Genomic DNA, 115,343 nt, shown 5'->3' with positions numbered 1-115,343 from the left:
TCAATACTCATAGAATCAAGATACTTTCGCTCTCTGAAAACTATACAACCACTTGGTATAGGGGCTAAACCCATCTTATGAGGGTCTATAGTAACAGAAGTAACACCCTCTAGCCTAAAATCGAAATCAGGAATATCATAACCAGCTTCTTTCAAGAATGGTATTATAAATCCTCCAAGGGCCGCGTCAACATGTAGATATATCCCTTCATCCTCGCATAATCTTGAAAGTTCTGGTATGGGATCCACAAGTCCAAGTTCGGTCGTCCCGGCGATGCCCACAATAGCAACAGTATTAGATGATATAAGCTCCCCAACAGAATCAACATCCACTCTATAATCAGGGCCGAGCGCGGCCTCCTTCAAATTTAACTTTAAAATTTCAGCAGCCTTTTTAAAAGAGAAATGAGCCGACTTGGGAACTATTATCTCCGGCTTCACAAGACCTTTAATATTACGGGCGGCGCGCATTGCCATCAAATTAGCCTCTGTACCCCCAGTTACTACATGTCCCACTACATTAGGTTCACCAAGGAGCTCCCCGATCATTTTTATCACGTCTTTCTCAAGGGCCCTTGTACCCTTAAAAAGGCCGGGATCTCCAAGGTTAGACTCTATGAATTCGCAGAAAACTTCCTTTGCAAGGGGGTGGGGGCTAGTACACATTGAACCGAGTATCCTACCTGAATCATAGGTTAAGTCTTCCTTTTTAACCTTTTTTAAAGTTTTTAAAATTTTATCCTTAGAGAGGCCTTTGAAGTCCATTTCCATAACCCAAAAGAAAAATAGGAGGACTATTTTATTCTAGTAGTTTCCTCGCCGCTTTTAACATGATTTTTTGCTCTACTCTTGCAACTGTCCTGCGGACTTCCTCAACTGCATCTGTATTAGCTGATACGCTGTCGATTCCAAGTTCGACGAGTCTTTCAACTATCCATGGTATGCTCCCTGCCTGGCCACATATGCTTGTCTTGACACCGGCTTCCCTGCACTTTTTTATAACCCTTTCTATGAGTTTCATGACTGCTGGGTGCCCCTCTGTGTAAAGGTCAGCGACTAGTTCATTGTTCCTATCAATTGCAAGGGTATATTGTGTTAAATCGTTTGTACCGAAACTTACAAAGTCTATCCCAACATCTATGAAATCCTCGATTATTAATGCGGCAGCTGGGGTCTCAACCATTATACCAAACTCAACATCCCGGTGTGGTTTGAGACCAACTTCCTCTGCAATCTCTTTGGCTTTCCTTAATTCGTCTGGATGCTGTACAAGGGGTATCATTATACCAATGTTGGTGTATCCTTTCTCCCACAACTTTTTAATGGCTTTGAACTCGGCTTTTAAGATTTCCGGCTCATCAAGTTCTCTCCTGATACCTCTCCAGCCTAGCATTGGATTGTGCTCGTATGGTTCGTCTTCCCCACCTTTCAATGTTTTGAACTCATCCGTGGGAGCATCCAAAGTCCTATACCATACGGGTTTAGGATAGAATGCATCCGCAACCTTCATAATATTCTCAACTAATATCTTAACTAATTCTTCTTCTTTCCCATCCTTTATGAACTTCTTTGGGTGGACTCCAGGTGTTAACATCATATGCTCAGTTCTTAGGAGTCCTACTCCATCAGCTCCAGTGGCTGCTGCTTTCTTAGCAGCCTCTGGCATGCTCACATTAACCTTAACCTCTGTAACAGTGAGTAACGGGGCCTCTGGTGGTATTTCCCTTATAACCTTTTCCTCCTCTTCTTTGGGTGCTGCGATCTCACCCTTGTATACTATGCCCTTTGTACCATCCATGGTTATGACTTGGTTGTCTTTGAGTTTACGGGTTGCATCACCAGTTCCTACTATACAGGGGATGCCAAGCTCCCTTGATACTATGGAAGCATGACATGTGACGCCTCCTTCATCTGTTAGGATGCCGCTCGCCCTCTTCATCGCGGGTACCATGTCTGGTGTGGTCATCACAGTTACGAGTATGTCACCTGTCTGTATTTTGTCAAGTTCATCTATATCCCTTATTATTTTAACTTTACCTGAAGCAAGACCGGGACTAGCACCTAAACCCTTTAATATGATCTCTTTCTCCTCTTCTTCTTCTTTTTCTTCCGGGACTTTCATCTCTATTAATGTTGTAACAGGTCTTGACTGTAACATGTATACTTTTCCTTCTTCTATGGCCCATTCTGTATCCTGGGGGAACTTATAATGTTCATGGATTTTCCTTCCAAGGTCTGCGAGTTTTGCTATTTCCTCATCTGATAAAACTCTCTTTTCTCTCATATCATCTGGTACTGGGACTTTAACTGTCTTGCCATCTTCTCTTTTGAACATCACATTCTTTTCACCGATTTTGAAATCTAAGAGTTCCCCTGTGGCTTTATCAACTGAATAAGTGTCTGGGGTTACAGCCCCTGAGACCACGGCCTCTCCCAAGCCCCATGAAGCCTCTATTAATAAGATGTCTTCACCTGTTGATGGGTGTGCTGTGAACATTACACCAGCCTTTTCGGCGTTTACCATCTCTTGGACAACTACTGCAATGGAGACCTTTGCATGGTCAAAGTTGTTCTGTTCCCTGTAAAATATTGCTCTTGCCTCGAATAACGAAGCCCAACACTTTTGGACATGTTTTAGCACATCCTCGGCTCCTTTTATGTTAAGGAAGGTTTCTTGTTGGCCCGCGAATGACGCCTCTGGCAAGTCTTCTGCTGTTGCGGACGAACGTACAGCAACATAAACGTTCTCTCGGCCTATGCGCTGGCATAGAGCATTATAGGATTCTATTATGATGGTTTGTATGTCCTCAGGCACCTCAGTAGATAGTATGATATCTTTTATTTGCTTGGAAACTCTCTGAAGTTCCTTTGTATCATTCACGTCCAAGTCCTCGAGCAAGCCCATAACCTCTGGGAATAAGCCAGTGTCTTTCATGAACTTGTCATAGGTTTTGGATGTCACTACAAAACCTGGGGGTACTGGTATGCCTGCATGGGTTAGTTCACCAAGGTTAGCCCCTTTACCTCCAGCTATAGGCACGTCATCCTTGGTGAGTTCCTCGAAAAATGCCACGAATTTCATATTATCACTGAAAAAGAATGTTGAGGGGGTTTATTTGATAAGTTCTTCTCCTCGGTCGATTATTATCCTGCATGGGACTGGGAGTTTCATCGCTGCTCTCCTAAGAGCTTCTTTGGCGTTCTTAAAATTCCTTTTATTGGTTTCAATTGTTATTATTCTCTGGTTTTTCTTGACTAATGCAACAGAACTCACTGGCTTGCCGAAGGCTTTTCTCATACCATCTTGCACACGGTCGGCGCCGGCACCTGTGGCCATTGGATTTTCCCTTATGATATGGTGTGGATAGACCCTAATCTTCAAATGATAGCCCATCCTACCGGCCTTTCTTTGCATGTACCTGTTCGAGGCTATCCTAGCCGCCTCAAGGGCATTATGTGTGATCTGGGCAGGAGCTTTAACGGCTAAACTTAAAGATAAGGGGAAAGAAGCTGATAAATTGCCCATATCATACTGGACTATCTTTATTCCAGGGATTTTCCTAATATATTCTCGTCTAGTATATGCACGGACCATAAAATAATCCTCCTTTATATCTATGAAGATAAAGATATTCACCTTATTGAATTGAATTTCTACACATCCCTTAATAAACTTTTATCTCTAGATCACCTAAATAATTTCCTAGGTTACAAAGAAAAGTTTGAAAATACTTAGTATACTGCGCCAAAGGAGAGCATAAAAGATAGTTGGGGGGTATTATTACCCACCCTCCTTGTCGGTTAGGGATGTGTGCAAGTATGATGATAAAAGCAAAAATCAGATTAGATTACGAAGACGATGAAACTGCTTGGATAACCTTCAAAGCACTTGAACCAGACAATCGAGGTTTCATAGATGGTGAGATAATAGGTAAGAGTATAATATTCAGGTTAGAAAGTGAATATATAGGTAGTATACGTCAAAGTATCGACGATCTACTAGTCTCTGAAATGATAATCGAAAAAATATGGTGATTAAATGAAATTTAAACTCAAAGGGAGAATAATTTTCAATAAAGACGTATCACCCGCAATGGAAGAAATAGAAGAATTCATAGAAAGAGCCAATAAGGATCTCTTGTTAAAGGGTTCAAAGGAGGAAAAAGACGCTTCAAAAATAATCCAATGGGAGGTCAAAGGCAAAGAGATCCACCTGACAATAGTATCAGGTAGGAGAGTAAGAGCCCATGACGGACTTTTAAGACTTAAAAAACCATTAACCCAACTACTAGGACCAAAATATCATATCGGGATCCGTAAAATGGTTGCCGACGATTACACTTTCAACACAAAAATATCCAGAGACGTCCCAGAAGAAAAATTAGATGAGATCAAAGAATTACCCTTTGTAAACACTTTAAAAATTGAAGAAGACACCCTAAAAATCCATTTCAAACCATTAGATGAAAAAGAGCTTAGAAGACACGTTATTGACCGTGTGGTTAAACAAGTCAAAAACATCATAGAATTTGAAGAAGACTTAACAGTGAAGGTTACAAAGGCAAAACCCGGGGAAATAGTGGCTAAAAGCAGACCTTACAAGCCAATATTCACTGGAGACCCTACAGAGGAGGCTATAAGGCGTGGATGGGTTAAAAAATTCCCAGGGAGGGGGCAATGGTTCTACACACCACCCATCACAGCCCTCCATAGGGCCCTCGAAGAACTTGTAATCCAAAAGATCGTCAAACCACTAAAGTTCCAAGAATGCCTATTCCCAAAACTCATACCACTACCAATAATGCAAAAAATGAGATACCTCGAAGGATTACCAGAAGGCATGTACTATTGCAACGCCCCGCGCAGAGACCCTGAAACTTTCGAAAAATTCAAAAAAGAGCTCATAATAAAAAAAGAGATACCCATAGACTTACTCAAAAAAGGCTTGAAAGATCCGGGTTATGTTATAGCGCCAGCACAATGCGAACCTTTCTACCAATTCCTATCACACGAAATAGTAGACAAAGAGGATTTACCAATAAAATTCTATGACCGCAGCGGATGGACCTACCGATGGGAAGCCGGAGGCGCTAAAGGACTAGACAGAGTCCACGAATTCCAACGAATAGAACTAGTCTGGCTTGGAACCCCAGAACAAACAGAAAAAATAAGAAACAAAACCGTTGAATTATCACAGAAACTATCAGATGAACTCGAACTTGAATGGTACACCGAAATCGGAGACGACCCATTCTACCTAGAAGGGCGGAAAATAGAAGAAAGGGGCATAGAATTCCCAGACATACCAAAATACGAAATGCGAATAACACTTCCCGGAGAAGAAAAAGGAGTGGCAGTCATATCAGCTAATGTGCACGGAACACACTTCATAGAAGGATTCTCAATAAAAGAAGCCCACGGAGAAAAAATATGGACAGGATGCACAGGGATAGGCCTCACAAGATGGGTGTTCGGATTCTTAGCCCAAAAAGGTTTCGAAACCGATAACTGGCCCAAAGCAATAAAAAACAAGATAAAAGAAGTTGAAATCCCCCCAATAATAACCTGGCCATGAAACCCTTTAAATGAAAGGCCCCGTCAACAAAATTGATTATACCCCCCCCACACTATGGGGTATTTTCAAGGAAATCTCCTCTGCGACTATTACACCTTCAAAACCAGAACCGCATATTAAATCAACAAAAAAATCATATTAACGTCCAATAATCATCATAACAATACCCAGAGACATATGAATCCAGACTTGAGAAATTGCACCCTGACTAATGTTAAGCTTTTTTTTAAGTTTAAAACCAACCGAACGCAACCACATTTATATGATAATTGTAATAGCAATAAAAATTAATATGTTGACCTTAAACTCCCACCACACAAAAAAAGTTATCTAAAATTCACATATCAGATATTCACCCACCAATAAGAACTTCGCTGCCAAATATAAGCCACCGGCCTCCATTATTTGTGGATAAAGATATAAACCGAGCTTCTAATATTTTAGTGCAAATCCCAATTTTTAGGAAAATTTTATACTATCCCTTTAACAATAATTTAGAAAGGAGAGATTATCATGCTTGTCGAGTCACCTAAAGGCGTTGAAAATATAGGCCCCATTAAAGTATATTATCCACAGAGTATAATCAAATTAGAATCTAGAACTTCAACTTTATCTGCTCTTAATTTTCCAAAAGAAGATCTTAAGCAGATCCTTGAAGATTTCTCTATTATAATACCCATTAAAAATGAAAATATAAAATTGTTTGATAGTGTGATCCGTTCAATACCTTCTGATTGTCATATAATAGTAATTTCGAATAGTAACAAGGAAAAATGCGAAAAAGAGATGAAAGTTGTGGAGAATTTTCACAACATAGCAGGAGACCCTATAATCTTCGCGCATCAGAAAGACCCTACTATCGGATCAGTATTAGAAGATATCGGGTATACAAATATACTCAGTGATGGGATCGTAAGGGATGGTAAAGGCGAAGGCCTAATCATCGGCCTTCTAATAAACAAATGCCTTGGAAGAAAATATGTTGGTTTTGTTGATGCTGACAATTATATGCCGACATCAATCTATGAGTATGTTCTAGATTTTGCAATTGGAATTGCAATGTCAAAGACGCCTTATTCAATGGTTAGGCTCTTATGGAAGTATAAACCAAAGGCCACAGGTAATGGATTACATCTTGAAAAGTGGGGTCGTGTTTCAAGGATTACGAACAAATACATGAATTTACTTTTAAGCAACCGATTAGGATATGAAACCGATATTATAAAGACTGGAAATGCAGGAGAGCATGCCATGAGCATGGAACTGGCCGAAAGATTAGCATATTCTTCTGGTTATTCCTTCGAACCCTACCAATTGATCCACATGCTAGAATCCGCAGACGACCTAAATCTCAAAAAGGAGATTGAAGTATTCCAGATAGAAACTTTAAGCCCACATATGCATGAAAACAAAGGCAGAGAACATATCAAGGATATGATACTCAGTTCATTATCAACTATTTATTATAGTAGGCTATCTGACAAGAACTTACAAAAAAAAATAATAAAAGAACTAAAGGATAAAAACATCCTAAAGGATGATAGACCACCAAAGAATACTATAATACCACCTATCAAAGACATTAACGCCAAAAAGTTTATAAATTCCATAAAGAGAGAGTCTAATATCTTCATGGAATTGAGGTGATATCCTGTACATCATCTTCACAGACTTAGACAACACACTATTAGACAAGAAATATTCCTATAGTGAAGCCGAAAAAGTTCTTAGAAAATTAAAAAAGGCCAAAATACCCATTATTTTTTGTTCTGCCAAAACCCGTAGAGAACAGGAGAAAATAAGGGAAAAGATGGGAGTATACCACCCATTCATAGTAGAGGATGGATCAGCAATCTACATCCCCAAAGGATATTTCAAAGAAACGAAAGGCAAACCGACAGACGACTATGAAATTATCCTCCTAGGCACAAAACTTGAAAATATAATCAAAGAAATCAAGAAACTGCAAAAAAAAGGGTATAAGATAAAAGGCTACCAAGACATGACCCCAGAAGAAATCGCAGAAATTACAGGGCTAAACATCCATGATGCCAAACTCGCCAAGGACAGAGAATTCAGCGAAACCATCACAGAATACGACGAAGAAGCATTGGAAAAACTAAAAAGAAAATTCAACGTCCAAATAGGGGGCAGATTCATACACGTCTTCGGCAAAGAGGCTGATAAAGGCAAAGCCATAAAAATCCTCACAAAATTCTACAAAAAAGAACATGAAAAAATCAAAACAATAGGCATAGGAGATTCATATACCGATGAACCACTCCTAAAAGCCGTAGACATCCCAGCACTCGTAAAAGGATACAATGGCAAATGGGCCAAATTAAACGTGAAAAACCTCTACCATGCAAAAGGGGCCGGGCCCAAAGGTTGGGCAGAAACCATAAAAAAATTCATCCCCAGGGTGAAACAAAATGGATGAAAAATTTGTTATACACCTCGTCCCACATACACATTACGATGCAATATGGGTTTTCACAAAAGAAGACTATTTCTATATAAATATTGACATGATACTCAAAGCCGTGATAAAACTCATGGAAAAATCCAAAGACTACAAATTCTTAATAGAACAAACATACCTCCTCGAAGAAATCGAAAGAAGATACCCTGAATTATTCAATAAAATAAAAAAATACATCAAAGAAGAGAGGATCGAAATAGCAGACGGCGAATACCTAATGGCAGACACAATGCTACCACAAGAAGAAACACTCATAAGAGAAATACTCATAGGCAAAAAATACCTAAAAGAGAAATTCAACCTAGACGTAGAAGTCATGTGGCAAGCCGACAGCTTCGGGTTAAACGCCCAACTCCCACAAATATACCGAAAATGTGGCTATAAGTACCTAGCCTTCAGAAGGGGATCCCCAGAGAATAAACCATCAGAATTTCTCTGGGAAGGACTCGACAAGACAAGGATACTAACACACTTCATGCCACTAGGTTACAGGGCGGGCCTATACTTCAAAAAACTCGAAAAAAACTTCCAAACCCTCAAAGAACTTGCAGCTACTAACCATATATTAATGCCATCAGGCAGCGGCGTTACAATGCCACAACCCAACACAGAAAAAATCGTTAAAAAATGGAACAAAACACACAAAAACTCTAAGATGATAATATCAACATCAAAAAATTTCTTTAAAAAATTGGAAAAGTCCACCAAGAACCTCCCAATTAGAAAAGGCGAAATGTACAGTGGCCGATACTCAGAAGTATTCCCTGATGTTGCATCAAGCAGAATTTGGATAAAAAAGAGCTTGCGAAAATATGAAAACTGGTTAAACACCTTCGAGAGATTCTCGACCATAAAATTCCTCCTAGATAATCATTATCCAGAAGAAATCTATGAATGCTGGAAAAAACTTCTATTCTTAGCATTTCATGACGTGGCCCCAGGCACGGGAGTCGATGAAGTATACGAAGAAGTTAAACAGAACATAAAATTCCTCAAACAACAACTCACCACACTCACGCCCAAAGTTTTAAAGGCCATCACAACCAAAGGAAGCCAAAAAGGGGACATAATAGTCTATAATCCATTCCCCTGGGATTCCAAAAATTGGGTTGAAGTCGATTTAAACTTTGAAGAAAACAGAATAAAAAATATTAGCATGCTAGAATGTGAAGGAAAAGAAATAGACATTGAAGTATTAAAAGAGACTAGACACGCCGACGGGTCGATAAAATCTGCTAAGATAGGTTTCACAGCAGAAGCACCCCCACTCGGTTACAGAGTATATAAAATCCTCGAAAAAGGGCGAAAAAAGGGAAAAGATAGTATAGAAGTCCTTGATAATACTATCAGGAACAGATTCTTCGAATTGTCATATTCACCAAAAAATGGGCTGATCAAAATTAAAATGGACGGGGAAGAAATCCTCAAAGGCAATGAAATAATACTCGAAGAAGAAATAGGAGACCTATACAATCACAAAGAAGGATTGAAAGAAGCCTTGAAAAGAGAATCAAGCAAGGGGATAAAATATGGTGCCTTCAAGGTCAAAGACATCCGCATAGGAGGTTCAGATCTTAGAAAAGTATTAGAAATTAAAGTTGACTACTATTCACTAAGATGGCCTTACCGCCTAACAAAAAAATGGAAACCCCGAATCTGGAGGCACAAATCTCTAACCTGCACCAAAAAAATAATAATCTACAGGGACATTCCCAGGATAGATTTCGAAATAAAATTAGAAAATAAGCATCCCCGGACAAGAATACGAGTACTCTTCGAAACACCCTTCACTAACCCCACCTACAATTCCGAAACACAATTCGGGGCCATCACAAGGAAAACAGACCAATACTACTTCACAGCAGATGATTGGAAGGAAAAACCCTCAGGAACGTCCCCATCACTCCGATGGATAGCCTATGAAGAAAATGGGAAAGGCGTCGCACTCCTAAACCTTGGCAACCCAGAACATGAAATAAGGGATGGAAACATATACTTCACGCTATTAAGATCAGTAGACCTATTATCAACCGATGGAAAAGCAGGACCCATAATACCAGTACCAGATGCTATGGAATTCAAAGAATACACATTCAAATACTCAATATACCCTTACAATGGTAACTGGAAAAAATCAAAAGTCTACAAGATGGGATACGAATTCAACTATGGACTAATCAGTCTACAATTAGATAACAAAGCATATAAGACTAGCGAATCATTCCTGGAAATCAGACCAGACAATATCATACTCACAGCATTTAAAAGATCAGAAGAAGAAGACCATGTAATACTAAGATTCTATGAGGCCACTGGAAAAAATACGAAAGCTTGTTTAAGATTCTTCGAAAAACCTAAAAGTGTAGAAGTTGTTAACATGCTAGAAGAAAAGGATGAAGAATTTGACAAAGAGATCATCATGGATGGCGAGTCCATAAAACTCAATATGAACCCCTTTGAGATCGTCACATTAAAACTTGAATTCTAATTCTCCTCCTTTTCTTTTTTTGTGAACGCGTCAACAAATTCCACCTTTTCTATGTCCATGTTCTCCCAGATATCCCTGGCAATCCTGAACCTTGAAAGGGTAACATCCATGTATGGCCTTCTATCAAAGCGGCTCAACTCATCCATGTAAATCTTAACTGTACCATCATCAATTTCAACCTGGATCTTATCAAGGTTGATCCTATCCAATGGATAATATAATTGTATCATACTCTTAACCTTCTCAGTATCATCCTTGATTATCTCCTCAACTTTAATATCATATTCAAGGGTTTTGCCTGCAAGTTCATGATTAAAATCTACACGGACACGGCCACCATCTATACTCTGGATCCTGCCTTCATGACCCTCTAAGGTTATGCTCATACCAACCTTTGGCTTAATACCTTGCCTTTTAAATTCTATCATCGGTATAAGCCTTACAAGGCTGGGATCCCTTTTACCGAAAGCTTCTTCTGGGTGAAGTTCAACATGTTTTTCTTCCCCTTCTTCCATGCCAAGAAGAGCTTCATCCAAACCCTTGATAAGATGGCCTCCCCCAACAATCACGGGAACTGGCCCGAAGACTTTTTTGATTTTAAGACCGGCCTCTTTGGCAACATCTTCTATGGTGGTGTCGAAGACCTCACCGGTCTCTTTGACGCGTCCTGTGAATTCTAATCTTACAAAATCTCCTTTTTTCACTGCCATATCTCTAGCCTCCTATGTGGTATTCTATCTTTAAACTCTTTTAAAACTTCTTCATTCTTATAATCTAATATTCTTACGGTGGAAGGATAATTTTCTATATACTTAGAAATCAGACCTTTATGAACTTTTGCCTCTAGCACAGATAATATACGATTCTTATAATGTTTACTAAAACCTTGTGGGATGCAATCCAATATCTTCTCTATACTATTAAATGGTCTATTTTCTATGATGGCGTTAGCAGTTTTTTCATCAAACAAGTTAAGGTCTAGCAGTTCATCACGTCCTAGGAGGTTTGCGTTTTCTATTATCCGATCTTCGAGGCGGATTTCATGTAATGGTGCTCTGCCTTGGCTGATTTCATCCCTGAGAACCTTAAGCGTTTCATGGGGTAACATCTCTTTTATTTCGTCAAGCCGACCCTCTGACGTGGCCTTCCTGATCAAGGTGCCACTTATACCCTCTAAACGTTCTACGAAAATGAACTTATCCCTAAAATCGAACCCTATCTTCCCAAGGGCTCTTGAAAGTGATAGTATGACATAATTATCCTCTTCAAGTTTACCCTCCAATATTGTCTCACCAGTTTCAAGGTCAACTATCTTATAAGGGCGTGGAACCACCCTATGCCCCTTCTTTATCCTATCCAGGATCTCCTGGAAACCTTCCATTGGCCTATAACCCCGCGGGATATAATCAGCGTCAAGGGCCTTGAACATCCTAGCAAGACAAAGAGAATATTGTCCAGAGCCCATAACACCCATTGGGGGTCCCTCAACTGCAATATCAGCCCCTACCATTACAGCAGCCCTTGCACGGGCATGTCTAGTCATTATATAGGGCAAGCCTCTTCCACTGCGCTCCAAAGGCCCCGGGATAACCGCCACGAATAAACCGTCCGGTATCTTCTTCTTGGCCTCGAACATGCAATGCCTATGACCCTTATGCAAAGGAGAATATTCTGTAAAATCAGCTATAATAGGCCTGTCAGACAATGAACTCCCATACAATGGGGGGCGTTTAGCATCATCTACTATAAGCTGAAAATCCTCCCTGATAATCTCCTCTACAAATGAATATTCAACTTCCATAAAATAAAATATAATAACCGATAGTGAATATCTTTTATTGATGTTAGACCTAGCACTTGAAAATTGTAGTATAAACCAGAATATAGTGAACATTGGCGTCAAGGATGGTAAAATAGCCAGGATAAGTAAATCACCCCTAAAGGCTGATAAAAAGATAAACATAAAGGGTAAGATTATATTACCAGGGCTTATAGATGCTCATGTACATCTCCGCGAACCAGGCTACGAATATAAAGAAGATTTCAGAACAGGTTCCATGGCAGCCGCCCATGGAGGCTTCACAACAATACTGGACATGCCAAATACAAAACCAGAAACAAACACTGCAAAAGAATTTAAAAAAAAGATTAAAATAGCATCAAAAAAGAGCATAATAGACTTCGGATTACACGCAAGCATGAACAAACCAAAAGAAATGGAAAAGATAATACCGCTAAAACCAGCATCATTCAAAATATTCACAGAAAAAATAGAAAACCACAAAATATCAAGGATATTCCAGACCCTAAAAGGGTCCAAGATCCCAATAACATTTCATTGTGAAGACCCCCACATAATAGAATATTACACAAGCCAACTAAAAGATGAAACCAGACCAGAAATATACTCCCTCGCAAGGCCAAGCATAGCCGAAGAACTTGCAACAGCAACCGCAATAACATTCTCCCACCACTACAACCACCCAACCCATATATGCCATGTAAGCTCAAAAAAAACACTAAAACTTATAAGATCCATCAAAGCCCCCGTAACATGTGAAATAACACCCCACCACCTACTACTCAGATCAAAAGATTTAAAAAAGTGGGGAACCACTGCAAAGACTAACCCACCACTCAGACCAGAAAAAGAAGCCATAAACATCAAAGACCTTAAAATGATTGATATAATAGCCACCGACCATGCCCCACATACACTCCAAGAAAAAAAAGAAAACATATGGGACGCTCCACCAGGAATACCTAACCTAGAAGTGGCCCTAAAACTACTACTCACATTAAACAAGAAAAAGCGCCTCAAACTAGCCAGGATCCAAAAGATGCTTTCAGAAAGACCAGCAAACATATTCGGACTCGAGAATAAAGGCCAGATAAAGATTGGGATGGATGCAGATTTCGTAATCATAGACCCTAAAAAAACTGGTAAAATAAAAGCTGACGAATTCTACAGTAAAGCACATTACACCCCATTCGAGGGCAAAGAATATATTGGAGAGCCGATAATGACAATACTCCGCGGAGAACTGATAATGGAATACGGTGAAGTTTTAAAAAACAAGGGAATCCATATAAAAAGCAAATACACCAAAGAATAAAAAAGAGAATAGAGGGTATTATTTCAGGGATAATGCATTGTTTGGACAAGTGTCTATGCACTGGTCACAGAGTATGCAGAAGCCCTTAAGTGGCACTTTTTCCTCTGTGAGTTTGAGCATGTCATATGGGCATGCTTCTATACATGTACCACACTGCTGGCATTTGATAGGATTGTACTGTATCCTATTCCTTTTAACGATCTGGCCATTGATTTCTTTGTCTATTTCAGAGAGTGTTAATGCCCCGTGTGGGCAGACTACTGTACATGCACCGCATCTCGTGCACATGTTATATGATGGTTCCTCGTCCACTTTTATCTTCCCAGGGATTTGGAAGCCATTCTCTGTAACGACTCTTATAGCTTCATTTGGGCATTTCTTGGCGCAGGCACCGTCTAATTTGCATTTTTCTTCATCCCATACAACGCCTTCCTCTGTTGTGGGTTTTGCCGGTCCGAATTCAACATCTAGTGTTATGGCATCTACTGGGCATAATTCCTTGCATAAACCGCAAGCAGTGCAAATCTCTGGTAATTTAACAGTCAAACTGGACGTTTTCGCCTCTATGAAGTCGCCTGGACATGCTTCAACGCAAGTGTTGCAGCCTATGCATGTTTCCTCGTCCACTTCAAATTCTTTGATCTCCCTAGTCCTCTTTTCAGGTTTTCTACCTGAAATATAAACTGCATTCCATGGGCATGTTTGGGAGCATACACCACATTTTATGCAGAGGTCTTCGTCGATTTCAATTGTACCCCCTATCTCCTCGAGGGTTATTGCCTCCACTGGACATTCATCTACACAAGTTCCACAACCCACACAATCTGTGATGAATATTGGCTCTGTTATCTCTAGTTCAACTCTTTCGGGTTCTTTAACCCCTTCGATTCCGATAACACCAACTGGACAGATATCCACACACTTCTGGCACATGACACAGAAACCCTTTAATGGGACCTTCTGTACCTTACCCTCCTCCAATTTAAGTATTTGTGGGGGGCAGATCTCCACACAGTCGCCACACTGTTGACACTTATCAGGATTATAGACTATCCTAGCCTGTGTAACCTCTCCATCATCCTCGATTGTGATATCCCCAACACTTAATGCTTGGTTTGGACAGACTTCAACGCATTTAGGCTCGCCCTCACAAAGGTCACAGTAGATTACATCCTCTGGTGTGACTTCAATGGCTTCACTGGGGCATGTTCCTTCACATGCCCCGCAACGTATACAGTCCTCTTTATTTACTATTATCATCCCTACCACCTTCTAAAGTGGGGTTTAAAATTTCTTCACTAGGTTACCTTCGCTGTCATAGATTTCTAGGGTGGCGAGCCTCATTTGACTGTCAATTGTATGGGTTGCGCATGAGAGGCATGGGTCGTATGCTCTGATAACCATCTCCATTAGGTTGAAGATTTTATCATCTAACTCGACGCCTGGTTTTATATAATCTTCTGCAACCTTTTGTATGCCCATTTCCATGGCGGGGTTGTTCTGGATTGTGGCGACTATAATGTTGGCTCTTGTTATTATTCCGTTCTCGTCACATGTGTAGTGGTGTGTTAGTGTTCCCCTTGGTGCTTCAACTATACCTACGCCATCACCCTCCTGTCTTTCGAGTTCTCCTGGTATTTTTTCTCCTGAGAGGTCGCCTTCTAAGGCATCGACTGCGCATTCAGCACATGCTAATAATTCTATGAGTCTTGCCCAGTGGAATAATAGTGTCTGTTGTGCGTATCCAAACTGATCCCTGAATTCTTTGAAGTAATCTTGTGCCTTTGGAGCGGCGTCTGGCATTTTATCTGCAACATTTAATCTTGAAAGTGGAGCGACTCTGTACACACCCTCTGGGTAGCCCAGATCTTTTATGTATGGGAATTTGAGCCATGAGTATGGTTTCACGTGCTCTGCCATTGTATCAGCGTAATCTGCTGGTTTAAATTCTCTGAAGAGGTTGCCTTCCTTGTCTTTGATCCTTACGATACCATCGTAGACGTCCCAGACACCATCCTTGACCAAGCCTGTGTGGTATGTTTCAATGACACCTAGTGAGTTTACAAGGTCGATATTCTCCTCAAATATTGGTATTGCAAGTTCTAGTGTTTCCTCTGCTAGTTCAACATTCCTTTTAGCCTTCTCTAGTAGGTCCTTTTGGGTTTCTTCGTCGAGTTCTGAAGTTATACCGCCTGGTGTGAATGTTGTTGGGTGTATTGGTCTTGCGCCAGTGGCTGTTACAAGGTCTAAGGCGTTTTTACGGAGTTCTATTGCTTTGAGTGCTATGTCTGGTGAATCTTTCACTATCTGGAATACGTTTCTTGTGGCTCTGTCTTTTCCTGCTATGAAGTCTGGGGCTGCTAGGAAGTAGAAGTGTAGTGCATGGGAGTGCATGTATGAGCCCCAGTTCATTATCTCCCTCATTTTGTATGCTGCTTCTGGTATGTCCTCTGGTTCGAACCCGAAGCATGCGTCAACTGCTTTTGCACTGGCGAGGTGGTGTTGGACGTCACATATACCACAGATCCTGGGGACTATACGTGGTGCTTCCTCTATTGGCCTTCCTTGTAAGAATTTTTCGAATCCGCGGAATTCCATAACATGTAATCTTGTATCTTCAACATTACCTGCCTCGTCAAGGTGCACGGTGATCTTGGCGTGACCTTCAATACGTGTTACAGGTTCCATTGTAACTTTAACCATTTATTTCCCCTCCTTTTGGATTTTCATTGGTATAAGGGCGGCTGGGAGCGTGTAGGTGTAGAATGTTCCGACGATATCATCTAATTGTTCCGCAACCTCTTCGGGGTCTACTTTCTTATCCCTTTCAACTCCAAAGTCTGATGCTATGGCACTTATCATCTTAGCTCCCTGGTCTATTACGCGTGTTGTTGGCCCGTAGCATCCTCTGCAGTGTACTCCGTTGCTTGGACATTGTGCACCGCAGATTGATACTGTTGCCGGACCCATGCATACTATGCCTTGTGGTATAAGGCAGAGATCTTCTTCTGGTTTACCTACTTCGAATTGTCTTTTTATGAAGTCCATTGCAAGTCCTTCTGGTGGTTTTTCTCTTGGGCATACTTCGCATAGGTTTGTGTTTGGTAGTTCAACTTCTTCTCCTTTGAGTAATGCTATGACAGCCTCCGCTACAACTTCTGATTTTGGTGGGCATCCTGGGACGACAAGATCCACATCTATAACATCTGAGAGTGGTCTTACTCTGTTTTCAAGGTGTGGTACTTCCTCAGAGGGTATTACCTTGTCTGGGTTTGGTGTGCTTATTGAATTGATGTATGCTTCTTCTATGACTTCTTCTTTTGGCCAGAGGTTTCTGAGGCCTGGTATGCCTCCATAGGCTGCGCATGTACCATATGATATGACGAAGTCGGCTCTTTCCCTTAGTAGTTCTGCGAATTCTCTGTTTTCGTCGTTCACTATCCCCCCTTCTATTATGACGACGTCAAGCTTTTCTGGGATTTCATCATATTTAATGTCCATTAAGACCGGGCTGAATTTAATTTCTGCCAATTCTAATAAATCTAATATTTGTTCATGGAAGTCTACTATTGATAGGTGGCATCCGGAGCATCCTCCAAGCCACATAGTCCCTATCTGTGCCTTTTCAGCCATTTTATTCTCCCTCCTCCAAGTTTAGGCTTCAGCTGCTATTTGTTCTTTTACTGGTGATGGTCCAAGGGCCTTTATCCTGTCAACCATCATCTTTACTGTTTCGGCGAATTTTTCACCTTCTGATGCTGATATGTAATCATGGTATAGTCTTTCTTTGCCTATTCCAAGTTCTTCTATGAGTCTGTAGACTAGTTCCATTCTCCTGGCCATTTTGTAGTTTCCTGCGTCATAGTGGCAGTCACCGAAGTGGCATCCGGCCACTACGACACCGTCGGCGCCTTCTCTGAATGCTTTGAGTATGAATTGTGGTTCAACTCTTCCAGAGCACATAACTCTGATTACGCGGACGTTTGGTGGATATTGCATTCTTGCAGTTCCTGCTGTGTCAGCCCCACCATAGGAACACCAGTTGCAACAGAACATAACGATCTTTATATCCTCCTCAGCCATAGAGTCTCCTCCTTGCTCTTATTTTATTGTACAAATTGTACTTGGTATATTGGTTGAAAAAGAATAGGTATAAAGATTACTTATGAATCAATTTCGAAAACTTTATATACTGGATTAACAATCTTTGTATTTTTAATACGCACTAAATGAAAGTTATAATACCCTCAAATTTTCTGGAAATCCTATTGACAACCCCAGGTATTGTTGATGATATTATTGTAGTATCTGCGTAGTTGTATGCTCTTTTATCATCACCATTTGCACCATTTAAATCAACCTTCAGTTGGGATCTCAAATTATCAAGTGTTACATTTTCCACCCAGTTGTCAGTGTCACTTATTATGATCTCGTCAACATAATTTTCTAGTTCCTTGCTTATAACCCACGACAGAAACCTTGCACCTATAATCGCAATTTTATCCCCTAAAAAGCCCTCTGAGGCCATCCTTTTAATGTCGTTCACGGTTTTCTGGATTTTAACTCGCTTGTATAATGGTGTGTGGGGCAGGCATGCCCAATGGGCGTCACCCACGAAAGTATGACCTATACTCGCGGGATAGACATTGTCCTTGCCTGCGGCCTTAACAGCCATTGCAAGGGCTTCCATTTCGTTTTTCTGGATGGGGACCCTTGTAAGCCCCTCTGGGACTTCATCTTTTATTATTTTGATTATTCGCGGGAGTCCGAAGTTTCCTCTCCTAGCCGCGCCTGGTGAATATCCGCACATGTAACCGTGATGGTTCCGTGGAAAACCTGTTATTATAGCGTTTAACCCTGCTCTAAGGCCTACTCGGCACTCGTCTTCATAGGCTCCATTGGTTGCCACGATCTTGCCCGGTGCAAGTATCCTTGCCATGGCAACTGCTCGTGCAAATGCTTCAAGACGGTCAGTTGCAAGGTTGAATGGTCCTCCTTCAAGTACGAAAACATCCACGCCAATTTCAAGGGCGGTCTCAAATGCTGTTATAAGATCATCATACCCGTCTCCTATGAACATTATCGCTTCCAAGCCCTTTCCATGTTCCCTTGCAAGTTTAGCAACCTTTTTAGCTTCTTTTATTGGGGCTGCATGGGCTTCAGCCCCTTGTGCAGAAGTCAAATTAATTGCAATTGATGTTGAATGTTTAATCCACTCATCCCTTTCAGGAAGCGCCTCTTTCTCTTTATCCAATAACCTTGAGTGTATCCTGTTGCGGGGACAACCCTTGAATGGGGGTCCCTCCATGTAGCATTGGCCGATGCAATGTGTTATATCCTCTGGGAATCTCATTGGCCCATATTCGCCGAAGTGGTCCAAGTCGATGGGAACTTCTGTTATCTGTCTGACTTTGCGCATTAGTTCCACGCCCTTCATGCCATAGGATTCTGCCATGTCTGCGAATGCGTATGCACAAGCATGTATAGTTGCTCCTATCATATCAGCTAACATGCAATTGCCCAGAAAGTCTATTTCTTCAAGGTCTGAGGCGCATGTACCCACTAGAACCTCAGTTAAGTCGCATCCAATGGGGAATCTCTTAAAATTGTATCCCAGTTTAATGGCCTCTTCCATTGAAAGTTCTGAAATAGTGTCAACTACCCTTATTGGGTCCCTTTCTGCCTTTGCAAGTTCCCAAGCCGCATTTGGGTCATGAACGGCTTCCATGATAAGATCTTCCATTATATCACCATGTTATCTAATACTGGATAATGATATGATTCTAAAATGATATTTTGGTTTTATTGATTTTTTCATTTTAAGTGTCCTACAATAGTTTTAATAATTTTTTATATTATATGGATAAACTTTGGATATAATTTTGGATTTTATTATGATCAAAAAGTTTATTTATAATAAAAGATGAGTTATTAGTACTATCTGGAAAGATAGTAATACAAGTTTGTGAGGTGATGGTATGAAAGTTGCAATATTAGGTGCTGGATGTTATAGGACGCATGCCGCAACTGGTATAACAAACTTTGCAAGGGCATGCGAAGTCGCGGAAGAAGTGGGTAAACCAGAGATAGCCATGACCCATTCAACGATAACAATGGCAGCAGAACTAAAAGAACTAGCAAACATAGATGATATTATAGTATCAGATCCAGTATTCGATAAAAAATTCACAGTAATAGACGACTTTGACTATGAGGAAGTTATAGAAGCCCACAAAGAAGATCCTGAAAAAATAATGCCAAAAATCAGGGAAAAGGTGAATGAAGTCGCTAAGGATCTTCCAAAACCACCAGAAGGTGCTATACACTTTGTACACCCCGAAGAACTAGGATTAGAGGTTACGACAGATGACAGGGAAGCCGTAGCCGATGCCGATTGGGTTATGACCTGGCTGCCAAAAGGCGACATCCAACCAAGTATCATAGAAAAATTCATAGACAACCTAAAAAAGGGTGCAATCGTAACACACGCTTGCACAATACCCACCACAAAATTCTATGAAATATTCGCAGAAAGGCATGGAGACCTCGCAACATCACCAGAAACCCTTAATATATCATCATACCACCCAGGCGCAGTACCTGAGATGAAAGGACAAGTTTACATAGCAGAAGGATACGCCTCAAATGAGGCAATAAACACCCTCCTAGAATTGGGCGAAAAAGCAAGAAGCAAAGCCTATAAATTACCAGCAGAACTCCTAGGCCCAGTATGTGACATGTGCTCCGCACTCACCGCAATAACCTACGCAGGCATACTCACCTACAGAGATGCTGTGACTAAAAACCTTGGCGCGCCAGCAGGATTCGCCCAGATGATGGCCAAAGAAGCCCTCGAACAACTAACCGGATTAATGGAAAAGGTTGGAATAGACAAAATGGAGGATCACCTAGACCCTGGAACACTCCTTGGAACAGCAGACTCCATGAACTTCGGAGCCCTTTCGGAAATACTCCCATCAACATTCGAAGTCCTTGAAAAAAGAAAAAAATAAACTCCCATCCCTATTTTTTTTAAATATTTAAATCACCTATATTATAGATAATACTAATTCTAATTTCTAGTTTAGGGTGTTAAATTGATAGAAAGGATCCTTAAAAAAGCAGAAAACATGCAACAATTAAAAGACGATGAAATAATCCAACTGTTCAAAATAGATGACAGAGAAGACTTTAATAGGCTAATGAAAGTTGCAAGGCAACTTAGAGAAGAAAATAGGGGTCCCATAAAGCTTACATCAACTATTCATGTGACCAATAAATGTAAAATCACCCCTAAGTGTAAATATTGCGGATTTGCCGCCGGTACATCACCCCAAGGATACTACAAAGAATTTTCAAGAAAAGATGAGGAAATATTAGAAGCAGCGAAAAAAATAGAAAAAGCAGGGATCCCAAGGGTCAGTTGTTCAGGCGCCCACGGATACAATGGAAAACACGCCACCAGAGCAGCTAAGATAGTCAAAGAAAATACTAGCCTAGAATTACTCATAAATGTGGGCTCAGACCTCAAAAGGAAAAACATACAAAAACTGGCAAAGTACGGGACCGACACCATATGCTGCAACCTAGAAACAATAAACCAAAAACTTTTCCATTACCTCAAACCAGGAGAAACACTAGAACAACGCATAAAAGTATGCAAGCTCATATCAGAAGAAGGCCTAGAACTCTCATCAGGACTATTAATAGGAATCGGAGAAACATACAAGGACAGGATAAAACATCTAAAGTTCCTCAAAAGGTTTAAAAGCCTTGGAGAAGTGCCTATAATGGGATTCAATCCATACAAGGGCACTCCAATGGAAAAACATCCGCCATGTCCACTAAACGAGCAGATGAAGACCATAGCAATAACAAGAATATTATACCCCCACCTGAGGATAACAGTACCCGCACCCACCATAGGCCCTGAAAACGTGAAATTCTCCCTCATAGCAGGCGCAGACAACATAGCCACAGTAATACCCGACAATTATCCCCTACACGTCAAAGGCGTCGGATCACCACACGTAGGAAACCTTAAAAAAATACTTAAAATCATAAAAAACATGGGCCTAAAAGCCGAAATAAAAAAATTAGCCTCCCCCATCCCATGGTGATAAAAGATGCTAGAAGAACACATAAAAAAAGCATACAACGAATCAGCAGAAAGGAAAAGAACAGGCGACAAGGAAATAGAAGTCGAAAAAATAAAAGAATACATCCTCTCAGCAAAGAACATAACCATCCCCAATTGGGATCAAAAAAAACTAAAAAGTATAAACAAGGTCCTCAAAGAATTCGGACTCCCCAAAGCCAAAGGATTAAAAATCCACACCAACGCCGCTGACCTGACAAGGATGCCAACCATAACCAAAGCCCTCATGGCAGTAGACACAACAGACTCAGACCTTGTAATAGCAAGGGGCCGACTAGGCGCTCCAGGCTCCGGTTCAATGCTAGTAATAATGGACCGCAAAGGCAGAATACTCTCAGCAGCCATATCACCACCACACATCATACACGGAAAAAGCCTAGAAGAAGCAGTAGAAGAAGAACTGAAAACAGCCCTCCAAAGGCTAGGATTATGAAAACAGAAACTGGTATAACAAACACAGTAAAAAGCTACTTCTCAGAACACACCATCCAAGATATCATAGAAACCATAGGCAAGATAAAAACAAACGCCTTAATAGATTGGCTAGCCCATAAAAAAATCAAACCAGAAAAAACCCTCATAATAGGCGCCTATCTTACAGGTGCCATGATAGCCAACAAATTCAAAGAATACAATGTTACAATAGTCGATAAATACCCCCACCTCAAATGCCTAGTCGATCCAAATGTAACATTCAAAAAACCAAAAACCATCAGAGGAACATGGGATCTTGTAGTGGATACAACAGGTATCGGAGGCATAAAACCAAAAAAACTAAAAATCAAAACAAAGACCTTCATAGTTGAAAGTCCAATTTCAGATGCCAGCGACCCTATAATAAAAAACCATGACGAAACTGAAAAGAGAATAAAAGCCATCAAAGCCCCGCTAAAAGGCATATTATATACCAATGGCCTAAATACGAAAACATCAGGGACAATGACCCTAACCATAGAAGTGCTCAGAAGAAGCCTCGAAAAAATCCTAAAAGCAGATGGTGTACTCTACGCGTCATCACAATTAAGATTCTATGAAAGAATACTATTCAAGGAAAAAGATTGCGAAAAATTTACAGAATCCATCAAAGAAAATGCAATAATCGCATCATCCCTCAAAAGAATAGACTGTGACACGCCAATAAAAGAAAATCTTAGAAAAATAAAATCCAAAATAAAAGAAATATGAAACTAACAGAACTCATAAAAATTATAGAAGAGAAAATACCGCCACAAATCGCCATAAAAGGCGACAAAATAGGCCTAATAACACCAACCAATGATATTAACGTAGAAAAGGTCCTATTGCTAATGGATTACATTGCTACAGACCAGATACCCTATAAAGATTATGACCTACTCATATTACACCATCCACCACAACTAAAACCTCCAATACCAACATATGTTATACATTCAAACTGGGACATCATCAAAGGAGGAGCATGCGACGCCCTCGCCGACAAACTAAAACTAAAAGTCATAGACACAATAACAGAAGGCCTCGGAAGAATCTGCAAAACAGACACCACACTAGAAACATTCATAGAAGAAATCCACAGAAGACTCAAACCAGAGGAAGTAAGAATCGTTAACTTTAAAAAAAACCTCAAAATTGATAAAATAGCAATAGTATCAGGTTTCGGTTTAAATCCAAAGATGATAAAAAAAGTCCACGAAAAGAACGTTAAAGTTTACCTTTCAGGAGATATCACCCAAAAAGGGGCTATACTAGCAAAGAACCTAGATCTAACCCTCATAGACGCAGGACACCATACAACAGAATTACCAGGCCTATACAAGTTAGGCGAACTCCTCTCTCAACTAGGGATCAAAGTCAAGATAATGGACACAAAAACACCATGGAAGACAATAAAATGGAATCAATAGAAGAATTGGAAAAAAAGAAAAAACCCCATGGTAAAGTTACAATAATCGGCCTCGGAAGACTAGGCCTCAGAGTAGCCCTAAACCTCATGGAAGTGCACCGCGGAGGGCCAAAGGAGATAAAAGCCATTGACGGACAACGGGTAACAGCCGATGATCTAATATTCAGGTTAAAAGGGGCCAATATGGGCGAATACAAGGTCAAATTCCTTGAAAGATTAGCCAAAGGATCAACCACAAGAAGAGTGGTGGGAATCCCAAAATACATCTCAAAAGATAACCTCCACATCATAGACGGTGACATTATCTGCATTTCCATCGCTGGTGGCAATACACTCCCAATCACAGCATCCATCATAAAACATGCCCACAGGATAGGAGCCTCAACCATTAGTACAATGGGAGTCGCAGGAATCGGCCCAGAAAAAATAATAGCAGGAGACATATCTAAACTCGACAAAAATAATCCAATAGTCAAATTCCTACAAGATAAAGGAATAAAAAATCACACACTAGTAGGGACTGGTAAACTTATAAAGGATTGGGAACCCATAACAGGATACATACTAAATGAAATAGCAAAAACCATAACATTCCATATATTAAAAATTCTATATTATAGGGGAGCGAATTGATCAGAATAGCCACAGCAGAATGTTTCACCCATGGGAAAATAGCCAGGGAAATACACGCATTTTCCCAAGGCTACCCATTATCATATAAATGGACCATAAGCCCCCATGATTACAAATTATCACTTATAGCAGGCCTGTTCATCCCAACCATTTCAGGGATTAAGAGAATTCTCAAATTCGAACCGCTCCCACCAACTGAAGTAGTAGACGACATAAAAATCTATGACGAATCCTCAGATAAAAAAATGGCTAAAAAGATGGCCAAGGCCATAAAAGATATTACAGGAGCAGACATTGGTATAGGGACAACCGCAGGCGTTGGAAGGGGTGGGATAGCTATCATAACTGATAATATGGAAGTTATAAGTTCATCGGATGTTTACGCGGATCTAAGATCCTCACCAGCCGCTGAGATCATGAAAAGACAAAAATCAGGGGTGAAAAAAGCCCTTAAACTCCTAGAGGATACTCTTCCACACATATAAATATCATAGATTCCATAAGAGTATTTATGGTGGTGGTTTAACATGCTCCTTGAAATCACAGACCTAGCAGTTGAAGTGGATGGGAAAGAAGTCCTTGAAGATATAGACCTCTACATAGACAAAGGGGAAACCCATGTTCTCCTAGGACCTAACGGATCCGGAAAAAGTACACTATTTATGACAATCCTTGGCTTCCCCAAGTATAAAGTTAAACGAGGTGAGATAATATTCAAAGGAAAGGACATAACAAACCTACCCACAACAGAAAGAGTTAAGATGGGTATAGGTGTAAGCTTTCAAAACCCCCCAGCAATCCGTGGCGTTAAACTCGTCGATCTGCTCAAAATAGAAAATGGACAAAAAATCGAAGAAGAATTAAACCCCGAAATAATGAAGATAGCCAAGAAGCTGAAATTTGATGAAAGATTCCTTGAAAGAGATGTTAACATGGGTTTCTCGGGTGGTGAAGTTAAAAGATCAGAGATACTACAACTCTTAGCCCAGAAACCCGACTTTATAATGTTCGATGAACCAGATAGTGGAGTTGACATCGAAAACGTCGAACTAATTGCAGAAGAGATCAACACATTACTAGAAAAGGATAAAAAACCAGGACAAAGACAAAAAGCAGGCCTCCTCATCACACACCTTGGATACATACTGAACTTCGTAAGAGCCGATATAGCCCATGTCCTTTTAGATGGTAAAATAGCCTGCACAGGAAACCCCACTGAAATATTAGAAGACATAAGAACAGAAGGATTTAAAGGGTGTCTTAGATGTTTCCAGACACAATAAAAAAAGCTGAAAAGGCAAAAGAGAAAAAAGCACCATACGGTTATGACATAGACCTTGAAAAGTTCATAAAAGAGGAAGCAGGAGAACATGAAAGGATCAACAAGGCGACAGAAGTGCCGAAGAAGATGAGAGAAACCCTACTCAAAGTTGGTGTCGACCCCACAGAAAAAGAAAGAGTAGGCACGTTCATACAATTAGACCAAACAGGAATATACTCAAGTCAAGCTTCAAAGGCCGTTGAAATAATGGGCCTAAACGTCGCCCTAGAAAAATACAATTGGCTTAAAGATTACATGTGGAAAGTTGTAGCACCAGACACCGACAAGTACACTGCACACACAGCCCTAAGAGAATCTGAAGGGAATATAGGCGGATACTTCATAAGATCCAAACCAAATTCAAGAGAGATATTCCCACTCCAAGCCTGCATGTTCATAGGCGACGAAAGGGTCATGCAAACAGCACATAATATTATAATCGCAGAAGAAAATTCTGAACTACATATAATAACTGGCTGTGCCACAGGAGAAGATGTAAGCTCAGCAATACACCTCGGTATATCAGAATTTTATATAAAAGAGGGTGCAAAGGTCACATTTACAATGGTCCATAATTGGGCCGAACAAGTAGAGGTGAGGCCAAGGACAGGCATCATGGTAGGGGATAATGCAACTTTCATAAACAATTATATACTTACAAGTCCTGTTAAGAGTATACAATCATACCCAACAGCTTATTGTACAGGTGAAAATTCCAGGGTTGTTTTCCAGTCAATACTTGGAGGTCGAAAGGAATCCATACTTGATATGGGCTCTAGGGTTATCCTTGAAGGTAAAGGGGCCAGTGCAGAGATAGTATCAAGGGCAGTTTCAAAGGATAAATCAAAGATATATTCAAGGGGTCATTTAGCAGGGAGAGTCCCAGAGGTTAAGGGGCATTTGGAATGTCATGGTCTTGTATTATCTGATGATTCCATGATATATGCCGTCCCTGAACTCGTGGGTAGTGCAACAGACCTTGAAATGTCCCATGAGGCTGCTGTTGGGAAAATCGCTGAAGAAGAAATATTATACTTAACATCTAGGGGTTTGACAGAGGAAGAAGCAGCATCTATGATAGTTAGAGGTTTCCTCAGCATGGATATAAAAGGTTTACCACCAGAACTTGCAGAGGAAACAAAGAGAATGCTTGATATGAGCCTAAAGGGAATGTAAATGTGTTATTCAGCTATTATTATGAACTCCCCAACCTTCTCCACCTTTCCAAATGGCACGAATAGGCGGTCACCCTTTTTCTTCGCACCTTTTACCGTGATATTCCTCCCTTTTTCTACTTTTATGACTATGTCTATTATTTTACCCGTTTTATCGTTGATTATGAGTTCTTCGAGTTCGCCGAGTATCCTAGCATTATTCGTAGCAACCTGATAACCCTTAATGTCACTCCAATATTTTTCTTCTCCTTTTATTAGAGTTTTTTCTTCCAACATCATCACCTAATCTCTTTTTGAGGAATATAAGATCCCTAAGAGTGTTTATGTTTAGTGCAAGTTCCAATCTTGGGATCTTTAAAACTTCTTGTTTTTGTATCTTATTTTTACTCCTTAATATATTTACCCCGCTCGGCACCATACCTTTCCATGAACTAGACGGTATAAGACCATGATCCTTGTAAACTTTAAGAGGTACAAAAACGGTGAGCGCTTCCACTCCAGAAGCTTTATAATGTTCTATTATTTCATCAATGATGGATGAACTCACCAATGGCAAGTCCGCATTTATAATGAATATAATATAATCGCCTTTTTCTTCGAAATAGGATAATATCTCCCCAAGATCTTCTATGTAACCTTGGCCACTGGTGCGGATTATGTTATACCCCAACTTTTTCACATGTTCCTCTGTCCTTGGAGTGTTTGGACTTGTTGCAATCGTTATACCTTGAATGTTCTCGGATCCTTCAAGGTTTTCTAGTACATGGTCTATGAGAGGTTTTCCACCTGCTGGGATGAGTGGTTTCTCATGTTCTAGGTTGAGGCGCGTGCCTTTCCCACCCGCCATTATTACAGCTTCTATTCGATCCATTTTTCTTCTTTTTTGCGTTGTATTTTCCTCCTCATCCCAAGTATGCATGGTCCTCCTTGTCTGCCACCTATTGGTGTGTGAGGCGTGCCCATGGAATTCATACAACGGGCCATTACAGCGGCTCCGAGGGCAAGGGCATCTGATACGAACACAACCTCCTTAAACCTCTTATTAACATATTCTAGTATTAGTCTTGGTTTTTCACCTGTTATACCTGCTCTTCCTGTCACCCCCAAAATTGAACCTTCTTCTATAACTCCTTCTTCGAAGGCCTCATCTATGAGCCTTTTTGCTATAAGTGCACTCACATAATCTAGGGTTGCGAATAATGTGTGTATACCATCCTCATGGTATATTTCACGCCCAATCTTCGTAAGTTCTGGGAGTTTGTCACCATTTTTCCCAGCGTCACAGCCTATGAGTGTTGTGCCTGCCTCATATGCAGCTTCGGGGTCAACAGGGACTGTGCCAAATCTTTTACGATTTTCAGGTACTTTTCTTATGTCTATTACCTTTTCGTGCACCATCTCTGCGTTTTCGCGCGCTTTTTTCCAATCAGCCCCTTTTAGGATGGATTTTTTATAAAGGTCTATGGCTGCTCCGCCTTCCTTGTCGACCATTTCAGTCCCTCTTATGAGGGCGTCAGGTATGGCCCCTGCAAGGCCGCAGAAGTTTCCAATGGTTCTCGCGTAGGGTTCTGCACTGTTGACTATACGCCCTGCGAGTGTTGTGCCAAAATCTAATGAAACGCAAGGATTCCTGTAATCTACATTTGTCCATTTAGCTCCTATTTTTATCCCTGCTGTGACTAATTCGCCTTCCATTTCATTAGCGACCACTTGCCTACCAGTGGGTGGTATCACACTCGCCACAGCACCATCAAATATCACTTTATCTAGGAGTGAAAATTTTCTTAAACGTGGGGGTAGATTATCAACCGAAAGGGCTGGTGCCATCTTCCTTGGTGGTATACCAGCCTTTAAACATCCTTCTGCAAGTGCTATGATGAGTTGGCCAACATCTTTGGGTGATGCGAACCCTGCTGTAACACCAGTAGATCTTACCACAAAGTCAAGATCTTTTTCTATATCTATCCGGGCCCTCTTAGCCGATTCTAGGATCGTGTCCCTTACGAGTTCGGCTACTGACTCTTTTGTTAGTTCAACACCCCATACCGTTTTACCAAAGACTTCTTCACCAGGTTTTGGGGGTCTTATGTCCCTTGTCATGTTAACAGTCTTATCTAGGAGGTAGCTCCGACTTGTGTTAAGATTAGTTGCAGTTAGTATGCACTTAGTGGTGGTGTTACCCAACTCTACTGAGGCCACTATATAATATACATCAGGGTTTAACGCGTACCCAGAACCTACAGTCTTTTTTGTGAAGGGTGATGCCTTTATTTCCTCTATGGTCTTATACCTACTTTTAGCTATTACTGGTTTAGGACCGAAAAGTCTACTCAGAAATGACATGCTTGGTACCCCCACGTTATTGGTTGATTTAATTATCATAATTTGGATATAAAATTTTTACAAAAAAGATTGATAGTAAAAGCTGGTTACAGAAGGTATAAACATTTATCATTTATTATATTGTCCTTACAAGGTGAATAGTACAAGGGGCGTAATGTACAACTTTTTCTGATACGCTCCCAAGTAAATGTTTATCAACAAGACTTTTACCAGTCCCTAATACGATAACATCAACATTTTCTTCTTCTGCGAATTTAACGATTTCCTCCGCGGGGTCCCCCTCCCTTATAACGCCTCTAAATTTTATGTTAGGGTTCTGTGGGCCGTTTAAGCCCTTTTTCATTTCTTCTATTATTTGTTCTCCTTTTTGCCGCAGTTCCTTCGCCATCATGTCCTTAATCTTCCGGGGGGTTAAGAAGGGTACTGAAGTGTCGACAACATATAAACATAAGACCTCAGCTTCCCTACCATGAAGTAAGTCCAAGGTGTGCTCTATTAGTTCATCCATGTATTCGCCCATAGTTGCAACAAGAATTTTCCTATACATATCCAACACCATTTAGTCTAATAAACGTATATAATAGGTATACACCAAATAATATTATGCCTCCATTTCTTTTAAGTTTCATGTTCCCCTGTTTTATTAGTAACAGTAGTAGGATAGTTACTATTATCATAACTGGAGCATCCAACTTTAATGATAAAGGGTCAACTGGGATTGATTTTATAAGTGCAGGAACTCCTATACCTACAAGTATATTGAAGGTGTTACTTCCAAGTACGGTTCCAATTGATAGATGATGGAGTCCTTTAATTGCAGATGAAAGTGTAACAACAAACTCTGGTATGCTTGTTCCAATGGCGAGTGTGAATAATCCCATTATCATCTCAGGAACTCCAATTATCCTTGCAAGTCCAACAGCAGTATAAACTAGGATCCTGCATCCTGCCACGAGCCCAGCAAATCCAAGAAACGTGAAAATAACGATCCTAGGATCTAATTTCCTCCTATTTTCTTCATGTTCCCTGTTATAGTCCTTCTGGGCTTTTATAAGACGCCAGAAATAAATAGAATACAATAATATCATGACAAAAGCGGCAAATCTCCCGATATTACCCATGAACATGAAAAACATTAGTACAATAGCTGTTAAAAGAGTAGCCGTGAAATCTCTCTTAATACCTGTTGATTCAGCGCCAATACTCCCTGCAACTATCGCTGAAATGCCTAATATCCCAGCAATATTCCAAATATTAGACCCTATAACACAACCCACACCGATCTCCGTACTTTCAGAAAGTGAAGCTATAACCGCGGAACCAAATTCAGGTAAAGAAGTCCCAATAGCAGATGCCGTAACACCAAGTATGACCTCTGATATCCCGAAAGCAGCCCCGACCTCCACCAGATTGTCCACGAAGACATTTGCGGATTTTATAACTATGACTAATGATATGACCAATGCAATAACTAGGACAACTGCAATTATCAAAACATCACCAAAAAATCCATTAGCAGTAATCAAATTTAAAGGTTACGATAAAAAAAATATAATAAAAAAGAGGATAGCCCCACAAAATTTAGAGGAGCTTGTAATATGGGTGGTCCTCTGTTTGGGGTTCTGTGCCCAAGTCCATGGCTGCTTCGCATATGAAGATATCAGTCATCGCACAACCTGCGAAAGCCATCCTCACATTCTCTATTGGACCATAGAATATCCAATCTGAGCCTGTCATCTGCTGTATGAAATTGGAGCCCACATCACAGACAGGCCAAACCTCCCTGTGCTCTTTTCTAAACTCTCGCACCCAATTCCAAGCAGATGGTACATTGTGGATAGCGCTGCCGACAGGATAACCCCATTTGCTCTTCACAGCAAAGGCTGTTCTTACTGCATGCCCTGCACCTGCACCCAATGGTGTTACTGCAACATCCATAAGTGGCTTATCAATACCACATTCTGCTGCAATTTCTAGCAATCCTTTATGGATCATGCCTCCACCATCTTCCCATATGGCAATCCTACCCTTAACACTAGGATCTTGGGCGTTGAAACCTAAAACTACAGCAGATGACACACCAGTATCCTTTAACCCTGCAATTTCATCATCATCAATTGACATGTTTATAGAATTGTATATGGCCCTGTCAGCAACACCTATTTCATCAGCATGTCTAGCCCCTGCAAGTCTCGCATCAGCAACTGTTGAGTCTATGAGGAATGGCGCATCTGTAACCTCAACGACGAAATCTATATGGTTAGCCATTGCCTCGCCATCTTCAGCTTGTATACCCACGAAACAAGGATTACCAGTCGTGTCAGACATTTCTTCCTGAAGTTTTATCAGGGCCTCCGCTTTCTCCTTATTAAAAATATCCTTCTTTTCATCTTCAAAAATGTCCTGCCCAGGATAGAATATTGTTCCAGCTAGGACTGTTGGATATTCTCCAGGTTGACCTCCAACTTTAACACCAGCTATGTCAAATACCTCTTGTTCTTTATCAAACCTAAACATGTTATACCTCCCAAATAATTATTTTAGAATCCCAATAGGGATTTTATAAATCCTGCGAATAAAAGTCTTGTAGCTAAAAGGATTAAAAGGCCTATAATTATACCATATAGGATCCCAACATCCCTACCTATCTGCTGGCCTAGTCTCTGGGAATACTCCCCGACTACGAATTCAACTTTCTCTTCGACATCGTCTAGGCGTTCATTAGCTTTGTTGAATTCCTCAGCAGATACCATCACGCGAGGTATAGTCTCTTCCTCAGCCAATTAGATCACCCCACGTACCTTCACGTACGACATTAGTAACGGTATTATCACACCTAGGATAAATGCTATGATGAGACCATAGCTAATTCCACTTATCCTAGTGGCTATCAAGCCCGCGAATAATCTGCCATCTCTACCGATTAATTGGGTCCTGTACCTTATATCTTCTGTGACATTTTTTATGCCTCGGACATTTGGTTTACTTGATAATTTGATCACCATTCTATTACCTCCACTATATCATTAATAGCAATCCCAAGACTAATGTAAAAGCCAAGCCTATCATTATGCCTTGGACTTTCCCTGAGTACATGCCTGCGAACATCCGGTTAGTGGAACCTATCATTTTAACCTGGGTTTGTATGTTTCTCATCCTAGCTTCTATGAGCGCTGTCTCCGCTGCCACGGGCCTAACTTCTTCGCCAACCTCTTCCTCGGCTTCTTCTTCCACTTCTATTACCATGGCTTCTTCTTCGAATGCTCCTGGGTCTTTTTCTATGCACTCTTTGACTTTCGCTTTTATCTGCTCGGGGTCTTCAACATCTATCATGTTGACAAGTTCTAATTGCTTCTGGAATCTTTCTATGCCCTCATCTGGTATGTTCTCAATGTAGGGTATTGCACCATCAGCGCCTATGATCTTCCTGTTCTGTTCTGGGTCCACTCCGTTCTCGTAAAGTGCAGCCATACTCTGACCCACAATATGACCCTGAACCTCTGAACCACAAAGTACAAGGAATCTGATATTAGGATTGGAGATCACATTAGCAATAACCTTCTCAATGCCAATGTTCTCTGTCTTACAAGGCCCGGCGATAGCAGCGCCAGCTTCATGAGGGATATCCTCAATATGGCTGGCGAGAGTCACTGCAGCCACAGGACTCTCAGGGTCGCCCACAACATAATCGCCATTCACAACAGGCCAACCCTCAGCAGGAGCCTTTTTCTCAACCATAAAAAACACCTCCTATAAGAGTATCCAGGCGCACAGCAGGATCATGCCAAGGATGAAACCATAGACTATGTTGGTTAGTTTACCCGCGGTGAGGTATACTCCCTCTCTACCGGGGTATGATCCCTCTGGTACTGTGCTCGGATCCAATGAATTAACAAGATCATCTGCTGTGGCCTCTAAAGCAGCTATCTGCTCGTTTATCTCATCCATGGATAATATTAGAAGTTCTCTTCCGACGGCCGCCCCTATTACACCAGTGGAAGGATCCAGACTATAATTAAATTCAGGGACAACCTTAATCAAGGGTAACATGTCTACCATTTCTATATCCTCCTTTTATTCGAATTCTTCCTCCTTAGGCCATAATCCAGTCCACTTAACAGAAGCTGCATCTTCAAAGGTTGCGCTGATAAATGCTCTGAAGGTTATTAGCCATCCTATGGCGCCTATAACTAATACAAGCCACCATTGTGGATTGGTTGAAAATGATAGTAATCCTATCACAGCCATTGAAAGGAATCCGCACGCTGCTGCTAATTTAAGGGTTCTCCTCTGGTTTTCGTTTGGTCCTAGGCATGCATTAAATGGATGCTGGATAGCCATAGTATTTAATATGAACAGTAAGGCGATGAATCCTGTGGCAATAACTGAACTTACTAATGTTTTCATGGTGTAATTACCAGCTAAAGCTATTATAAATCCTAGGACAGATAATGCGGCGGCTCCTGAAATCTCTGCAGTACATCTTGTAAGTATGGGGATCTTCATCTTCAAGACCTTCTGGCCTAAGAATCCCACAACAGCTCCGAGTATCATTGCAAGTATCAAGCCTATAATAGGTATTGCCATCTCAGGAACGGCCACTACCATAGGAGCGGCTACCCCAGCAACTAAACCCACTATGCCAATAGCCACTGACATATAACCTATAGATGGCACACCTGTACCAAGACCATAACTTGCAACTCTTCTAATGGCATCAGCACCCCATACTATGGCACAAACCGCACCAAGACATGCAAGTAACGCCCCAATAATAGGAACACTAGATAAGTATATCCCCACAAGGCCGCCTAAGATCCCAAGGGCCAACAATCTGCTCTCTGGGATTGCCGCGGCTGTAGGACCTCCAGCTGCTACAGTCATTTAGAATACACCTCCGATCAATAATGTTGAAAATATTCCGGCTATTAGGGAGGCGATGAGACAAGATAATATGCCTCTACCAATCCTCTTAAACTTGGGATCATGGAATCCTTCGATGGTACCACCAATATTGTATGATGCAATCACAGCATTAATGAAGAACACTCCCACAGCGAATATCCCTGCGATTGTAGCTGCTCCTAACATCCCATAGGATGGGAGTAGTGCCTGTTGTAATGCCCAGTATACTAGGCCACCCCCTATTCCACCGAGGGCTGCTCCTATAAGACCACTCACAAAACAGACTGTTGGGAGACCATGACCCTCTGTACCTGGAGTTACATAGTCTTTCTGTTCAAGTCTTGTTATAGGGTCTCTGTCGACTTTTGCTGATACTGGGATTGTACCTACACCAAACACGTAAACTAGGTTACCAAAAAGCATAGTTATACCTAACATTAGCATAGCACCAACTGCTCCTGCAGCCAGTATCAATACTGGGTTTTGGCCTGTCATTGCCGCTGCTGTTATCAGTCCAGTCATACCTGCACCGGCTGCTAGCATAGCAGTACCTGTACCTACTCCTGTTGCTGTTGCCATGGCAGCTGGGGCTCCTCCTACAGGTACGAAGTGAACGCCTCCACCTACAAGTATTCCTCCAACTGTAATTGCTCCTATTAATGTTAATGGATCCATTATTTATTCCTCCCTCTCCTTGTAGGGTCCATAATTCTTTCTTGCAAACATTTCTATCCTATTGTTGAGGATTATCAATAACAGGACTATTATAAGGCCAACGATTATGCCACCCTGTATACCAAATACTATTGTAGTCCAGAAGCTGAAGAATACTATGAGTCCAAAGCAGAAGCCTGTGACTGGCCCTCCATATTTTGCGCAGAAGTGGACAACATCCATTGAATTCCTGGCTCCTAACTCTGCCTTGGTTGTTATGTCACCATGGTTTGCCACTGGCACGCCACCACCAAATGGATAATGCTGGTATTCTCTCTCAGCACCATAGTGGACGTCTCCAGTTGATGAACCAATGGCCCCTATCGTGATACCCCATAACACTGCAAGTAATGGTAAGGGGAATGGGTGGCCAAGTCCTTCAAGTGGTAATGTCATGAGATATGATAATCCTACAATACCAAATGTGACGATAAATCCATGGCCTGCAATTGGGCCTATATGCTCGACGAGTATGTCGAGGAATAAAGGCTGATTAAATTGAGATTGGCTTGCAATCCTACCCATGTGAGAGGTTACAGCATATATCGAGTGGACCATTGCAGCTACAACCGCTCCAAGGGCTATGGCGATGATCACAGGGACGTGAGCGCCTAGGAACACGTATGCTACTGAACCTGCGATACCGGCCCATAAACCATAGGCTACTGGTTCCCCAGATACCGCCTTGTTAAATATGCGGTGTAAGTGTCCTACTTGAGGTGCTAACTGTACCTGTGAATTTGGGTTACTTTGAGATCCTACATCAGATTCTAGGTCTTCAGCAGCCCCTGCTATGGTTGCAGCTGCGCTCATCAAAGCCACTACACCTAAACTAATAAAATCCATACTTTGTTCCTCCTCTTCCTTTAGTAATAAAAAAATAGGTGTATTACACGCGGGGGTTCCCCTACGTGTAATACACCTTATACTATTATTTTTTTGGCGTGATTATTTTGCTGGTGTGATTAGGTCTCTTTCACCGGCTGGTTCGAATTCTCTTAGAGCGCCTTTGGCGAATTCTCCACGTACATTGGTCCAGTCAAAGACTAGGTTGTCGTCTGCGAATGCTATCTTAACTAGTGGGTTGAAGCAGAATGCGTCTCCTCTTGCAGCGTGTACTGCTTGGACTATACCTGCGTATTCGCCTTGGTGTCCGACGTTCATTGCGTAGTTTGGATAGTTGGCTCCTCTTGCCTCTAGTGGTAGGCCTTCGTCTCCTCTTATTGCGAAAACGTTAGCTGCACCACACTGGTCTTGTAGGTCGTATCCGTAGAATCCGAGTCTTGCGTGTTGTTCTTTGTGTAGGTACATTGATAGGTACCATCCGCTTAATGCGGTCTGTGAATTTCCTGTTGCGAATCCTGTTGAACAGCCGGCTGCTGCTGCTGCGACAGCTGCCCTCTGTGATCCTCCGAATTGTGTCTCGAGTAGTGATGGGTAGTCTTCGTACTGTTCTAGGCTGTAGAATGTGACCTCACTTGCCACGTCTAATACTGTGTCCATTGTGTTTGGCGCTTCTGTGAGTCCGTATTTGTCTTCGACGTATTCTTTACCATAGTAGGTGAAGTCGTCTAGGATGTTGTCTGTGTATGCTGCTGTTGCGTATTGTGTGAATCCTACACCACCTGACATGTATGAGCCAAGCCAGATCTGGTCGTATAGCATTGCACCTGCTGCGACGACGTCGAGTGCTACACGTACTGGGTCATCGTAGTTTACTCTCATTGATTGGACTATGTCAGCGAGGAATCCGAATGCTAATCCTCCGGGTTCGTTTTCACCTCTTGCACGTCTTACTGGTAGGTAGGTTGCCATGTGGATGACTTCTGCGTGTTTTGCAGCGTATGCGAAGTCTCCTGTTGCGGCTTCACCTGCACATTGTTTGTATGCTGATATCATTGACATACCGATCTGCATTGCTGACCATCTGCTTGTTGTACCACCGTCACATGTCCTGGATACTATTGTGGGTATTCTGACTGCTTGCCAGATTCCGTCTCCAACCTCGGCTTTGAGTTGTTCAGCCTGGTCTTCTGGGAATTGTTTGTTTATGTCTATGAGGAATGCGTCATCTATTTCGTCTGCTATTTCGTCGTTACCTGTGAAGACTTTAACGTAACTGTCGTCTGTTAGTGCTGGGTGTGTTTCTACCATGTGCTCTTGTACGACTGCTGCACCTGGCATTGCGTGGTTGACTGTTTCAAGGTAGTGGTTTATGGTTTCTGGTGTAACTTCTTTACCCAGCCTCTTTTCTATGACTGCGTGAGCGTGGTTTAATCCTACGATAACGGTTTTTCTGATGTCGTCCCAGAATTGCTGCATTGCAGCGTTGTTTACGAAGTGTAGGTCGTCACCTTCTACGAAGGTGTCTGTTGTGGATACCTGGTATGGCATCAGTACCCTTTGTCCTAGAGGGGTACCAATGTCTGGGTTGTATCCGGGTATTCCACGTTTTTTGGCGATTTCTTTACCTGCTTCTACGAATTCTCTTTTTCTTTCGGATTGTTTCCAGCCGCCGAATTTGTAGAAGGTGGTCTGTCTCTCTTCTGGGGGTTCTTCGAACTTCCTCTTCAATGCCTTCATAAATAATTTTTCTTCAGCCATATTTTACACCTCCCCTCCTATTTTATTTCTTCTGGTAGGAAGCCTGCTTGGCTTCTTAGGACGTGGATTCTTTGGGTTACTTCTACTACGGGTTCGTCATCTTTGTATGCTATGTTGTCTCCACGGTATATTGTGGTTTTCTCTTTTAGGGTTTCTTCGTCTAGTGGCTCTCCTAGGTCTACTGGTTCGTCTAGTTCGTCTCCGATCTGGTTCTTAACTGCTTCTACTCTGCCTGTGTCTGGGTTGTAGACTTGTCTTCTTAGCATGTCGAACATCATACCGTTTTCGTCTAATCGTAGTGAGTGTCCGTGTACTGTTTTACCCCTTATACCGCTTCTTGCTGGGTCGAAGAATTCTGTTTCGATAAGTTCCTTGGAGAGTTTTTCAAGGTCTCTTTCTCTTGTTTCGATGATTTGTCTTCCTGATAGTGTACCTACATCAGCCCCTCTGAATCTCCACATGTATGCTCTTGATCTTACATATGGTTGGGCTGGTGCATTGTACATTGAGTCTGTGAATTGGATGTATCGGACCCTGTCACCTGCTTTAGCACCATCTAGTGGTTCTACGAGTTCCCTTATTGGGTCTTCTGGTTCATCTAATTCTTCGAGTGGTGGGTGTACGCTTGGGTATTCTTCTCCGGGTGCTCGGTGTCCTAAGATCCATACCACGTCCTCATCTGAGACTTCCCTCAATTTTTCTAATTCGGCTTCAGGGTTCATGAATTTTCTTCTGTTTTCGGCAATCTTGGTTTTGCCAGGATAGAATTGTGCCATATCATGCACCTCCTAATGCTAACTTAACCTTTCTAATGATCTCATCCAACTTTTCTTGGGGGCATGTCTCTCCTCTAATAACCCCACTGATTATATCAACTATTGTACCCTTTGTTTTGGGTTCTTCTGGCATGACAACCCTCGTTTTAACTCCTATCTTCGCGAAGTCCTCGAAGTCGACAGGATATTCACATATTACTATGCAAGGACGATCTACATTCCTTAGTATGAGCCTAGCCTTGTAGATTATGTGATGTTTCACTCCTCCTAGGTGTACTACTAGGAGCTTGTGTCTTTTCATTTGTTCAATTTCTTGATCTGTGAGTCCGAATAAGCTTCCTGCGCCTGCTGTCGGGGCATCTTGGGGTACTCCTGCGCCTGCATTTAATACTAGTGTGCTTGTCATTATATTGGCTTCACGGAGTGCGAATGTTATCTCACAGACTGGCTTTGTTATGTGGCGTCTGCCAGGGGACATTGCAACTGCAAGTACTTCACTTCCACATTGGGCGAAGGTTCCCCTTTGGGCTATGCCACCTCCTTCACCCATGCCCATTGTTTCGCGGCAATCAACAACATGTGTGCACTTTCCGATCATCTACTGCTCCCTTTTTTCCTTTTTTTTATTATTGTAGCCCTTTCAGCTAACCTAGCGTTTGGATCTGTTAAACCGACGAGTTCATCTGGGATCTCATCAAGGAGTTCCCCATATTTTAATTCATCGGTTACTGTTTTCTGGGTTCTTATGAATTTTCCTATGTGAACTTCGAATCCGAATGGTAAGTTTTCTTCACAGACTTTCTTTATATCATCGATTGCACTTTCATCCTCGACTTCTAATAATACTCGACCAGGTTTCACTTGTAGTTCAACTTCCTGGCCGCTGATTTTAATTATTCGACGGTCAGGGTGTCCCTCCTCTGCTGGGGGGAGTCTCTGGCCTTGTATGACCATCCTCTTTATACTTTCAATTTCTTCAAGGTCGTTAAGGAGTTTCTCGGTTGTGTCGGCTCCGAGGAGTCTGTGTGGGAATATTTCAATGTCCATTAGGTTCTTTGCCCCCAATCTTGGATGAGATCATCTAGATTTCATCTTTTATTTCGGCGGCAGCCTCCACTACGAATTTGAGTGGTTCTCGGAACTCGTCTACTTGGCTGAACACGTCTTTAATTAATCCAGATGTTGCTTCTGGGGAGAACATCTGGGTTCCTGAATCTAATGCCATTGCAGCGGCGACGCATGGTATGGCGAACCCTTTACTGTGTCTTGTGACGATGTGGTTTCCGTTGAAGATACCTGGACCACCACCACCGTAGATGGAGTGGCTGAAGAAGGAGAATCCTACTGCTGTACCTTCTACTCTTCCGAAGTCTACGCTTGGTAGCCCTGTTTCGAATTCAATTAGGTCATTGTAGTATAGCAATGTTGATGATACACCCTGTGCTGCCCTTGCTGCGCCTTGGTTGACCATTGTAGCGGCCATACAACCGGCTGCAGCATAGGCGTTCCATAGTGGTATGTCATCTGTTCCATATACTTTGAAGCCATCTAATTCTTTCTCGACTTTTATCACACCATCTTCAAGTGCTCTTTCGACAACAGAGGCAACTACGGTACCTACTGTGCCTTCTTTTCCGTTTTCTTTAACTAGGTCGTATACGAGGTTGTCTGCGTTCATTCCTTGGTATGCAAGTCCAAGGAGGTGCATCCTTTCAAATGCTCCTACTGCGTCACCCATTTCGAACATTGCTGTCTGTTCTAGGATTGATGATAGTGCTGCTGCTTGCATTGTGTTCTTGAGTGTGGCTGCCACGATGTGGTTGACTAGAATGTTCCTTAGTGCATATCCTGGACCTTCGAGTTTCTGTGGGATGTCCAGCATTGTGGCTATGTTACCTCCTAGGTATTCGACTGATTGTGGGTATCTTCCGAGTACTGCTGCTTTGACCATGTTGGCGTCGTACATGCTGACGTCTAGTTCTTTTATTATGGCTTGTACGAATGCGCTAGCGGTTACTAATGGTGCTACGGAGTATTCTGCAGCAGCTTCGAATCTTGTGCTTGGTACTTGTACGAGCGCTCTCTTTCCACCATGTAATAATTCTACTGTTGTGTCGTCGTCTTCTGAGACTTGTATCATGCTCTTTGCTGTTTCTGCTATGGCTTCAGCATTTCCTACGATGTCGAGGTCCATTTCTCTTCCTGGTATTCTGCATCCGGGTCCTGCGACCTTTGCTGTTTTCAGCGCATTTTCGATTCCTTCTAGGTTGACGGCTACTGTTCTTTTAATGCCTTGTACGATTCTTCGTATGGCTGGGTTCCAGAGAGGACTTAAGGCCTCTATTGGCACGTCCTCTTCGACGAGGTTGCCTCTGTCGTCGTACAAGTCGACCTTATCCTCAAACTTCGCCATTTTTTCCCTCCTAACAATTAGTTTTGTATACTATGCAAGTTGGACATCAGGGGATGTCCAGGATCGTTCATCTAAACCTTGCATAGTATACGGTGTATATCTCTTATTAACATGTTTAATTAAGGTTTCTTTTTAATTCAAGTCGAAAAATTTATAAATAAGAAAATAGGGTGATGTATAGAATTATTAACATTTTCAATATTTTTCACAGTTTTTCCATCCTCAGATAAATTATTTATCACTAAAAGGAGAAGATAATAATCATGCAAATCATGGCTGACGTCGGTGGCAGACCAGGAATAGACTGCAGAGGATTCTGCAAATATTGCTATTTTAAAGGTGTTAAAGACTTTCCACCACTAGGTTGCAAGAATTGCCCCCCAAACAGGGTAGGATGTGAAACATGCACCCTAGAGGTTGCCGAACGCAAAAACGAATTCCTACCACCATTCTTCGTCTTAAGCAATGTCCAAACGACCCTCATGATGACACAACCCCAAGACAAGAACCTCAAAATCAACATAAGTGGTGGCGGGGATGTGAGCTGCTACCCACACCTCCAAGAATTAACAGAGGGGCTTAAAAACCTTGGAATACCAATACACTTAGGTTATACAAGTGGGAAGGGCATAGACGACCCAAAAATCGCCACAAGACTAATCAACAATGGAGTGGATGAGGTTACATTCACAGTATTTTCCTGCAACCCGAAACTTAGAAGGGAATGGATGAGAGACAAAAAACCAGAAGCATCCCTAGAAGCTTTGAAAATATTCTGCGAAACAATAGAAGTCCACGCAGCAGCAGTCATAATCCCAGGTATAAACGACGGCCAGGACCTACTAGAAACATGCGCAAAATTAGAAGAATGGGGGGCGAAAGCCCTAATCATGATGAGATTCGCCAACCATGAAAACCAGGGAATCATACTATGTAACGATCCAATCCTCGAAGGAATAGAACCACACCCCATAGATGAATTCGAAAAACTAGTAAGAAAAATCGACAAAGAATTCAACTTAAGAGTGACAGGCACACCAGTCTGCGACCCCAAGAACAATACACCATTCGCCCTTGCAGATGACAAAAACAAAAAATACCTAGAAATACTCCCAGAAATAAAAGCAGAGGCCACAATACTCACAGGAAAAGTAGCAGCACCATACATAGAAAAAATAATAAAAAATCTTGGAGCCCAAGACCTCGTCAATGTTTACCCAACAGAAAAGGACATAGCCTGCCTAATAACAAGAAAAGACCTGGAAAAAGTAGACCTTTCACAAATCAAAGAAACCGTCATAATACCAGGAAGAGCATTTGTGCATGACAAAGAAGCCGAAAAAATCTTAACACGTGACGGAACAGACAGGATAATAGCAAGAGGCCCTGACAAATTAACAGTAGACGGTGAAATGAGCGGAACCCTAACAAAATATGATGTCATCGAAAGGGAAATGGAAGGCTTCTACGAACTCATACAAGCCATAAACTTCTTCGGGGTAAGACGAGAATGAAAATAACTGTAATAACACCCGAATTTTACAATTACGGTTCCATGATAGTCTCTGGGATCCTAAAAGATCTAGGATATGATGTAACCTTAAAAAAGGACTTCAAGAACCCTGGGGATATTGTTTTCATAAGTTTGCATTCAACAATCCACCTACTCAAATACAAAGAGAATATCAATCAAATAAAAGCCTTTAAAGTCCTTGGAGGTCCAGTAACAGCAGACCCACAACTAGTATTCAAACACCTTGATATAGACATTTTAGTAAAAGGTGAAGCAGAAAACAAGATAAAAAATGTAATGGAATACATAAACGGAGACAGAGACCTATCATCCATTCCAGGGATCGCATTCAAAAAAGACAATAAAATAATAACCACACCACCCCCCAGTGAATCCCCTTCATGGCATCCGCCACTTATACCATCAGACATCTCCAAAGAAAACATAAGAGGCGCCAATGTCTACATAGAAACCCACAGGGGATGTCCTGGAAACTGCACATTCTGTCAAGTCCCATGCTTCTTCGGAAGAAAAGTCAGAAGCAAAAAAATAGAAGATATAATAAAAGAGATCAAAGAGTTCACAAAGAAAGGCGCTAAGAGAATAGCGATAAGCGGGGGTACAGGGACGCTCTACGGCAGCGAAAAATTCAAGGACATCAACGAAGAAGCATTTATAGAATTAATAAAGAAAATTAGTGAAATCACAGGGCCAATGAACTTAACAGTACCTGATATACGGGTTGACCTCGTAACCAATGAAATACTAGAGACAATAGCACAATACACAAATGGTTGGATATACTATGGTATCGAATCTGGAAGCCCGCGCATCCTAAAAAAGATGAGAAAAGGTATAAGTGTTGATGACATATACGAAGCCGTTGAAATGGCGAAAAAACATGGGGTGAAAGTTGCCGGATCCTTCATAGTAGGCTACCCAGGAGAAGAAGAGGACGACTTCCAGGCTACTCTTGAACTTGCAGACGAACTCATGCTCGACGATTATTTTGTGAGTATTGCCGAGCCAATACCGGGCACGCGCCTAGCAGAAGAAGTTAAAAAACTTCCACTAGAAGATAACCCACTTTATATGGTCTCAAATGAGGGAAGATTCAAAAGTCTTGCAGCAGAAAGGGCCTTCAAATTCATGTTAGACTCCTATGTATTTAGAAGCATGCCAATTCCAATAACAGATAAATTACTCGAGTCTATCATTGAAGAGGTCAAATCTCAAGAGAACCATATTAGAACAGTAACTGCCATGATAAAGGGTTTTGTTTAAACTTTATGAACGTTTAGCCTTCCCAGTGAGAAAATCACTTGCTCTGGTCACATTTTTTTTGAAGTATGTAATTATCGTGGCATTTAACTTTCATTTATTAGAGTTATCGTCCGAGCTTCCAAGGGGACTTTTCACATTTTTTGACGCGTATACCAAGTCTTATCCGGGCTTGCTTATTAAATACATTAGATGATGGTTTAATTTTTTGGAAAGAAAACCAAAAAAGGAATCTAATAATCTATGAAGCAACTTATATTTTTAGTCGACAGCGCACATTATTCCGCCACACTTTGGACACTTTTCGCTTCTACATGGTACTCCAGGAGTTTTTGGTGTTTCATAGCCGCATTCAATGCATTTGCAAGCTCTTGGTGGCCCGGCTCTCATACCCCTTCCCCTTTGCATGCCAATTCTTCCAGGGATTATATCTTCTCCTATCATGGTTATGTTTTCGGATCTGCAGTCTGGGCATTTCTTGTATTCTTTTTTGGGGGATATCCATTCAAATTGGCAGTCTAGACACTTGTATCTTCTCTTGTCTGTTATATAATCACCTCCTTTTAGGATTATTGTTTTGCCTTCGACTAGGGCCTTCGCTATCTTTGAACGTGCTGATGTTATTATACGGTGGAATGTGGGCTGTGATATTCCCATTATTTCAGCGGATTTTTTCTGTTTTATACCGTGGTAGTCTCTGAGCCTTATGGCTTCGAATTCGTCTAATGTTACTTCTATTAATTCTTCTGATGCTATGTCTGGTTTGAAACATTTGATTGGTGGTTTTCCTAGGATTCTTCTGTGTCTTTTTGGCCTCGGCATATTTTGAATATATATTCAAAACTAGTATTTAAACATTATGGTTTCAATTTAAACACTACAATCTCATTAGATGATCCAAGGCGCATAGGAGGCCCCCAAGTACCCGTACCCTCCGATACATAAAGATAACTACCTGAATTTTCATAAAGACCTGAAAAGTAAGGGAACATCCACCTAACAATAAGATTGAATGGATAAAATTGTCCACCGTGTGTGTGACCAGACAATTGAAGATCAACACCCCGCTTGCGTGCAGTATCCCACTCCGTGGGAAGATGATGGAGTAAAATAGTTGGAAGATCCCTTCTAAACTCGATTTGATCTAATAGAACCCCTAAGATCCCACGTTGCATATAATATCCAACACCTACAAATTGCAAACCCATAAATTCTATGCTCTTATTATCTAATATTGTCACACCCACAGATTCCAGTAGATGGTAAACCTTTTTTCTATCGGCATATGTGTCATGGTTTCCCGAAACAAAAAATATCGGCGCATTTATTTCTTTAAGAGGCTTTAAAGTGGAATCATCGATGGGAGAACTCCCATCAGCAAGATCTCCAGTGATAAGAACTGCATCTGCTTCTAGGCTGTTCACTTTATCCTTCACGGTCTCTAAGAAACTTTCACCTCTTATAGGCCCAATGTGGAGATCTGAAAGTTGTACCAATTTAACTTCACATGGAACCTCTAGGGGTATTTCCACCTGTTTTACCTTGATTCTTGTACCTTTAAAAATTGAAAAAAGACCCATAAAGATAGCTAAAAGATAGGCTACCCTTTCTGCCCATTGGGGAATATAAATGGAGATTTTAAGCAAATCAACAATTAAGGTTGTCCAAAACAAGAATAGGACGATTCCAAGCCATGTCATGGAAAAAACATACAACACCCTTGTAAGGATAAATGAGAACTTCTGTTCACCTATAATGGCCAATGGTAAAGCCAAAGAAACTAATATTGTTAACCATATATTCCCAGCACCAATCGAAACTAACACATGAAAATTTAGTGCCCCATAAGCCAATGTTAATATTAGTATGAAGAATAGGAGTCCTATAATCCTTTTCAATTATATCACTATATTAGGGAGGTCTCTGGTAGGAGTTTTACTAGAATATAATCATACATCACTGAAGGTTTTATCTCTGCAATGTCGCCCAGTTTATAATCGTATACTTTAACTTTTTCAATATCTTTATGGTAGCGTTCATAGTTTAATTTGACGCGGACACCATCAAGCTGACTTGTAACCGGCGTGGGAGAATAGACGTTCTTTATGGCGTGGACTTGGTGTTCAATTTCGCTTTTAACAACTATTGGGGGGACCAGTGGAGGATCCTCAGCCATTTCCCTCCTCCTGTTGTCGAGGATCTCCTCAACAACCTTAACCAGTTTCTTCAAGGCCCTTATGTTTTCGCCTCTTTTAAGACGGCGGGGTATTCTACCGAAGCCACTGATATATGCTGTTGCGCCTGGAAGCTCCTCTACACTAATCTTTGGGGCGCCTGTAACAACCACTGGCACATTTATATCCTCGAATAGGTGTGTTTTCTCTTTTATGCAATGTTTAAAGCTTCCAAGGGCGAAAATTGCAAGGTCGTGTTCATTTATAAGCTGTTTCTCCTCCTCCGATATTCTTGATATCCCCTTGCCAGCGCCTCTAGCCAATCCTATCATGTTATCCTTGGCACCATACCTTCGAAGATATTCTGCAATGTCGCAGGCTGCATGTGGCAAATGATGCCTTGCAAGTGTGGGTGATACAACAGCAATCTCTGTACCAGCCATTGGAGCTACCTTAACCTTACCTAGGAGTTCTTTGGCCTTTTCTTTAACCTTTTCAACATCATCTATTGGAACTGCGAGTGTTAATATAAGGTCCATTTGTAACATGTTCTCCTGGAGTACAAAACCTCCAAGGTCTTCGATGAGCTCTTCCATTTCCTCGTGGCGGTGCACACCACCAACATAAGTTAATGTTTCATACATATTCTATTCTCCAATATCTTGTATCTTAGCAAGGCCCTTTTAATAGGATCCAATGGCAGATTATAATGTGATGGAACCTCCACTTTTTCTCCCTCTTCTTCTATTTTCATGTAATCCGGATATACTATATAATCTGGGCTATCTTTAACTATAGTATAACCCATATGTTCAACAATGTCTTTAAGGAAATTTGAATAAACTTTTATTTTTATTTTTTTGTTCCTTTCTTGTAGTGGCTGTGGATTATCCCACCATGGAGAGCATACCCTAAATTCTATCTCAGAAAAGGATCCATATTCTAGATCATATGATAATCTTTTAAGGGTTTCAAAGACTATACGCATACTTTCCTTGATCTGTGGAAACGTGTTCAATTTTAATCTGAGGGCCCTTGAACGTGTTCTGGTCTCTGAAAGTACTATTGCAAGGTCAGGATTCTCGGTATTAGGGTCTCTAGCTACAATATACTCACGAACTCCTATAATATCTAGTATGCCTTTACACATGGGTGTGGTGACAATCCTCATATCATATGCCCTCATGATCTTAATTATTGAATCCTTTTAATCTAGGTTACACATATATTTTCCTAAGGGTGAAGACTATGAAGATCAGTTTAACCCATCAGAGATCAACTACAGAGGATCTTAGTATCATGGTGGATCTACTAAGGGCTAGTACAACGATAACAGTAGCATTAGATAGATTCAAAAAGATAATACCAGCCAAAGGTGTGAGTGAAGCTCTTGAAATTTCAAAGAAGACCGGTGGCTTGCTTGCAGGTGAACGTGGCGGTGAAACCATCAAAGGCTTCATAGGGAATTCACCACTCCAAATACAAGATTACAACGGTGAAACCTTGATCCTCACAACAACTAATGGTACAAGGATACTTAAAAGTTTAAAATCCAAGGCCCTCATAGGATCCCTCATAAATGCAAGGGCCGTGGCTCGTGCAGCTGTTGAACTTGCAAATAATGAGATAGAAATAATCATGGCTGGTGTGAATGGCAGATTCGCCATCGAGGATTTCCTCACAGCAGGAGAAATAATATACTATTTAAGAGATTATGAACTTGATGAGTTTGCAAAGGCTGCCATGATAGCAGCCCACGATAGAAGGATAGTAGATGATATGATACTTAATTCCAGTTCCGCCTTAAAGTTGAAAAAACTTGGATTCTTCGAGGATGTGAAATTTTCCATCCAAAGAAACATTTCAAGCAATGTTCCCCTCTATAATGGGAAAATAATAAAAAAATATAAAATATAATATTTAGTGATGTTCCATGGAAATAGAACAACTTAAAATAATAGGTACAGCCCATGTATCAAAAAAGAGCGTAGAAGAAGTGAAGGAGATTATACGCACTGAAAAACCGGATGTTGTGGCTGTTGAATTAGATATTGGAAGATACCAGAAACTCATAAAAGAAAAGTTAGGCCTAAAAGATGACCGACAACTCTCAGTGAAAGATTTGATCAGAGGAGAGAACATCGGCCTCTTTCTTATAACCGGACTCTTAACATACTTGCAAAATAGGATAGGTGACGATTTAGGCGTGAAACCAGGTTCTGAGATGCTAGCGGCCATAGAAGCCGCTGAGGAGATAGGTGCAAGGATAGCCCTCATAGACCGGGACATACGCATAACTATGCAAAGAATAATAGATTCCATGAGTTTACGTGAAAAATTAAAATTCTCCTTTAACATCCTTGCTTCATTCTTTAAAAAGGATGAAATAGAAGACGTGGAGAGCCTAAAAAGTGAAGACACTCTAAATGAAGTGATGGAATACTTCAAAGACATCTCACCACAGGCATACCATGTACTAGTAGATGAAAGAGACGCCTACATGGCCCAGAAATTACTAGAAATCCCAGAGGATAAAGTGATTGCAGTTGTGGGGGCAGGCCACAAAAAGGGTATAGAACATTATCTCCAACATCCAGAAAAGATACCTCCACTCAAGGAATTATTATCCTTCAAGCAGCACAATTCCATTCTGAAGAAATTACTAGTTATTGTCCCCATGCTATTAATTGTGCCTTTTGTCTTAGCATTCATTTCAGGGGTCAACATCCAAGGTGATATTCTTAAATTTATATTCTTGACAGGAGGTTTCGCATTTATTGGATCATTAGTAGCCGGTTCAAAGCTCAAATCTGCTTTAATAGCATTCCTCGTAGCTCCAATGACAGTACTACATCCACTCCTAGCCGCGGGATGGTTCGCAGGGTTAATGGAGGCCAAACTGAGAAATATTAACTTCAGTGACCTTGAAAATTTGAATAAGTGTAATAGCCTTCATGAACTTTGGAGTAACAATCTTTTCAGAGTCATCCTTGTTGTTGCAGGGGCGAATCTTGGCTGCAGCATAGGAACTTTCCTCACAATACCACAAATCATACTCCCCATGATCAGTAAAATAATAGGAGCCGGTTAGAAAATGTACATAATATTCAGATGCGATTGTGGAAGAGCACTATACGCACGTGAAGGCGTTAAAACCCGCAGGTGCGTCTGTGGGAAGACTATAAAAGTTAAAAGTCGTCGAATACTCGGAAAAGTTGAAAGTTTCCAAGATGCGGCTTATATGGTTAGAAAATTACAAGAAGAAAAGTACGGACCCGGCGGATTCCTAAAAAAGAGAAATGATCGGAAATGATCAAGGATCTGAAATCCTTCACCAAAAAAGGTGAAAGAAGGAACATAGAATTTAAAAAAGCCCTCAAAATATCATATCATCTTAACGAAGACAGAAAAAGACAACTAATCTCCCAGATGAAATATAGGATGGAAAAAGGAAAGGGTAAAGCAATCTACCTTCTCGGTGTTGAAGATGATGGGAGCCTAGCAGGCCTCCCCAAAGAAGAACTCCAAGAATCGATCCACGTACTCAATGTTCTAACCCGTGAGATAGGAGCATGTATAGAAGAAGTGAACGAATATCCACTAGATGATGGTAAAGTAGCCGAAGTTACAATAGGATGGAAAAATTCATTCAAAAAAGAGCATATTGTCATAGGAGTCGCAGGTCATGTCGACCATGGTAAAAGCACACTCTTAGGTAGCTTAACAACAGGAATACTTGATGATGGAACTGGAAAGACTCGCATATTCCTCGATGTCCAGAAACATGAAATAGAAAGAGGACTTTCAGCAGACCTTTCATTCGCAATATACGGTTTCTTGGACGGTCAGCCGATCCGCTTAGACAATCCACTTGACAAAAAAGAAAAATCCGAGCTCATGGAAAAATGTGAAAGGATAATATCATTTGTCGACACCGTAGGCCATGAACCATGGCTCAGAACCACAATAAGGGGCATAGTGGGCCAAAAATTAGATTACGGTCTTTTAACAGTCGCAGCAGACCAAGGACCTACACATATCACAAGGGAGCACCTGGGGATTATCCTAGCAATGGAATTACCCGTAATAGTAGTTATAACAAAAAAAGACCTAGTAGGAGAAGATGAAATCCAAAAAGTCCATGATAAAATATCAGAATTGCTCAAACTCGTGGGTAGAATCCCATACAGGGTCAAAAACAGGTCAGACGCCCTACTAGTATCAGAGAAGATGAACCAACACATAGTCCCCATAATAGAAACATCATCAGTAACAGGAGAAGGACTAGAATTACTAGATGAATTATTCCTAAATTTAAAAGTCCCAGAAAACGCATCAGAGGACAAAAAACCATTCATGATGTACATAGATAAGGTTTATTCCGTGAAGGGAGTGGGAACAGTGGTCAGCGGCACCATAAGACAAGGCAGAGTTAAAAAAGGCGAAAAATTACTCCTAGGACCACTCCACACAGGAGAATTCAAAGAAGTGAAAGTTAAATCAATTGAAATGCACCACTACCAGATTGGATGCGCAGAACCAGGCCACATCGTCGGAATATCAATTGCAGGAGCGTCACCACAAGAAATCGAAAGAGGCATGATACTAGCCCACCCAGAATACAATCCCAAGGCCGTGAGGGAATTCGAAGCAGAAGTAGCAATCCTAGTACACCCAACAACAATAAAAGCAGGATATGAGAGCGTGACACACATAGAAACCATCGCAGAGACAACAATACTAGAACCTCTCGACCAAGAATTCATGTCTGCCGGGGACAAAGGAAAAGTCAGAATGCGATTCAAATATAGACCACACCATGTAAAAGAGGGGCAAAAGCTAATATTCAGAGAAGGAAGAAGTAAAGGTGTAGGCTCCATAACAAAGATCATAGAGAACCCCTAATCACAGATAACAGTTCACAGGCTTTACAAGTTTCCATAGAAGCCGGCTCCCCACAAACCTCACATTCAAAAAGTTCAACTTCCCCTTGTTCCATTTTAAAAGTTTTAATGAAAGATTCCATTATCGAATCCTTGGTTCCAGGCCTCTTCGACTCTATCCTGTTAAGAAATCTCTTAACCCTTGATCTGAGGGATAAACTAGAATAAGGACAATCCTCCAAATGAACCCTAATATTATTAATGATGGCCCATTTTCTGGTTTCTTTTTCACTCGTATTCCATAGAGGTTTTATCCTAGGTATAAGCCTAGGATGGATCACCTCCAATTTAGGGCCGAACTTGGAAAATTTGCGCGTATCACCCCTAATTAGGCTCATCATAAATGATTGTATTTCATCATCCATGTTATGTCCAGTAGCTATTTTATCAGCTCCTAGGCTGCGGGCAGCCCTATTCAGTATATTCCTCCGGAAAACCCCACAAGGTATACAAGGACTCTTAAAAATCCCATAAACCTCATCCAATGAAAAATTGAATTCATCTTTAAAGGATTTTTCAACCAATTCAACGCCTAAAAGTTTCGTATTGTAACGTGCAGCCTCTAAACTCTTCTCCCTATAATCTTTTATACCCTCATCAACTGCTATGGCGACGATATCAAAACCAAAATCATCTCTAAGAGCAGCTAAAACGTGTAATACAAGTAGACTATCCTTTCCACCTGAAAGGGCCACGGCTACTAATTCTCCATCCTCTATGAGCTTATAATCTATTATAAGTTCCTTGATTCTCTCTTCTAATTTCATGTTAAAATTTGCTTTTCCCATAATAATAATATTATATGCCTACTATAACATTAAGGTAGGGGGGATTGTGATTGATAACAGCAGAATTAACTATAATCCCCATAGGGACTGGGGATACAAGTTTAAGTGAATACATAGCTGCCGCGATAAAAGCAATGGAAGAGAAGAATATTAGATATGAAATATCCGGTATGGGGACGCAGATAGAAGCCGAAAACCTTGAGGATATCCTAGATGCTATAAGAGCAGCCCATGAAGCCGTATTCAAGTTAGATTGTAGTAGGGTGTACACCACAGTCAAAATAGATGATAGGAGAGATGTTGAAAAAACTCTAAAAGATAAGATAGCCTCTGTGAAGAGCAAACTCTAAACTTGGAAATTCTTAACCGCATCAATTATCCTATCAAGTTCCTCCACGCCCAAGCTAGGATGCACTGGCAATGACAATACCTCCTCAGATGCCTTCTCAGCCTCTGGACAACTAAACTCCAAACCAAGATTTTCATATAATGGTTGACGATAGATTGGCTTCGGATAATACACTCCAGTCCCTATACCCTCACTTTTAAAATGTTCTATCCATTTTTCCCTGTTTTCAACCCTTACAGTGTACTGGTGGAAGACATGCTTCACATCATCCATAACATATGGGGTTATGATATGATCAAAGTCTTCAAGATTTTCTGTTAAATATTCTGCATTTTCTATCCTCCTATTATTGAACCTGTCAAGCTTTTTAAGTTGAACAATCCCAATGGCAGCTGCTATATCGGTCATCCTAAAATTGTATCCTAAAATCACATGTTCATAACGTTCACTTTCACCATGAGATCTTATCATCCTAGCCAAATGGGCTATATCTTCATTATCAGTTGTTATCATCCCCCCCTCACCTGTGGTGATATTCTTCGTAGGATAAAAACTGAAACATCCAATATCCCCCAACGAACCCACCTTTTTCTTATGATATAATGCTCCATGTGCCTGGGCAGCATCCTCAATAACTATGAGTCCATGATCTTCACCTATATCTATGATATGGTCCATCTTAGCTGGCTGCCCATAAAGGTGGACAACTATTATAGCCTTTGTATCCTCTGTTATAGCATCCTCTATCTTCTCAGGGTCTATATTGTATGTCCAAGGGTCTATGTCAACAAAAACTGGCCGGGCCCCAACATATAAGGCTGCATTTGCTGTTGCCGCGAAACTAAAAGGCGTGGTTATAACCTCATCACCTTTACCCACACCAGCCGCGGATAATGCAACATGTAATGCTGTTGTACCAGAACTTGTAGCCACGGCATACTTGCTGTTGGTGTAATCGGCAAATGCTTCTTCAAATTCTTCGACCTTAGGGCCTTGGGCAAGGAAACCCGAACGTAATACTTTTACTACTTCTCGGATTTCATCATCTTCTATTATTGGACTTGCAATTGGTATCATAATCGAAACCTCACCTGAGTACCTTGAGAATATCTTCTCTCCTATTTCTAAATAATATGAATATTACAGTTAGGACAGCCACTATAAGTATGATAGGTGAAAGGTAGGGATTCGGTGGGGTTACAACTAGGGAGGGTAAGTTGCCTATTCCACTGTCAGGGGAATTATGGATTAGACTCACATAAAGATTATTGATTATATGGATACCCACAGCCAATTCTATACCATCATCTGCGAGGGTGATTAAACCTAACATTAAACCTATTATAAATGCGCTTGTCACAATAGATAAGCTCATTGTCGGATTGCTCCCATTCCACCAGTGAAGTCCTGCAAATATCAACGAATCCGCAATCAAAACCAAAAGAGGACTCTCTGATACTAGACCAAGAGCTTGTAGGAGATATCCCCTGAAAAAAACCTCCTCAAAAGATGCTTGTATCGGGAATACAATAAGCGCTATAAAAGATAACAGGAAGAAGCTGCGCGGTTCGAATGAAAAACTAAATGATCCTGGGCTTATTATAAAATATATGATATCCAAGATTGAGATTATCGAAAACCATAGAATAGCCCCTTTCATTATCCTTTTCCAGTCAATTTCTCGACCAGTATTTATAAGGGATTTGAAGCTTCTATTATGCAAGAACCTCACAGATAGATAAAGGAAAATATAAGCTACCGAAAAGACCATACCAGCGATTATAAGCAGATAAAATGGATTAGATAACATATTAAAAATATCCGATGTCCTATGGGATAAAACGAGAATGATACCAAGGAATATGCCTAATATTATCCCCACCAGGATGCTGGGAACTCCAAGGGTTAATATGATGGTTAAAATATACCTCCATGGGCTATTATTACCCTTCCTAGCATTAAATAAAAATCTGGGCCCATCATAGACCTGGTCTTCTAATCTTCTGCCGCAAAAAATGCAAAATCTAGCACTTCTCTGATTTAAGGTTCCACACCATGGACAATTTACCTTCCCAAGATCCTCTTTTATTCTTCTACTTGAACCCATGATATACCCCAAGATGGTTCTCGTTAATTTTACTATTAACCCTATCTTAAAAGTATAAGATTTTCTTATAATGGTAATATGATGATGACAATAAATGAGGGTATAGTAACAGTCAAAATTCCCAGTTTCCATAAGGTTTCCTCAAAAGCTCCCGTATTCTATAATCCTAATATGGAGCTTAACAGGGATATCTCAGTCTTGGCAATTCAACAATTCCAAAAAGAGAAAAAATCCAAGATAAAAATAGCCGATCTCTTTGCTGGTAGCGGTATAAGGGGTATAAGATACCGTCTCGAAATAGAAGGAGTTGAAAGCGTCCTGGCCAATGACATAAACCCAACTGCAGTGGAATTCATAAAAGAAAATAGTAAACTCAACAACGCTCATATTAATATAACAATGGAGGATGCCAACATCCTACTCCGCAAGAATAGGGGCATGTTTGATGTCGTTGATATAGACCCCTTCGGCACACCATCCCCTTTTATAGACTCGGCTGGTTATTCCCTTAAAAAAGACTCCTTATTATGTGTTACGGCAACAGACACTTCTAGTCTCTGCGGCACATACAAGAGCCCTTGTATAAGGAAATATAATGCAGTGCCTTTAAAGACAGAATACTGCCATGAAAATGGTCTAAGGATACTAGCAGGTTTCACAAGTTTAACCCTTGCAAAATATAAAAAATATATCAAGAGCAGGTTAGCTTATAGTAGCCAACATTATATGCGCCTTTACCTGGAAATTGGCAAAGGAGCGGCTAAGACAGATAAATCTCTCAAAAAAAATATTGGATTCATATACCATTGCCACAATTGCCTGTTCCGGGACCTAAAATATGGCATGCTCCCAATCTTGCCAAGAGAATGCCCCCAATGTGGTAGAAGACTAGATTTTAGCGGCCCTCTTTGGATAGGGGAATTAGAAGATGAAAGTTTCATCAGAGGAATGATAAGATCACTGCCCGAGAAAACTTTGAACAAGAAAAAAGAAACCCTAAAATTATTAAAACTTCTAGAAGAGGAGGCTGGAATGCCCCCAACATTCTATGATATCCATAAAGTCTGCAGCAAAATGGGGATAAGCGCCCCACCCCTCAAAAAAGTCATGGAAAACCTACAAGAAAAAGGTTTTAAAGTGGTTCGAAGCCACTGCAGAGCCACTGGTATAAAAACCAATGCTCCGATAATGGAATTAAAAAAATCAATCAAAGAAGTCTATTCATAATTTAACATGTTATGGGTGTAATAATACTGTAGGGCCTCTGCATTTTTAATCTCAAAATTACGATAAGGATTGTAAATGTACGGATAAAAGAAACCCTTGATGACATAATAATATGCTTCCAATGGCCCGTATTGGCTCCGTATTATATGATAATACAATGGAAAACCACAACCCTGATTTATTACAATATCACCTTCCCTTACCGTGCCATGGTAGACAAGTGGTATGGGCCCATTCTGGCCATTCTCCTTTGCACGTTTCCTAATATAATCCAAGGCCTCATCTAATGTTTGAAATTCTATCCCATCGCTCCTATAGGTCCATTTGTCGGCTGGAACGCCATTAATCCCCTCCTCCCATACTTCGCTCCAGTTTATCCCAGGGGTGTATGGTTTTTTCTCTACATATGCTAGTTGTAGTATTAGGATGTCTCCTTCCATGTAGCTGCGATAATTGGAGGTTCCACCATAATGTACTACAAGGGCACATTTGGACCCATGAGACCTTGCATACTCAGCAAGCAACCTAGAATGCGGATGACCCGGGTACATGTCAGGATTAGCCAACTTAACAAAAGCCAACCTACCCAGAGGCTCAAACTCCCCATTAGCTGTTGTGAAATGCACATATCCCACAAAGATTATAACTAAAATGATGAAAATCACAGTTTTCTTCATAAAGCCACCAATAATAAGCTTTGATACAATATTCTAAGCTATACCTTGATAAAGTTATTCTTTATAAATTTTTTGTGAAGACAAAAAAATATTTATTCGCCTATTTTACGGAGATTTCACTTAAAATTGCAACTTTTTATATCAGAAAAAAAGAAAATTTATATATAATTAAATTGAGAAAATATAAAATTATATAGTTTTTTTGGAGGTGCAAATGGTGGATATTGGCGAAATTATAGGTGACGCCGTCAAGTACCCGGCATCAGATTGGAAGAAACTCATAATATTAGGAGTGTTCTTCCTATTAAGTTTCCTACTAATACCCATATTCTTTGCCCTTGGGTATGTTTTCCGGGCCCTTAAAGCCACAATAGCCGGGTTTGATGAGCTTCCAGAATTCGATGAATGGGGTGAAATGTTCATTGATGGTCTTAAAGTATTCGTTGTCACTTTAGCCTATATGATAATACCACTGATAATTATGGGTGTTGGTGTTTTCACAGGCTTATCAAGCGCTGGTGTTTTCACAATCTATGGGAATGTTATGGTCACAGCTCCAACACTATTACAGGCTGGTTTAGGGCTCATTATAATAGGGATCATCGTAGCCATCATATTTGGACTATTATGGACAATCGCAATAGCCCATATGGCATATAATGACAGTGAACTTAGAGCGGCATTCCAATTCAGAGAAATACTAGATGTCATATCAGAAATCGGATGGACAGAATATATCCTGTGGTACATAGTAGTTATAATCGTGGCCATAGTGATACTCTTCATTGGGTCTTTAGTTGGCATGATTCCAGTTCTCGGCCAAATATTAGTACCGTTATTCGTGACACCTTATCTCACTCTCTTTTATTTCAGGGCACTTGGACTCAGGTACGCATATGAATAATATTTCATCCCTCCAATTTTCTTTTTTTCCTGGAATGTATCATACTGTATACTCTAAATGTCTTCCATGTAGCTGCGATAATTGGAGGTTCCACCATAATGTACTACAAGGGCACATTTGGACCCATGAGACCTTGCATACTCAGCAAGCAACCTAGAATGCGGATGACCCGGGTACATGTCCATGATTAGCCAAATTAAGGCCCGAAATACATGGTTAGGATCCACATTCTGCATAAGGTCATTAAAAAAATCCTTGAATAGGATCTCTATAATTTTTCCTTTTTTTGATATTATTTTTATTATTATTCTAAAAATTTTTTTGAAATTTTAAAAAATATCAAGTAATTATATATTATGAAACTGACAAATTTAATTGTTAGATATTCTTGGGGGTAATATCGTGAATATCTATGAGATTATAGGCGACGCGGTCAAGTACCCCATATCGAATTGGAGAAAATTAATCATATTGGGTATATTATTTCTACTCGTAAACTCACTACCCCTAGTTGGGAGAGTTTTATTAGCACCCCAACTAGTCCTAATCGGAGTTTACTTGATTTTAATGATAATCCCACTATTCTTCGTTATTGGGTACATTTTCAGAGTTCTTAAAACTACAATAGCAGGTTTTAATGAGCTTCCAGAATTTGATAAGCCATGGGAGATGTTCATTGATGGACTTAAAGTTTCAATTGTGGTCATAATCTATATGATAACACCCTGGCTAATCATGCGTATCGGCCTTTTCATAGCCCGTTCAAACCTAACCATCAGCAGTATCACGGGATTGGTAGGTTTTATCGTGGCTATCATATTCTTGCTACTTCTCACAATAGCAATAGCCCACATGGCAGCTAATAACCAATTTAGGGCAGCTTTCATGATCCGAGAAGTATTAGATATCATATCAAGGATTGGATGGGGAAAATATATCCTCTGGTATATTATAGTTGTAATTATAATTGGGATAATCAGCTTCATATTAAATTTCATCATAATGCTAGGTTATATTGGCCTTAACATAGCTACTGGGCCCCTAGTCGCTTACATAATCGCAAACCTACTCTCTGCGATCTTCATAAGATCTTATCTTTCCCTATTCTTCTCTAGGGCGCTTGGATTACTATACCCCAAATAATAAATTTTTCCCATCTTATAGAAATAGAAGGTGGTAATATGGAAGATATTGTTAAAATAGATGATATAGACAAAGAGATACTCCATCTCCTTAACAAGGATGGGCGGATGTCCTATAGGGAGATTTCAAGGAAACTTGGAGTATCAGTAGGCACGGTGCACAATAGGGTTGAAAAGCTCATGAAAAATGGGGTGATAAAAAAATTCGTCCCCCTGATAGACCATTCAAAACTTGGCTACAAACTAACGGCCATTATAGGTGTTAGAGTAAAAGGGGGGGTTCTGAAAAACTGGGAGGAAAGAACAGCATATCATAAGAATGTTTTAGCAATCTATGATGTTACAGGAGAATTCGACGCCATATTAATAGGGAAATTCAGAGACACCAGCGAACTCGACAAGTTTATAAAAGGCCTACTCAAGGAAAATGATGTTCAAAGAACATACACCCAGACCGTCTTAAATATTGTTAAGGAGGATATGACATCATCACAGATGCTATAATCGATCATAAAGGTGCGGATTATGACAATCATCTATTCTCCATCCTATGACCTCCATAACATGGAGTTCCATGTGGAAAATAAAAAAAGAACAGATGCAATCATGGAAATACTCCGCATTCTAAATCTTAAAATAGTGGAACCCAAAAAGGCGAGTCCAGATGATATCCTAAGGGTTCATAGCCGAGCTCATCTTGATTATGTGAAAGGATTCGCAGAAAGAGGCGGAGGTTACCTCGATTATGACACTTATATGACAAGTGAAAGTTACAATGTCGCGCTTTTGGCCGCTGGGGGTGCTATCATGGCATCAAAGATCGTGTCAGAGGATGGTGGATGGGCTTATTCAGTTGCAAGGCCGCCTGGACATCATGCCACAAGGGATAGGGCTATGGGTTTTTGCATATTTAACAATATGGCAATAGCAATCGAAAATCTTAGAAAAAAAGGATCAGATCATTTCCTTATAATAGATTTTGATGTGCATTATGGTAATGGGACGGCTGACATATTTTATGATGACCCTGAGGTAATGTATATTTCCATACACCAAGATCCCAAGACATTATACCCTGGCACCGGGTTTATAGATGAGATGGGTGCTGGTGAAGGTATGGGTTACACTATAAATATTCCCATGCCACCAGGTTCAAATACCCAAGATTATATATGGATACTCTCAAGGATACTGGAGCCGGTGAAGGACGAGTTTAAGCCAAGTATGATCTTCCTAGAAGCTGGTTTCGACGCCCATAAAGATGACCCCCTAGCTAATATTAGGGTTGATGAAGAATTTTATACATGGATAGGATCACAATTTAAAAATGAAAGGGTTGTTGCAGTCCTTGAAGGAGGATACGACCTAGAAGCCCTTGCAAATTCAAATTTAAAATTTGTTAAATCATTAATGGGCCTTGAGAGTCCAATAGAAGATGAAGTAAGAGCTTCCAATCCTGTGAAGGATGTATTCGCAAGGATAAAAGATAAATTTTCAGAATACTTCAAAATATAGATGAGAGGATCACATCATGGAAAGAATGCGGATAAAACAAGCAGAAGAACTCATAAAAAAAGCATGCATTAAACAAAAGAAGACAATGATAAAAGAACCAGAAGAGGGTATAATCAACGTAAAACATTTTGAAAACGCCATAAAGGAGCTGATAAGGGCTGAAGATTACATTTATAAAAGTTTACCCTATCATAGGCTTTCAAAGGAGGAGGCATCTGGATTCTGCCAACACCTCCTCAAAGCCCGAGAGAAAATCGATAAAATACTCGCAGACTTTAAAGTATTAGAAATGGAAGACCTAAAAGATAAAATAAGAAAATTATCCCTAAACACCCTTATAATAACCACAAAAAGTGACGTGAAAAAAGCATTGACTAAAAGGGGGATTGAAGCCCCCCAAATTATCGTCACCGGCGCCCCACTTTCCATCGAAGACATGGAAAAAATAAACCCCAAAATCCCAGAAAAAACCCTAGAAAATATAAAAAAGAAAATAGAACACACAAAGGATAACATAGAGCGTAAAATCAAAAAAATGAACATAAAAAAGATCATAGTATTGGCAGAACCCAATCCAACATCAAAACTCATAGCAAAAAGAGCCAAAAAACTCTACAATGCAAAAATCATCCTAGATAAAAACCCAAAGGAAATACCAGATAATAAACTCATCGAAATACTCTCAAAAAAATAAACACCAAGAATCATAATATAAAACTTCGAACTTATATATAATGGATTTCCTCTTATTATATTCTAAAAACTCGAGGTGTAAAATTTGGGCATGATATGCTTCCCAGATACACAAGAAAAAATACCCTCAATCCCCGTACACCTTACAAGAGTCGGGGTCACAGGTGTTAAGAAACTTCTCAAAATCGAAAGAGAAAACAAAAGACCAATAATACTCCTACCAACCTTCGACGCCTTCGTAGATTTGCCAAGCAAACAAAGAGGAATTCACATGTCAAGGAATCCCGAGGCCATCACTGAAGTACTAGAAGAAGTGGTTGAAAGGAACATACTCGAACTAGAATCATTATGCGCAGAAATAGTTAACCTCTTACTCAAAAAGCACAAATATGCTCGAAGAGCCGAAGTTAGCATGGAAAGCGACTTCATGTTCAGGAAAAGGTCTCCAATCACCCATAAGAGAAGCCAGGAAATGACAAAGATAATGGCCGACGCAGTTGGATACAGAGACCGAGACGAAGTCATAATAAGGAAGATGATAGGCGCCGAAGTGGTGGGCATGACAGTCTGCCCTTGTGCACAAGAAACAATAAAAGAAGCAACAAGACAAGAACTAATAAAATTCCTCGACGAAGAAACAACACAAAAAGTCCTTGAAACAGTCCCCATAGCCTCACACAACCAAAGAGGAAAAGGCATGATCATGATAGAAGTCCCAGAAGGTCACACAATCCGGGGAGAAGACCTAATAAGGATAATAGAAGAATCAATGAGCTCCCCAGTCTATGAAATGCTCAAAAGACCGGATGAAAATGCCGTAGTAATAGAAGCCCACAAGAATCCAATGTTCGTAGAAGACTGCGTCAGGAACATGGTACACCGCATAGTCAAAGAATTCCCACACCTACCAGATGATACGATCGTAACAGTAAGACAAATCAACGAAGAAAGCATACACCGCCATAACGCCTTCGCAGAAAAAGTTGCCACCATGGGAGAACTAAAATACGAAATAGAAGAACTAAACAACCAAATAGGTGGTCAACTTGATAAAACTGCATAGATTAGCAGGCGAAATAATGACATACCTAGACGCCTATGAAGGTTCCAGACCAGCCCTAGACGCCGCCCAGATACTAATAGTGAGAGGACATTCGAAAAAGAGGATAAAAGCAGATAACATGAAAAAAATCCTCGACAACCTCATGGAACACCTCCAAGCAGAAGAAATAGACCTATTATCAGATGCCGGGACAGACCTCATAAGTATAATGGATGAAAACATAAGAAAAAACGTTGATGTCGGAGCAGACCCAGACATAGCAGGAATACAACGCCTAAAAGAATCCCTCGAAAACATGAACTTCACAGTAGAATACCGCCTAGGAATCGCCGAGAAAACAGGTTTCTTCATAGTACTATACAAAGACAAAAGTGACATGGGCCCCTGTTTTGTTGAAATCGTCGTCTCAGACCTTGGTGAATAAATGAAACCCTCAAAGGACGACCTCAAAAAATATCTAGGATATGAAGGCATCCAAATACTGGATCTAATGAGAAAAGCCCTAAACCAACAAAAGAAGAAAACCATAACATATTCCAGGAACATTTTCATACCAGTGACAAGACTTTGCAGAAACAGGTGCGGCTATTGCACATTCCGAAGAGAAAAAACAGAACAGCCCATATTAACACCTGAAGATATAATGAGACGATTAAAAAAAGCAGAATCATATGGTTGCAGAGAAGCCCTATTTACATTCGGAGAAGCCGCAGACAAACTAGAACCCGTGAAGAATCAATTGGAAAAACTGGGCTATGATACCATGGTAGAATATATCTACCATATCTGCCATGAAACCCTCAAAAATACACTACTTTTACCCCATACCAACATGGGAATATTAAAATTTAAAGACCTTAAAATGCTAAAAGAAGTTAACGCATCCATGGGCCTTATGCTGGAAACATCAAGCCCACGACTCATGAAAACAATAGCCCATAAAGAGAGCCCAGGGAAAGATCCCAAGCTTAGGATCAGAACCATCGAAGACGCTGGCAAACTCAGAATACCATTCACAACCGGGCTCCTAATAGGCATAGGTGAGACAATAGAAGAAAGAGCAGAATCCCTCCTAGAGTTAAGAAGGATACAAGACAAATATGGGCACATCCAAGAGATCATAATCCAAAATTTCAGATCAAAACCAGGAATCCCTATGGAAGACCACCCAGAGCCCACACTACTTGAAATGATAAAGACAGTGGCCACTACAAAGATACTCTTCCCTGACGTGAGCATACAAGTACCCCCAAATCTTAACAAGGAAACCAGTGAATTGTTCCTTCTTGCAGGTGCAGATGACTGGGGTGGTATATCACCCCTAAGTAAAGATTATGTTAATCCAGAGGCTCCATGGCCTGAGATAGGGGAACTTGAAAGGATAACAAGGAATGCAGGGTTTAAATTAAAAGAGAGACTGCCAGTGTATCCGAAGTTCATATCAGAATATTATCTTAGTGAAAGAGTCCTTGAAAGGGTGAAAGTTCACCTGACCACACTATAGGGTTTTTGGGAGTACAATAGGACCCTCGGATGAGTCCCCGAGGATCATGCATTCCCCTTTAAGGTAAAAATAGCCCGTGATAGCGGCTATGATAGCATCTGATTCGTGAGGGCTTAATTTTTCCCATTCTATCTTGAAAGTGGAAGATATCCTGGATAAATTTATTAATTTTCGTGCCGTGCTTGGATGAGTTTCTATTATAATGGAATCAGGGTTCAATGATTCTAGAATGTTTTTTAACCGGATCCCCCTATAGGTTAACATTTTAATATGGGGGAATGTTAAAGGGAGTACTTGTCCATATTTTCTGATCTCCAAGTCGGCTTTTCTGAAATGGCCAAATCTACTGCATTTGCATTCTCTTTCAAGGCAACATCTGCCCTTAGGGAGTGAAAGAGGAGCGTCGAACACAACAAGATCAGCATCCACGATCACGTCTAATATTTCATTATCAGATAATACTTCAAAGGCTTCAACCTTTTTATTGGATATTATGGCGATACCTGTCCTATTTTTTTCCTTTGCTGCAAGATCCACACCAACAATCAAATTATTACACCTTCTAGTTTATCTTAGCATCTATCACAACATGCCAGACGCCTGGGGAATACTTTTTTATAATTCTCTTATTTAGTATTCTAACTTCGCGGGGTTTCGCGGCCTTTTTTATCCTTTTTATTGGTCTTTTGAATTTTATTTTGTCAGGTGCTGTTTCATGGTAGTGTAATATTCCACCTTTTTTTAAGCATTTAAGTGCACTGTCAAGGTAATGGTGTGTATTCACAACATATCCCATTAGAACCCTGTCGGCGGAGAGTGTAGGTGCTATGATATTTGAATCTCCTAGTATGGGTTTGACCTTGTCCTGGACTTTGTTTAATTTTATGTTCTCTTTAAGGTATTGGTATGCTTTTGGGTTTATCTCAATTGCATAGACTTTTTTCGGGTTTGCGTGGACTGCTATCGGTATTGAGAAGTAGCCTATCCCCGCGAACATGTCGACTATGGTCTCACCATCTTGTATTAGCCTTGGTATTCTCATCCTCTCATAGGTGTTGCCCTTTGACCACATGATATTGGCGACATCTAACTTGAACAAGCACTTGTTTTCCTTGTGCATTGTCTCGGTCTCTGCCCCTGCGAGGATTTTGACTTCTGGTTCTCTCATCCTACCCCGGATTCTCCCGATTTTGATCACGGTCTTTACACCTTTCATTTTGAGGAACTTTTCCGGGTTTTTCACGTTCCTGTTTAATATTATGATGTCACCTATCTGTTTCCATTTCATTTTGTTCACTGTTTTATGTCCTTTTAATATTAATGTCTTGGTTTAAAGACAAAAATGATAATTAAGATGAAATTTCAATAGTCTATAAAAAGAGTTTGAAGGGGGATTTTAATGGGTAAAATAGACAGGGATGAAATATTAGAGATACTTGAGGGATACGATAAGGAAGATTTGACCATAGCAACCCTTGGCAGCCACACATCACTCCACATACTCCACGGTGCCAAGATGGAAGGCTTCAAAACCACTGTAGTATGTGAAAAAGGGCGTGAGGTCCCATATCAACGTTTTAGGGTGGCTGATGAATTCATAATAGTTGACGAGTTCAAGGAGATTGCTGATGATGATGTCCAAGAAAAATTAAGGGAGATGAATAGTATAATCATCCCCCATGGATCATTTGTAGCCTATGCCGGACTTGACAGAATCGAAAACGACTTCTATGTGCCAATGTATGGAAACAGGAACATCCTAAGATGGGAGTCTGAAAGAGAACTTGAAAGGCGCCTCATGAAAAAAGCAGGTATAAGGATACCCTACAAATATGATGACCCCGAAAAGATAGACCGTCCCGTTATGGTGAAATTCCCAGGCGCCAGAGGCGGCAGAGGATACTTCGTAGCCGCCACACCCGAGGAATTCCATGAAAAGATTGACCTAATGATAGAACGCGGATGGATAACCGAGGATGAAATATCAGATGCCCACATAGAAGAATATATTGCAGGTACAAACTTCTGTATACAATACTTCTATTCACCTTTGAAAGATGAAGTTGAAATCCTCGGAATGGACAGCCGCTATGAATCAAATATTGACGGTCTGGTAAGAATACCTGCTAAAGATCAATTAGATATAAACTTACAACCTTCATATGTTATCACAGGCAACCACCCAGTAGCTATGAGGGAATCTCTCCTGCCACAAGCCTTTGAGATAGGTGATAGGATGGTAGATGCTGCCAAGGAACTTGTACCTCCAGGATTGAATGGGCCCTTCTGTCTCCAGACAATGTGCACAGACAACCTAGAGATTGTAACATTTGAAATGAGCGCACGCTCAGATGGTGGTACAAACACATTTATGAATGGATCAACCTACAGTTACCTCCTCTATGGTGAAGGCATGAGCATGGGAAGGAGAGCTGCCCTTGAAATAAAAAATGCGAAAAAAGAGGGCGTCCTAGAAGAGATAATAACCTAGCGAAAAATATTTATACAAGAGCAGACCATCCCCCAAGATAAAGGGAGATAAAATCGCCATTTAAACCACCACTTCATATATTTTCTGTGGTGGGAGTGAAAGAAGAACCCCATATACTAAACGTTTATATAAGATAAAAAGTAATAAGTAAGTTTAGAAGCTAGTTCTTATTACTATTTTTATTTTCGAGGTGTATCTATGGAAGACGAAAGAAGATTAAAAGGTACTACAACTGTAGGTATAACCTGCAAAGATGGGGTTGTTTTTGCAACAGAGAGAAGAGCTACAATAGGGAACCTGATAGCGCACAAAGTCGCTGATAAGATATTCAAAGTTGATGAACACATAGCAGCAACAGTCGCAGGATCCGTGGCTGATGCTCAAACTCTAATGAAATATTTAAAAGCCGAAGCAGCATTATATAAGATGAGGAATTCCGAAAGGATAAGTATAGAGGCTGTCGCAGCCCTAGCATCAAACATACTCCATTCAAACCGCTTCTATCCACTCATAGTACAAGCCCTACTAGGAGGAGTAGATGACACAGGGGCAAAAATATACTCCCTAGACCCTACAGGGGGCATGATCCTAGACAAATTCATATCCACAGGCTCAGGTTCACCTATAGCCTATGGTGTGCTCGAAGACAGATACACCGAAGACTTATATGTAGAAGAAGCAATCGACATTGCAATAAAAGCCCTAAAATCTGCAATAGAAAGAGACACCTTCTCAGGGAATGGTATAAGAGTAGCTATAGTCACAGAAGAAGGTTTCAAAATGTTAAGCGAAGAAGAAGTTGAAAAAAGAATTAAAGAACTTAACTAATTTTAACCCCACACAGATTAATAATTATTTTAAATTTTATAATATACGCCCTCCTATTCTATTTTTCAAGAAGTGATCATATGGTTTCAAGGGTTCTTGAAGAAATCAAGAAGACTATAATACAAAGATTACCACCAAGAGTCCAAGTAGCTAAGGTAGAATTTGAAGGACCAGAACTTGTAATCTATACAAAAAACCCAGAGATCATAAGCGAAAACGGTGACCTAATCAGGGAACTAGCCAAGGATCTTCGCAAGCGTATTATAATACGCTCAGACCGATCAGTACTCATGGAACCAGAAAAGGCCATAGAAAAAATCCATGAAATAGTCCCAAAAGAGGCCGAGATAATTAATATCTCCTTTGATGATGTAACCTGCGAAGTTATCATAGAAGCCAAAAAACCAGGACTTGTAATAGGCAAATACGGTTCAACATCAAGAGAAATAGTAAAAAATATAGGATGGGCACCTAAGATACTGAGAACGCCACCCATATCATCAGAGATCATCCAAAGAATACGACGGACCCTTAGAAAGAACAGTAAAGAACGTAAGAAGATACTTCACCAACTAGGGAATCGTATACACCAGAAAATAAAATACGAAAACGATTGGGCGAGACTAACAGCCATAGGCGGGTTCAGAGAAGTTGGAAGATCCTGCCTTTACCTTCAAACTCCCAACAGCAGAATACTACTAGACTGCGGAGTAAACGTGGCAGGAACAGACGAAAAAACATCATACCCATTCCTAAACGTCCCAGAATTCGCACCAGACAACCTAGATGCCGTGATAATAACACACGCCCACCTAGACCACTCAGGATTCGTACCATACCTCTACCATTACGGTTACGACGGACCAGTATACTGCACAACACCCACAAGAGACCTAATGACATTACTCCAACTAGACCACATAGACATAGCCTACAGAGAAGAACAACCACTCCCATTCAACGTCAAACACGTGAAAAAATGCATAAAACATACAATCACACTCGACTACGGAGAAGTAACTGACATAGCACCAGACATAAGACTAACATTACACAACGCCGGCCACATACTAGGATCGGCAATGGCCCACCTCCACATCGGCGACGGCCAACACAACATGGTATACACTGGGGACTTCAAATACGAACAAAGCAGACTACTAGAACCAGCCGTCACAAGATTCCCCAGACTCGAAACCCTAGTCATGGAAAGCACCTACGGTGGAAAAGAAGATGTACAACCCTCAAGAAACCATGCAGAAAAAGAACTGATAAAAACAATCTACACCACCCTCAGAAGAGGGGGTAAAATACTAATACCAGTATTCGCAGTTGGAAGGGCCCAAGAACTTATGGTAGTATTAGAAGAATATATAAGAACTGGGATCATCCATGAAGTCCCAGTATATATTGATGGGATGATATGGGAAGCTACAGCCATCCACACAGCCCGCCCAGAATACCTAAGCAAAGACTTGAGAGACCAAATATTCCATATGGGCCACAACCCATTCATATCAGAAATATTCCATAAAGTTAATGGAATGGACGAGAGAATGGATATAGTCGAAGGAGAACCATCAATTATCCTATCAACCTCAGGGATGCTAACAGGTGGAAACTCCCTAGAATACTTCAAATGGTTATGTGAAAATGAAAAGAATTCACTTGTCTTTGTAGGTTACCAAGCCGAAGGTTCACTTGGAAGAAGACTCCAGAAAGGCTGGAAGGAAATACCACTCAAAGAAGAAGGTAAAACAAGAGTATACAAGGTGAAAATGGATATAAAGACTATAGAAGGTTTCAGCGGACACTCAGATCGCAGACAGCTCATGGAATATGTGAAAAGGGTGAGCCCCAGACCAGAGAAAATACTCATATGCCATGGTGACAATTACAAAACCCTAGACCTTGCATCAAGCATCTACAGAACCTACAAGATAGAAACAAAAACGCCATTAAACCTAGAAACCGTGCGAATACAATAAAAGGTGATTAGATTGGTAACATACGCCGATTCTGGAGTAGATATAAACCTTGAAGCATTAACCATATCAAGTTTAGCCTCAAAACTTGAAAAAACCTTGAAATATGCTGATGTACTCACAAAGAAAGGCCACTTCGCCTCTATAATACGAGTAGGTGACATGGCAATAGCAATGAGTACAGATGGCGTTGGCAGCAAAATACTAGTAGCAGAGAAATTAGGAAAATATGACACCATCGGAATAGATTGTATAGCAATGGTAGTAAATGATATAATATGTGTAGGCGCCAAACCAATCGCAATAGTCGACTACCTTGCAATGGAAAAACCAAACCCTGAAATCGCATCAGAAATAGGTGAAGGATTAGCAAAAGGAGCTGAATTAGCAGAAACCGCGATAATAGGCGGGGAAACAGCAACACTACCAGAGATAGTGAACAATTTCGACCTAGCAGCCACAGGCATAGGAATAACAGACCCCGAAAATATAATAACTGGAGAAAAAATAAAAGCAGGTGACAAGCTAATAGGAATTGAAAGTAGTGGGATACACAGCAACGGATTAACCCTCGCAAGGAAAATATTCTTCGAAAAACTGAAACTAGATGCCAATGATACCATACCAGGTTCAAAAGACAAAATAGGGGAAGAACTCCTAAAACCCACAAGAATTTATGTCAAACCCATACTAGAACTCCTTGAATCAGGAATAGACATTCATGGACTCGCACATATAACAGGAGGCGGTTACACAAACATACGTCGCCTCAACGATAAAGTAACATATAATATAGATAAACTACCAGAACCACAACCCATATTCAAGACAATCCACGAAAATGGAGTGCCAATAGACGAAATGTACAAAGTCTTCAACATGGGCATAGGCTTCATAATAATCGTGGACAAAGAAGATGCAAAAGAAACAATAAAAATAACCAAGAAAACTTACAACGCAAAAGAGATAGGAACCGTTGAAAAAGACCCTAAAGGGGCTGTGAAAATCAAAACATACACAGAAGAGGATATCACACTCTAAGAAAAAAACCAGGAAGGTGTCTTTCTCATGAAAATAACCAGTGAAGATGAAAAAAATATTATAACCTCAATTTTAAATGCCTTAAACGTGCCAGAAGAGCATGCAAGGATAGTTGCGGATGTAACAGTCGATGCAGACCTTAAAGGTTTCAGTTCACATGGAATCGGGAGATTCCCACAGTACGTGAAAGGCATAGAACACGGAAACATAAAAACAGAAGGCAATATAGAAATCGAAAAAGAAACAGTATCAACAGCCCTAATAAATGGTAACCACCTACTCGGACATGTGGTAACCTATAAGGGGATGAAGATAGCTATCCAAAAAGCAAAAAGGACTGGAATAGGATTAGTAGGAATCCATGATTCTAACCATTTCGGTATTGCAGGATACTACTCTGACATGGCAATCAAAGAAGACATGATAGGAATAGTAATGACAAATACAGAACCAGCCGTGGCACCATTAGGGGGAAAAGAACCAATACTCGGGACAAACCCCATAGCAATCGGAATACCATCCAACAAATACTATGTTTCAGTTGATATGGCAACATCAGCCTCCGCGCGTGGAAAATTACTCGAAGCCGCCCGTAAAAGAGAAAAACTACCAGAAGGCATAGCATTAGACTCCAATGGAAACCCCACCACAGACCCAAAAAAGGCCCTAAAGGGTTCAATATTACCATTCGGCGGGCACAAAGGCTACGCATTATCATTCATGATAGAAATATTAGCAGGACCTCTTGTAAAAGCCGCCATCGGCAAGGAAGTGAAAGGCACCGTAAACCCCTATGATAAATGTACAAAAGGCGACCTTCTAATAGCCATTGACCCATCAAAGTTCGTTAACATCAAAGACTTCAAAAAACAAGTTGACAAATTCGTGGAAGAAGTCAAATCCACAGGTAAAGTGCTCATACCAGGTGACATAGAAAAAATGAACATGAAAAAGAACCTAGCTGAGGGCATACACATAGACCAAGAACTCCTAAAACAATTAAAAGAACTAGAAGAGAAATTAAACCTGGACCTGAACTTGGAGGGATAAAGAACATTGGACAGCAGCAAGGCAATATACAAGGCCCTTAAAGACAACAACATAAATTTTATAGTAAGCGTGCCCTGCATAAACCTTGCAAGGGTACTTGAAATGATAGACCAAGACAAAGAAATTAAACACATACCAGTTACAAGAGAAGAAGAAGGTTTCGGCATAGCAGCGGGCGCATACATGGCTGGAGAGAACACAGCTATTTTAATGCAAAATTCAGGTCTTGGAAATTCTATAAATGTCATAGCATCTCTCTACAAGTTATATAGGATCCCCATACTTATGATAATAAGCCACAGAGGCACCCAAGGAGAATTCATGAAAGCCCAAATCCCAATGGGTGAAGCAACACCACTCCTACTAGAAGCCCTCAAAATACCATATCACGTCCCATCCACCCCAGAAGAAGCATACAATGATATAAAATCTGCTTGGAAACTTGCAAAGGCAAAAAAATATCCCACAGCTATACTCTTAGAAGTTAGTTTCTGGTGAACCTAAAATGGAACGTATAGAAGCCATAAAAACCATCATAGAACAACTAGATGACGAACTAATCATATGCAATCTTGGATTCCCATCAAGAGAACTTTACAGTATAAAAGATTCCCCAAGACACTTCTACATGCTAGGCTCAATGGGGATGGCTTCATCAATCGGACTGGGACTCGCATTAACACAAAAACGTAAAGTAGTAGTGTTTGAGGGTGATGGTTCACTCCTCATGAACCTTGGAAGCCTCGTCACAATCTATAGCCAATCCCCTAAAAATCTCATACTCATAATACTAGATAACGGATGCTATGCGACAACAGGTTCCCAGTGCACATACGCCCTAAAAGTCGATCTAAGCGAACTCGCCAAAGGCATAGGATTCAAAAAAATATTCAAATTCGAAAAACTCCACGAAATAAACATGCGACCAATACTAGAAGAGGACGGGCCAGTCATAGTCCATGTGAAAGTAGAACCCGGAAACGCGGATGTCCCAGTCATAGACTTGAGTCCAGAGGAAATAATATCAAGGTTCATGAATATTATTTTTTCTGATAAGTAGCATAGAAGCCATCAGTATCAGCATATACCGTGTGAAATCCGAACTTTTCAGCCTCTTTTATCGTCTTTTTAATATAATTCCGACCCCATGCTGTTATAGCCTCAGCACACTCCAAACAATACCATCTGAAACGCGTGTAACCATAAACCCCATACATTGTATTAGCAAGCCTTTTAAGAGCTTCTTGTTGCACGTCGAGTATCCTCCTTTCCGTCGGATCCTCAGCCACTTTCATCTGATTCTTTATCTTCATCCTCTCATCCAATATTTGCCCTATAATCGAAGGTACAAAACCTTTAGGTTTCTTCCTAAACCTATAACCAGTCTCAGGGGCCACATAACAATCTTCTTTTGGATCCTTACTGAAGGTGTCAGGTGAAATATTCTTAGAAATTATAATACTAGGATATAGGCTCCTGAAATCAAATTGTACAAGGTTTTCATGGAGTCCCTTCTCTGGTTCCTTTACATAACCTCCAACAACTTTTTGGGTTCTTCTTCTTTGCAACTCGGAGGGTGATGGTTTGTTAGGTACTAATTCACCATATTCGAATGCTTTCCTTATAAGGAACCATTCAACTTGTTGTCCGGTGGCCATCCTACTTATGTCGAATAGTGGCTGTCCCACGATCCTTGTGATCTCCATATTTAATGGGAGTATTTTTTCAGCGATCTTATAAGTTGCCGTGACATCCTCAATTGAATATTTGAAAAGCTGATCCCTCAAGTTTTCATTGTCCCAGTATTCCCATAATTGGTCGCCGGGTAATTCAACCTTTTTTTCACCGAATAATTCAAAGTATACTCTTTCGAGGGTGTAGGTGTCAAGGTTTATGTATCGTCGCATCACCGGGTAAAGATCTACATGTACTGTCCCCTTTATTGCTGTGGCGGTTGTAAAACCCCTTCTCAAGGATTTTATAGTTGATCCGTCCCATCCTATGTCGAGTTTAACGCCTAAAAGATCAGCCCTCCTTCTTATATATGGGAAGTCGAAATTATCAGAGTTGTATCCTACAATTAAGTCAGGTTTAGAATCTTTTATTATTTGAGTGAATCTTTCTAGGATCGCCTTCTCATCTTCTACAACTTCAACAAAATTGAGATGCTCTCCCTTAGTTGATATTATTCTCTTTTTTTCGCCATCATAGAAGCTTATCATCAGTATTTGATCCTCTTCCGGGTTGGGCATCCCATGGGGGTTATAAACTTCAATATCGAAAGCTAAGATTTCAAGTTTGGGGAATCTTGACTTGATAGTTCTTGGAGGCTCATCCAATTCAATAATCTCAACATCAGAAGATACTATATTACCCTTTAATTCTATCTTTGACATTGGGAACAAACCATTATCGATGAGATATCTTCTATAAAATGGTATGTCATGTTCCCGGATCTCCCTGACGTGTTCAAGATTTTTCACTTTTTTTCTGATCCTGGGAACTTCCTGGGGATGTTTCAAAATGATTTTGATCACATCAACCGGCCTTCCAAGATCTTTCCTTTTCACAACCTCTAATTCTTCGAAGCCGGCCTCTACTAACTCATCCAAACATGAATCAATATCTGAAGGCACTGCATAAATATATGGTCTGAATGACCTGTCCAAGGCTATGACAGGCCTCCCATTTTCGTCTTTCCCAAACAATCTTATAACTGGTATATTATCCTCTGTGATATAATCAATATCAAGAAGAATAATCGCTCTTTTTTCCATATTTTATTATATTTTATGAGGAACTACTTATTATATTCGCCCATGTTATGCATAAAGCGCGGATAAAAAAATAGTAAAAAGATAGAAAAAATACTCCTAGACAACTTTACGCCCTGCAAGAAGATATCCTACCCCTATCAATGCTACTAGGATTATAACACCAACGACTGCATATACTGGGAGTCCTCCTGGCGCTCCAGCGGTTCCACTAGATTTGCTGACCTCATAGACTTTCCCCGTTCTTGGACCATGACCCGCCCCTGCAACAGCTCCTGCAGTTACTCCCGTTGCTCCAATCATTCCCTCTATGGAACCTACACTTGTCCCTGGTGCTCCTGTACCTGCTTGGCTTCCTGTTCCTGGAGTTCCTGTGTAGCCTGGTGTTGGTCCTGGTTGTCCTGGGGTGCTTGGGGCTTCTGGCTGTCCAGGCGTTCCTGGAGTTCCTGGCTGACTTGGAGTTCCAGGGGTTTCTGGTGGTGCGAAAGCAGCGTTCATTGTGGCCTTATAGAGTCTCGTTTTAACCGCGTTCAAGAGATTGGGGTTTATGTATTGCATGGCCCATTGAATCATTGCTATGTTTCCACAACTACAGTCACAGCAAGAAACGCCATAATTTGATATTAAAGAAGCCCATGTGTTTGCAACAAGACTTAATGTGCCAGTGTCGGCTTGCCAGTAACCCCTATGGGCCATTGTAAGAAGCTTACCCGTGATATCTATCATTGAGTAAGCATTACTGCCTGTTGAAAGCCAACTCGCCACACCAATATTGTATTTATCCCTTATGTAGATGTCTGCAATTTCATTCCACACTTGATTGCTGACCAAATGTGGTGTTGTGACTTGCCATCCTACTAAGTAGTCTATAAATTTTGAGGATATTTGCCTCGCACCTGGGTATCCTTCTTTCATCATCCCTTTGATCCATTCTGGGTTGAAATAGCGTGTTCTCATCTCTTTTCCCATGAATTTTGATAGTGTCATCACTTCTGGGTTGGCTGGGTTTGCATAGTAGACAACATTCAAGCTTGGAGCATTGCCATTTATTTTTTCTATTGCCAATGAGAGTCCACCATAGTAGTCATAATAGTCGTCGTTGTCTATTACGCCATAGAGGTTTGTGCTCCTACTATGGTATGTGACTGTAACACCTTTTAGGAGGTCTTCGAAGAGCTTTTGTTGGGATATTCCCCATTGAGTGTTTGAGTAGGCGTGGCTCATTCTGCGCAAGTATATGTCTGCGAGTTGTGAACGGTCATTCCAAGTCCATATTTGTTCAACTGCCTTGTTGACTCCTGCCCCATAGTCGCCTACTGGCGGTGCGAATATCCTTGTTATAGCTGTGTCGCCATCATATCCTCCTCTCACAAGCTCTATCCAATGTTTTGCTATATAGTTTAATTCTATTGGATCTTTGAAGTCTATTGCTTTAAGGAGAGCATCTAATGTTTTTGCTTGTGGGAATTTTCCTGTTATTAAAGGGTCGAGGGCTTTGTCGAGTTCTGGTTTAAGTTCTGGATAGGCCTCTACTATCTTTGAGTAGGAGGCTGCTAAGGCTACTCTATATGCTATGTCCATTTTAGCGAGCAAGTTTGGATAAAGATCTCTGAATAATCCACTAGTGGTGACTATAACATCTATTCTTGGCCTTTCTGTGATATTAGGTAATCCTAGGCTGTTTCTTGCCTTGTTAATTTCGGCTAGGAGTTGATCTAGTGGAGTTGGTATTATGTATGAGAGTTTTCCTCCGTTGAGCCATGTTTTGTCGTCGAGTTTTGGTTGTACTCCTAGGAGGCGGAATACAAATGATACCATTGTTCCGTCGTCGCGTGCTGTTTCAACGCACCATACGACCGCTGCTATCTTCTCTGGGATTGTGTCCAGTTGCGCCAGCGCCATGTCTGCAAGTCTTTTACCAAGGTCCCATGCAACCTTTGTAGGTAATGTGTTGTCGTCTTGTGCATAGAAATTTCTACCTGTTGGAAGTGCATATGGAGCCCTTACTGGGTCTCCACCCTTAGCAGGTGTGATGTAATGGCCCGATAGTGCTTCTATTAGAGCGTCCATTTCATCGGTTGGACTTTCCTTTAAGAGTTGGATGTATTCCTGTGCCAATCGAAGTTTTTCTTGTAATGTTTCACGTAATTTTGCGTCTGTGATATTCTCTGTTATCTCCTGGATTGTCTTTCCTTGTAAGAGTTCTTTAACCACCTGTATGGCCATTTCATTGATTTTTTCGGCTTCTTCTAATGTTAGTTTGTCCCAATTGTATCCTAGCATCGTACTGATAAGTTTTTGGAGTGAAGGATCATTTTCAGAATCTGGTGAAAGCATTGCCGCGACCATGAGTGCTATTTCGTCATCTGTCCAGTTTTCGCCGAAAGTGTGCAAGCCGTATGGCATGAGCGTCCCTTGTAGATCTAATAGGTAATCGTGGACCTTGTCTATATCCTCGTCTGTTATGTTGTTTGGGTCTAGGCCCAGGTCGGCTGCTAGGTTTAATTTTATGATGGTTTCTCTGATCTGTCTTGCATATTCTTCACGCATTGGATTGCCTTCTGGCGTTTTCTCATAATTTGTTATGAGGCCTGCGAGTTCCTGTAAGTCCCCATAGAGTTTTGTCTGGGTCAAAGGGGGTGTTAAATGGTCTATGATAACTGCTAGTCCCCTTCTTTTTGCTTGCATTCCTTCACCGACACCGTCCATGATATAGATGTAAATGGATGGTTTGTCTGCTATGCAAATGTCTGGGTAGTCGAAGCGGCTGAGGGCATATTGTTTTCTGGGCAGCCACTCATAAGTTGCATGTCTACCTACATGGATTTGGGCATTAGCGTTGAATACTGTGTTAACCCATGCGTACCATGCAAGGTAACAATGTGGTGGTGGCACAATAGTACTATGGTAGAATGCCGCTGCTTCGGCTTCCCATCCACGTTGTGGTTCTGGGCCTATGAAGATATTACCGAATAATAAGCCAGGGATTACAATGTATTTTTTACCATTTTTTTCTATTGTCATAATATTTCCGGGTGGTTCACCCCAGCCTGTCATCCCTGAAAGGTTGAGTGCAAGGAACTGTCCCTTGTAGTTGTAGAATAAATCCCATAAAGTATTATTTAGTGGATCCTCGAGTATCTTTTGGATCGTATCGCTCATCTTTTGTATTAGTTCTGTTGCCTTGTCTGCCACTTCTGGGTAAGTTTTTGCATTTGATATCATTTCCTGGGTCCATCGGGTTAGTGTTTTGAGCATTTCATCTTTTACGCGTGGATCGCCCTTTTTAATGTATTCTATTGCAGCCTTTGTTAATTCTTCGATGTAACCTACTGGCCCTTCTATCACTTCTTTTTTGGCTATTGGATCTAGGTTGTTGAACCATGCGATGTATTCTTCTACTGACCATAGGATGACATCTGTGTTGTTAACAAGTTTTTCCAGTTCTCCAGGGGCCCAGTTTGCCACGTTTATGCCCCTTTCGATCATCAGTTGGATCAATGTAGTATTTGTTGGGATTTCACCGACATTATAGCCTTCAATTTTGAGTCTCTTGAGAATTTCTAGTATGGTTTGCGGGACATTCAAGTAGCTTGCTCCTATGTTTTGTTTACCTGGTGGGTAATTGTAGTATATTATAGCTATTTTCTTGTCCTTGTTTTGGAGTGTTTGGAGTTGGGCCCAATTGTATGCGCGATCTGCAAGCTTCTGGATCCTATCTGATAATGTTACTGTTGTGTCCCATTGTGCTCCTGTTTCTGGGTCATATCCGATGTCCCCGACACCTACTGGTATGGGTTCTATTTGGCCTTGCATTTCTGGTTGTGCGCATTGCCAGTAGACTGCCATCCAACTGAATCCTTCTTCTGATACTAGCCATTGGCCTGGTGTCCTATAAGTGGAGCTTGTTATCATTGCCCTTAGAACCGGGACATTGGCTTGGTTGAAGAATTTGTTGACTTGTGCGCCTGAGACTGTTGAACCTGTGGTGAATGTTAGGAGGTCTATTATAACGTTGACTTTACATGGATACTTTTCAGGTTCTGCCTCGTATTGTACTATGTTTTTTGCGTCTGTAAAGAATTTTACCATAGCCGAGTAGACATTAGCTGGTTGTGAGGAGCTTATATTGACTGTTTTTATGGTTTTTCCGTCTTCGATAATTGCAATCTCATATACTAAAGCTTTAGGATTGCTTGTGACGCCAAGTATAGAAGTTGTGTCTGTGTAGTTGCCTATGCCTTTAATTGACAGTATTTGGATTGTCTGGTTTGCTTGACATAATGTCCTGGCAAGTTCGATAATCTGGTCATTTTTTAGGTCGATATAATTTGACCATGTACCTACTGCTGGTATGACGTTCATCCCTCTGGCTACAAGGGCATCGATGATCTCTTGGAAAGCGTTAGCATAGGTTACTTCGCCTGTACTTCCTACATAGGTGAGCACGCCAACTGTCGGTTTTGTCGGGTCAAGGGGATATTTTTCGAAGTATTGTTCTTTTGTGAATCTTTGACCGTCACGGTACAAAAACTCCATTGATAATGGCGAAGCGAGTTCTGGAGGCGCCGGATCCCATTGACTTGGCCATATTCTCCCTGTGAGTTCAGCATATTTTTTGAGGGCCCATTTGAATTGGTTTTTAAAGTTGGTTTTTCCACCGGCTGCATAATAGATTGCACAGTCTATCCAGTCGTGTAATGCCTTGTTATTGGGATATTTTTGTTTGTATGATAGTAGTGCGTTTATGTCCCCGTCATGGCAGGCTCCTATGATTGTCCCCGGGCTGTCCCATGTGCCAATGTCTTTTTCATCCACGCCATCGAATACGTTCTTGTTGCCTATTTTGCTCAATTTTACGAGTGTTGGCCCGCTTTCAAAAACGAAGAAAATCTTGTTTTCGATAATTGAGGGGTTTGTTTTTATTACTCCTTCTAATGAACCGTTACCTGCGAGTTGTGTCCCCCATTCTGCCAATATTATATCAGAGCTGTTCACAAGGACTTTTATTTCGTCACTGGTCATGTTTCCGATCTGACTCGTTGACCTTATCTGGAATTTAACTACTGTAGTTTGGTTGTTTAATTCATCCATTAGTTCATGTGCCACATTGTTATAATCTTTGACAGCAGTTGATGATCCAATAACTAGTATAGAGGTCGCATTTGTCTCAGCTGCTGATACTGTGCCCATGATCATTAACAGAAAAAGAACCAATAGAACACTGAAGATTTTTTTAATCAACTATCTCCCCTCCCATTATATTCTACATCCTTAAAATCAATCTAAACTGTAATATAAAAATAATTATTTTATTACTAATTTTCTGATAAGACAGGATATGGTAATACTATATTGTTATATGTTAAAAAAATCAAAAGACTATCTCAAAAAGGCAAAATCATTAAAAAAGGGGATGGTGACAACTTAATGAAGATTATCCCACTTGCATCTGAAAGTTTAGGTGTGAGAAGTTTAGCAGTATACATAAAAACCAAGGAAAACAATATACTGATAGATCCTGGAGTTGCCCTAGGCCCTAGGCGGTATTCATTGCCCCCTGCAAAGGTCGAAATAAAAAGATTAGAAAATACTCGGAAAAAAATTTTAGAATTTTTAGCAATAGCAGATACAATAATCATATCCCATTATCATTACGACCACTATATTCCTGAAGCAAATTATGATAGAAAATATCTGTTTCTAAAAGATCCTATCAGGAACATTAATAAAAGCCAAAAGAGTAGAGCATCAAAATTCCTAAAAGACAAGAAAAACTATGAATATGCTGACGGAAAAACAATAACTGAAGACTTCATAATGGAATTTTCACCAGCATCACCCCACGGAGAAAAAGGAACCAAACTAGGATTTGTAATAATGACTATGATAGACCACAAAAAAAGGATAATCCACGCCAGTGACACCCAACTATTAAATAAAGAAAGCGTAGAATGGATAATAGAAAAAATGCCAGACCTTATAATTACAAGCGGCCCCCCAACCTATATAGGATACATGAAAGACTCCTGGAAAACCGGGAGAAAAAACATCAACCAGATAATCACAGAAACAGACGCTGAGATAATATTAGACCATCACATAATAAGGGATAAAAAATATCCTAGATTCTTCGAAGAATTAGAAAAAGAGCCACTAACCTTCGCAGGATACCTAGGAGTAGAAGAAACGCCACTTGAAGCATACAGAAAAGAATTACATAAAATAGAAAATGGTGAGAGAATAAGCCTACCATTCAACCTAGAATAATCCATCAGACCTTTTTTTCTTCCTTGTAAACATTTAAAGCTGCATATGCAACCCCCAGAATCAAAGGTCCTATTATGAAACCCGCCAATCCCCAAACTAGAGGCCCCCCTAAGAATCCCACTAGGAAAAGCAATGGGTGTATATCAGCATATTTACCCGACAATTTCGGGCGTAGATAAACATCAATACTACTTAAGAAAGCGCCGAATATTAGAACTATCACACCACGGAATATATTACCAAAGATGAAATCGTATATGGCAAGAATAGTATACGTGGGCCATGGTCCTATCACCGGAATCAATTGGAAAAATCCAGCAAGCAAACCTAGGAATATCGCATATGGGTATCCAAGGAGTTGAAATCCTATTATAGCCATTAAACCTATTATAAATGCTGTTAGGAAATGGCCATAAAATATTCCTTTTATAACCTTTTCTGTTTCAATGATCAAATGTCCCATAAAATCCTTTCTTTCTTCTGGTACAAGTGAAGACATATAGGATACTACCTGTTCACCATCCCTTGCAAAATAGAATGCTGAAGCGAACAATATGAATAATTGGAGGGCTATCATGGGCACACTCTTGATAAGATCCAAAAAATAATCTACCATCATCTTTAAAAGATTGTTGATAAGATCCTTTAAAACCTTGAATAGAATATCCGCCGATGGCATGAACTCAGACGGTACATAAGATCTCAATATTTTGTCCATCGATGCCAAATTTATTTTTTGAGCCGTGGAAAGTAATGCGGGCGCTGAATGGAATAAAGTGTCAACTATCATGGCCAAGACCCCGATTAACGGGAGTATAGTAACTATCATTACAATACCTATGGAAACTGACCTATAAGGTACATACTTAGTGAGTTTATCTGCTATCGGACGTATACCATAGGCAAATATAGCCCCAAGAAATAGCATAGTCCAAATGGGATAAAGAACTATAACTGATAATATCAAAAGGACAAGTACAATGAAAAATGATGATGTTATAGTACCCTTTATCTTGTATATCAATGCATTTCACCCTAATAATGGTCTTATAGCGCCTGTCGCGTCCCTCTTGTATTCTCCAAACTCCTTCACCATTTTAAGTTCATGACTCCAAAAGACAGGCCCTTCTACACAAACTCTCCAACCAGTATCGTCAAGACAACAATGTCCACAGAGGCCCATAGCGCATTTCATATACCTTTCAAGGGAGAATTGGCCTGGTATGCCCCTCTTTTCTAATTCTAGGAATATGCCTTTCATCATCGCCTCAGGACCGCAAACCATGGCCATATCATATGATCCGCTAAGAGTTTTTAAACGGTCGATGGCCAATCCCTTGAATCCGCAACTCCCATCATCTGTACATGTGAATATCCTGGCACCAGTTTTTTTGAGCCGATCCAGGAATAGTAGCTCATCGTAGGTCTTGGCGGCGACTATAACATCGACTTCAAAATCTCTTGCCCTAACCTCCTCTACTAAGGCCGCTATTGGGGCCATGCCAACACCCCCACCTATGGCCAATATCCTATGACCTTCTATGGTGAACCCTCGCCCATATGGTCCCCTTACTCCAAGCTGATCCCCTTTTCCGAGTTTGTGGACTCTTGAGGTGAATGGTCCGACCTTTCTTATTGAGATTCCAATTTCATTGTTTGTCTTGTCGATTAATGAAACTGACATGGGTTTTTCGTCCTCGAAATCCCAGATCATCATGAATTGTCCAGGTACTGGGAATTTCCTATCCCATGGGAATATTAATGTTTTGACATCTGGTGATTCCCTTATAATCCTTTTGATTTTCAAGATCTTTGGAACATGCAACATTATGCCTCCATATTATTCGTGGGCTAGTCCGACCATTTCATTTATGCTTTTGAATCCTTCTCTTTTCATGAAAGCTTTAAGGTCATCGCAGATTTCTTTGAATACTCCAAGGCCCTTGTAGAATATGGCACTGCCTATTTGAGTTGCGTTGGCCCCTGCATATAAGAATTCCACAACATCCTTGTAATCTGTTATTCCGCCAACACCGATCAAGGGAACTTCAACTACTTCATATACTTCATATACGCATCTGATGGCTATTGGTTTTATTGCGGGGCCTGAAAGTCCTCCAAATTTATTGGAGAGTATTGGTTTGCCTGTTTTCAAGTCTATTTTCATGGAGGGTCCTAGGGAATTTATGAGGGTTATGGCGTCGCATCCTGCTTCTTCAGCTTTTAAAGCTATCTCTTTAATATCTGTAACATTAGGTGTTAATTTAGCGATTACAGGCACTTTACAAGCTTCTTTAACGGCTTCAACCACTTTGAATGTCAGTTGTGGGTTCTGTCCTATTGTCGCTCCATATCCCTTCATTGCATGAGGACATGAAATGTTCAATTCAATCATATCCACTATGTCCTGGACTTCTAGTGCGACTTTTACAAATTCATCAGGGGATGAACCATAGATAGACGCCACTACAGGTATCTTATCCTCAATTTTATATAATTCCTCTTTGAATGATTCAACACCAGGGTTAGATAACCCCATGGCATTTAGCAACCCACAAGGAGCTTCCACTATAGTTGGATTTTTGTAGCCCATATTTGGTTTAAGAGAAAAGGATTTGGTGACAACAGCCCCTGCTCCATGATGATAAACGCGATTTAATGATGATGCTGTTATCCCGAGAACGCCCGCGGCAAGCATTGTAGGATTTCGCATTTCAATTCCGCAAAGATTAACCTTTAACAATCCAATTCCCCCATAAGATTATAATAATGGCTAAATACAAACCTACCTATATGAAGTGTTATCTTGTACCATGTGTTGCCGGTTTCATAGCATTTAATGAAGATTTGGATATTGTAGATTATGAACTTTTCCCCAGAAGATCTATAATTTCAAAATTACTAAAATTCGAAAAAGGGCTAATCCCTGAAGAAGAGAGGATCATAAAAAGACTCCTCAAAGATTATCAGAAGATATCCATAGAATCTTTGCATAGATGGAAGTATGGGAAATTTAAAGGGGTTATTTTAGAATCTCCGAACATTGGGGGTGAATATCTTCGAGAAAATTTAAGAAAAATCCTTAGGAAGATTGGATTCATAAAGGGTGGTGAATTCCAGGAGATCATATATGAGATACATATGGGGATGACCATAAAAAAGTTGGAAGAATCCTTCAGAGAACAGGACAAATTAATTATACAAGCCGTGAATACCTTGGATGATCTTGACGAGGCTACAGGCAAGTTTGTTGAAAGGATAAGGGAATGGTACTCTATATATTTCCCAGAACTGGAGTCTGTAAAAGATCATGAACATTATGTTAAACTCATAACAGAACATTCAAGAAGAGAGGATATAATAAAATTGAAAAAATTGCCAAGAGAGAGTATAGGGGCGGAACTCGAAGAAGAGGACATAGAGATTATAAGAGAATTTGCAAAGGCCATCAGATCATTACAGTTGCTAAGAAAATCCATAGAAAGATATATAGAGTTAAAAATGGGGTACTTAGCGCCTAATTTGCAGGATGTTGCTGGCACGACGCTCGGTGCGAAATTAATAGCACACGCAGGGAGCATGAAAAAATTAGCACTTTTACCCTCTTCAACCATACAAGTGATGGGAGCTGAAAAAGCCTTATTCAGACACCTTAGAAGGGGCTCGAAACCCCCAAAACATGGACTAATATATCAACATCCCCTCGTTAGAGGATCAAATTGGCGGGTTCGTGGAAAAATCGCCCGTGCACTAGCCTCAAAGATCTCCCTTGCAGCAAGGAAGGATGTTTTCACAGGAGAATACGACCCTAAAATAAAAGAAGATTTGTATAAACGTATAGGTATCATAAAAAGAGAAACTCCAAAGAAAAAGAGAAAAAAGAGAAGATAACCCCCCAAATAATATGTAGGTTGGAGAGTGTCATACATGAAGAAAATCAAAGGGATAAGGGGAGTATATTTCCATGAAAATTTTCTTTTAACAATTAATCTTACAAAGCACATGCAGGTTTATGGTGAAAAATTATTCAAATGGGGTGGACGAGAATATCGCGTATGGGATCCCTATAGGTCTAAGCTAGCGGCCGCCATAATTAACGGGCTTAAAAATCTCAAGATCAAGAAAGATTCTAGAATATTATACTTGGGGGCATCAGCGGGTACTACAGCGTCACATTTCTCTGACATGGTCCCTGATGGTATTATATATTGTGTAGAATTTTCTCCACGGATGATGAGGGAACTAGTAAAAGTGTGTGAAAACCGGAAAAATATGATACCACTGCTTAAGGATGCTACTCGTCCAAGGGATTACCTACATCTTATAGAAAAGGTAGATTTTCTCTATTGTGACGTGGCACAACCAATACAAAGTCAACTTTTCATAGAAAACATGAAATTATTCCTTAAGAGGGAAGGTCAAGGTTTGTTGATGATAAAAGCAAGAAGCATAGATGTTACAAGAAAACCTTCTATAATTTTTAAAGAGGAAGAAGAGAAGATAAAAGGTTCTGGTTTCAAAGTCATAGAGAGGATTAGACTAGAACCTTATGAGAAAGATCATATGGCTTTACTTGTTGAATTTAGCGACTAGGAATGGCTTGCTATTCTACCTTTATTTGTTATTTTAATGAAATCCTCGTCTAATTTCCCTATTAATTTGTACAATTCTGTTGGTGGCATTTCTTTTATCTCGGAGGTTTTTATTCCCTTTTCTTTGGATAAGCCCTTGAGGAAGTATTCGAAATAATTGCCTAGAAACTCTTTTATCCTGTAGCCTCTTCCAATGGCTTCAAGTTCTTTTTTGTCCAATCCTCTTGTAAGTCTTCTGATCTTTGAAAGCAGAGCGGGAGTGGGGTGTTTGATTTCACCATTTTCAAGGCCCTCTACAACCGTCTTTGGTACTTCTAGTTCTCTTGCAAGTTCATCAAGACTTTTTCCCGTGATTTTCCTATAACCTAATACAAGGTTTTTTAATGCCATCCTACCACCGTAATATTTTTGTGGATAATATTATGTAGTAGGATATATAAATAATTTGTTATTAACATATGAAAATAGCATTTAAAAAATATAATACAAAATTTCCTAGAATTATTATAAATTTTGGGATACGATCTGTATTATTATCTTTGAAAGTTCCCTTTTATCCATACGAGGAAATTTCTCAACCTTATCAGAAACTAATATTGGTTTTATTTTATCTGAACCGAAACCTTCAACTGCAAGATCATTAGCAACAACCAAATCTGCACCTGACCTTTCTCTCTGTTCCCTAGCCAATTCTATAAGCTCATCCTCACTAACATTATATTCAGCCTTAAAACCAACCAGATAAACATTAGGATTTAAAGTCTTCACACTATCAATTATCTTGGGATTAGGCTCCAATTTTAAAGTATGCCCCTTAGAAGATGGTATCTTACTTCCAGTATATTCTGGTCTGAAATCTGCCACAGCAGCAGCCGAAATAAAAACATCAAAATCTCCAATCAACTCCTGAACTTTATCAAACATTTCAGCAGCTGATACAACATTAACCATACTTATACATGAAGGCACATCTAGGGATAAATTGGCCCCAAGGAGTGTGACATCCGCCCCTTGTATAAAAGCTTCTTTGGCCAATTCCAAACCCATTTTACCAGAACTCAAATTACAAACACCTCTAACAGGATCTATAGCCTCATAGGTTCCACCAGCGCTTACAAGAACCCTTTTACCCTGCAAATTGCCAAAGGATGTTCCTCTTAAAACTGTAAGCACTATATCATCAAGATTGGGGAACTTAGCCTTTCCTTCCTCCAACCTTGGGGGTACGAAGATCACACCTTCCTGGGCAAGTTTTTCCATATTATGTTCTATCGCCCGATACATTGACAAGTTCATTGAAGGTACCATCACAATAGGGGTTCCATGACCCATTGCTGCGATTAGAAGCGCGTTTATCGGATTATCAGCTATCTTACATGCGAACTTGCTTATAACGTTAGCTGTGGCCGGGGCGACAAGGATTAGATCAGAGTCGGCATATTTAACATGTTCTATTTCGCCTGTGAGCTCTAATATAACATCATTTCCTGTTGCAAATTCCATGGCATAAGGATGGATAATATTACAAGCACCGTCACTCATGAAACACTTTATAGTTGCTCCCTGTCTTCTAAGCTCACGTGCAAGTTTAACAGCCTCTATAGCCGCTATACTACCAGTTACACATAATATGATATCCATGGAAACCCCATTAATACTCATCAACTACTATAGTTGTCTCCTCACCAGTCAATCTTTTTATTATCTTATTAAGAACATCAAGGCTGGCGGGTATCCTCCTAGCATCCTCTTTGATAACCCTTATCTTGAACTTTTCTTTACCATCCTTACCATAAACAATATTTATACCAGAAATCCTTGCAGGCGCAAGAACATCCTCAGCAACTGACTTAAGATCAGAATCCTCACCAACAACCCTTACACGTTTACCTATAGCCCTTGAAATGGTTCTCACAATCTTACCACCCTTACCTATAAGTTTGCCTACCTGATCCCTATCGGTGATGATAATAACAACATCACCCATATCTATCGCCCTTTTGAACCCCAATTTACCCTCAGCTAACCTGTAGAGAACCTTTGAAATTTCCAATTCTAATTCCGTCACCTCACCACTTTTAAGTTTATCCTCACAACCCTGACATAAAATTCCACTTTTTAAACAAACATCACATATCGGTAATCCCATTATTAACTCCTCCTATCATTATATGATAAAGTGGTAAACATTATTAGGCCACAATAAGGAACAAATTAGCACTTTACCAGCAAGTGCAAAAATAAAAAATCCCCTTTGACTACCTTGAACATATTCCTATTGTGACCCTTAATCATAGATTTTAATTATTATAATATAAATTTATAGCCTCTAAAACTTTAATAATCATATTCTAACAGAAATTATTATCATGAGATTACATAATAAGCTCCATCCTATATTAGGGTAGTATGATGGAGTGGCTCCCACTTTTACAAGTCCAGGGTGAATATAAATGGATCAGCCCATAGGAAGGCAAGCAAACTGTAAATTTTGTGGCAGAACTGCCGCCCAAATCTTAAACCATATTTGTGGAAATTGTTTGAAAAAGGAACCTGAAAAGATAATCCAAGACCTTATGAAAAAAGCTCATAGTGAAAGTCGTATTATACCACCAAGTTTACCCCCACAGGACCCCGAAGGCGTCATTTGCCATGAATGCGCCAACCTCTGCAAGATAAAAAGAGGAGAATATGGTTTCTGCCGCTTGCGTAAAGTGGAAAACGACAGAATACATCCCAAGATAAATACAAGTCAAAAAGCTGTCGGTATTTTTTATTTCGACCCTTTACCCACGAATTGCGTGGCTGATTGGGTCTGCCCGGGGGGTATAGGGGCCGGCTATCCAAGATATGCCTATTCACCCGGACCAGAATATGGTTACAATAATCTCGCCATATTTTTTTGGAAGTTGTTCATTCGATTGTTTATACTGTCAAAACAGTTCATATCGTGAAATGGCCTTTAGACTAAAACCTTTATTTACAATTGAAGAGATAACCAGAAGCCTAGATGATAAAAGCGCTTGTATATGTTTTTTTGGGGGTGATCCGTCACCGCAGATGTCATTGGCACTATCAGTGGCTAAAAAAGCTCTGAAGGAAAAAAAGGGCGAGATTTTGAGGATTTGTTGGGAGACTAATGGTAATATTCACCCAAAATATTTAGATGAAATGGCAATGACAAGCTTATCATCCGGTGGTATAATAAAGTTTGAGCTTAAGGCATGGGATGAAAAACTTCACAGAATATTGACAGGTGTAAGTAATAAACAAACCTTTAAAAATTTTAAATACATTTACAAAGGCTATTTTGAAAAAAGGATTGAACCACCATTACTTGTTGCAAGCACCCTTCTAATACCGGGTTATGTGGGTAAAAATGAAGTAGAAAAGATAGCCAATTTTCTAGTGAAACTTAACCCACAGATACCCTATACTCTCCTCGCATTTTCCCCTCAACACATGATGAAGGATCTTCCACTATTGACTTGGGAAGAAGCAAATGAATGTTTAGAAGTGGCCCGGGGAATCGGATTAAAGAGGGTGCGATTGGGGAACACCCACCTACTCAGATGAGGCTGTCTTTATCCTATGAAATTGAAACTGTTGATTATAATATCAAAATTTGCCCTTTCCTTATCGAATTCACTGATTAGGGCGCTGCAAAGTATCACGTACACTTCATTCCCCCTTTGTATCCATATCGCCCTTTGTTTCTTTTTCAAACCACCTTCTGTTACAATATAAGTGTTTTCAAGCGCTTGATAAGATCCTATTGTTATGTTACCCTCAGAAACTCTCTGATAACTTGAATTATTAAATAATGTTGCATAATTTTTATTATACATTTGATAAAAGTCACCTTCTAATCCCCTCTTCTGTATTACCACAACAGTCTGCGCATAGCCTGTTTGTGGATTTACAGATTTAGGATCTGCTACAGCCACTATAGTATCATTTGCCTGCGAATTTGCTATAACCCAATCTGCAGGATACTCAAATGTTATATTATCCCCTTTGAATATTTTATTCTTTACATCTGATTGGGAAGTGCAACCCGCAACACTTACCATGGCCATGATAATAAATAGAATAACTAGACTCTTTTTCATGATATAGCTCCCCCATATGATTTTATCTTGAAGTATTTGTTGACGGCTCTGATGGTGTGGTTGGCGTAATTGGCTCTGATGGTGTGGTTGGTGTTGTCGGCTCATGATATCTTGTAATATTATAATAGGTGGTAGGCACATAATTATCAGTTGTGTTATTGGTATTGTTAATTGTAAATGTTGGAAAGGCGCTTTCATTAACAAGAACTGTACCTGTCTGATCCTGGCTTAAATTTAACAAGTAGAGTCCAAAACCACCACCTATAAAGAATGCTAGTGCCAATAATATGATCCCCACCACTTTGAAAACAGCTTGTGGCTTTTCTGTTTTTTTAATATCTGGCTTTTTAACATATTTCTTCACGAGCTCCTCTTTTTCACGGAGTTCTTCTTCCTCTTTAGCCTTTTCGATCCAATGGTCCAGAGGTTTTTCAGAAGTGGAACGGCCTTGCATCCTTTTTATCCTCTCAGCAACTTCTATAGCCTCCAGTTCCCTCTGATATTCTCTCTTCAGCATCTTATATTTGCTCTCGGATATTCTGCCCTCTTGCCAATCCTTCTCCAAATCCTTTAGACGACGGAGGAGTTCTTTTCCCCTTTTGTTCATCTCTATCTCCCTTATATTTATTCATTTGGTGATAAGCAATTCTCTCTTCCCGTATTTAATTTATTTATCTTTTCATGTACCACTCATCCATTGGATATGAACCTAGGATCTTCATGAATGGTGTCCTATCTCTAATCTCCTCTAATATTATACTTATATTCTTTTCTTTTCTATGTCCCTCAAAATCTAGGAAGAATATGTACCTTCCAAGGCCCATTTTTGAAGGTCTAGATTCTATCTTGGTCAAATTTACATTTGCATCTGCAAATAATCCTAAAATCTCATATAAGCCCCCTGGCTTATCCTCTGCAAGTGTAAATAATATTGAGGTCTTATCAGAGCCTGTGAACTCATGGTCATGTAAGGCTATAACAATGAATCGTGTCATATTAGGAGTATAATCTTGAATAGCCTCAGCCACAATCTCCAGGTCATATAATCTGGCTGCTCTTAAAGTGCCTATGGCGCAAGATCTCCTCTTACCTTTTATAATTTTCGCCGCAGCAGCAGTACTAGATGTTGAATGTGCCCTAAGACCCATCTTTTCTATGAACTTGTGGCATTGGGCGAGGGATTGGGGGTGTGAATAAACATCTGTAAGTTCCTCTAATCTGACACCTTTATTAGCGAGCAGATAATGATCAACTTTTAATACTATCTCCCTTTCTATGCAAAGATCGTACTCATGGGCTAGAAGATCCAATGTAGCGCCTACAGGACCTTCAATTGAATTTTCGATAGGTACAACACCCTTATCAACCTTCCCATTTTTCACAGCATCCAAAACATCTATAATGGAATCAAACGGTATTAATTTCTTTGATAATCTATGGGCCGCCTCTTCCGTAAAAGTCCCTTCTGGTCCAAGATATGCTATAACATCCAAAATGAACACCCCACGCTAATATAAGCCACCTTCTAGGAAATTTTTTGTCCTATCAGTAGTTGCCTGGTGGAAGCGTCTTATAACGGCTTCACCATCTTTATATTTTATGATGGTTGCTGATACGCCTAATGCATGCAAATGTTTTATGAATTCCTTGGCCTCCTTTCTACTTGACACATTAATGGTGGTGTCTTCGTGTGCTACTCCACCTTCAGCTATTTTTTTTATCGTCTTTACCATAGGATAGATTATAGCTTCGCCTAGTCTGTGGGCTCTTTCACGCAATTCATCGTCGGATTCTTTCATTTCATATGCTTGGAATCCTTCTCTTATCACCCTACTGAAGAAGAACGCTCTACCGAAATCGAATGGATAATTGAAGGCATATTTTATTTCATTTGCATGTGCCTGGGATGCTGTATATTTTATGGGTGGTAATTCCATCTGTGGATCCTTTATTACAACCCCTTCTCTCCCTTCCTCTCCTAGTTTTTTAACGATCCTTTTTATTTTTTCAGCAGCTTTTTCCACTGGGAAAGTGCCCAGTAAACGGACCATTGGAAGATCATAATCTTTAAGTAATTTTCTCTTCTCTTTAATTGGTAATGGCCTATTCGTGGTCTTTTCCCTCACATCGAATATTCTGAATCCTAATTCCCCTATTTCTGGATAATAGTGTGAAACGTATGGGTTGGCTGTGCCTAACATTTCCCCGCAGATTACAAGGTTTGGGTTGTCCTTGAAGAACCTTTCTAGGTCCATGAATTCTTGTACTTTTCGTGTTGTGAAGGGACAAAGGTATCCGCCCCTTGTAAGGGCCACTATCTTCGAGTCGACTGATGCTATTCTTACATTGTAGCCGTTCATTTTTTCCTCGACTGCTACCTTGTCTTTGAAGTGTTTTTCTATGGTTGGGGATAAAATTAGGGTTCTTCGGATCTTAGGGAAGCCCCTTATAATCTCTAGTTTATCATCTGTGATATAGACTACCGTACCGGATTCTATGTGCATGAGATCTTTTTTGAATAGTAGAGCCGGTTTTATTGATTTGTAGAATTTAATTCCACGTCTTCTAATGGCCCTTTCTAGTCTTTCATGGCTTATTCCTAGGGCTTTTGCTATCTTCTTTTCTAGGAAGTTTTCGGCGTATAATCTCCCTGTGAAAGCACACTTTTCGCAAGTGAAAAAGAAATTTTTGAGGGAGTTGTTCCTTCTCCAGTCCACTTCAAGGTTTGATCCGCATTTGGGACATTTTATGGTGGGTAAAATTATTAGTTAACCCCCCTCCATTTCAACTATAAGATCCAATATGTCGCTTTTAGTTATTATGCCCACTAGTGTGCCATCATCATCTAATACTGGGAAACCCCCGTATCCTGTTTCTATCATCTTTGATGCTGTCTTTGATATGTTATCCGTTGTTTTCACTGTTTTAACGTTTTGTGTCATGAGATCTTCTACGAGTAGGTTTCTTATCCTTGCACTTTTGTATTTGTCAGGGACTACTTTTCTGAAGGCTATCATTGAACGTGCTATATCCTTTGATGTGATTATCCCTACCAGTTCTCCGTCTTCTATGACTGGTAGTCTTCCTATATTCGCGTCTATCATTAATCTCCTGGCGTGTATCATCCTCTCTGTTGGTTCTATGGTTATGAGCTCTGAACTCATCACATCTTCCACTAGCCGTTTTTCATAGGGTTTGCCTTTACATATTTCAAGTATGTCTGTTTTGGTGAGTATACCGACTAATTTATCATCTTCTATGACCGGTAAGCTTCCTATATGATTTTCTAGCATTATATCGGCTGCAGTACCCACGTCCATGTTAACATCCGCTGTTATAATATTTGTGCTCATGACGGTTGATACATGGAAATGTGATGGAGCCAGGTTCCCATATCTTGAGGATCCAAGTTTTTCGGCTATATCCTTCTCAGTTATTATCCCAACAACCTCTTTTATATGCTCATTGTTGGTGTTTATGACCACAAGGCGTGAAATATTATTCTTCTTCATTATCCTTAAAGCATCACAGATGTTTTGATCCTTATCAATACAGTGGATGTTCCGATTCATGAGATATTTTATTTTCATATGATACCCCCGTGATTTATTGTATGCCCCTTATTATGTCTGTTTTTGTTATTATGCCCTTGAGCTGGTTCTTTTCGTCTACTATTGGGATTCCACTAATTTTCTCCTTTAACATTATTTTAGCGGCTTTGGCAGCGTCAGCATTCTCATCTAATTTTATAAGATCCTCTGTCATGATATCTCCAGCCGTTAACATTGAAATTAATCTGACCTTCTTTTTCTCTTTTGATGCTCTCCCTATGAAATAAATCTTCTCTAGGGGCACTCCAGTCTCAGGATCTTCAAGTTGGGCGAATGATATGTTCTCTGATGTTATGATACCCACTGGTTCTCCATCTTTAATTACAATAATCCTCCCTATCCTATTTTCTTCCATTAAACTTGTTACATGGGCTATCGTATGGTTTTCTGTGACTGTGATAACATTTTTCGTCATAAGATCAGAAACTTTCCATCTACCCTTACATTTTTCATTATAAACTCTGAGAAGGTCTGTTTTTGTTATTATACCAACAAGTTTCCCATCCTCTACTACAGGCAAAGAGCTTATGTTATTTCTTAGCATGATATCTACAGCCTCTCTTATGTCCGCAGTAGCAGGTACACTTATAAGGTCTTTACTCATCACTCTTTTTATGGATATTTTATCTATTGGCCTTCTTCGCCATGTTGGCCCGGCCACCCTCAGTTTGCGGGTTATATCCTTTTCTGTCACTATTCCGACCGGTTTTCTTTCGCTGTCTACCACGACTATGTGGCTTATCCCATGTTTTAGCATTAGGTTTCTGGCATAGGAAACCTGTTGAGTATCTGGCATTACTTTTACTGTTGTGGTCATCACATCTTCGACTTTCATATTTTCTCACCTGTTTAGTAAAAATAGTTTAAAGGGCTATGGCCTTTAATAGGTCGCTTTCGGTTATTATACCTAAAAGTTCATCGTAGTCAACTACTGGCACTCCCCCGATACCGTTTTTGGCCATTATCTCGTATAATTGTCCTAGTGTGCTTGTTGAGTTTATCGTGACTACTTTTTTCTCCATTATTTCACTTACTGGGGTATTAAGGGCTTCTTCTGCACTATTTGTTTTTATTGTCTCGAATACTCTGTTGGATCCTAAAAATTCTAATATGTCGGTAGATGTTACAATCCCTACAAGTTTCTCTTTTTCTGGGTGGGGTGTTTTTCTCTCTTCTCCAACTATTGGTAATCTTCTGAATTTGTTTCTTACCATTATTTTAGAGGCTCCCTCTATTGGGGTGCCTGGGGTTGTTGTTATGAGATTTTCTGTCATGTGGTCTGCTACTATTTCATCATTTAGGACTCCTGCCATTAGAAATACGAAGTCTCTTTCTGAGACTATCCCTACCAGTTTTTTTTCATGGTTGACAACTGGTAAGGCTCCAATATTATATTTGAGCATCTTTTCAACAGCGTCTGTTATGGAATCTTTTAAGGTGATATATTTAACGTTACGTGTCATTATTTTCCTTACAGGTTCGTTTATGGCTGCGAGGAAGTTATCATCATATTTTTCTTCGAGTATTTTGGATTTGTCTCCTCCCCCTAAAAAGTCTAGGATGTCCATTGATGTTATTATCCCTAAGAGTTTCCTTGTGCCCGGGTCCGTTATTGGAAGCCTTCTGAACTTGTTTTTAACCATTATTTCAGCGGCTTCTTTAATATTTATGGTAGGTGGTATTGAGACCACTTCTTTTTGGGCGATACTCATAACATCGCCTTCATGTTCAAAGTTTCTGCTTTCAAATTCCACTGGACCGCGGTCCAAGGATTTTACTATGTTTATGGTGTCTTTTTTCCTCATTAACACACCTCACAATTTTATTAATAATTGCAAAAATTTTATTAAAAATTGTTTGGGTGGGTAGAAACCCCCTAAAATCCAAGGGTAACATCACCACACCTTTAAGAATAAATATAAGCCTTCAATATATCCTCTCTTGAAACTATACCGACAAGTTTTCCCTCTTTAGCCCTTTGAGGGTCGTTTTTAACATATATTGGGTCTTCGACTACTGGGAGTCTCCCCACGTCCCTTGTCACCATTATCGTGGCCGCTTCATCAATGGGCATGTCCCTTGTAGCCACTATAGGTGGGGTTTGCATTATCTTCTCCACTGGCATGGCCCTAACATCCCCTGATTCTTTCACTATACGGGCATGACCATACCTTATAAGATCCTTCCTCGTTATTATACCAATCAGCTTGCCCTCTTTCATTACAGGCAGTCCTGAATAGCCTGATTCATCCATCTTATTCCAAACCTTGGAGAGCGGGTCCTTTGTATCACATACTACGACCTTTTCTGTTAAAACTTCACCCACCTTTTCCTTTTTTGGTGGGATCTTCCTTTCAATAAAACCTGCCAAGATATCATAGACGCTTAATATCCCTATTAGTTTCATATTATCAGTGGATTCCACTACAGGGGCCTGTATCTCCTTGGCCTTTATTAGGAGGTCAGCTGCCTTGTATACATCCATTTCTGGGAGGAGTATGACATCTGGTTTTTCCATTATTCCCCTTGCTTCAATGTTGGATTTGGTGGCTGAAATATGGAGTACATCACCCCTTGTGATCAATCCTTCAAGTTGCTCCCCATTTACGACAGGAACGCACCTAAAATCCTCATCGCGGAGTATGGATCTTACACGTGTAATCGCCATGTGAACTGGGACCGTCACTGGATTGGGGGTCATTAAATCTTCCACTTTCAAATCATTCACCCTCTAATTCCTCCTTACACTCCTCACACACATATTTACCATCATATTCTTCCAAATATTCAGCAAAAGTTCCACAGATTTCACAGATGCCTGGTAAGGGTCTTTCTTCTTCAGTATATGCTGTTGTATTCTCTTCAAAACGTGCGCTTTCAACTAATATCTCGGTGAGTTCAGGTGAAACAGCCATCACATCTGTGGATGTTAATATACCTACTAATGAGCCGTCCTTTACCACTGGTAGTCTTCTTATATTGTTTCTGGCCATTAACCTGGCGGCCTCATTTAATTCCCTTTCAGGTTCTATGGTGATAAGGTCTCTGGTCATGACTTCCCCTATGGTAACCTTGCTTGCCTTCAAATCCTTGGAGACAACTTTTCGGATTATATCACTTTCTGTTATTAACCCTTCTGGTTCTGCATTACTCTTCACGATTAGGCTCCCTACCTTTTCCTTTGTCATTATATACGCTGCTTCTGCGACACTGATACTTGGATCTACAGTTACTACATTTGTTGTCATGGCATCATGGACCGTCATCTTTGTTTCCACATCCATCACCTAAACCTCCTATTTTAGATCTAAAATTTTGTGAACCTGGGGTATTAACCGTACCTTAAAGTGTCTTCCAATTTCCTCTGAAATCCTTAACAGTCGAGGAGCGCTCCCAATCCAGTAATCCAATGGACTGCTTGGTTGGATCACTATGGGGGTCTTGGAGGGTTCTGAAATCTCCTCTTGGAGTTTCTGGGCTACTTGTCCCATATAGGGTGGGGGCATAGTTGGAAGGACCACCACCTTGAGATATGTATTTACACCTCTTTTTATTAATATGTTTATGGACCTGATTTCTTTTTCTATAATTTCCTCACTATCAACATGTTCTGGTAATTTTATATCAACAGATGCATAATCGATAAGATGGGCTATTTTTTTGATTTCACCTGGTAAAGATCCGTTAGTTTCTAACAGGAACCTATAATTAGTTTCATGCAATAGATTTTTTATAAAATCGGCGTAAAGTAAAGGTTCCCCACCTGTTAAACTGATTGAATGAAGATCAGGAGTCTCAAGTTCTTTTATCTTAAATTTAAGATCTTTTATATTGGTCAATTCTCCCCTTTTGGGGTCTCTGCTCTCGGGAGTGTCGCAGTATCTGCAGTTGAGGTTACAACCTGCAAATCTTATGAATATTTGCCTGCACCCAACCAAGAGCCCCTCCCCTTGTATGCTGGAAAAGACCTCCATTATAGGGGCTCTCATATTCTATCCACTCCCGGGTAGGTGAAAATAGCGCCTTGTCCTATACCCTCATTCACACAAACTTTGACATTTCTTATCATCTTATTATACTTTTTCAGCTCTTCATAGAGCCTCTTAGCGAAATATTCTGCAAGTCCCTCTGCAGAAGTGGATTCTATAGGTAATAGGCAGCAATCCTCCCTTGGTATTTTATATTCTTTACCTGCAACTTGAAATTCTACCTTCTCATCACTTACTTGGATGTCCATTACCGGACTTTTCAATGGCACTAACAGACGGTGATCCAATCTTTTACAGATTCTACGCATTATACCCTTAACATCTTTGAAGTCAACTATGAAACCATGTTTTCCTGTTGGCTTGCCTTCCACTTCCACATCAACTATATAGGAGTGTCCATGGATGACGCCACATGTTTCATGCTCGGGTATCATATGTGCTGCTGAAAATCTCAAATTAGCATGTATACCCTCTATGATTATCTTCAACGCATATCACCCTGTTCTTGTCTTTGCAATATCCTCTTCTATTAATTTGATCTCTTGGATGTACTTCTTGGCCACATTTTTCACGATTTTTATTATGTCATCTTCTCCCAAGTCCTTGTAATCTAGTATTCCAACTGTTTCAACATCCGCGGGGGTTCCTTTGCTTGTTATGTTCATTCCAAGGTGTATTTTCATGCTTGAGACTGCTGCCGTGGCCACTGACACAGTAAGTTTCCCAGTGCCTATGTAGAGGTCGTCACCTTCCCTCTTTGTGGGTATGTCATGTTCCCATAATTCTTCTTGAAGTATCATTACAAGCATCCTTTGACGATGATAACATAATCTTAGATTCGCTGGTTGTTCATCAAAATGTTCTACTATGAAATGGGCCATCTTCTCGGCCTTTATTTCAAGGTTTTTGTCCTCGTAGTCTATGATGTCTTTTATGTTCATGGGCCCGATCCATGTTATTATACTTGGGCCTTTGATATTGAGTTCATTAAGGGCCCAGTTGGGTCTTATCTGGGTGCCATCATATAATATTCCATCCTTGAGGTGTTCATGTATCATCAAGGCCCTCCTATATCTAATTCCATGAAGCCAGTTTCTTCATCCTTTAATCTTCTTAAAATCCCATTGTATGGCAAAATTGCGATTTCTACTGTTGTGTGGACCATGCATCCTCCCTTTAGGTGTCCTCCTATTATTTTCCCGTTTTTGTTGGCTATTGCCATGTGTACATGTATGCCATCTGCCGTGATTGTACCTTGCATGGATATTATCTCAAAGGGGCCTTCAATTTTCACTATTTTTTCATCTGCTAACCTTAAAGTGGCTCTTTTAAGACTCCCTATACCTGATACTATTATGCCACTACCCTTTATCTTTAAAAGTTCTTCTTTCAAGTCTTGGGAGGGTTTTATTCTCTTGACTATCATGATAAAGACTCAATTTTTTTGGTAAATTATTTATTAGTTTTCACATTTATTTTATCCTATGATGTCAAGGCCAAGAGATTTTGTATATACTGTGGATGATCTTTTCTTCGCAACTACATCCTACTTGCACCCTGAGGATCGTATAATCGCATTTTTAAGATACATACCTGATCCAGAGGGTGAAAGGTCAAGGGATGGTGGAAGATATTCTAAGGTGGACTCAGAGGGGGCCTACCAGTTCCTTAAAGAGAACTATCCAACCTATTTATATGAAGCTGAAAATCTTGGAAAGGTCATTTTAGCAGTTCCTGAAGAGCTTATAGAAGAGATTTTAACACCAACAGGACGATTAAGGGAGATCCTAGAAGAAGGTCCTTCTGATGAGCTGCTTGAGAAGGTTCTGATAATAGCTGACGCCTTCCATGAGGAAGCATCAATATCATATAATGATATGGGGGTTTCTGGTTCTATTCTACCATCACTGCATGATCCTGAAAGTTCGGATATTGACTTCGTTATTTATGGCCTTGAGAATCATAGGAAGGCGCTTGAGACATTCGCACAACTTAAAGATCAAGGACCATTTGAGAGTTTAAGTGAAGATTATTGGTTGAAGGTTTATAAAAAGCGTATAAAGGATGATAGTTTGAGTTTTGAAGAGTTTTGTTGGTATGAGGAGCGTAAAAATAATAGGGGTCTTGTTAACGGCACATTGTTTGATATACTTGCGACTCGCAGCTGGGATGAAATAGAAGGCTCATGGGCCGACACAGTATATGAGCCCATTGGTAGGATAAAAATAGAGGCTAGGGTTTATGATGCCATGGCAGCATTTGACAACCCTGCCATTTATAAAGTAGAGGATGTTCGCATCATAGAAGGTCCAAATGTGGATATAGATGAGGTTGTGTCTTTCACCCATACATATGCTGGCCAAGCGAAGGAAGGTGAAAGAATAATAGCTAAGGGTGAATTGGAAAAATATACCGGTGCAAGGGAAGGTTACAGGGTGGTCGTGGGGACAACAAGAGAAGCCCTCAATGAATATATAAAAGTAAAATATCCCATCTTCTAGTTTTAAGGGTTTAATCGATAAGTTTAATAGTATCCTAATTTAGTAATATTATATTGGTGTTTTTTATGAATATGAGGGTTTCTTTCATATCAGAATATCTTTTCTGTCCTTTCAAATTATATCTAGAAGAAGTTGATGAAAATAGTATACGAAAGATTAAACTGATTAGGGGGGCTTATAACGATTTTAGGGATCTGATAGGGGAAACATTACCACTAATCCGCAAGGAAATGGGATTTGATGAGATAAGAGATATTCTAAAAAGGGAAGTTGAAAAATTAGCACCTTCAAGTGAAATCAAAAAGATCCTTGAAACGGAGGCTGAAGTGGAATCAATAAAAATTAAAAGGTTCATGGACGTAACTGGAAAAGATGGATGGGAGATCAGAAAATTCATAGCAAATCCAAGTCTAAACAATTATAGGATCTATGATGATAGTCTAGAACTTTCTGGGAATGTTCACCGAATTGAAATCATCAAAGGAAAATATTATCCAATTAAAATTAAAGCAGGACTGCCACCCTATAAAGGTGTTTGGGATTCAGACGCCCTAGAAGTAGCCGCATATGCACTATTAATAGAAAAAGAGTTTAAGAGCGAAGTCTTCTTGGGATTCGTAGATTACATCCCAGTAGGTGAAAGAAGACCGGTTATCATAGACCAGACCCTTAGAGGAGACCTTCTTACCATCATAGAAGAAATAAAAGGGATTTTAAAAGGAAAATATACACCATCAATAAATCCAAACCCTCGAAAATGTGAAAAGTGCAACTACAATGATATCTGCCCAGAAAAACTATAAATTTTTATAAGACAAGGATTACAATATTATATGGTGGTTTAAAGATGAAAGAAGAACTTCTAAAAAAATGTGAAAATATAGACGACCCAGATATCCTAAACACATGTAAGGTTCTACTAGAGCTCATGGAAAAAAAGAAAGTAAAAATAGAGGAAAAAGAGGAAAGTTACCTTGAAATGGCTGAAAAGATAAAACCATCAGACGTCCCCAGAGTATTAGAACTCGCCTTGCGAATAAGGGAAAGCAAAGACATAAAAGATCCCGAAGTAAAAAACACTGCAAGTAAACTTATAAGAGCCATAGAAATGAGCTAAAACCTTTTACCTCGCACCTTCTTTATGTCAAATATGGCAGTGTCAGCCACAGCCATAACAGCCATGACACCTGCCTGTATAGGATCAGTAACTACAAGATCCGCCTTTTCGGTAACACTACCAGGCATGTTAAGACTTATCACAATAATATTCTGTTCCCTTTTTATTTTTTCTACCGCCTTGCTTATTTCACCACCCATAAGAGAACCCGCAAGGACCAACGCACCAACCCTTGGAAGCCGTCCAACAGCCCTAACAGCCTCTGCAAGTTCTTTCTCTCCAACAAGGGGTATAGTATCGACGCTTATCCTCTCACCCCGAATATTATGCCTGTCAGCCTCACTTATAGCCCCCATAGCAACCTGTGAAACCTGCGCCCCACCCCCAATGATTATTATACGCTTTCCATAAATATCCTCAAGCGGCCTGTGAACATTAACATCCAAAACACTTTCAAAAGACTTCAAATCACTGATAAGCCCATCTATATCCTCAACATCCTCTAGTTCCATGTATATTGAGCCTACCCCACCCTCCTCCACATAAAGATAAGCATAGCTTATATTTATACCCTTCCGGGCTATCATCTCAGTTATCTCACTGAGAACACCCGGCCTTTCAACAGTCTTTATACTAATAGCGGTTACAACCATAATACCCCTAATCTAACTTGGATTTCTCCCTCTTCCAGAGGCTGAGATAATTATCCTCATATCCTACAGGGGTTATTCTAAGTCCAAGTTTCTTGTGCTCTTCAATCCAATCCTCATCAAACACTGGAACCTCTATTTTTATAGGCTCATCAGTTGGGTTCACAACTATAAGATTCCTGTATGGGAAATCCCATTCTACTATATATCCTCCAAGGCTTATAATATGGTGAGGTCTTATAACCATCTTCATCTATTCAACCCCTTACATTTTATATGAATGCTGCCAAGAGGGCTACAACTCCAAGTATCGTCGCCCCGAATGTCACAGGATAAAATTGTTTAAACGTGAAGATTGGGGCGAAAGCGCTGAAAGAAGCCATTAACATGGGGAACAATACCGCCACGAGGATACTAACAAGTATGCCCCAACTGAATATACTCGGCGGCACACCCAGAAACAATACTGAGAATAACATGGCAAGTGTGAACATGAGAAAACCCCTCATTATATAAACTAATGCACGCCACTTAGCAGCATACTCCATATACGGACCCTCGATTACATCAGCCTTTGCCTTTAAAATGACAAATGGATACTCATTAAGGAGTATCATATACCCTATAAAGAATACTATGGCCCCTATTACACCAGCTACTGAAAAAAGTATTGGACCATGAACCTGCTGATAAGCCACTATATCCCCCAAGAATATGCTCCTGGAGATGACCACCGGGATGAATAGTGCTATATATAATGGGAATGACCCGAATGCTATTAATCTGAACGCTCTCATAGCACTTATATCCTCTAAGAAGCTTCTCTGCACATTAGGATGCTTAGCACCCTTAGCAAGATCTGGGAATGGCATCCTAAGGGACATGACAGACTTTGAAAGGGACCCCATGAAAACATATATAACTTCCTCTATCTTCAAGAAACCCACAATTGCAACTATACTTGCAAGAGCCCCTAGATGATAAGTTTCAGGGACCGAGAAGAGGAAAATAAGAAACACAGATAATAATCCGATAAGTGGTAATGAATTATATAATCTTGGCAATGGTGAATATGGTCTTATGGTCTCTTTAAAAAAGAATTTTAATGGGGCCATTATACCTGGACTAGAAATTGGCGGGCCTATTCTCTGCTGGATCCGCGCATGTATAAGTTTCCTTTCAAGGCCGGGAAGCCATAGGCTAACTATGAATCCGATGATGATGGTCCCAATGACAGTTATTAGAGAATATTCCATTATTATCACCCTATTTTGATTATTTCTATTGCACGATCTGTACAAGTGAAGCAAGGATCGCATTGCACTATCCCAAGTTGAGCGTCTGTTATATGATGGCCTATAAGTGCATATTGCATGGCACCTATATTAGCCATTGAAGGTGTTCTTATAACAACATTCCTGACCCTACCATCTTCGATGGCATAAGAATGATATAATGTGCCCCTTGGAGCTTCAACATAACTTTTTGTTATCTCGGTGTCTTGCATTTCCCAACTTCTATCCACGATAGCCCCCTCTGGGAGGTTATCCAAGGCCTGCCTTATTATTTTAACAGATTCAAAGATTTCGAAGACCCTGACGAGGAGATTGGATTTCACGTCTCCATCATCTTGTGTGATGATATCAAATTCAAAGGGGTCGTAACATTCCATCTCCCTCCGCATGTCAAATTCCACCCCCGTAGCCCTCAAGGTTGGCCCTGTTACCGCCAGTCTAAGAGCATCTTTTCTGCTGAGCGGACATACCCCTGTTATGCGTGACATTATCATGGGATCTGAGGTGAAACGATCTGCAAACTCTTTCACTTTTTCTTCTATGTAATTTATGCCTTCTCTTATTTTCTGGATTTTCATCTCATCTAATTCTGCCCTTGGTCTTATCCCACCTATGATGGGGACGCCATATTGGACTCTGTTGCCCCCTATCATCCTCAAAAGTTCCATCACGGTCTCTCTTATATAGAATAATCTCATTGAGAATGTTTCATGTCCTAGGACCTCGTTACCATGGGCCAAGTATAGGAGGTGACTATGTATCCTTTCAAGTTCGCCCACTATTATCCTTATATAACTGGCTCTTTCGGGTATTTCTATCTCTAATCCTTTTTCAGCGACTAGGACTGAATTCCATAAATGTACACCAGAACATATGCCACATATTTTTTCTGTGAGGCTGTTGGCTTTCTCTACCGGGAGTCCTTCCATTATACGCTCCACTCCCCTATGATTGACGCCTACTGTTATCTCAGCATCCTTCACTATCTCATCTTCCACGAAGAGTCTGACACGGTATGGTTCTATAGCTGCTGAATGGACTGTCCCCATTGTGATCTCAGTTTCTATAATATTTCTATCCAAATTTTGTCACCCCTCACGATTATTTAGCTTCTAAAAGTTTTGGTAATACAGATATGGCGCCGGCTAACACGTCTTCTGGTCTCACTGCGCATCCTGGGACTTTGGCATCTACTGGTATTACTTCCTCAACTGGTCCGGCGATCTCTTCTGATGGTATGTCACCGTGGATGTTCTTATAAACTCCCCCCATGAGAGCACAGGCACCCGCTGCTATGACAAGTTTTGGCTCGGGTATTGCCTTGTAAATTTCTTCTAATGGCTTTTTGTTTTGTTTGGTCACTGGTCCTGTTACTATGAGTACGTCTGCTTCCCTGGGATTCCATGTTAGGAATATTTTATATTGTTCAGCGTCATATTTTGGGGAGAAAACCGCGTTCACGATTTCTATGTCGCAGCCATTGCATCCCCCTGTATATACTAGCATTGCATGTATAGCTCTGGCCCTTGCAAATGATTTGATCCCCATTAAACTCCCCCTTCACTTTTTTGAAGTCTTTTCACGTTCTAGAATGCTTTTGTCTGATAGGAATTGTGTTATGAATTTCAGTTTTTCATCGGGTATTTTGACGGGTTTTTCGATGGCTTCTTTAACATCAAATTCCACAATGCCAACATCATTTGGGTGTATTGTCCCAGGCTCTCCGAATAGAGCATATAATGGGCAGAAATCATGACAATAATAACAGTAGACGCACTTTTCAGAATCTAGGACTGGTATTTGCCTCTTTATGAGGTCTTCAGCTATCTCGATCGGTTCTTCAAGATCCTTCATCTGGATGGCTCCTGTGGGGCAGGCATTTGAGCATCCTCCGCAGCCAATACATGGGGTTTCAGCTACTTTGGGTGTTGGTTCAACTTTTCCTGTGAGTATTTTCTTTCTAAGTTCCATGTCTGTAACCCTATCAGCGGCGAAAAATATCCTTTTGATGTTGGTGTAGGCGCCTTCCAATAGTATCCTTAACAAATTTTTCATAGTATGGTCCCCCTTTTATTTGGAGAGGCTGAATTCTCTCTCGAATAGTATGGCCTTAGCTGGGCATATGTTGTTGCATGCTCCGCAGTAGATGCACTTGTCTTCATCCACTACCATTATATTGTCTGGTGTTTTTGTTATAGCATCCTCTGGGCATGTTTCCATGCAGAGACCGCACTTTATACATAATCTGTCATCTATTAAGGTGAATCCATCCTTTATTGACTTTTTGCGCATTGTGGTTTTTGGTATGGCGTCTGTTGGGCAATGTATCCCACATTTTTCGCATAATATGCATTTATCGAAGTCGACTTCGATGGAACCCTTCTTAAGGGTTATAGCATCTTTTGGACAGACCTCTGCACAGGTGCCACATGATATGCAATCCTCAGAGACAGTACCATCCCATTTAACTTCTTGGAAGTCGCGTGCTTCATAAATGTCGCAGGATTGTACACATTTTCCACAAGATACACAATATCCTTTCAATCTTCCATCGGATCCTACTCTGAGGGTGCCTACCGGGCAAACATCTAAACATGGTTTTTCTTCGCATTCTTCACATAATGATGGATCATAGCGTATTTTACCATCTATCATTTTAAGGGCGCCGGTTTCGCATACACTCGCACATAATCCACAATTTAGACAAGAAACTATAACCCCTTCTAATTCTTTATCGGGTTTCCTTATTTTGACTGTGAAATCATCAGTATAGATTGCATTGTTCGGGCATTCTTCCATGCATTTGAGGCATAATGTACACTTTTCAGGGTCTATAGTTATGTCCTCTATAGCCCCGACAGGGCAAACATCCTCACATACTCTACATTCACTGCAGAATCCTTCTTTATCCAAATCTACGATTATGGCTCCTGTGGGACAATAATATTGGCATCTTCTACATTTGATGCATTTTTCAGGGTCTGTTATCACATTTATCCTTTTAACCTCCTTTTTTAAGGGTTTTCGTTTTTTGGGTATTTTAACAGCAAAATCTAGGGCCTCGAGGAATTTTAGTTGACGTTCTTCTATGAGGTCAAATGCGTCTATACGCGCGTTAACAGGACAGGCATCCTCGCATAATCCGCATCTGGCGCATATACCCTTCACTATATCGTCCTCTATTTTTATACTGTTAACTGGGCATATGTATTCGCACATACCACATAGGTTACATTTTGCCCTATCAACAACGAATCCACCATACTTATTTTGTTGTATTGCCTTATTTGGGCATTCATCGGCGCATGCACCACAAGTGATGCAGCTGAACGCTTTACCATCAATTAATCTTATAGCATCTGTTGGACACGCCTTTACACATTCGCCTATCCCTTCACATTTTGCTGTTGTGATGAACATAATCCTACTCCCCGTCTAGCCTCTTATGATCCTCCCTGCTATTATACCAACGAATGCCGCCATAAAACCACTTGCCAATGGCAGATCATGATAATATGGGAATGGGCCCAGCTGCCATGCCATTAAAATTGCAGCTATCAAAATCACAATATAAGATGATAGTGGAAATCTCACTTCTTCGTCTTCTTTTATCCTTGTTCCGAGGATGAAACCTATTAGGAATCCAAAGAGGCTTGGACCAACGTATAACATTTGTTTCCACCTTATTCTCCTTTAAATTCTAGGAAGGTTATAACGACAGCGCTCAAACCCACTAACACCTTTAATCCTATTAATATGTTCAGGTATGGTATTATACCCGCGTGTACCGCGTCAGGATAATTGAAAACACCACTTAAACTTGGTAGAAGATTATACAAGTCCACTCCTATATTGTAGAGGAAGTAACCTGAGAATAGGATCCCAACCAATCCTAGGAGTATGTAGCCTATGGCCCCTATACTCTCTAACGCTGCCATGAATCTGTGTGTAAATTTGAATGGTGTCTTCTCAGATCCGTAGACTATTGCACAGAATATGAATCCTGCTGCTATGATCGCGCCACCCTGGAATCCTCCCCCAGGGGTTATATGGCCCCCTAGTATTGTTGAAATCCCAAGACATATTATGAGTATTGATGCTGGGAATGCGAATATTTTAAGTATGGTGCTCATACCTATTTCCCTCCAAGTTCTACTTTCCCTCTCCCAAAGATGAGTAATGTTACAATAACCGCTGTAACTAATATTAGAGCTTCCCCCAGGGTATCATATCCTCTCCAATCAAACACGACAATTGTAACCATGTTAGGGGCTATCCTTGTACCCACATAATTATATATGTAACTTATACCAGGATTAAGAACCCTATAAAGGCCTATTATGGTGTCAAAGAGCGTGACCCCAAAAATAACTAATGAGAACGTTGCTATAAGGCTTCTAATCCCTTCAAGCATTTATATTCCCCCAGTAGAATAATGTTATTAAAACTCCAAAGGTTAAAATGACATAGAATATCATCTTATGGAATGAATCAGTTTGCTCCCTCCGTAGGATAACCGTAATAGGAGTCATTGAAAATAACATGAAACCCACCAATAATAGAACAAGAACCATTACATAGATATTTAGTTTCCTTATCATCAATATCACTAAGAATATCGTGGATACAATAGTGAGTTCAGCGGTTAAAACAGCAGAAGTGGATATATTCGTTACTCGCGCCTCCTTCTTAGTCTTCTCTTCTATCTCTCTTATCTTTTCGATTATAGTATCATATATTGTCATGATCTCCCCCTTCTTATAGCATGAGTGCATGGATTATGCTCCCAAATTGTGAAGTTGCAAGTTGTGGTAGTATACCAAGGATTGTGCAAATCACCAACAATATTATCATGGAAAATATCGTGGAAGAGGGTATCCTTTCAGCTTTAACTTCAAGACCTCTTGGTTCCGGTTTTAGATAGATTGAATAATATGCCTTCATGAAAGTCATGAATGTAACTATACTCAACAATATCATTATAATGGCAAGTTCAGGGAACCCTGCGCTTATAGCAGATTCTATGAGCATTAATTTGCTCTGGAAGACATTAAATGGTGGTATACCAGCCATTATAAAACCTGCTAAAATCATGAGCCCAGCCACGCCAGGTTTATACTTTAAAAGACCTCCCAGTTTATCTATTTCACTTGTACCTGCCTGGTAAAGTATTGTCCCAAAGCCCAAGAAAAGACAGGCGGTTACCAATGCCTCGTTCACCGCCTGGAAAAGACCTGCTGTTATGCTCATACTAGTCCCTAATCCTAGTCCTATCCCAATATAACCTAATTCTCCAACTGCAAGGAAACCTATCAAACGTTTGAAGTCTGTCTGCATGATAGCCATGCTAATACCAAGGGCCATGGCTGCAATAGAAAATATGATAATAGCCCACCTCACAACTGGGATATAATAGAATAATCTGAGTATGATCACGCCCAAAGCCACAAGGGTAAATACTGAAAATGCTTGGATAAGGGAAGCTGCATGTGGAAGGGCCTTACTGTACAATCCTGATTTTATTGTGTGGAATGGTGGCAGACCTGACCCATAAAGCCAGCCAAAGATTATTAGCCCCGCAGCTGTTAAAAATATTGGATTACCCTGGTCTATGAGGCCGTTCTTCATGGCGAATATCATGTCTGATATGTTAACACTCCCTATAGCACCTAATAATAGGGCCACGCCCAACAGTAGCATTGGCGCCGCGACACCTCCAAGGAAAAGGTACCTTAGGGCCATTTTATAACTTCCCTTGATATTGGAGGAGAGGATGATGCCTGCTTGTGAAATAGCGGCTATCTCAAAAAAGACATACAAGTTGAATATGTCATCTGCTAATATAATAGCTGTTACAGCTGCTGTGGCCATGAACATTAGGAAAGAGTAGACCCCAGATGGTCTTTTAACCTCATTTAGTGATGTGAAGATCGCGAGGAACGCTACGATCCCAAGTATGAAGATGAATATTCTCTGGGCGCTGTTGAAGATGTAGGTTATCGCAGGGTGGAATTTAGCTAAATACGATCCTGTGATATATGCTGGCAGATATTTTGCAATGGTGGGATTTTCCGTGATTGGTGGGTATCCTCCAAAATAGTAGGCTCCATAACTTGCGATTAAAGGGATTATCGGGAGTATTATTGCAACGGTCAATGCTAATATTTTTATTGTTCTATCCTTTTTATGGAGTAGGTTCAAGAGTAGACCGCATAGAATTGGTAGTATTACCATCAGGGCAATAAGGGATTTCATATGCTAATCCTCTCCTTTTTTTAGTCTTCAAGTATTTTTGATGAAAGGCTACCATGTCTGTGGTATAATATGATTATTATAGCTAGCATGACTGCGAGGGTGCTTGCACCGATAACTATACTTGTTAGTACGAGAGCAAATGGCAAGGGGTATGATGCATTCTGGGCAAACCATGAACTTGACATTCCTGGCATGTGAATATATACTATGCCACCAGGCTTGTAACCTAGCGTCACCAAGAAAAGGTTAACCCCGTCACTTACAAATGAGAGTGCTATCACCTTTTTTATGAGGTTGTCGATGAAGAAAACGCCTATAATACCGATTAGGATTAGGCTTGCTGCTGTGAAGAATGATGCTAACTGTACTGGTATCATTCTTCCATCCTCCTGGTCTTATAGACTGCGAGTGCGAAGAATACTGGTATTATCGCGGATCCTACGATTGCCTGTGTCAATGCAACATCCGGGGCGAGTAGAAACTGGTAAAGTAATGCCATGGACGCTCCTGGGATGCCTGTTAATATAGCCGCCTTTAGAAGGTCTCTTTGGACCAGTGCAAGTATCGCCCCTAACAATATTATGAGCATTATCAGGTATTCAATCATGATTTTCCTCCCCATAATAGTATGCGTTTGCGATTGCATGGGCTGCGAATGGTGCCAATATGAAGTATGTGACTGCAAGAAGCGGTTCATATAATGTTAAAAGGGCGATGATGCATGCGATATCGGCCACGCCGAGGATGTGTATCCTTGCATATAGGACTCTGGGGATATTATCTTTGAATCTTAGTATTCCTATTGCACTTATCAGTAATAGTATTGAGGAGATTAGTAGAATGGCTGATCTGATTATTATGATGGGATCCAATTTTATTCACCCCTTTAGGACCTTTGCAAATGCTATTGTGCCTACGGGTCCGAGTAGTACGAGTGCATAGGCAATGTCTCGGCAGAATCCTATACCATGGATTTTGTTTATGAGTATGAGTATTGTTGCCACTGCAATACTTAATGCTGAAACTCCTACAAGGCCCATTGCTATTGTTTTTCTTGTGGCGATTCTGATTGCCGCGATTATGAATATTGCAAGGGATGTGAGGAAGATATACTCTGAGATTAACAGTAGATCCAAGCTTAGTCCCCCTATTCTAGCATCTTTTTGATGTAGGGTTCAAATGGTATTATTTCTTCTTTTTCTTTTGGTATTATTGTGGCGACTTTTAATACTCTTTTTTCTGGGTTAAGGTCTATTGAGAGAGTTCCTGGTGTCAAGGTTATGCTGTTTGCGAGTATGGTCTGTGATATCGGACGCTCCAATATTGTTTCAATTTCAACCACTACTGGTTTTATATTCCCTGTTAAGACCATTTTAGCCACGTTCAGGGCTGATTTAAGGATATTGTATATTAATATGATGAAGTAGGCGATTCCATAACCGATCCTTGCTATGGACATTGTCTTTACTCCTAATTAATCTGATAATTAACATGATTATTTATGATAATATAAATTTTTCTATATATCACCTAACAAAAGAGTTTTTAAAAGGATGAACTTCCCCCAACATCTTATGAACTCCACTTTATATAATCCAAAAACTTCCATGCACTGTATTATCCACATAATTGATATCCCACCCCATATCATCAATTGGAAAGTTTATAAACTTTTTTAATAATCCCTATATGAATGTTTAAAAAATTAGGGATAACCTGAAAATACTCTCCACTATTTTATGGGAAAGTATATAATAAAAAAACATCAACCCGTTCAATATTTTTATTAAAAAAGTGTAAATCCACCATATTAGGGCGATTATAATTTACAATTTACTATTTTTTTTGATACTCTAAGTGCAAGGGCTGCTGCAAGGAGCATCGTGGGCATTCCTTGTGAACGAGGTGCTAATGAAAGATCAGCAACCCACAAACCGTTAGGCAACCATGAAGGCTTCATTGAATCTAAATCCTCAGCCTTGAGTGGAACGGTACCTCCAAGGTGTCCCCCATTGTACATTCCCTTAATATATGGACCTGAAACGCCAGCAGATTCCATAATTTTTCTAGCACTTTCAAGCGCTTTATCCAAGCGCAAACGATCTTCGTCTTTTATGGTTTTTTCAACCTTTCCATGTGCAAAGACTGTCCCATCTTCCGTATCTGCAAGTTTTACCATTATACCCACCCTATCTTTTAGAGAGACATTCCTCCATGGTTTATGAAACCAGTGGGATAAAATATCGATATAAGGAGAGAGGATATAACCATCATCTTCTGTATACCAGAGCATAGGAGGTTCTTTAAGCTGTTCAGCCCCTCTCAAAACACCCCCTAATGTGAGGACGATATCAACCCACAAGTTGTCTTCAACTGGTAGTCCCGAAGCTCTTAGTATCTGGGCCGTGCCAATCCCTCCAGCAGCCAAAACAACAACATCTGCTTTTAAAGTCTTGGACTTGAACCCGCGTTTTACAATAACGCCTTTAATTTTTCCATTTTCTGTTATGACCTTTTTAACGGGTGACGATGTATAAAGTAAGGCGCCTTCACGGATTGCATCATCCAAAAAACGCCTAAAATCCCATTTAGCACCCGTAGCACATCCAAGTTCACATAATCCACAAGATACACACTTATCAGGGTCTATAGCCTTGTATGTGGATTTTGGTTTCAACCCAAGTCCTTCTGCAACTTCGAACATTTTATTTGTTATTGGCCGCCACCTTTTTCTTGGAAAATCCTTTATATTAATATTTTTTTCAAGTTCTTCAAATTCTGGTGTGAGGTCAAGTCCAATTTTCTTTAATCCGTGCTCAGCTCGGGCTATATTGCCACAAGAAAGGGTGGTGGAACCGCCTATTGTCATTCCCCTTAAAAGTACAAGATCATTTGATCTTATAGTGTTCATTGAAGGAAATATTCGGCTAATGATCTTTTCATTTCCGAGAATACCAGTTTTTCTAAGTGGCGCGGCTAATGATAAAAGTCGTCTGAATGGTTTGAATTCCTTTCCCGCTTCTAATATTACTACCTTGAAGCCTCGAGTTGCCAATTCACGAGCAACTGTTGTTCCTCCCGCTCCGGTTCCTACAACTATTGCTCTCATCTTTTTACCCTATATATACAAGCTATACATTCAAGTGATCCAATGGTAATTCTATGTTTAAATTGCATATCCAAATTTTTATTTAACCCATGTACTACACCCTCATCTGCGGCGCTTAAAACCATGCAAGCTTCTGGAGAATAATATTTGGATAAGGAACATGTATTTACGACCATGACCATATTTTTTATCTTAAATTTTATCCCCAATATTCTGTATAATATTTTAGCTGCGAGTTCAAGATCTCCAAGATCATTTCCCACTTTAAGTCTTTGTCGAGCTTCACATCCCAGATTACAACCCACTCTAAACATGGCTTCTCTTCCAATTTTGATAGTCTTTTCATGTCCTATTGCACTTATCAATGCCTTGACACGCTTATTATGGGCCATGGCCATTGAAGCTCTTCTTTCTTCAAGGCTCCCTTCTAGTTTTTCATCTGGAATTTCCCCCACCTTTGAAGGGGCATATTCTTCCAAAAGTTTGTCTAGTCCATTTATGGTTGATAAAGCTATTTTATCCAATTCCTTTTTCATGATAAAATCTGGAAGCCAAAGTGAAGCAATTTTTAATAAAAAGCTCATGATAGCACCTTTACATGACCAAAATGTAATATATTACAAGTTTTTGGGCCATCGCCATAAATAAATTCAACAACATCCCTATAACGTTTAATAATGGCTTTTCTTTTAAGTTTAAGATTTGGGGTTAAATCAGCACCAATTGAAAGGTCGTCATTTAGAACAACCCATCTTTTGATCTTTTCTGGGTGGGAGAGACAAGTATTTATTTCTTTAATATTATCGTCGATACTCTTTGGGTGCGCCTCTTTGGTCCATAAAAGAGCACTACAATATGGTTTTTCATCACCGATTATCATGGCCTCTCTGATCCCTGGGATGTTTTTAAGCATTCCTTCAATCTTTAATGGATTTATCGTTTTACCATAAGAATTAATTATAAACTCCTTTTTTCGGCCTGTGATTACAAGAGAGCCCTGTGGAGTTATGTGGCCAATATCGCCTGTGTGAAGCCACCCATTTTTAAAAATTTGGATAGAATTGCCTTTAAAATAGCCTTGGGTTACCTGTGGCCCCTTTACTAGTATTTCACCATCCGAAGCTATACTAATATCGGTGGATGGTAGGGGTTCTCCTACTGTCCCTATCCTGTTTCTTCCCGTCTTGTTAATAGTTACAAGTGGTGCTTCAGTTAATCCGTAAGCATTATGGACTTCGATATCAATCTCATGGTAGGATTGGAGGATATCATCGTTTATTGGCGCGGAACCGACAATTAATTGCTTGCATTTATCCAAGCCGGTTTTTTTAAGGATTCTTTTTTTAATCAATTTTTTTAAGAGTTTCTTTAAAATCCCCTTAGAGTTTAGGTAGGTTTTTCCTATTTTTGAATTTCGTAGACTGTCCCATACTTTTTCATAGAAACGGGGTACTGAAAAGAATATCGTGGGTCTTGTTATTCGAAGAGCTTTTACAAGATTTTGGAAATTTTCCAGAAAATAGATATTTAAGGATGTGGGAGCATAATATGGTGAATATGTTCCGAAAATACCTTCGACAACATGATTCATGGGTAAAAATGACAGATAAGATACTTCATTGGTTCTGTCTTTCCATGGGGGCATTGACGCAATAAATTCTGCCATCCAACGTAGATTCCCATGGGTAAATATGACCCCCCGTGGTTTTCCTGTTGTCCCTGAAGTATAACGTATAGTAGCAACATCATTGAAATTTAAAGGGATGTTTGCAATTTTATTTCTCTTTTCGCCAATTTTAAGGAACTTTTTCCATGATATAATATCATCTTTCCCATTATGGAATGAAATTATGGGAATCCGCATGTCCTTTAAATCCTTTAGAAGTTTAGGGTTTCCTACGAAAAATATCTTCGCGCAACTGTCAGATAATATTTGTTTGATTTCGTCTAGAGGACTTGTATAATAAATAGGGACGCTTACGGCACCTGTAAGGCCAATTGCAATATCTAGTATGAAATATCTTGTGCTGTTGAAACCCGTTATTGCTATCTTGTCACCCTTCTGAATTCCCATTTTTTGAAGGGATTTCAAAGCCTTGATTATGTTTTGATGGATATCAAGTGCGCTAAAATTTTTAATTTCACCTTTAACAATGTCATGGTAATGAGTGGGCATGCTTCTGCTCTTTAAGCGGAATAAGACTTGTTCATGGACTGTGCGATCAGATCTGTGTAAAAATCCATAATAGATGGCAAATTCAAGGATTTTAGGTAAAAAATCATGCCAATCATGTTTATAAGGTCCTAGTATTTTATCTGTGTTATTCCTTTGGTAATCTCTGTCTTCATTTAAATAAGGTGAAAGGGTGTTAATAGTTTCGAATAATCTAGCTGTTTTCTCGAATATTTTGCCAATGGATGAAATTTTTTGAATGAATGTAATGTTCAGTGGCATGTAAATTGGGTTATTAAGTTTAACATTAAGGTTTTCATGGCTCCATTTTTTAACAAATTTGAGAAGTTCTTTTAAAGTGGGAAGAGATCCTCGTGGTGCTGTTAAATGGAAAGTTTTATTCGCTGCTCTTGAATCAAATGTCAAGTCTATGACCGCATCTGCAACATAATCTACAGGGACTAAGTTGACTTTCATTGATGGGTGAGCTGGGATTATTGGTAATTGGCCTTTTAAATATAATTTTAAGGGTATATATATCGTATTAAATGTTTTAACGTATCCTGTGGTTGAATCGCCGACAATCATGCTTGGACGAAAAATGGATATGTTAAATTCTGATTTTTTCACTTCAATTTCGCTTTCAAACTTAGTTTTTTCATAATTATTTAAAAATCCATGTTTGGATGTTAAATTATTTTCAGATATTATGCCCATTTTAGCCCCAGCCACGTAAGCAGTGGATAAATGGGAAAAACGTTCCAATCCATGGTCTTCATGGGCTAACTGGGCCAATTCTAGTAGATTTTGGGTTCCTTGTACATTGGTTTTTTGGAGTTCCTTGTGGGAACTTTTAAGTCTCCAGTCTGCAGCAGTGTGAATTATGTGGGTAATATTTTGGACAAGTTTTTCATATTCGTCCTTTTTTAGTCCAAGATTGCTTTTTGAAATATCACCATTTAACACATGAATTCTACCACCTATTTCTTCTAGGAGTTCTGGGAATTCCCACCATCCCCTATATAGCCTATTCACAGCATCTTCTTTGCTTTCACCCCTCATTAAAACAATGATTTTATGATTGTATTGTTTAAGAAGGCGTGAAGTAATTTGGGTCCCTAAAAAGCCGTTTGCACCGGTTAATAATATGATTTTGTTCATGTTTTTTCACTTCTTTTGAAGAAAATTTTTAAGTATTTGTGGGTTTTTATTAGCACGGTTGAAGTGTTCAATAAATCCATTTTTTAAGATTTTATGCTGCTTTTTAGGATTTTCAAGCAGTTCATCAACTTTTTCTCTCAATTCATTCCAAAGTTTTGGGTTTAGGTGGTTTAATAAATAATCTTCTAGTTTCATTTCCTTGTAAAGTCCTTTAAGACGTGTGTCATGTCCTATGGCTATCTGGGGGATTGAAGCTTTAATGGACAAAACTGAGGCATGATAACGGGAGGTTATAAGAAGTTCAAGGCTTCTGAGGATGTTTGTCATCTGGGAGGCGTTATAGTCCTTCGATGAAAATATTCGTACCATTTCAGGACTTTTAATCCTATTTTTTATGTTTCTTGCCAGTGGCTCGTCCAATTCTTCCATGCAAATTAATGCTATCCCCTTGCCATGTTCATCGATTATTTTGTCAAGTTCTTGAGCCAATTTAAGAGCTAATTGTTCACTTTTTCGTGTTCTTTCTTCTGAATTGGAATAATAATAAGGCCACTTGTATAAATTCTCTTTTTTCCCCCATGGGCGCATTACCAGTGGCCATAGATAAAAATCGACTGGTGCTAATCCTACCAACCCATGATCTAGCTCTGGCCATATTTCATCAAGAATATTGGTATCTTCTTTCGCTGTTTTAAATGTAAACGCACAGTCGGCTGTAGTTTCAATAGGTGCTTTAATTCCTATTTTCTTGAGTTTTTTCGCTGCCAATTCCGTTCTTGTCAAAATTAGACTTGTTTTATCGGCTTCTCGCTTAACCAAGAATTTGTTTAAGGATGATAAGTGGCCTGCATCTACTGCATAGGCCACGCTTATCTTTTTGAAATCATGGGCACATCTTGTAGCCCATAAAAATGCCCAGAGGAGTGCTGAAGTCCATGTGTCCATATAGCAACTTCCCTCTACTAATAATAGAATGTCGTGTTCTTTAACCAGTCTTCGTATATCAAAAAAGAATATTGTGGATATGGGAACTATCCTTAAAAGATCGTCCTCTTTAAGATAACGTCTTAAGTTTCCCTCATTTAACGTGGGTACGGTGATCAGGGCCTTAGAATCCACATTCACCCTTATATCCTCTATTATTGAAAGCAATCTAGCCTCAGAGCCAGTGTTATTAGCACCATTATAACCAGCTAAAAGTATTTTCGGAGAATTTTTCATGCTAAAGTTTCCACTACATATTATATTTTGATATTGGATCCTCTTATTATTTATCTTTTTCTATTTTAACCAAAATAATAGGAAAAGGTGTGTATAATGGTATATGAGGCGCATATGATCCATATTATTATTAAGAAACTTCCAAGGCCCTTTTTAAATGTTCGAGTTGAAAATGGTCTCAGAAATTTAACCCCACTAGGCGTGTATAAATCTAAAATCACATGACTTATAAAACCCATTAAAAAAGGCCCCATGGTATTATAAAGGTTCAAACCAGGAAAAGATGTGAACAAAACACCTAAAATGCCTATAAATGTGAATGGGATTAATATTTTCCTGTTAATGAAAATTAACCCTGAAAAGACCAATATCAAGGCGAGGGATTCCCTTTCATCAGCCCCAAAGTACCTGAAAAGGAAATAAGAACTTATGACAAGAAGTGTCAATAAAATTGACAAAATAAAGATGCCAAGTATTGAATGGCTAAAACCCCTATGCCTCGAAAAATAAAATATCATCGCCAAAACCATCAAAAGAACCCCAATAATATAGGGCAAGCCCAACAAATAAAAAATTATCAAAATTAAAAGTCCAATGAAGAATATGAATGAAACCCTCCTACCCTTAATTGGATGATCAAAATCTGGAATT

At 40.1% G+C, this 115,343-nt stretch carries 128 protein-coding genes (2 of these 128 running past the window's edge); 47 read left to right on the top strand and 81 right to left on the bottom strand.

The genetic code is table 11. From position 1 onward, the window contains the following. The 3 genes in view from mfnA to rplJ are tightly spaced (at most 34 nt apart) and all read right to left on the bottom strand, a layout consistent with a single transcriptional unit that may run on beyond the window. Window positions 1-764, bottom strand: the 5' portion of a protein-coding gene (mfnA, locus tag QFX38_01635; GenBank protein ID MDI9623576.1) for a tyrosine decarboxylase MfnA. The gene continues 379 nt to the left of window position 1, outside the view; the window shows 764 of its 1,143 coding nt (coding positions 1-764); its start codon is at window positions 762-764; its stop codon lies beyond the left edge, outside the window. 34 nt (window positions 765-798) lie between these two features. Then, a complete protein-coding gene (gene ppsA, locus QFX38_01630) occupies window positions 799-3,081 on the bottom strand; it encodes a phosphoenolpyruvate synthase (protein ID MDI9623575.1) in 2,283 nt (760 codons plus the stop codon). Between the two features lie 30 nt (window positions 3,082-3,111). Next, window positions 3,112-3,594 (bottom strand): 50S ribosomal protein L16, encoded by a 483-nt coding sequence (gene rplJ / locus QFX38_01625; protein MDI9623574.1) that lies wholly within the window; start codon window positions 3,592-3,594, stop codon window positions 3,112-3,114. A gap of 224 nt (window positions 3,595-3,818) precedes the next feature. On the opposite strand from rplJ, the gene QFX38_01620 reads away from it, so the two are divergent. From QFX38_01620 to QFX38_01600, 5 genes are all read left to right on the top strand, one after another. Further along, a complete protein-coding gene (locus tag QFX38_01620) occupies window positions 3,819-4,034 on the top strand; it encodes a KEOPS complex subunit Pcc1 (protein ID MDI9623573.1) in 216 nt (71 codons plus the stop codon). Between the two features lie 4 nt (window positions 4,035-4,038). Then, the gene (gene serS, locus QFX38_01615) at window positions 4,039-5,574 is read left to right on the top strand and encodes a serine--tRNA ligase (protein MDI9623572.1); all 1,536 of its coding nucleotides are present in this window, start codon (window positions 4,039-4,041) and stop codon (window positions 5,572-5,574) included. A gap of 513 nt (window positions 5,575-6,087) precedes the next feature. Continuing rightward, window positions 6,088-7,221, top strand: a complete 1,134-nt coding sequence (gene mpgS / locus QFX38_01610; protein MDI9623571.1) for a mannosyl-3-phosphoglycerate synthase — start codon at window positions 6,088-6,090, stop codon at window positions 7,219-7,221. 4 nt (window positions 7,222-7,225) lie between these two features. Continuing rightward, a complete protein-coding gene (locus QFX38_01605) occupies window positions 7,226-8,014 on the top strand; it encodes an HAD-IIB family hydrolase (GenBank protein ID MDI9623570.1) in 789 nt (262 codons plus the stop codon). Continuing rightward, window positions 8,007-10,544, top strand: coding sequence for a glycoside hydrolase family 38 C-terminal domain-containing protein (locus QFX38_01600; protein ID MDI9623569.1), 2,538 nt, complete (start codon window positions 8,007-8,009; stop codon window positions 10,542-10,544). The genes QFX38_01605 and QFX38_01600 overlap by 8 nt, the downstream gene beginning before the upstream one ends. Here the strand turns inward: QFX38_01600 and QFX38_01595 are convergent. Together QFX38_01595 and QFX38_01590 are read right to left on the bottom strand one after the other, a co-directional pair. Next, a complete protein-coding gene (locus QFX38_01595) occupies window positions 10,541-11,254 on the bottom strand; it encodes a peptidylprolyl isomerase (GenBank protein MDI9623568.1) in 714 nt (237 codons plus the stop codon). The two genes, QFX38_01600 and QFX38_01595, sit on opposite strands and share 4 nt — an antisense overlap. Continuing rightward, entirely contained in the window at window positions 11,245-12,345 is a 1,101-nt protein-coding gene (locus QFX38_01590; protein MDI9623567.1) for a nucleotidyltransferase family protein, read from the bottom strand. The genes QFX38_01595 and QFX38_01590 overlap by 10 nt, the downstream gene beginning before the upstream one ends. Before the next feature lie 40 nt (window positions 12,346-12,385). On the opposite strand from QFX38_01590, the gene pyrC reads away from it, so the two are divergent. Next, window positions 12,386-13,660, top strand: a complete 1,275-nt coding sequence (gene pyrC / locus QFX38_01585; GenBank protein MDI9623566.1) for a dihydroorotase — start codon at window positions 12,386-12,388, stop codon at window positions 13,658-13,660. An 18-nt stretch (window positions 13,661-13,678) separates the two neighbouring features. Here the strand turns inward: pyrC and QFX38_01580 are convergent, their stop codons facing one another. The 5 genes from QFX38_01580 to hmdC all read right to left on the bottom strand — a co-directional run bounded on the left by QFX38_01580 (window position 13,679) and on the right by hmdC (window position 19,403). Beyond that, window positions 13,679-14,920 carry a 4Fe-4S binding protein gene (locus QFX38_01580; protein ID MDI9623565.1) on the bottom strand — a complete coding sequence of 414 codons (1,242 nt, stop codon included), beginning with the start codon at window positions 14,918-14,920 and terminating at the stop codon, window positions 13,679-13,681. A gap of 24 nt (window positions 14,921-14,944) precedes the next feature. Further along, window positions 14,945-16,363 (bottom strand): F420-non-reducing hydrogenase subunit MvhA, encoded by a 1,419-nt coding sequence (gene mvhA, locus QFX38_01575; protein ID MDI9623564.1) that lies wholly within the window; start codon window positions 16,361-16,363, stop codon window positions 14,945-14,947. After that, window positions 16,364-17,293: a F420-non-reducing hydrogenase subunit MvhG gene (mvhG, locus tag QFX38_01570; protein ID MDI9623563.1), complete on the bottom strand. Its 930-nt coding sequence runs from the start codon at window positions 17,291-17,293 to the stop codon at window positions 16,364-16,366. Window positions 17,294-17,314: 21 nt separating this feature from the next. Beyond that, window positions 17,315-17,743, bottom strand: coding sequence for a hydrogenase iron-sulfur subunit (locus tag QFX38_01565; GenBank protein MDI9623562.1), 429 nt, complete (start codon window positions 17,741-17,743; stop codon window positions 17,315-17,317). A 142-nt stretch (window positions 17,744-17,885) separates the two neighbouring features. After that, window positions 17,886-19,403 (bottom strand): 5,10-methenyltetrahydromethanopterin hydrogenase cofactor biosynthesis protein HmdC, encoded by a 1,518-nt coding sequence (gene hmdC / locus QFX38_01560; protein ID MDI9623561.1) that lies wholly within the window; start codon window positions 19,401-19,403, stop codon window positions 17,886-17,888. A gap of 235 nt (window positions 19,404-19,638) precedes the next feature. Here hmdC and hmd point away from each other — a divergent pair, with 235 nt between their 5' ends. The 9 genes from hmd (at window position 19,639) to QFX38_01515 (ending at window position 26,833) form a co-directional block, all read left to right on the top strand. Further along, window positions 19,639-20,673, top strand: coding sequence for a 5,10-methenyltetrahydromethanopterin hydrogenase (gene hmd, locus QFX38_01555; protein ID MDI9623560.1), 1,035 nt, complete (start codon window positions 19,639-19,641; stop codon window positions 20,671-20,673). An 84-nt stretch (window positions 20,674-20,757) separates the two neighbouring features. Further along, window positions 20,758-21,780 (top strand): 5,10-methenyltetrahydromethanopterin hydrogenase cofactor biosynthesis protein HmdB, encoded by a 1,023-nt coding sequence (hmdB, locus tag QFX38_01550; protein MDI9623559.1) that lies wholly within the window; start codon window positions 20,758-20,760, stop codon window positions 21,778-21,780. Between the two features lie 6 nt (window positions 21,781-21,786). Then, complete coding sequence (locus tag QFX38_01545) at window positions 21,787-22,251, top strand: DUF3236 domain-containing protein (protein ID MDI9623558.1); 465 nt, start codon at window positions 21,787-21,789, stop codon at window positions 22,249-22,251. Beyond that, entirely contained in the window at window positions 22,248-23,003 is a 756-nt protein-coding gene (locus QFX38_01540; protein ID MDI9623557.1) for an SAM-dependent methyltransferase HcgC family protein, read from the top strand. Before QFX38_01545 ends, QFX38_01540 begins: the two co-directional genes overlap by 4 nt. Further along, complete coding sequence (locus QFX38_01535; protein ID MDI9623556.1) at window positions 23,000-23,704, top strand: Nif3-like dinuclear metal center hexameric protein; 705 nt, start codon at window positions 23,000-23,002, stop codon at window positions 23,702-23,704. The genes QFX38_01540 and QFX38_01535 overlap by 4 nt, the downstream gene beginning before the upstream one ends. Further along, on the top strand, window positions 23,692-24,336 hold the full coding sequence (locus QFX38_01530; GenBank protein ID MDI9623555.1) for a hypothetical protein: 645 nt from the start codon (window positions 23,692-23,694) through the stop codon (window positions 24,334-24,336). Before QFX38_01535 ends, QFX38_01530 begins: the two co-directional genes overlap by 13 nt. Then, window positions 24,333-24,821 carry a UPF0254 family protein gene (locus QFX38_01525; protein ID MDI9623554.1) on the top strand — a complete coding sequence of 163 codons (489 nt, stop codon included), beginning with the start codon at window positions 24,333-24,335 and terminating at the stop codon, window positions 24,819-24,821. The genes QFX38_01530 and QFX38_01525 overlap by 4 nt, the downstream gene beginning before the upstream one ends. Window positions 24,822-24,863: 42 nt before the next feature. Then, window positions 24,864-25,619 (top strand): Fe-S cluster assembly ATPase SufC, encoded by a 756-nt coding sequence (sufC, locus tag QFX38_01520; GenBank protein ID MDI9623553.1) that lies wholly within the window; start codon window positions 24,864-24,866, stop codon window positions 25,617-25,619. Next, on the top strand, window positions 25,601-26,833 hold the full coding sequence (locus QFX38_01515; protein ID MDI9623552.1) for a SufD family Fe-S cluster assembly protein: 1,233 nt from the start codon (window positions 25,601-25,603) through the stop codon (window positions 26,831-26,833). The genes sufC and QFX38_01515 overlap by 19 nt, the downstream gene beginning before the upstream one ends. Before the next feature lie 5 nt (window positions 26,834-26,838). Here QFX38_01515 and QFX38_01510 read toward each other — a convergent pair whose 3' ends face one another. The 18 genes from QFX38_01510 to mcrB form a co-directional block, all read right to left on the bottom strand. Further along, window positions 26,839-27,105 (bottom strand): PRC-barrel domain-containing protein, encoded by a 267-nt coding sequence (locus QFX38_01510; protein ID MDI9623551.1) that lies wholly within the window; start codon window positions 27,103-27,105, stop codon window positions 26,839-26,841. Continuing rightward, complete coding sequence (locus QFX38_01505) at window positions 27,059-27,703, bottom strand: TIGR00454 family protein (protein MDI9623550.1); 645 nt, start codon at window positions 27,701-27,703, stop codon at window positions 27,059-27,061. The genes QFX38_01510 and QFX38_01505 overlap by 47 nt, the downstream gene beginning before the upstream one ends. Then, complete coding sequence (locus QFX38_01500; protein MDI9623549.1) at window positions 27,691-29,175, bottom strand: methanogenesis marker 14 protein; 1,485 nt, start codon at window positions 29,173-29,175, stop codon at window positions 27,691-27,693. Before QFX38_01500 ends, QFX38_01505 begins: the two co-directional genes overlap by 13 nt. A gap of 115 nt (window positions 29,176-29,290) precedes the next feature. Further along, the gene (locus QFX38_01495) at window positions 29,291-29,722 is read right to left on the bottom strand and encodes a universal stress protein (protein ID MDI9623548.1); all 432 of its coding nucleotides are present in this window, start codon (window positions 29,720-29,722) and stop codon (window positions 29,291-29,293) included. Further along, a complete protein-coding gene (locus QFX38_01490; GenBank protein ID MDI9623547.1) occupies window positions 29,715-30,668 on the bottom strand; it encodes a calcium/sodium antiporter in 954 nt (317 codons plus the stop codon). The genes QFX38_01495 and QFX38_01490 overlap by 8 nt, the downstream gene beginning before the upstream one ends. Window positions 30,669-30,756: 88 nt before the next feature. Continuing rightward, the gene (mtrH, locus tag QFX38_01485) at window positions 30,757-31,692 is read right to left on the bottom strand and encodes a tetrahydromethanopterin S-methyltransferase subunit H (GenBank protein MDI9623546.1); all 936 of its coding nucleotides are present in this window, start codon (window positions 31,690-31,692) and stop codon (window positions 30,757-30,759) included. A gap of 23 nt (window positions 31,693-31,715) precedes the next feature. Next, window positions 31,716-31,958: a tetrahydromethanopterin S-methyltransferase subunit G gene (gene mtrG, locus QFX38_01480; GenBank protein ID MDI9623545.1), complete on the bottom strand. Its 243-nt coding sequence runs from the start codon at window positions 31,956-31,958 to the stop codon at window positions 31,716-31,718. Further along, the gene (gene mtrF, locus QFX38_01475; GenBank protein MDI9623544.1) at window positions 31,959-32,177 is read right to left on the bottom strand and encodes a tetrahydromethanopterin S-methyltransferase subunit F; all 219 of its coding nucleotides are present in this window, start codon (window positions 32,175-32,177) and stop codon (window positions 31,959-31,961) included. Between the two features lie 16 nt (window positions 32,178-32,193). Continuing rightward, on the bottom strand, window positions 32,194-32,913 hold the full coding sequence (gene mtrA / locus QFX38_01470) for a tetrahydromethanopterin S-methyltransferase subunit A (protein ID MDI9623543.1): 720 nt from the start codon (window positions 32,911-32,913) through the stop codon (window positions 32,194-32,196). Window positions 32,914-32,925: 12 nt separating this feature from the next. Further along, window positions 32,926-33,234, bottom strand: coding sequence for a tetrahydromethanopterin S-methyltransferase subunit B (locus tag QFX38_01465; protein MDI9623542.1), 309 nt, complete (start codon window positions 33,232-33,234; stop codon window positions 32,926-32,928). A 15-nt stretch (window positions 33,235-33,249) separates the two neighbouring features. Next, on the bottom strand, window positions 33,250-34,059 hold the full coding sequence (mtrC, locus tag QFX38_01460) for a tetrahydromethanopterin S-methyltransferase subunit C (GenBank protein MDI9623541.1): 810 nt from the start codon (window positions 34,057-34,059) through the stop codon (window positions 33,250-33,252). Further along, window positions 34,060-34,755 carry a tetrahydromethanopterin S-methyltransferase subunit D gene (gene mtrD, locus QFX38_01455; protein ID MDI9623540.1) on the bottom strand — a complete coding sequence of 232 codons (696 nt, stop codon included), beginning with the start codon at window positions 34,753-34,755 and terminating at the stop codon, window positions 34,060-34,062. Window positions 34,756-34,758: 3 nt separating this feature from the next. Next, window positions 34,759-35,676, bottom strand: coding sequence for a tetrahydromethanopterin S-methyltransferase subunit E (gene mtrE / locus QFX38_01450; protein ID MDI9623539.1), 918 nt, complete (start codon window positions 35,674-35,676; stop codon window positions 34,759-34,761). A gap of 66 nt (window positions 35,677-35,742) precedes the next feature. Further along, window positions 35,743-37,398 (bottom strand): coenzyme-B sulfoethylthiotransferase subunit alpha, encoded by a 1,656-nt coding sequence (gene mcrA / locus QFX38_01445; GenBank protein ID MDI9623538.1) that lies wholly within the window; start codon window positions 37,396-37,398, stop codon window positions 35,743-35,745. 17 nt (window positions 37,399-37,415) lie between these two features. After that, on the bottom strand, window positions 37,416-38,174 hold the full coding sequence (gene mcrG, locus QFX38_01440) for a coenzyme-B sulfoethylthiotransferase subunit gamma (protein MDI9623537.1): 759 nt from the start codon (window positions 38,172-38,174) through the stop codon (window positions 37,416-37,418). 1 nt (window position 38,175) lies between these two features. Next, a complete protein-coding gene (gene mcrC / locus QFX38_01435) occupies window positions 38,176-38,772 on the bottom strand; it encodes a methyl-coenzyme M reductase I operon protein C (protein ID MDI9623536.1) in 597 nt (198 codons plus the stop codon). Further along, window positions 38,769-39,221, bottom strand: a complete 453-nt coding sequence (gene mcrD / locus QFX38_01430; GenBank protein MDI9623535.1) for a methyl-coenzyme M reductase operon protein D — start codon at window positions 39,219-39,221, stop codon at window positions 38,769-38,771. The genes mcrC and mcrD overlap by 4 nt, the downstream gene beginning before the upstream one ends. Window positions 39,222-39,255: 34 nt before the next feature. After that, the gene (gene mcrB, locus QFX38_01425) at window positions 39,256-40,587 is read right to left on the bottom strand and encodes a coenzyme-B sulfoethylthiotransferase subunit beta (protein MDI9623534.1); all 1,332 of its coding nucleotides are present in this window, start codon (window positions 40,585-40,587) and stop codon (window positions 39,256-39,258) included. A 263-nt stretch (window positions 40,588-40,850) separates the two neighbouring features. On the opposite strand from mcrB, the gene mmp10 reads away from it, so the two are divergent. Both mmp10 and QFX38_01415 read left to right on the top strand, forming a co-directional pair. Further along, window positions 40,851-42,101, top strand: coding sequence for a methyl coenzyme M reductase-arginine methyltransferase Mmp10 (gene mmp10 / locus QFX38_01420; protein MDI9623533.1), 1,251 nt, complete (start codon window positions 40,851-40,853; stop codon window positions 42,099-42,101). Next, window positions 42,098-43,384 (top strand): methyl-coenzyme M reductase glutamine C-methyltransferase, encoded by a 1,287-nt coding sequence (locus tag QFX38_01415; protein ID MDI9623532.1) that lies wholly within the window; start codon window positions 42,098-42,100, stop codon window positions 43,382-43,384. Before mmp10 ends, QFX38_01415 begins: the two co-directional genes overlap by 4 nt. A 258-nt stretch (window positions 43,385-43,642) precedes the next feature. On the opposite strand, the gene QFX38_01410 is transcribed toward QFX38_01415, so the two are convergent. Together QFX38_01410 and QFX38_01405 are read right to left on the bottom strand one after the other, a co-directional pair. Next, a complete protein-coding gene (locus QFX38_01410; protein ID MDI9623531.1) occupies window positions 43,643-44,203 on the bottom strand; it encodes a DUF134 domain-containing protein in 561 nt (186 codons plus the stop codon). 35 nt (window positions 44,204-44,238) lie between these two features. Beyond that, window positions 44,239-44,913, bottom strand: coding sequence for a metallophosphoesterase (locus QFX38_01405; protein MDI9623530.1), 675 nt, complete (start codon window positions 44,911-44,913; stop codon window positions 44,239-44,241). A 97-nt stretch (window positions 44,914-45,010) separates the two neighbouring features. On the opposite strand from QFX38_01405, the gene QFX38_01400 reads away from it, so the two are divergent. Then, the gene (locus QFX38_01400; GenBank protein MDI9623529.1) at window positions 45,011-45,211 is read left to right on the top strand and encodes a hypothetical protein; all 201 of its coding nucleotides are present in this window, start codon (window positions 45,011-45,013) and stop codon (window positions 45,209-45,211) included. Window positions 45,212-45,287: 76 nt separating this feature from the next. On the opposite strand, the gene QFX38_01395 is transcribed toward QFX38_01400, so the two are convergent. Continuing rightward, window positions 45,288-46,199 (bottom strand): methanogenesis marker 7 protein, encoded by a 912-nt coding sequence (locus QFX38_01395; GenBank protein ID MDI9623528.1) that lies wholly within the window; start codon window positions 46,197-46,199, stop codon window positions 45,288-45,290. Further along, window positions 46,184-46,726, bottom strand: a complete 543-nt coding sequence (locus QFX38_01390) for a hypothetical protein (protein MDI9623527.1) — start codon at window positions 46,724-46,726, stop codon at window positions 46,184-46,186. The genes QFX38_01395 and QFX38_01390 overlap by 16 nt, the downstream gene beginning before the upstream one ends. Window positions 46,727-46,803: 77 nt before the next feature. On the opposite strand from QFX38_01390, the gene comB reads away from it, so the two are divergent. From comB to QFX38_01370, 4 genes are read left to right on the top strand one after another with little or no spacing between them, the layout of a single operon-like run. Continuing rightward, on the top strand, window positions 46,804-47,472 hold the full coding sequence (gene comB, locus QFX38_01385; protein ID MDI9623526.1) for a 2-phosphosulfolactate phosphatase: 669 nt from the start codon (window positions 46,804-46,806) through the stop codon (window positions 47,470-47,472). Between the two features lie 16 nt (window positions 47,473-47,488). Beyond that, the gene (locus QFX38_01380) at window positions 47,489-48,646 is read left to right on the top strand and encodes a TraB/GumN family protein (protein ID MDI9623525.1); all 1,158 of its coding nucleotides are present in this window, start codon (window positions 47,489-47,491) and stop codon (window positions 48,644-48,646) included. A 3-nt stretch (window positions 48,647-48,649) separates the two neighbouring features. After that, on the top strand, window positions 48,650-48,868 hold the full coding sequence (locus QFX38_01375) for a DUF1922 domain-containing protein (GenBank protein MDI9623524.1): 219 nt from the start codon (window positions 48,650-48,652) through the stop codon (window positions 48,866-48,868). Further along, window positions 48,865-50,460, top strand: coding sequence for a GTP-binding protein (locus QFX38_01370; GenBank protein ID MDI9623523.1), 1,596 nt, complete (start codon window positions 48,865-48,867; stop codon window positions 50,458-50,460). The genes QFX38_01375 and QFX38_01370 overlap by 4 nt, the downstream gene beginning before the upstream one ends. On the opposite strand, the gene QFX38_01365 is transcribed toward QFX38_01370, so the two are convergent. After that, complete coding sequence (locus QFX38_01365; protein ID MDI9623522.1) at window positions 50,444-51,295, bottom strand: TIGR00269 family protein; 852 nt, start codon at window positions 51,293-51,295, stop codon at window positions 50,444-50,446. The two genes, QFX38_01370 and QFX38_01365, sit on opposite strands and share 17 nt — an antisense overlap. A gap of 41 nt (window positions 51,296-51,336) precedes the next feature. On the opposite strand from QFX38_01365, the gene QFX38_01360 reads away from it, so the two are divergent. Further along, window positions 51,337-51,636 (top strand): MTH1187 family thiamine-binding protein, encoded by a 300-nt coding sequence (locus tag QFX38_01360; protein ID MDI9623521.1) that lies wholly within the window; start codon window positions 51,337-51,339, stop codon window positions 51,634-51,636. Here the strand turns inward: QFX38_01360 and QFX38_01355 are convergent. Both QFX38_01355 and QFX38_01350 read right to left on the bottom strand, forming a co-directional pair. Continuing rightward, a complete protein-coding gene (locus QFX38_01355) occupies window positions 51,633-52,712 on the bottom strand; it encodes a DegT/DnrJ/EryC1/StrS family aminotransferase (protein ID MDI9623520.1) in 1,080 nt (359 codons plus the stop codon). The genes QFX38_01360 and QFX38_01355 overlap by 4 nt on opposite strands. 10 nt (window positions 52,713-52,722) lie before the next feature. Further along, window positions 52,723-53,742: a CPBP family glutamic-type intramembrane protease gene (locus QFX38_01350; GenBank protein ID MDI9623519.1), complete on the bottom strand. Its 1,020-nt coding sequence runs from the start codon at window positions 53,740-53,742 to the stop codon at window positions 52,723-52,725. A gap of 81 nt (window positions 53,743-53,823) precedes the next feature. Between QFX38_01350 and QFX38_01345 the strand changes: the two genes are divergently transcribed. Beyond that, the gene (locus QFX38_01345) at window positions 53,824-54,969 is read left to right on the top strand and encodes a tRNA (guanine(10)-N(2))-dimethyltransferase (GenBank protein ID MDI9623518.1); all 1,146 of its coding nucleotides are present in this window, start codon (window positions 53,824-53,826) and stop codon (window positions 54,967-54,969) included. Here QFX38_01345 and QFX38_01340 read toward each other — a convergent pair. Continuing rightward, the gene (locus QFX38_01340) at window positions 54,960-55,646 is read right to left on the bottom strand and encodes a hypothetical protein (GenBank protein MDI9623517.1); all 687 of its coding nucleotides are present in this window, start codon (window positions 55,644-55,646) and stop codon (window positions 54,960-54,962) included. The two genes, QFX38_01345 and QFX38_01340, sit on opposite strands and share 10 nt — an antisense overlap. 217 nt (window positions 55,647-55,863) lie before the next feature. Between QFX38_01340 and QFX38_01335 the strand changes: the two genes are divergently transcribed. From QFX38_01335 to cofG, 8 genes are all read left to right on the top strand, one after another. Further along, on the top strand, window positions 55,864-56,550 hold the full coding sequence (locus QFX38_01335) for a DUF4013 domain-containing protein (protein ID MDI9623516.1): 687 nt from the start codon (window positions 55,864-55,866) through the stop codon (window positions 56,548-56,550). A 402-nt stretch (window positions 56,551-56,952) separates the two neighbouring features. Next, entirely contained in the window at window positions 56,953-57,693 is a 741-nt protein-coding gene (locus QFX38_01330) for a DUF4013 domain-containing protein (protein MDI9623515.1), read from the top strand. 38 nt (window positions 57,694-57,731) lie between these two features. Continuing rightward, complete coding sequence (locus tag QFX38_01325; GenBank protein MDI9623514.1) at window positions 57,732-58,196, top strand: Lrp/AsnC family transcriptional regulator; 465 nt, start codon at window positions 57,732-57,734, stop codon at window positions 58,194-58,196. 21 nt (window positions 58,197-58,217) lie between these two features. After that, window positions 58,218-59,207 carry a histone deacetylase gene (locus tag QFX38_01320; GenBank protein MDI9623513.1) on the top strand — a complete coding sequence of 330 codons (990 nt, stop codon included), beginning with the start codon at window positions 58,218-58,220 and terminating at the stop codon, window positions 59,205-59,207. A gap of 16 nt (window positions 59,208-59,223) precedes the next feature. Then, the gene (locus QFX38_01315) at window positions 59,224-59,901 is read left to right on the top strand and encodes a DUF2100 domain-containing protein (GenBank protein MDI9623512.1); all 678 of its coding nucleotides are present in this window, start codon (window positions 59,224-59,226) and stop codon (window positions 59,899-59,901) included. A 90-nt stretch (window positions 59,902-59,991) separates the two neighbouring features. After that, on the top strand, window positions 59,992-60,963 hold the full coding sequence (gene mptA / locus QFX38_01310) for a GTP cyclohydrolase MptA (GenBank protein ID MDI9623511.1): 972 nt from the start codon (window positions 59,992-59,994) through the stop codon (window positions 60,961-60,963). Continuing rightward, window positions 60,947-61,387 carry a DUF2120 domain-containing protein gene (locus QFX38_01305; GenBank protein ID MDI9623510.1) on the top strand — a complete coding sequence of 147 codons (441 nt, stop codon included), beginning with the start codon at window positions 60,947-60,949 and terminating at the stop codon, window positions 61,385-61,387. Before mptA ends, QFX38_01305 begins: the two co-directional genes overlap by 17 nt. Then, on the top strand, window positions 61,388-62,467 hold the full coding sequence (gene cofG / locus QFX38_01300; protein MDI9623509.1) for a 7,8-didemethyl-8-hydroxy-5-deazariboflavin synthase subunit CofG: 1,080 nt from the start codon (window positions 61,388-61,390) through the stop codon (window positions 62,465-62,467). Here the strand turns inward: cofG and QFX38_01295 are convergent. Beyond that, window positions 62,462-63,016, bottom strand: a complete 555-nt coding sequence (locus QFX38_01295) for a DUF429 domain-containing protein (protein MDI9623508.1) — start codon at window positions 63,014-63,016, stop codon at window positions 62,462-62,464. The genes cofG and QFX38_01295 overlap by 6 nt on opposite strands. A 13-nt stretch (window positions 63,017-63,029) precedes the next feature. Then, window positions 63,030-63,755 (bottom strand): class I SAM-dependent methyltransferase family protein, encoded by a 726-nt coding sequence (locus QFX38_01290; protein ID MDI9623507.1) that lies wholly within the window; start codon window positions 63,753-63,755, stop codon window positions 63,030-63,032. 111 nt (window positions 63,756-63,866) lie between these two features. Here QFX38_01290 and QFX38_01285 point away from each other — a divergent pair, with 111 nt between their 5' ends. The 7 genes from QFX38_01285 (at window position 63,867) to comE (ending at window position 70,922) form a co-directional block, all read left to right on the top strand. After that, the gene (locus QFX38_01285) at window positions 63,867-64,958 is read left to right on the top strand and encodes a formate--phosphoribosylaminoimidazolecarboxamide ligase (protein MDI9623506.1); all 1,092 of its coding nucleotides are present in this window, start codon (window positions 63,867-63,869) and stop codon (window positions 64,956-64,958) included. Between the two features lie 198 nt (window positions 64,959-65,156). Next, window positions 65,157-65,786, top strand: coding sequence for an archaeal proteasome endopeptidase complex subunit beta (psmB, locus tag QFX38_01280; protein ID MDI9623505.1), 630 nt, complete (start codon window positions 65,157-65,159; stop codon window positions 65,784-65,786). Between the two features lie 80 nt (window positions 65,787-65,866). After that, the gene (locus tag QFX38_01275) at window positions 65,867-67,774 is read left to right on the top strand and encodes a beta-CASP ribonuclease aCPSF1 (protein MDI9623504.1); all 1,908 of its coding nucleotides are present in this window, start codon (window positions 65,867-65,869) and stop codon (window positions 67,772-67,774) included. Window positions 67,775-67,786: 12 nt separating this feature from the next. After that, a complete protein-coding gene (gene purM / locus QFX38_01270) occupies window positions 67,787-68,812 on the top strand; it encodes a phosphoribosylformylglycinamidine cyclo-ligase (protein ID MDI9623503.1) in 1,026 nt (341 codons plus the stop codon). A 27-nt stretch (window positions 68,813-68,839) separates the two neighbouring features. Next, window positions 68,840-69,862: an L-sulfolactate dehydrogenase gene (comC, locus tag QFX38_01265; protein MDI9623502.1), complete on the top strand. Its 1,023-nt coding sequence runs from the start codon at window positions 68,840-68,842 to the stop codon at window positions 69,860-69,862. A gap of 6 nt (window positions 69,863-69,868) precedes the next feature. Next, on the top strand, window positions 69,869-70,360 hold the full coding sequence (gene comD, locus QFX38_01260; protein MDI9623501.1) for a sulfopyruvate decarboxylase subunit alpha: 492 nt from the start codon (window positions 69,869-69,871) through the stop codon (window positions 70,358-70,360). Window positions 70,361-70,367: 7 nt separating this feature from the next. Further along, window positions 70,368-70,922, top strand: a complete 555-nt coding sequence (gene comE / locus QFX38_01255) for a sulfopyruvate decarboxylase subunit beta (GenBank protein ID MDI9623500.1) — start codon at window positions 70,368-70,370, stop codon at window positions 70,920-70,922. Here the strand turns inward: comE and QFX38_01250 are convergent. Together QFX38_01250 and QFX38_01245 are read right to left on the bottom strand one after the other, a co-directional pair. Continuing rightward, window positions 70,903-72,639 (bottom strand): DNA-directed DNA polymerase, encoded by a 1,737-nt coding sequence (locus QFX38_01250; GenBank protein ID MDI9623499.1) that lies wholly within the window; start codon window positions 72,637-72,639, stop codon window positions 70,903-70,905. The genes comE and QFX38_01250 overlap by 20 nt on opposite strands. A gap of 96 nt (window positions 72,640-72,735) precedes the next feature. Then, window positions 72,736-77,880, bottom strand: coding sequence for a cobaltochelatase subunit CobN (locus QFX38_01245; GenBank protein ID MDI9623498.1), 5,145 nt, complete (start codon window positions 77,878-77,880; stop codon window positions 72,736-72,738). Window positions 77,881-78,066: 186 nt separating this feature from the next. Between QFX38_01245 and QFX38_01240 the strand changes: the two genes are divergently transcribed. Beyond that, entirely contained in the window at window positions 78,067-78,906 is an 840-nt protein-coding gene (locus QFX38_01240; protein ID MDI9623497.1) for a hypothetical protein, read from the top strand. A gap of 4 nt (window positions 78,907-78,910) precedes the next feature. On the opposite strand, the gene QFX38_01235 is transcribed toward QFX38_01240, so the two are convergent. From QFX38_01235 to QFX38_01225, 3 genes are read right to left on the bottom strand one after another with little or no spacing between them, the layout of a single operon-like run. Beyond that, window positions 78,911-79,930, bottom strand: coding sequence for an AI-2E family transporter (locus QFX38_01235; GenBank protein MDI9623496.1), 1,020 nt, complete (start codon window positions 79,928-79,930; stop codon window positions 78,911-78,913). Window positions 79,931-79,936: 6 nt separating this feature from the next. Next, window positions 79,937-80,734: a dihydroorotate dehydrogenase electron transfer subunit gene (locus QFX38_01230; protein MDI9623495.1), complete on the bottom strand. Its 798-nt coding sequence runs from the start codon at window positions 80,732-80,734 to the stop codon at window positions 79,937-79,939. A 12-nt stretch (window positions 80,735-80,746) separates the two neighbouring features. Then, window positions 80,747-81,649, bottom strand: coding sequence for a dihydroorotate dehydrogenase (locus QFX38_01225; GenBank protein MDI9623494.1), 903 nt, complete (start codon window positions 81,647-81,649; stop codon window positions 80,747-80,749). A gap of 50 nt (window positions 81,650-81,699) precedes the next feature. Between QFX38_01225 and QFX38_01220 the strand changes: the two genes are divergently transcribed. Both QFX38_01220 and QFX38_01215 read left to right on the top strand, forming a co-directional pair. Then, a complete protein-coding gene (locus tag QFX38_01220; GenBank protein MDI9623493.1) occupies window positions 81,700-82,797 on the top strand; it encodes an ATP-binding protein in 1,098 nt (365 codons plus the stop codon). A gap of 36 nt (window positions 82,798-82,833) precedes the next feature. After that, entirely contained in the window at window positions 82,834-83,499 is a 666-nt protein-coding gene (locus tag QFX38_01215; GenBank protein MDI9623492.1) for a fibrillarin-like rRNA/tRNA 2'-O-methyltransferase, read from the top strand. Here the strand turns inward: QFX38_01215 and QFX38_01210 are convergent. The 3 genes from QFX38_01210 to QFX38_01200 all read right to left on the bottom strand — a co-directional run bounded on the left by QFX38_01210 (window position 83,496) and on the right by QFX38_01200 (window position 85,647). After that, complete coding sequence (locus QFX38_01210; protein ID MDI9623491.1) at window positions 83,496-83,888, bottom strand: helix-turn-helix transcriptional regulator; 393 nt, start codon at window positions 83,886-83,888, stop codon at window positions 83,496-83,498. The genes QFX38_01215 and QFX38_01210 overlap by 4 nt on opposite strands. A gap of 114 nt (window positions 83,889-84,002) precedes the next feature. Next, window positions 84,003-85,139, bottom strand: coding sequence for a bifunctional phosphopantothenoylcysteine decarboxylase/phosphopantothenate--cysteine ligase CoaBC (gene coaBC, locus QFX38_01205; GenBank protein MDI9623490.1), 1,137 nt, complete (start codon window positions 85,137-85,139; stop codon window positions 84,003-84,005). A gap of 10 nt (window positions 85,140-85,149) precedes the next feature. Next, entirely contained in the window at window positions 85,150-85,647 is a 498-nt protein-coding gene (locus tag QFX38_01200) for a KH domain-containing protein (protein ID MDI9623489.1), read from the bottom strand. Between the two features lie 304 nt (window positions 85,648-85,951). On the opposite strand from QFX38_01200, the gene QFX38_01195 reads away from it, so the two are divergent. Then, the gene (locus QFX38_01195) at window positions 85,952-86,452 is read left to right on the top strand and encodes a hypothetical protein (GenBank protein ID MDI9623488.1); all 501 of its coding nucleotides are present in this window, start codon (window positions 85,952-85,954) and stop codon (window positions 86,450-86,452) included. Between the two features lies 1 nt (window position 86,453). Beyond that, window positions 86,454-87,074, top strand: a complete 621-nt coding sequence (locus tag QFX38_01190; protein MDI9623487.1) for a radical SAM protein — start codon at window positions 86,454-86,456, stop codon at window positions 87,072-87,074. Between the two features lie 8 nt (window positions 87,075-87,082). Here QFX38_01190 and QFX38_01185 read toward each other — a convergent pair whose 3' ends face one another. From QFX38_01185 to QFX38_01125, 13 genes are all read right to left on the bottom strand, one after another. Further along, window positions 87,083-87,610 carry a PsbP-related protein gene (locus QFX38_01185; GenBank protein ID MDI9623486.1) on the bottom strand — a complete coding sequence of 176 codons (528 nt, stop codon included), beginning with the start codon at window positions 87,608-87,610 and terminating at the stop codon, window positions 87,083-87,085. Between the two features lie 22 nt (window positions 87,611-87,632). Then, window positions 87,633-88,217: a hypothetical protein gene (locus QFX38_01180; protein MDI9623485.1), complete on the bottom strand. Its 585-nt coding sequence runs from the start codon at window positions 88,215-88,217 to the stop codon at window positions 87,633-87,635. A gap of 64 nt (window positions 88,218-88,281) precedes the next feature. Then, the gene (gene pheA, locus QFX38_01175) at window positions 88,282-89,106 is read right to left on the bottom strand and encodes a prephenate dehydratase (GenBank protein MDI9623484.1); all 825 of its coding nucleotides are present in this window, start codon (window positions 89,104-89,106) and stop codon (window positions 88,282-88,284) included. Between the two features lie 12 nt (window positions 89,107-89,118). Beyond that, entirely contained in the window at window positions 89,119-90,327 is a 1,209-nt protein-coding gene (locus QFX38_01170; GenBank protein MDI9623483.1) for an RNA ligase, read from the bottom strand. Between the two features lie 51 nt (window positions 90,328-90,378). After that, on the bottom strand, window positions 90,379-91,200 hold the full coding sequence (locus tag QFX38_01165) for a CBS domain-containing protein (GenBank protein ID MDI9623482.1): 822 nt from the start codon (window positions 91,198-91,200) through the stop codon (window positions 90,379-90,381). Between the two features lie 16 nt (window positions 91,201-91,216). Then, on the bottom strand, window positions 91,217-92,056 hold the full coding sequence (locus QFX38_01160) for a CBS domain-containing protein (GenBank protein MDI9623481.1): 840 nt from the start codon (window positions 92,054-92,056) through the stop codon (window positions 91,217-91,219). Window positions 92,057-92,084: 28 nt separating this feature from the next. After that, window positions 92,085-93,026: a CBS domain-containing protein gene (locus tag QFX38_01155; GenBank protein MDI9623480.1), complete on the bottom strand. Its 942-nt coding sequence runs from the start codon at window positions 93,024-93,026 to the stop codon at window positions 92,085-92,087. A gap of 101 nt (window positions 93,027-93,127) precedes the next feature. Continuing rightward, entirely contained in the window at window positions 93,128-93,949 is an 822-nt protein-coding gene (locus QFX38_01150; GenBank protein MDI9623479.1) for a CBS domain-containing protein, read from the bottom strand. Then, the gene (locus QFX38_01145; protein ID MDI9623478.1) at window positions 93,942-94,505 is read right to left on the bottom strand and encodes a CBS domain-containing protein; all 564 of its coding nucleotides are present in this window, start codon (window positions 94,503-94,505) and stop codon (window positions 93,942-93,944) included. Before QFX38_01145 ends, QFX38_01150 begins: the two co-directional genes overlap by 8 nt. 12 nt (window positions 94,506-94,517) lie before the next feature. Next, a complete protein-coding gene (locus tag QFX38_01140; GenBank protein MDI9623477.1) occupies window positions 94,518-95,210 on the bottom strand; it encodes a 7-carboxy-7-deazaguanine synthase QueE in 693 nt (230 codons plus the stop codon). Beyond that, window positions 95,207-95,698, bottom strand: a complete 492-nt coding sequence (locus QFX38_01135; protein ID MDI9623476.1) for a 6-carboxytetrahydropterin synthase — start codon at window positions 95,696-95,698, stop codon at window positions 95,207-95,209. The genes QFX38_01140 and QFX38_01135 overlap by 4 nt, the downstream gene beginning before the upstream one ends. A 6-nt stretch (window positions 95,699-95,704) precedes the next feature. Further along, entirely contained in the window at window positions 95,705-96,268 is a 564-nt protein-coding gene (locus tag QFX38_01130; protein MDI9623475.1) for a DUF366 family protein, read from the bottom strand. Then, window positions 96,268-96,636 carry a DNA-binding protein gene (locus QFX38_01125; protein MDI9623474.1) on the bottom strand — a complete coding sequence of 123 codons (369 nt, stop codon included), beginning with the start codon at window positions 96,634-96,636 and terminating at the stop codon, window positions 96,268-96,270. Before QFX38_01125 ends, QFX38_01130 begins: the two co-directional genes overlap by 1 nt. Window positions 96,637-96,694: 58 nt before the next feature. On the opposite strand from QFX38_01125, the gene QFX38_01120 reads away from it, so the two are divergent. The 3 genes from QFX38_01120 to QFX38_01110 all read left to right on the top strand — a co-directional run bounded on the left by QFX38_01120 (window position 96,695) and on the right by QFX38_01110 (window position 98,828). Then, window positions 96,695-97,711, top strand: coding sequence for a DNA polymerase subunit beta (locus QFX38_01120; GenBank protein ID MDI9623473.1), 1,017 nt, complete (start codon window positions 96,695-96,697; stop codon window positions 97,709-97,711). Window positions 97,712-97,776: 65 nt separating this feature from the next. Continuing rightward, on the top strand, window positions 97,777-98,514 hold the full coding sequence (gene cas4 / locus QFX38_01115) for a CRISPR-associated protein Cas4 (GenBank protein ID MDI9623472.1): 738 nt from the start codon (window positions 97,777-97,779) through the stop codon (window positions 98,512-98,514). Window positions 98,515-98,558: 44 nt separating this feature from the next. Further along, window positions 98,559-98,828 (top strand): hypothetical protein, encoded by a 270-nt coding sequence (locus tag QFX38_01110; protein MDI9623471.1) that lies wholly within the window; start codon window positions 98,559-98,561, stop codon window positions 98,826-98,828. On the opposite strand, the gene QFX38_01105 is transcribed toward QFX38_01110, so the two are convergent. The 22 genes from QFX38_01105 to QFX38_01000 form a co-directional block, all read right to left on the bottom strand. After that, window positions 98,825-99,481: a DUF5612 domain-containing protein gene (locus tag QFX38_01105; GenBank protein MDI9623470.1), complete on the bottom strand. Its 657-nt coding sequence runs from the start codon at window positions 99,479-99,481 to the stop codon at window positions 98,825-98,827. The two genes, QFX38_01110 and QFX38_01105, sit on opposite strands and share 4 nt — an antisense overlap. Before the next feature lie 7 nt (window positions 99,482-99,488). Then, a complete protein-coding gene (locus QFX38_01100; protein MDI9623469.1) occupies window positions 99,489-99,731 on the bottom strand; it encodes an energy-converting hydrogenase B subunit P in 243 nt (80 codons plus the stop codon). A 19-nt stretch (window positions 99,732-99,750) separates the two neighbouring features. Next, on the bottom strand, window positions 99,751-100,734 hold the full coding sequence (locus QFX38_01095; GenBank protein MDI9623468.1) for an NADH-quinone oxidoreductase subunit H: 984 nt from the start codon (window positions 100,732-100,734) through the stop codon (window positions 99,751-99,753). 5 nt (window positions 100,735-100,739) lie between these two features. Continuing rightward, on the bottom strand, window positions 100,740-101,822 hold the full coding sequence (locus QFX38_01090; GenBank protein MDI9623467.1) for a nickel-dependent hydrogenase large subunit: 1,083 nt from the start codon (window positions 101,820-101,822) through the stop codon (window positions 100,740-100,742). 52 nt (window positions 101,823-101,874) lie between these two features. Beyond that, the gene (locus tag QFX38_01085) at window positions 101,875-102,321 is read right to left on the bottom strand and encodes an NADH-quinone oxidoreductase subunit B family protein (protein ID MDI9623466.1); all 447 of its coding nucleotides are present in this window, start codon (window positions 102,319-102,321) and stop codon (window positions 101,875-101,877) included. Between the two features lie 12 nt (window positions 102,322-102,333). After that, window positions 102,334-102,828, bottom strand: coding sequence for a 4Fe-4S binding protein (locus QFX38_01080; GenBank protein ID MDI9623465.1), 495 nt, complete (start codon window positions 102,826-102,828; stop codon window positions 102,334-102,336). A gap of 15 nt (window positions 102,829-102,843) precedes the next feature. Further along, window positions 102,844-104,193, bottom strand: coding sequence for a 4Fe-4S binding protein (locus tag QFX38_01075; protein ID MDI9623464.1), 1,350 nt, complete (start codon window positions 104,191-104,193; stop codon window positions 102,844-102,846). Between the two features lie 15 nt (window positions 104,194-104,208). Continuing rightward, entirely contained in the window at window positions 104,209-104,445 is a 237-nt protein-coding gene (locus QFX38_01070; GenBank protein ID MDI9623463.1) for an energy-converting hydrogenase B subunit J, read from the bottom strand. Between the two features lie 11 nt (window positions 104,446-104,456). Then, complete coding sequence (locus QFX38_01065) at window positions 104,457-104,906, bottom strand: MnhB domain-containing protein (protein MDI9623462.1); 450 nt, start codon at window positions 104,904-104,906, stop codon at window positions 104,457-104,459. A gap of 2 nt (window positions 104,907-104,908) precedes the next feature. Next, the gene (locus QFX38_01060; protein ID MDI9623461.1) at window positions 104,909-105,187 is read right to left on the bottom strand and encodes an EhbH; all 279 of its coding nucleotides are present in this window, start codon (window positions 105,185-105,187) and stop codon (window positions 104,909-104,911) included. Further along, a complete protein-coding gene (locus QFX38_01055) occupies window positions 105,180-105,548 on the bottom strand; it encodes an energy-converting hydrogenase B subunit G, EhbG (protein MDI9623460.1) in 369 nt (122 codons plus the stop codon). Before QFX38_01055 ends, QFX38_01060 begins: the two co-directional genes overlap by 8 nt. Further along, the gene (gene ehbF, locus QFX38_01050; GenBank protein MDI9623459.1) at window positions 105,532-107,028 is read right to left on the bottom strand and encodes an energy conserving hydrogenase EhbF; all 1,497 of its coding nucleotides are present in this window, start codon (window positions 107,026-107,028) and stop codon (window positions 105,532-105,534) included. The genes QFX38_01055 and ehbF overlap by 17 nt, the downstream gene beginning before the upstream one ends. A gap of 20 nt (window positions 107,029-107,048) precedes the next feature. Beyond that, window positions 107,049-107,405 (bottom strand): cation:proton antiporter subunit C, encoded by a 357-nt coding sequence (locus QFX38_01045; GenBank protein ID MDI9623458.1) that lies wholly within the window; start codon window positions 107,403-107,405, stop codon window positions 107,049-107,051. Continuing rightward, complete coding sequence (locus tag QFX38_01040; GenBank protein ID MDI9623457.1) at window positions 107,402-107,635, bottom strand: DUF4040 domain-containing protein; 234 nt, start codon at window positions 107,633-107,635, stop codon at window positions 107,402-107,404. The genes QFX38_01045 and QFX38_01040 overlap by 4 nt, the downstream gene beginning before the upstream one ends. After that, the gene (locus tag QFX38_01035) at window positions 107,628-107,900 is read right to left on the bottom strand and encodes a monovalent cation/H(+) antiporter subunit G (GenBank protein MDI9623456.1); all 273 of its coding nucleotides are present in this window, start codon (window positions 107,898-107,900) and stop codon (window positions 107,628-107,630) included. Before QFX38_01035 ends, QFX38_01040 begins: the two co-directional genes overlap by 8 nt. A gap of 6 nt (window positions 107,901-107,906) precedes the next feature. Next, on the bottom strand, window positions 107,907-108,164 hold the full coding sequence (locus QFX38_01030; GenBank protein ID MDI9623455.1) for a monovalent cation/H+ antiporter complex subunit F: 258 nt from the start codon (window positions 108,162-108,164) through the stop codon (window positions 107,907-107,909). Between the two features lie 11 nt (window positions 108,165-108,175). Next, window positions 108,176-108,487, bottom strand: a complete 312-nt coding sequence (locus QFX38_01025; GenBank protein ID MDI9623454.1) for a Na+/H+ antiporter subunit E — start codon at window positions 108,485-108,487, stop codon at window positions 108,176-108,178. Between the two features lie 360 nt (window positions 108,488-108,847). Then, complete coding sequence (locus QFX38_01020) at window positions 108,848-110,137, bottom strand: FAD-dependent oxidoreductase (GenBank protein MDI9623453.1); 1,290 nt, start codon at window positions 110,135-110,137, stop codon at window positions 108,848-108,850. Further along, on the bottom strand, window positions 110,134-110,721 hold the full coding sequence (locus tag QFX38_01015; GenBank protein ID MDI9623452.1) for a hypothetical protein: 588 nt from the start codon (window positions 110,719-110,721) through the stop codon (window positions 110,134-110,136). The genes QFX38_01020 and QFX38_01015 overlap by 4 nt, the downstream gene beginning before the upstream one ends. Next, window positions 110,718-113,471, bottom strand: a complete 2,754-nt coding sequence (locus QFX38_01010) for an AMP-binding protein (protein MDI9623451.1) — start codon at window positions 113,469-113,471, stop codon at window positions 110,718-110,720. Before QFX38_01010 ends, QFX38_01015 begins: the two co-directional genes overlap by 4 nt. Window positions 113,472-113,477: 6 nt before the next feature. Then, a complete protein-coding gene (locus QFX38_01005) occupies window positions 113,478-114,692 on the bottom strand; it encodes a polysaccharide pyruvyl transferase family protein (protein ID MDI9623450.1) in 1,215 nt (404 codons plus the stop codon). 65 nt (window positions 114,693-114,757) lie between these two features. Continuing rightward, window positions 114,758-115,343: the 3' portion of a metal-dependent hydrolase gene (locus QFX38_01000; GenBank protein ID MDI9623449.1), read on the bottom strand. Its footprint extends 101 nt past the window's final position; the window shows 586 of its 687 coding nt (coding positions 102-687); the start codon falls outside the window, past its right edge — the gene reads right to left on this strand; the stop codon is at window positions 114,758-114,760.

This window comes from Methanothermobacter sp. (assembly GCA_030055615.1).
Taxonomy (GTDB): domain Archaea; phylum Methanobacteriota; class Methanobacteria; order Methanobacteriales; family DSM-23052; genus Methanothermobacter_A.
Note: the sequence above shows the minus strand (reverse complement) of the source record. Positions and strands in the feature narration are given on the sequence as shown.

Excerpts from the sequence above, each read along its gene's own strand:
- ppsA (MDI9623575.1), bottom strand. The coding sequence starts at position 3,081 with ATGAAATTCGTGGCATTTTTCGAGGAACTCACCAAGGATGACGTGCCT.
- rplJ (MDI9623574.1), bottom strand. The coding sequence starts at position 3,594 with ATGGTCCGTGCATATACTAGACGAGAATATATTAGGAAAATCCCTGGA.
- QFX38_01620 (MDI9623573.1), top strand. The coding sequence starts at position 3,819 with ATGATGATAAAAGCAAAAATCAGATTAGATTACGAAGACGATGAAACT.
- serS (MDI9623572.1), top strand. The coding sequence starts at position 4,039 with ATGAAATTTAAACTCAAAGGGAGAATAATTTTCAATAAAGACGTATCA.
- mpgS (MDI9623571.1), top strand. The coding sequence starts at position 6,088 with ATGCTTGTCGAGTCACCTAAAGGCGTTGAAAATATAGGCCCCATTAAA.
- QFX38_01600 (MDI9623569.1), top strand. The coding sequence starts at position 8,007 with ATGGATGAAAAATTTGTTATACACCTCGTCCCACATACACATTACGAT.
- QFX38_01595 (MDI9623568.1), bottom strand. The coding sequence starts at position 11,254 with ATGGCAGTGAAAAAAGGAGATTTTGTAAGATTAGAATTCACAGGACGC.
- QFX38_01590 (MDI9623567.1), bottom strand. The coding sequence starts at position 12,345 with ATGGAAGTTGAATATTCATTTGTAGAGGAGATTATCAGGGAGGATTTT.
- pyrC (MDI9623566.1), top strand. The coding sequence starts at position 12,386 with ATGTTAGACCTAGCACTTGAAAATTGTAGTATAAACCAGAATATAGTG.
- QFX38_01580 (MDI9623565.1), bottom strand. The coding sequence starts at position 14,920 with ATGATAATAGTAAATAAAGAGGACTGTATACGTTGCGGGGCATGTGAA.
- mvhA (MDI9623564.1), bottom strand. The coding sequence starts at position 16,363 with ATGGTTAAAGTTACAATGGAACCTGTAACACGTATTGAAGGTCACGCC.
- mvhG (MDI9623563.1), bottom strand. The coding sequence starts at position 17,293 with ATGGCTGAAAAGGCACAGATAGGGACTATGTGGCTTGGAGGATGCTCC.
- QFX38_01565 (MDI9623562.1), bottom strand. The coding sequence starts at position 17,743 with ATGGCTGAGGAGGATATAAAGATCGTTATGTTCTGTTGCAACTGGTGT.
- hmdC (MDI9623561.1), bottom strand. The coding sequence starts at position 19,403 with ATGGAAGATCTTATCATGGAAGCCGTTCATGACCCAAATGCGGCTTGG.
- hmd (MDI9623560.1), top strand. The coding sequence starts at position 19,639 with ATGAAAGTTGCAATATTAGGTGCTGGATGTTATAGGACGCATGCCGCA.
- QFX38_01545 (MDI9623558.1), top strand. The coding sequence starts at position 21,787 with ATGCTAGAAGAACACATAAAAAAAGCATACAACGAATCAGCAGAAAGG.
- QFX38_01540 (MDI9623557.1), top strand. The coding sequence starts at position 22,248 with ATGAAAACAGAAACTGGTATAACAAACACAGTAAAAAGCTACTTCTCA.
- QFX38_01535 (MDI9623556.1), top strand. The coding sequence starts at position 23,000 with ATGAAACTAACAGAACTCATAAAAATTATAGAAGAGAAAATACCGCCA.
- QFX38_01530 (MDI9623555.1), top strand. The coding sequence starts at position 23,692 with ATGGAATCAATAGAAGAATTGGAAAAAAAGAAAAAACCCCATGGTAAA.
- sufC (MDI9623553.1), top strand. The coding sequence starts at position 24,864 with ATGCTCCTTGAAATCACAGACCTAGCAGTTGAAGTGGATGGGAAAGAA.
- QFX38_01515 (MDI9623552.1), top strand. The coding sequence starts at position 25,601 with ATGTTTCCAGACACAATAAAAAAAGCTGAAAAGGCAAAAGAGAAAAAA.
- QFX38_01505 (MDI9623550.1), bottom strand. The coding sequence starts at position 27,703 with ATGGATCGAATAGAAGCTGTAATAATGGCGGGTGGGAAAGGCACGCGC.
- QFX38_01500 (MDI9623549.1), bottom strand. The coding sequence starts at position 29,175 with ATGTCATTTCTGAGTAGACTTTTCGGTCCTAAACCAGTAATAGCTAAA.
- QFX38_01495 (MDI9623548.1), bottom strand. The coding sequence starts at position 29,722 with ATGTATAGGAAAATTCTTGTTGCAACTATGGGCGAATACATGGATGAA.
- mtrH (MDI9623546.1), bottom strand. The coding sequence starts at position 31,692 with ATGTTTAGGTTTGATAAAGAACAAGAGGTATTTGACATAGCTGGTGTT.
- mtrA (MDI9623543.1), bottom strand. The coding sequence starts at position 32,913 with ATGGTTGAGAAAAAGGCTCCTGCTGAGGGTTGGCCTGTTGTGAATGGC.
- QFX38_01465 (MDI9623542.1), bottom strand. The coding sequence starts at position 33,234 with ATGGTAGACATGTTACCCTTGATTAAGGTTGTCCCTGAATTTAATTAT.
- mtrC (MDI9623541.1), bottom strand. The coding sequence starts at position 34,059 with ATGACTGTAGCAGCTGGAGGTCCTACAGCCGCGGCAATCCCAGAGAGC.
- mtrD (MDI9623540.1), bottom strand. The coding sequence starts at position 34,755 with ATGGATCCATTAACATTAATAGGAGCAATTACAGTTGGAGGAATACTT.
- mcrA (MDI9623538.1), bottom strand. The coding sequence starts at position 37,398 with ATGGCTGAAGAAAAATTATTTATGAAGGCATTGAAGAGGAAGTTCGAA.
- mcrG (MDI9623537.1), bottom strand. The coding sequence starts at position 38,174 with ATGGCACAATTCTATCCTGGCAAAACCAAGATTGCCGAAAACAGAAGA.
- mcrC (MDI9623536.1), bottom strand. The coding sequence starts at position 38,772 with ATGATCGGAAAGTGCACACATGTTGTTGATTGCCGCGAAACAATGGGC.
- mcrD (MDI9623535.1), bottom strand. The coding sequence starts at position 39,221 with ATGGACATTGAAATATTCCCACACAGACTCCTCGGAGCCGACACAACC.
- mcrB (MDI9623534.1), bottom strand. The coding sequence starts at position 40,587 with ATGGCGAAGTTTGAGGATAAGGTCGACTTGTACGACGACAGAGGCAAC.
- mmp10 (MDI9623533.1), top strand. The coding sequence starts at position 40,851 with ATGCAAATCATGGCTGACGTCGGTGGCAGACCAGGAATAGACTGCAGA.
- QFX38_01415 (MDI9623532.1), top strand. The coding sequence starts at position 42,098 with ATGAAAATAACTGTAATAACACCCGAATTTTACAATTACGGTTCCATG.
- QFX38_01410 (MDI9623531.1), bottom strand. The coding sequence starts at position 44,203 with ATGCCGAGGCCAAAAAGACACAGAAGAATCCTAGGAAAACCACCAATC.
- QFX38_01400 (MDI9623529.1), top strand. The coding sequence starts at position 45,011 with ATGGAGATTTTAAGCAAATCAACAATTAAGGTTGTCCAAAACAAGAAT.
- QFX38_01395 (MDI9623528.1), bottom strand. The coding sequence starts at position 46,199 with ATGTATGAAACATTAACTTATGTTGGTGGTGTGCACCGCCACGAGGAA.
- QFX38_01390 (MDI9623527.1), bottom strand. The coding sequence starts at position 46,726 with ATGAGGATTGTCACCACACCCATGTGTAAAGGCATACTAGATATTATA.
- comB (MDI9623526.1), top strand. The coding sequence starts at position 46,804 with ATGAAGATCAGTTTAACCCATCAGAGATCAACTACAGAGGATCTTAGT.
- QFX38_01380 (MDI9623525.1), top strand. The coding sequence starts at position 47,489 with ATGGAAATAGAACAACTTAAAATAATAGGTACAGCCCATGTATCAAAA.
- QFX38_01375 (MDI9623524.1), top strand. The coding sequence starts at position 48,650 with ATGTACATAATATTCAGATGCGATTGTGGAAGAGCACTATACGCACGT.
- QFX38_01370 (MDI9623523.1), top strand. The coding sequence starts at position 48,865 with ATGATCAAGGATCTGAAATCCTTCACCAAAAAAGGTGAAAGAAGGAAC.
- QFX38_01355 (MDI9623520.1), bottom strand. The coding sequence starts at position 52,712 with ATGATACCAATTGCAAGTCCAATAATAGAAGATGATGAAATCCGAGAA.
- QFX38_01350 (MDI9623519.1), bottom strand. The coding sequence starts at position 53,742 with ATGGGTTCAAGTAGAAGAATAAAAGAGGATCTTGGGAAGGTAAATTGT.
- QFX38_01345 (MDI9623518.1), top strand. The coding sequence starts at position 53,824 with ATGATGACAATAAATGAGGGTATAGTAACAGTCAAAATTCCCAGTTTC.
- QFX38_01340 (MDI9623517.1), bottom strand. The coding sequence starts at position 55,646 with ATGAAGAAAACTGTGATTTTCATCATTTTAGTTATAATCTTTGTGGGA.
- QFX38_01325 (MDI9623514.1), top strand. The coding sequence starts at position 57,732 with ATGGAAGATATTGTTAAAATAGATGATATAGACAAAGAGATACTCCAT.
- QFX38_01320 (MDI9623513.1), top strand. The coding sequence starts at position 58,218 with ATGACAATCATCTATTCTCCATCCTATGACCTCCATAACATGGAGTTC.
- QFX38_01315 (MDI9623512.1), top strand. The coding sequence starts at position 59,224 with ATGGAAAGAATGCGGATAAAACAAGCAGAAGAACTCATAAAAAAAGCA.
- mptA (MDI9623511.1), top strand. The coding sequence starts at position 59,992 with ATGATATGCTTCCCAGATACACAAGAAAAAATACCCTCAATCCCCGTA.
- cofG (MDI9623509.1), top strand. The coding sequence starts at position 61,388 with ATGAAACCCTCAAAGGACGACCTCAAAAAATATCTAGGATATGAAGGC.
- QFX38_01290 (MDI9623507.1), bottom strand. The coding sequence starts at position 63,755 with ATGAAATGGAAACAGATAGGTGACATCATAATATTAAACAGGAACGTG.
- QFX38_01285 (MDI9623506.1), top strand. The coding sequence starts at position 63,867 with ATGGGTAAAATAGACAGGGATGAAATATTAGAGATACTTGAGGGATAC.
- psmB (MDI9623505.1), top strand. The coding sequence starts at position 65,157 with ATGGAAGACGAAAGAAGATTAAAAGGTACTACAACTGTAGGTATAACC.
- QFX38_01275 (MDI9623504.1), top strand. The coding sequence starts at position 65,867 with ATGGTTTCAAGGGTTCTTGAAGAAATCAAGAAGACTATAATACAAAGA.
- comC (MDI9623502.1), top strand. The coding sequence starts at position 68,840 with ATGAAAATAACCAGTGAAGATGAAAAAAATATTATAACCTCAATTTTA.
- comE (MDI9623500.1), top strand. The coding sequence starts at position 70,368 with ATGGAACGTATAGAAGCCATAAAAACCATCATAGAACAACTAGATGAC.
- QFX38_01250 (MDI9623499.1), bottom strand. The coding sequence starts at position 72,639 with ATGGAAAAAAGAGCGATTATTCTTCTTGATATTGATTATATCACAGAG.
- QFX38_01240 (MDI9623497.1), top strand. The coding sequence starts at position 78,067 with ATGAAGATTATCCCACTTGCATCTGAAAGTTTAGGTGTGAGAAGTTTA.
- QFX38_01230 (MDI9623495.1), bottom strand. The coding sequence starts at position 80,734 with ATGTTGCATGTTCCAAAGATCTTGAAAATCAAAAGGATTATAAGGGAA.
- QFX38_01220 (MDI9623493.1), top strand. The coding sequence starts at position 81,700 with ATGAAGTGTTATCTTGTACCATGTGTTGCCGGTTTCATAGCATTTAAT.
- QFX38_01215 (MDI9623492.1), top strand. The coding sequence starts at position 82,834 with ATGAAGAAAATCAAAGGGATAAGGGGAGTATATTTCCATGAAAATTTT.
- QFX38_01210 (MDI9623491.1), bottom strand. The coding sequence starts at position 83,888 with ATGGCATTAAAAAACCTTGTATTAGGTTATAGGAAAATCACGGGAAAA.
- coaBC (MDI9623490.1), bottom strand. The coding sequence starts at position 85,139 with ATGGATATCATATTATGTGTAACTGGTAGTATAGCGGCTATAGAGGCT.
- QFX38_01200 (MDI9623489.1), bottom strand. The coding sequence starts at position 85,647 with ATGGGATTACCGATATGTGATGTTTGTTTAAAAAGTGGAATTTTATGT.
- QFX38_01195 (MDI9623488.1), top strand. The coding sequence starts at position 85,952 with ATGGATCAGCCCATAGGAAGGCAAGCAAACTGTAAATTTTGTGGCAGA.
- QFX38_01190 (MDI9623487.1), top strand. The coding sequence starts at position 86,454 with ATGGCCTTTAGACTAAAACCTTTATTTACAATTGAAGAGATAACCAGA.
- QFX38_01185 (MDI9623486.1), bottom strand. The coding sequence starts at position 87,610 with ATGAAAAAGAGTCTAGTTATTCTATTTATTATCATGGCCATGGTAAGT.
- QFX38_01180 (MDI9623485.1), bottom strand. The coding sequence starts at position 88,217 with ATGAACAAAAGGGGAAAAGAACTCCTCCGTCGTCTAAAGGATTTGGAG.
- QFX38_01165 (MDI9623482.1), bottom strand. The coding sequence starts at position 91,200 with ATGAAAATAAAATATCTCATGAATCGGAACATCCACTGTATTGATAAG.
- QFX38_01160 (MDI9623481.1), bottom strand. The coding sequence starts at position 92,056 with ATGAAAGTCGAAGATGTGATGACCACAACAGTAAAAGTAATGCCAGAT.
- QFX38_01155 (MDI9623480.1), bottom strand. The coding sequence starts at position 93,026 with ATGAGGAAAAAAGACACCATAAACATAGTAAAATCCTTGGACCGCGGT.
- QFX38_01145 (MDI9623478.1), bottom strand. The coding sequence starts at position 94,505 with ATGGATGTGGAAACAAAGATGACGGTCCATGATGCCATGACAACAAAT.
- QFX38_01140 (MDI9623477.1), bottom strand. The coding sequence starts at position 95,210 with ATGAGAGCCCCTATAATGGAGGTCTTTTCCAGCATACAAGGGGAGGGG.
- QFX38_01130 (MDI9623475.1), bottom strand. The coding sequence starts at position 96,268 with ATGATACATGAACACCTCAAGGATGGAATATTATATGATGGCACCCAG.
- QFX38_01125 (MDI9623474.1), bottom strand. The coding sequence starts at position 96,636 with ATGATAGTCAAGAGAATAAAACCCTCCCAAGACTTGAAAGAAGAACTT.
- QFX38_01120 (MDI9623473.1), top strand. The coding sequence starts at position 96,695 with ATGATGTCAAGGCCAAGAGATTTTGTATATACTGTGGATGATCTTTTC.
- cas4 (MDI9623472.1), top strand. The coding sequence starts at position 97,777 with ATGAATATGAGGGTTTCTTTCATATCAGAATATCTTTTCTGTCCTTTC.
- QFX38_01110 (MDI9623471.1), top strand. The coding sequence starts at position 98,559 with ATGAAAGAAGAACTTCTAAAAAAATGTGAAAATATAGACGACCCAGAT.
- QFX38_01105 (MDI9623470.1), bottom strand. The coding sequence starts at position 99,481 with ATGGTTGTAACCGCTATTAGTATAAAGACTGTTGAAAGGCCGGGTGTT.
- QFX38_01100 (MDI9623469.1), bottom strand. The coding sequence starts at position 99,731 with ATGAAGATGGTTATAAGACCTCACCATATTATAAGCCTTGGAGGATAT.
- QFX38_01095 (MDI9623468.1), bottom strand. The coding sequence starts at position 100,734 with ATGGAATATTCTCTAATAACTGTCATTGGGACCATCATCATCGGATTC.
- QFX38_01090 (MDI9623467.1), bottom strand. The coding sequence starts at position 101,822 with ATGGGGACAGTCCATTCAGCAGCTATAGAACCATACCGTGTCAGACTC.
- QFX38_01085 (MDI9623466.1), bottom strand. The coding sequence starts at position 102,321 with ATGGGGATCAAATCATTTGCAAGGGCCAGAGCTATACATGCAATGCTA.
- QFX38_01080 (MDI9623465.1), bottom strand. The coding sequence starts at position 102,828 with ATGAAAAATTTGTTAAGGATACTATTGGAAGGCGCCTACACCAACATC.
- QFX38_01075 (MDI9623464.1), bottom strand. The coding sequence starts at position 104,193 with ATGTTCATCACAACAGCAAAATGTGAAGGGATAGGCGAATGTGTAAAG.
- QFX38_01070 (MDI9623463.1), bottom strand. The coding sequence starts at position 104,445 with ATGTTATACGTTGGTCCAAGCCTCTTTGGATTCCTAATAGGTTTCATC.
- QFX38_01065 (MDI9623462.1), bottom strand. The coding sequence starts at position 104,906 with ATGAGCACCATACTTAAAATATTCGCATTCCCAGCATCAATACTCATA.
- QFX38_01060 (MDI9623461.1), bottom strand. The coding sequence starts at position 105,187 with ATGCTTGAAGGGATTAGAAGCCTTATAGCAACGTTCTCATTAGTTATT.
- QFX38_01055 (MDI9623460.1), bottom strand. The coding sequence starts at position 105,548 with ATGCACTCATGCTATAAGAAGGGGGAGATCATGACAATATATGATACT.
- ehbF (MDI9623459.1), bottom strand. The coding sequence starts at position 107,028 with ATGAAATCCCTTATTGCCCTGATGGTAATACTACCAATTCTATGCGGT.
- QFX38_01045 (MDI9623458.1), bottom strand. The coding sequence starts at position 107,405 with ATGATACCAGTACAGTTAGCATCATTCTTCACAGCAGCAAGCCTAATC.
- QFX38_01040 (MDI9623457.1), bottom strand. The coding sequence starts at position 107,635 with ATGATTGAATACCTGATAATGCTCATAATATTGTTAGGGGCGATACTT.
- QFX38_01025 (MDI9623454.1), bottom strand. The coding sequence starts at position 108,487 with ATGTCCATAGCAAGGATCGGTTATGGAATCGCCTACTTCATCATATTA.
- QFX38_01020 (MDI9623453.1), bottom strand. The coding sequence starts at position 110,137 with ATGAGAGCAATAGTTGTAGGAACCGGAGCGGGAGGAACAACAGTTGCT.
- QFX38_01015 (MDI9623452.1), bottom strand. The coding sequence starts at position 110,721 with ATGAGCTTTTTATTAAAAATTGCTTCACTTTGGCTTCCAGATTTTATC.
- QFX38_01010 (MDI9623451.1), bottom strand. The coding sequence starts at position 113,471 with ATGAACAAAATCATATTATTAACCGGTGCAAACGGCTTTTTAGGGACC.
- QFX38_01005 (MDI9623450.1), bottom strand. The coding sequence starts at position 114,692 with ATGAAAAATTCTCCGAAAATACTTTTAGCTGGTTATAATGGTGCTAAT.